At 61.5% G+C, this 115,343-nt stretch carries 103 protein-coding genes and 2 pseudogenes (1 of these 105 cut by a window edge); 51 read left to right on the top strand and 54 right to left on the bottom strand.

Features of this window, described 5'->3' with window-relative positions; translation table 11 throughout:
* The 3 genes from P3T43_RS06040 to P3T43_RS06030 all read left to right on the top strand — a co-directional run.
* A protein-coding gene (locus P3T43_RS06040) for a hypothetical protein (protein ID WP_429280126.1) crosses the window boundary here: on the top strand, positions 1-510 show its 3' portion. 426 nt of this gene lie to the left of the window's left edge; 510 of the gene's 936 nt are visible here — the last part of the coding sequence; its start codon lies off the left edge, out of view; its stop codon occupies positions 508-510.
* Between the two features lie 376 nt (positions 511-886).
* On the top strand, positions 887-2,362 hold the full coding sequence (locus P3T43_RS06035; RefSeq protein ID WP_429280125.1) for a hypothetical protein: 1,476 nt from the start codon (positions 887-889) through the stop codon (positions 2,360-2,362).
* Between the two features lie 220 nt (positions 2,363-2,582).
* Complete coding sequence (locus tag P3T43_RS06030) at positions 2,583-3,761, top strand: porin (protein ID WP_429280124.1); 1,179 nt, start codon at positions 2,583-2,585, stop codon at positions 3,759-3,761.
* 68 nt (positions 3,762-3,829) lie between these two features.
* Here the strand turns inward: P3T43_RS06030 and P3T43_RS06025 are convergent, their stop codons facing one another.
* Complete coding sequence (locus P3T43_RS06025; protein WP_429280123.1) at positions 3,830-4,747, bottom strand: LysR substrate-binding domain-containing protein; 918 nt, start codon at positions 4,745-4,747, stop codon at positions 3,830-3,832.
* 108 nt (positions 4,748-4,855) lie between these two features.
* Here P3T43_RS06025 and P3T43_RS06020 point away from each other — a divergent pair.
* Both P3T43_RS06020 and P3T43_RS06015 read left to right on the top strand, forming a co-directional pair.
* Positions 4,856-5,614: pseudogene (locus P3T43_RS06020) on the top strand (NAD(P)/FAD-dependent oxidoreductase); the annotation flags it as partial.
* Between the two features lie 54 nt (positions 5,615-5,668).
* A pseudogene (locus P3T43_RS06015) lies at positions 5,669-5,929 on the top strand (polyamine ABC transporter substrate-binding protein); the annotation flags it as partial.
* Positions 5,930-5,969: 40 nt separating this feature from the next.
* Here the strand turns inward: P3T43_RS06015 and P3T43_RS06010 are convergent.
* Together P3T43_RS06010 and P3T43_RS06005 are read right to left on the bottom strand one after the other, a co-directional pair.
* Positions 5,970-6,965: an aldo/keto reductase gene (locus tag P3T43_RS06010; protein ID WP_429280122.1), complete on the bottom strand. Its 996-nt coding sequence runs from the start codon at positions 6,963-6,965 to the stop codon at positions 5,970-5,972.
* A 33-nt stretch (positions 6,966-6,998) separates the two neighbouring features.
* The gene (locus P3T43_RS06005; protein WP_429280121.1) at positions 6,999-7,904 is read right to left on the bottom strand and encodes a LysR family transcriptional regulator; all 906 of its coding nucleotides are present in this window, start codon (positions 7,902-7,904) and stop codon (positions 6,999-7,001) included.
* Positions 7,905-8,151: 247 nt separating this feature from the next.
* Between P3T43_RS06005 and P3T43_RS06000 the strand changes: the two genes are divergently transcribed.
* From P3T43_RS06000 to P3T43_RS05985, 4 genes are all read left to right on the top strand, one after another.
* Positions 8,152-9,678 carry an efflux transporter outer membrane subunit gene (locus tag P3T43_RS06000; protein WP_429280120.1) on the top strand — a complete coding sequence of 509 codons (1,527 nt, stop codon included), beginning with the start codon at positions 8,152-8,154 and terminating at the stop codon, positions 9,676-9,678.
* 58 nt (positions 9,679-9,736) lie between these two features.
* Positions 9,737-10,957, top strand: a complete 1,221-nt coding sequence (locus P3T43_RS05995) for an efflux RND transporter periplasmic adaptor subunit (protein WP_429280119.1) — start codon at positions 9,737-9,739, stop codon at positions 10,955-10,957.
* Positions 10,958-10,967: 10 nt separating this feature from the next.
* Complete coding sequence (locus tag P3T43_RS05990; protein WP_429280118.1) at positions 10,968-14,210, top strand: efflux RND transporter permease subunit; 3,243 nt, start codon at positions 10,968-10,970, stop codon at positions 14,208-14,210.
* Between the two features lie 173 nt (positions 14,211-14,383).
* Complete coding sequence (locus P3T43_RS05985) at positions 14,384-14,869, top strand: hypothetical protein (protein WP_429280117.1); 486 nt, start codon at positions 14,384-14,386, stop codon at positions 14,867-14,869.
* Between the two features lie 65 nt (positions 14,870-14,934).
* On the opposite strand, the gene P3T43_RS05980 is transcribed toward P3T43_RS05985, so the two are convergent.
* Positions 14,935-15,864, bottom strand: coding sequence for a LysR substrate-binding domain-containing protein (locus P3T43_RS05980; protein ID WP_429280116.1), 930 nt, complete (start codon positions 15,862-15,864; stop codon positions 14,935-14,937).
* Between the two features lie 323 nt (positions 15,865-16,187).
* On the opposite strand from P3T43_RS05980, the gene P3T43_RS05975 reads away from it, so the two are divergent.
* Entirely contained in the window at positions 16,188-17,522 is a 1,335-nt protein-coding gene (locus P3T43_RS05975) for a leucine-rich repeat-containing protein kinase family protein (RefSeq protein ID WP_429280115.1), read from the top strand.
* A 229-nt stretch (positions 17,523-17,751) separates the two neighbouring features.
* Here P3T43_RS05975 and P3T43_RS05970 read toward each other — a convergent pair whose 3' ends face one another.
* Together P3T43_RS05970 and P3T43_RS05965 are read right to left on the bottom strand one after the other, a co-directional pair.
* Positions 17,752-18,003, bottom strand: coding sequence for a hypothetical protein (locus P3T43_RS05970; protein WP_429280114.1), 252 nt, complete (start codon positions 18,001-18,003; stop codon positions 17,752-17,754).
* 192 nt (positions 18,004-18,195) lie between these two features.
* Positions 18,196-19,140: a LysR family transcriptional regulator gene (locus P3T43_RS05965; protein WP_429280113.1), complete on the bottom strand. Its 945-nt coding sequence runs from the start codon at positions 19,138-19,140 to the stop codon at positions 18,196-18,198.
* A gap of 206 nt (positions 19,141-19,346) precedes the next feature.
* Here P3T43_RS05965 and P3T43_RS05960 point away from each other — a divergent pair, with 206 nt between their 5' ends.
* The 6 genes from P3T43_RS05960 to P3T43_RS05935 all read left to right on the top strand — a co-directional run bounded on the left by P3T43_RS05960 (position 19,347) and on the right by P3T43_RS05935 (position 25,716).
* Positions 19,347-20,990, top strand: coding sequence for an acyl-CoA synthetase (locus P3T43_RS05960; RefSeq protein WP_429280112.1), 1,644 nt, complete (start codon positions 19,347-19,349; stop codon positions 20,988-20,990).
* Positions 20,991-21,159: 169 nt separating this feature from the next.
* Entirely contained in the window at positions 21,160-22,203 is a 1,044-nt protein-coding gene (locus tag P3T43_RS05955) for a glycosyltransferase family 9 protein (RefSeq protein WP_429280111.1), read from the top strand.
* A 509-nt stretch (positions 22,204-22,712) separates the two neighbouring features.
* Positions 22,713-23,009 (top strand): EF-hand domain-containing protein, encoded by a 297-nt coding sequence (locus P3T43_RS05950; protein ID WP_429280110.1) that lies wholly within the window; start codon positions 22,713-22,715, stop codon positions 23,007-23,009.
* Between the two features lie 109 nt (positions 23,010-23,118).
* On the top strand, positions 23,119-23,832 hold the full coding sequence (locus P3T43_RS05945) for a response regulator (protein WP_429280109.1): 714 nt from the start codon (positions 23,119-23,121) through the stop codon (positions 23,830-23,832).
* Entirely contained in the window at positions 23,829-25,172 is a 1,344-nt protein-coding gene (locus P3T43_RS05940) for an ATP-binding protein (RefSeq protein WP_429280108.1), read from the top strand. Before P3T43_RS05945 ends, P3T43_RS05940 begins: the two co-directional genes overlap by 4 nt.
* A gap of 160 nt (positions 25,173-25,332) precedes the next feature.
* Positions 25,333-25,716: a hypothetical protein gene (locus P3T43_RS05935; RefSeq protein WP_429280107.1), complete on the top strand. Its 384-nt coding sequence runs from the start codon at positions 25,333-25,335 to the stop codon at positions 25,714-25,716.
* A gap of 34 nt (positions 25,717-25,750) precedes the next feature.
* Here P3T43_RS05935 and P3T43_RS05930 read toward each other — a convergent pair whose 3' ends face one another.
* From P3T43_RS05930 to P3T43_RS05915, 4 genes are all read right to left on the bottom strand, one after another.
* Positions 25,751-27,226 carry an NCS1 family nucleobase:cation symporter-1 gene (locus P3T43_RS05930; protein ID WP_429280106.1) on the bottom strand — a complete coding sequence of 492 codons (1,476 nt, stop codon included), beginning with the start codon at positions 27,224-27,226 and terminating at the stop codon, positions 25,751-25,753.
* A 267-nt stretch (positions 27,227-27,493) separates the two neighbouring features.
* Positions 27,494-28,237, bottom strand: coding sequence for an acetoacetyl-CoA reductase (gene phbB / locus P3T43_RS05925; RefSeq protein ID WP_429280105.1), 744 nt, complete (start codon positions 28,235-28,237; stop codon positions 27,494-27,496).
* Positions 28,238-28,299: 62 nt separating this feature from the next.
* Positions 28,300-28,830: a TIGR01841 family phasin gene (phaP, locus tag P3T43_RS05920; protein ID WP_429280104.1), complete on the bottom strand. Its 531-nt coding sequence runs from the start codon at positions 28,828-28,830 to the stop codon at positions 28,300-28,302.
* A gap of 224 nt (positions 28,831-29,054) precedes the next feature.
* The gene (locus tag P3T43_RS05915; protein ID WP_429280103.1) at positions 29,055-29,252 is read right to left on the bottom strand and encodes a hypothetical protein; all 198 of its coding nucleotides are present in this window, start codon (positions 29,250-29,252) and stop codon (positions 29,055-29,057) included.
* A gap of 1,154 nt (positions 29,253-30,406) precedes the next feature.
* Between P3T43_RS05915 and P3T43_RS05910 the strand changes: the two genes are divergently transcribed.
* Positions 30,407-31,069, top strand: a complete 663-nt coding sequence (locus tag P3T43_RS05910; RefSeq protein WP_429280102.1) for a hypothetical protein — start codon at positions 30,407-30,409, stop codon at positions 31,067-31,069.
* A complete protein-coding gene (locus P3T43_RS05905) occupies positions 31,009-31,527 on the top strand; it encodes a hypothetical protein (protein WP_429280101.1) in 519 nt (172 codons plus the stop codon). Before P3T43_RS05910 ends, P3T43_RS05905 begins: the two co-directional genes overlap by 61 nt.
* 71 nt (positions 31,528-31,598) lie before the next feature.
* On the opposite strand, the gene P3T43_RS05900 is transcribed toward P3T43_RS05905, so the two are convergent.
* The 3 genes from P3T43_RS05900 to P3T43_RS05890 all read right to left on the bottom strand — a co-directional run bounded on the left by P3T43_RS05900 (position 31,599) and on the right by P3T43_RS05890 (position 34,551).
* Complete coding sequence (locus tag P3T43_RS05900) at positions 31,599-32,468, bottom strand: MurR/RpiR family transcriptional regulator (RefSeq protein ID WP_429280100.1); 870 nt, start codon at positions 32,466-32,468, stop codon at positions 31,599-31,601.
* Between the two features lie 175 nt (positions 32,469-32,643).
* Complete coding sequence (locus P3T43_RS05895; RefSeq protein WP_429280099.1) at positions 32,644-33,720, bottom strand: ABC transporter ATP-binding protein; 1,077 nt, start codon at positions 33,718-33,720, stop codon at positions 32,644-32,646.
* 57 nt (positions 33,721-33,777) lie between these two features.
* Positions 33,778-34,551 carry an SDR family oxidoreductase gene (locus P3T43_RS05890; protein WP_429280098.1) on the bottom strand — a complete coding sequence of 258 codons (774 nt, stop codon included), beginning with the start codon at positions 34,549-34,551 and terminating at the stop codon, positions 33,778-33,780.
* 279 nt (positions 34,552-34,830) lie between these two features.
* Here P3T43_RS05890 and P3T43_RS05885 point away from each other — a divergent pair, with 279 nt between their 5' ends.
* From P3T43_RS05885 to P3T43_RS05875, 3 genes are all read left to right on the top strand, one after another.
* Positions 34,831-36,063 carry an ABC transporter substrate-binding protein gene (locus tag P3T43_RS05885; RefSeq protein WP_429280097.1) on the top strand — a complete coding sequence of 411 codons (1,233 nt, stop codon included), beginning with the start codon at positions 34,831-34,833 and terminating at the stop codon, positions 36,061-36,063.
* Positions 36,064-36,230: 167 nt separating this feature from the next.
* Positions 36,231-37,118: a carbohydrate ABC transporter permease gene (locus P3T43_RS05880; RefSeq protein WP_429280096.1), complete on the top strand. Its 888-nt coding sequence runs from the start codon at positions 36,231-36,233 to the stop codon at positions 37,116-37,118.
* On the top strand, positions 37,115-37,960 hold the full coding sequence (locus P3T43_RS05875) for a carbohydrate ABC transporter permease (RefSeq protein WP_429280095.1): 846 nt from the start codon (positions 37,115-37,117) through the stop codon (positions 37,958-37,960). Before P3T43_RS05880 ends, P3T43_RS05875 begins: the two co-directional genes overlap by 4 nt.
* A 2-nt stretch (positions 37,961-37,962) precedes the next feature.
* Here the strand turns inward: P3T43_RS05875 and P3T43_RS05870 are convergent, their stop codons facing one another.
* Genes P3T43_RS05870 through P3T43_RS05860 form a run of 3 tightly spaced genes read right to left on the bottom strand, consistent with a single transcriptional unit; the run spans position 37,963 to position 40,278 of the window.
* Positions 37,963-39,282 carry a sensor histidine kinase gene (locus tag P3T43_RS05870; protein ID WP_429280094.1) on the bottom strand — a complete coding sequence of 440 codons (1,320 nt, stop codon included), beginning with the start codon at positions 39,280-39,282 and terminating at the stop codon, positions 37,963-37,965.
* Complete coding sequence (locus P3T43_RS05865) at positions 39,279-40,019, bottom strand: response regulator (RefSeq protein ID WP_429280093.1); 741 nt, start codon at positions 40,017-40,019, stop codon at positions 39,279-39,281. Before P3T43_RS05865 ends, P3T43_RS05870 begins: the two co-directional genes overlap by 4 nt.
* Positions 40,020-40,026: 7 nt before the next feature.
* Positions 40,027-40,278, bottom strand: coding sequence for a hypothetical protein (locus P3T43_RS05860; RefSeq protein ID WP_429280092.1), 252 nt, complete (start codon positions 40,276-40,278; stop codon positions 40,027-40,029).
* A gap of 372 nt (positions 40,279-40,650) precedes the next feature.
* On the opposite strand from P3T43_RS05860, the gene P3T43_RS05855 reads away from it, so the two are divergent.
* Both P3T43_RS05855 and P3T43_RS05850 read left to right on the top strand, forming a co-directional pair.
* Positions 40,651-40,872, top strand: coding sequence for a DUF4148 domain-containing protein (locus P3T43_RS05855; RefSeq protein WP_429280091.1), 222 nt, complete (start codon positions 40,651-40,653; stop codon positions 40,870-40,872).
* A 131-nt stretch (positions 40,873-41,003) separates the two neighbouring features.
* Positions 41,004-41,816, top strand: a complete 813-nt coding sequence (locus P3T43_RS05850) for a hypothetical protein (protein WP_429280090.1) — start codon at positions 41,004-41,006, stop codon at positions 41,814-41,816.
* A gap of 96 nt (positions 41,817-41,912) precedes the next feature.
* Here the strand turns inward: P3T43_RS05850 and P3T43_RS05845 are convergent, their stop codons facing one another.
* The 4 genes from P3T43_RS05845 to P3T43_RS05830 all read right to left on the bottom strand — a co-directional run bounded on the left by P3T43_RS05845 (position 41,913) and on the right by P3T43_RS05830 (position 47,418).
* Positions 41,913-42,905, bottom strand: coding sequence for a chemotaxis protein CheV (locus P3T43_RS05845; RefSeq protein ID WP_429280089.1), 993 nt, complete (start codon positions 42,903-42,905; stop codon positions 41,913-41,915).
* 195 nt (positions 42,906-43,100) lie between these two features.
* Positions 43,101-44,804: a methyl-accepting chemotaxis protein gene (locus P3T43_RS05840; protein WP_429280088.1), complete on the bottom strand. Its 1,704-nt coding sequence runs from the start codon at positions 44,802-44,804 to the stop codon at positions 43,101-43,103.
* 164 nt (positions 44,805-44,968) lie between these two features.
* Positions 44,969-45,676, bottom strand: a complete 708-nt coding sequence (locus P3T43_RS05835; RefSeq protein ID WP_429280087.1) for a cation diffusion facilitator family transporter — start codon at positions 45,674-45,676, stop codon at positions 44,969-44,971.
* A 56-nt stretch (positions 45,677-45,732) separates the two neighbouring features.
* On the bottom strand, positions 45,733-47,418 hold the full coding sequence (locus P3T43_RS05830; protein ID WP_429280086.1) for an ankyrin repeat domain-containing protein: 1,686 nt from the start codon (positions 47,416-47,418) through the stop codon (positions 45,733-45,735).
* 464 nt (positions 47,419-47,882) lie between these two features.
* Between P3T43_RS05830 and P3T43_RS05825 the strand changes: the two genes are divergently transcribed.
* The gene (locus P3T43_RS05825) at positions 47,883-48,974 is read left to right on the top strand and encodes a porin (protein WP_429280085.1); all 1,092 of its coding nucleotides are present in this window, start codon (positions 47,883-47,885) and stop codon (positions 48,972-48,974) included.
* A gap of 46 nt (positions 48,975-49,020) precedes the next feature.
* On the opposite strand, the gene P3T43_RS05820 is transcribed toward P3T43_RS05825, so the two are convergent.
* The 8 genes from P3T43_RS05820 to P3T43_RS05785 form a co-directional block, all read right to left on the bottom strand.
* The gene (locus P3T43_RS05820; protein WP_429280084.1) at positions 49,021-50,160 is read right to left on the bottom strand and encodes a porin; all 1,140 of its coding nucleotides are present in this window, start codon (positions 50,158-50,160) and stop codon (positions 49,021-49,023) included.
* A 786-nt stretch (positions 50,161-50,946) separates the two neighbouring features.
* A complete protein-coding gene (locus tag P3T43_RS05815) occupies positions 50,947-51,645 on the bottom strand; it encodes a DUF2894 domain-containing protein (protein WP_429280083.1) in 699 nt (232 codons plus the stop codon).
* Positions 51,638-52,285, bottom strand: coding sequence for an OmpA family protein (locus P3T43_RS05810; RefSeq protein WP_429280082.1), 648 nt, complete (start codon positions 52,283-52,285; stop codon positions 51,638-51,640). Before P3T43_RS05810 ends, P3T43_RS05815 begins: the two co-directional genes overlap by 8 nt.
* Positions 52,282-54,375: a DUF802 domain-containing protein gene (locus P3T43_RS05805; protein WP_429280081.1), complete on the bottom strand. Its 2,094-nt coding sequence runs from the start codon at positions 54,373-54,375 to the stop codon at positions 52,282-52,284. Before P3T43_RS05805 ends, P3T43_RS05810 begins: the two co-directional genes overlap by 4 nt.
* A gap of 10 nt (positions 54,376-54,385) precedes the next feature.
* Positions 54,386-55,144: a DUF3348 domain-containing protein gene (locus P3T43_RS05800; protein ID WP_429280080.1), complete on the bottom strand. Its 759-nt coding sequence runs from the start codon at positions 55,142-55,144 to the stop codon at positions 54,386-54,388.
* Between the two features lie 124 nt (positions 55,145-55,268).
* Positions 55,269-56,522: a DUF3734 domain-containing protein gene (locus tag P3T43_RS05795; RefSeq protein WP_429280079.1), complete on the bottom strand. Its 1,254-nt coding sequence runs from the start codon at positions 56,520-56,522 to the stop codon at positions 55,269-55,271.
* A gap of 10 nt (positions 56,523-56,532) precedes the next feature.
* Positions 56,533-57,315 (bottom strand): 3-hydroxybutyrate dehydrogenase, encoded by a 783-nt coding sequence (locus tag P3T43_RS05790; protein WP_429280078.1) that lies wholly within the window; start codon positions 57,313-57,315, stop codon positions 56,533-56,535.
* Between the two features lie 16 nt (positions 57,316-57,331).
* Positions 57,332-58,126 (bottom strand): acetoacetate decarboxylase, encoded by a 795-nt coding sequence (locus tag P3T43_RS05785; protein WP_429280077.1) that lies wholly within the window; start codon positions 58,124-58,126, stop codon positions 57,332-57,334.
* Between the two features lie 262 nt (positions 58,127-58,388).
* Here P3T43_RS05785 and P3T43_RS05780 point away from each other — a divergent pair, with 262 nt between their 5' ends.
* The gene (locus P3T43_RS05780; protein ID WP_429280076.1) at positions 58,389-60,062 is read left to right on the top strand and encodes an FAD-dependent oxidoreductase; all 1,674 of its coding nucleotides are present in this window, start codon (positions 58,389-58,391) and stop codon (positions 60,060-60,062) included.
* Between the two features lie 24 nt (positions 60,063-60,086).
* On the opposite strand, the gene P3T43_RS05775 is transcribed toward P3T43_RS05780, so the two are convergent.
* Positions 60,087-61,775 carry a long-chain-fatty-acid--CoA ligase gene (locus P3T43_RS05775; RefSeq protein WP_429280075.1) on the bottom strand — a complete coding sequence of 563 codons (1,689 nt, stop codon included), beginning with the start codon at positions 61,773-61,775 and terminating at the stop codon, positions 60,087-60,089.
* Between the two features lie 247 nt (positions 61,776-62,022).
* Here P3T43_RS05775 and P3T43_RS05770 point away from each other — a divergent pair, with 247 nt between their 5' ends.
* Positions 62,023-62,643, top strand: a complete 621-nt coding sequence (locus P3T43_RS05770) for a LysE family translocator (protein ID WP_429280074.1) — start codon at positions 62,023-62,025, stop codon at positions 62,641-62,643.
* 8 nt (positions 62,644-62,651) lie between these two features.
* Here P3T43_RS05770 and P3T43_RS05765 read toward each other — a convergent pair whose 3' ends face one another.
* Complete coding sequence (locus P3T43_RS05765; protein ID WP_429280073.1) at positions 62,652-63,833, bottom strand: lactonase family protein; 1,182 nt, start codon at positions 63,831-63,833, stop codon at positions 62,652-62,654.
* Positions 63,834-64,016: 183 nt separating this feature from the next.
* Positions 64,017-65,147, bottom strand: coding sequence for a helix-turn-helix domain-containing protein (locus tag P3T43_RS05760; protein ID WP_429280072.1), 1,131 nt, complete (start codon positions 65,145-65,147; stop codon positions 64,017-64,019).
* A 730-nt stretch (positions 65,148-65,877) separates the two neighbouring features.
* Here P3T43_RS05760 and P3T43_RS05755 point away from each other — a divergent pair.
* Positions 65,878-66,918 carry a hypothetical protein gene (locus P3T43_RS05755; protein ID WP_429280071.1) on the top strand — a complete coding sequence of 347 codons (1,041 nt, stop codon included), beginning with the start codon at positions 65,878-65,880 and terminating at the stop codon, positions 66,916-66,918.
* A 285-nt stretch (positions 66,919-67,203) separates the two neighbouring features.
* On the opposite strand, the gene P3T43_RS05750 is transcribed toward P3T43_RS05755, so the two are convergent.
* From P3T43_RS05750 to P3T43_RS05700, 11 genes are all read right to left on the bottom strand, one after another.
* Positions 67,204-69,102, bottom strand: a complete 1,899-nt coding sequence (locus P3T43_RS05750) for a TolB family protein (RefSeq protein WP_429280070.1) — start codon at positions 69,100-69,102, stop codon at positions 67,204-67,206.
* A 151-nt stretch (positions 69,103-69,253) separates the two neighbouring features.
* A complete protein-coding gene (locus P3T43_RS05745; protein WP_429280069.1) occupies positions 69,254-70,150 on the bottom strand; it encodes a phosphate ABC transporter substrate-binding protein in 897 nt (298 codons plus the stop codon).
* 28 nt (positions 70,151-70,178) lie between these two features.
* Positions 70,179-71,723, bottom strand: coding sequence for an acetolactate synthase large subunit (locus P3T43_RS05740; RefSeq protein WP_429280068.1), 1,545 nt, complete (start codon positions 71,721-71,723; stop codon positions 70,179-70,181).
* 3 nt (positions 71,724-71,726) lie between these two features.
* Positions 71,727-72,584, bottom strand: a complete 858-nt coding sequence (locus tag P3T43_RS05735; RefSeq protein WP_429280067.1) for an HpcH/HpaI aldolase family protein — start codon at positions 72,582-72,584, stop codon at positions 71,727-71,729.
* 2 nt (positions 72,585-72,586) lie between these two features.
* A complete protein-coding gene (locus tag P3T43_RS05730; protein WP_429280066.1) occupies positions 72,587-73,609 on the bottom strand; it encodes a protocatechuate 3,4-dioxygenase in 1,023 nt (340 codons plus the stop codon).
* A gap of 73 nt (positions 73,610-73,682) precedes the next feature.
* A complete protein-coding gene (locus P3T43_RS05725; RefSeq protein WP_429280065.1) occupies positions 73,683-74,963 on the bottom strand; it encodes an MFS transporter in 1,281 nt (426 codons plus the stop codon).
* Positions 74,964-75,047: 84 nt separating this feature from the next.
* Complete coding sequence (locus P3T43_RS05720; RefSeq protein ID WP_429280064.1) at positions 75,048-75,899, bottom strand: amidohydrolase family protein; 852 nt, start codon at positions 75,897-75,899, stop codon at positions 75,048-75,050.
* A gap of 55 nt (positions 75,900-75,954) precedes the next feature.
* Positions 75,955-76,980, bottom strand: coding sequence for an amidohydrolase family protein (locus tag P3T43_RS05715; RefSeq protein ID WP_429280063.1), 1,026 nt, complete (start codon positions 76,978-76,980; stop codon positions 75,955-75,957).
* A 30-nt stretch (positions 76,981-77,010) separates the two neighbouring features.
* Positions 77,011-77,988, bottom strand: a complete 978-nt coding sequence (locus tag P3T43_RS05710; protein ID WP_429280062.1) for a PhnD/SsuA/transferrin family substrate-binding protein — start codon at positions 77,986-77,988, stop codon at positions 77,011-77,013.
* Positions 77,989-78,252: 264 nt separating this feature from the next.
* On the bottom strand, positions 78,253-78,942 hold the full coding sequence (locus P3T43_RS05705; RefSeq protein ID WP_429280061.1) for a response regulator transcription factor: 690 nt from the start codon (positions 78,940-78,942) through the stop codon (positions 78,253-78,255).
* Positions 78,939-80,351 (bottom strand): sensor histidine kinase, encoded by a 1,413-nt coding sequence (locus P3T43_RS05700; RefSeq protein WP_429280060.1) that lies wholly within the window; start codon positions 80,349-80,351, stop codon positions 78,939-78,941. Before P3T43_RS05700 ends, P3T43_RS05705 begins: the two co-directional genes overlap by 4 nt.
* A gap of 95 nt (positions 80,352-80,446) precedes the next feature.
* Between P3T43_RS05700 and P3T43_RS05695 the strand changes: the two genes are divergently transcribed.
* Positions 80,447-80,638, top strand: coding sequence for a hypothetical protein (locus tag P3T43_RS05695; protein WP_429280059.1), 192 nt, complete (start codon positions 80,447-80,449; stop codon positions 80,636-80,638).
* Positions 80,639-80,702: 64 nt separating this feature from the next.
* On the top strand, positions 80,703-80,873 hold the full coding sequence (locus P3T43_RS05690) for a hypothetical protein (RefSeq protein WP_429280058.1): 171 nt from the start codon (positions 80,703-80,705) through the stop codon (positions 80,871-80,873).
* Here P3T43_RS05690 and P3T43_RS05685 read toward each other — a convergent pair.
* The 3 genes from P3T43_RS05685 to P3T43_RS05675 form a co-directional block, all read right to left on the bottom strand.
* Complete coding sequence (locus P3T43_RS05685) at positions 80,851-81,513, bottom strand: MarC family protein (protein WP_429280057.1); 663 nt, start codon at positions 81,511-81,513, stop codon at positions 80,851-80,853. The genes P3T43_RS05690 and P3T43_RS05685 overlap by 23 nt on opposite strands.
* Positions 81,514-81,534: 21 nt before the next feature.
* Positions 81,535-82,542, bottom strand: a complete 1,008-nt coding sequence (locus P3T43_RS05680; protein WP_429280056.1) for an alpha/beta hydrolase — start codon at positions 82,540-82,542, stop codon at positions 81,535-81,537.
* Between the two features lie 123 nt (positions 82,543-82,665).
* Positions 82,666-82,962 carry a hypothetical protein gene (locus tag P3T43_RS05675; protein WP_429280055.1) on the bottom strand — a complete coding sequence of 99 codons (297 nt, stop codon included), beginning with the start codon at positions 82,960-82,962 and terminating at the stop codon, positions 82,666-82,668.
* 286 nt (positions 82,963-83,248) lie between these two features.
* On the opposite strand from P3T43_RS05675, the gene P3T43_RS05670 reads away from it, so the two are divergent.
* The 9 genes from P3T43_RS05670 (at position 83,249) to P3T43_RS05630 (ending at position 92,663) form a co-directional block, all read left to right on the top strand.
* Positions 83,249-83,434 carry a DUF3563 family protein gene (locus tag P3T43_RS05670; protein WP_429280054.1) on the top strand — a complete coding sequence of 62 codons (186 nt, stop codon included), beginning with the start codon at positions 83,249-83,251 and terminating at the stop codon, positions 83,432-83,434.
* A gap of 154 nt (positions 83,435-83,588) precedes the next feature.
* Positions 83,589-84,677, top strand: a complete 1,089-nt coding sequence (locus P3T43_RS05665) for a hypothetical protein (protein ID WP_429280053.1) — start codon at positions 83,589-83,591, stop codon at positions 84,675-84,677.
* Between the two features lie 238 nt (positions 84,678-84,915).
* Entirely contained in the window at positions 84,916-85,659 is a 744-nt protein-coding gene (locus P3T43_RS05660; RefSeq protein WP_429280052.1) for a TetR/AcrR family transcriptional regulator, read from the top strand.
* Between the two features lie 367 nt (positions 85,660-86,026).
* Complete coding sequence (locus tag P3T43_RS05655; protein ID WP_429280051.1) at positions 86,027-86,944, top strand: STAS domain-containing protein; 918 nt, start codon at positions 86,027-86,029, stop codon at positions 86,942-86,944.
* A 34-nt stretch (positions 86,945-86,978) separates the two neighbouring features.
* Complete coding sequence (locus P3T43_RS05650) at positions 86,979-87,338, top strand: STAS domain-containing protein (RefSeq protein ID WP_429280050.1); 360 nt, start codon at positions 86,979-86,981, stop codon at positions 87,336-87,338.
* A gap of 59 nt (positions 87,339-87,397) precedes the next feature.
* Positions 87,398-87,832 (top strand): anti-sigma regulatory factor, encoded by a 435-nt coding sequence (locus P3T43_RS05645; protein ID WP_429280171.1) that lies wholly within the window; start codon positions 87,398-87,400, stop codon positions 87,830-87,832.
* A complete protein-coding gene (locus P3T43_RS05640; protein WP_429280049.1) occupies positions 87,817-88,905 on the top strand; it encodes an ATP-binding protein in 1,089 nt (362 codons plus the stop codon). The genes P3T43_RS05645 and P3T43_RS05640 overlap by 16 nt, the downstream gene beginning before the upstream one ends.
* Positions 88,902-90,707, top strand: a complete 1,806-nt coding sequence (locus P3T43_RS05635) for an ATP-binding protein (protein ID WP_429280048.1) — start codon at positions 88,902-88,904, stop codon at positions 90,705-90,707. The genes P3T43_RS05640 and P3T43_RS05635 overlap by 4 nt, the downstream gene beginning before the upstream one ends.
* A 24-nt stretch (positions 90,708-90,731) precedes the next feature.
* Positions 90,732-92,663 (top strand): hybrid sensor histidine kinase/response regulator, encoded by a 1,932-nt coding sequence (locus tag P3T43_RS05630; protein WP_429280047.1) that lies wholly within the window; start codon positions 90,732-90,734, stop codon positions 92,661-92,663.
* 64 nt (positions 92,664-92,727) lie between these two features.
* Here the strand turns inward: P3T43_RS05630 and P3T43_RS05625 are convergent, their stop codons facing one another.
* On the bottom strand, positions 92,728-93,378 hold the full coding sequence (locus P3T43_RS05625) for an ureidoglycolate lyase (RefSeq protein WP_429280046.1): 651 nt from the start codon (positions 93,376-93,378) through the stop codon (positions 92,728-92,730).
* A gap of 187 nt (positions 93,379-93,565) precedes the next feature.
* Between P3T43_RS05625 and P3T43_RS05620 the strand changes: the two genes are divergently transcribed.
* Both P3T43_RS05620 and P3T43_RS05615 read left to right on the top strand, forming a co-directional pair.
* Positions 93,566-94,693 carry a patatin-like phospholipase family protein gene (locus P3T43_RS05620; RefSeq protein ID WP_429280045.1) on the top strand — a complete coding sequence of 376 codons (1,128 nt, stop codon included), beginning with the start codon at positions 93,566-93,568 and terminating at the stop codon, positions 94,691-94,693.
* A 241-nt stretch (positions 94,694-94,934) separates the two neighbouring features.
* Positions 94,935-96,110: a porin gene (locus tag P3T43_RS05615; protein WP_429280044.1), complete on the top strand. Its 1,176-nt coding sequence runs from the start codon at positions 94,935-94,937 to the stop codon at positions 96,108-96,110.
* Positions 96,111-96,263: 153 nt separating this feature from the next.
* Here the strand turns inward: P3T43_RS05615 and P3T43_RS05610 are convergent, their stop codons facing one another.
* Positions 96,264-96,740 (bottom strand): PRC-barrel domain-containing protein, encoded by a 477-nt coding sequence (locus P3T43_RS05610; protein WP_429280043.1) that lies wholly within the window; start codon positions 96,738-96,740, stop codon positions 96,264-96,266.
* 288 nt (positions 96,741-97,028) lie between these two features.
* Here P3T43_RS05610 and P3T43_RS05605 point away from each other — a divergent pair, with 288 nt between their 5' ends.
* Both P3T43_RS05605 and P3T43_RS05600 read left to right on the top strand, forming a co-directional pair.
* Positions 97,029-97,325, top strand: a complete 297-nt coding sequence (locus tag P3T43_RS05605; RefSeq protein ID WP_429280042.1) for a DUF4148 domain-containing protein — start codon at positions 97,029-97,031, stop codon at positions 97,323-97,325.
* Positions 97,326-97,733: 408 nt separating this feature from the next.
* On the top strand, positions 97,734-98,456 hold the full coding sequence (locus P3T43_RS05600) for an oxidoreductase (RefSeq protein WP_429280041.1): 723 nt from the start codon (positions 97,734-97,736) through the stop codon (positions 98,454-98,456).
* On the opposite strand, the gene P3T43_RS05595 is transcribed toward P3T43_RS05600, so the two are convergent.
* Both P3T43_RS05595 and P3T43_RS05590 read right to left on the bottom strand, forming a co-directional pair.
* Positions 98,457-99,473 (bottom strand): transglutaminase family protein, encoded by a 1,017-nt coding sequence (locus P3T43_RS05595; protein WP_429280040.1) that lies wholly within the window; start codon positions 99,471-99,473, stop codon positions 98,457-98,459.
* 409 nt (positions 99,474-99,882) lie between these two features.
* The gene (locus tag P3T43_RS05590; protein WP_429280039.1) at positions 99,883-100,197 is read right to left on the bottom strand and encodes a hypothetical protein; all 315 of its coding nucleotides are present in this window, start codon (positions 100,195-100,197) and stop codon (positions 99,883-99,885) included.
* 346 nt (positions 100,198-100,543) lie between these two features.
* Here P3T43_RS05590 and P3T43_RS05585 point away from each other — a divergent pair, with 346 nt between their 5' ends.
* Positions 100,544-102,436 carry a methyl-accepting chemotaxis protein gene (locus P3T43_RS05585; RefSeq protein WP_429280038.1) on the top strand — a complete coding sequence of 631 codons (1,893 nt, stop codon included), beginning with the start codon at positions 100,544-100,546 and terminating at the stop codon, positions 102,434-102,436.
* Between the two features lie 91 nt (positions 102,437-102,527).
* Here the strand turns inward: P3T43_RS05585 and P3T43_RS05580 are convergent, their stop codons facing one another.
* Both P3T43_RS05580 and P3T43_RS05575 read right to left on the bottom strand, forming a co-directional pair.
* A complete protein-coding gene (locus P3T43_RS05580; protein ID WP_429280037.1) occupies positions 102,528-102,965 on the bottom strand; it encodes a RidA family protein in 438 nt (145 codons plus the stop codon).
* 89 nt (positions 102,966-103,054) lie between these two features.
* Positions 103,055-104,395, bottom strand: a complete 1,341-nt coding sequence (locus P3T43_RS05575; protein ID WP_429280036.1) for a flavin-containing monooxygenase — start codon at positions 104,393-104,395, stop codon at positions 103,055-103,057.
* Between the two features lie 222 nt (positions 104,396-104,617).
* Between P3T43_RS05575 and P3T43_RS05570 the strand changes: the two genes are divergently transcribed.
* From P3T43_RS05570 to P3T43_RS05545, 6 genes are all read left to right on the top strand, one after another.
* Positions 104,618-105,544, top strand: coding sequence for a LysR family transcriptional regulator (locus P3T43_RS05570; RefSeq protein WP_429280035.1), 927 nt, complete (start codon positions 104,618-104,620; stop codon positions 105,542-105,544).
* Between the two features lie 123 nt (positions 105,545-105,667).
* On the top strand, positions 105,668-106,816 hold the full coding sequence (locus P3T43_RS05565) for an aromatic ring-hydroxylating oxygenase subunit alpha (protein ID WP_429280034.1): 1,149 nt from the start codon (positions 105,668-105,670) through the stop codon (positions 106,814-106,816).
* A 33-nt stretch (positions 106,817-106,849) separates the two neighbouring features.
* Positions 106,850-108,049 (top strand): ABC transporter ATP-binding protein, encoded by a 1,200-nt coding sequence (locus tag P3T43_RS05560; protein ID WP_429280033.1) that lies wholly within the window; start codon positions 106,850-106,852, stop codon positions 108,047-108,049.
* A gap of 1 nt (position 108,050) precedes the next feature.
* Complete coding sequence (locus tag P3T43_RS05555; RefSeq protein ID WP_429280032.1) at positions 108,051-109,112, top strand: ABC transporter substrate-binding protein; 1,062 nt, start codon at positions 108,051-108,053, stop codon at positions 109,110-109,112.
* A 28-nt stretch (positions 109,113-109,140) separates the two neighbouring features.
* The gene (locus P3T43_RS05550) at positions 109,141-110,385 is read left to right on the top strand and encodes an ABC transporter permease (RefSeq protein WP_429280031.1); all 1,245 of its coding nucleotides are present in this window, start codon (positions 109,141-109,143) and stop codon (positions 110,383-110,385) included.
* 13 nt (positions 110,386-110,398) lie between these two features.
* On the top strand, positions 110,399-111,220 hold the full coding sequence (locus P3T43_RS05545) for an ABC transporter permease (protein ID WP_429280030.1): 822 nt from the start codon (positions 110,399-110,401) through the stop codon (positions 111,218-111,220).
* 64 nt (positions 111,221-111,284) lie between these two features.
* On the opposite strand, the gene P3T43_RS05540 is transcribed toward P3T43_RS05545, so the two are convergent.
* Positions 111,285-112,055 carry an anti-sigma factor family protein gene (locus tag P3T43_RS05540; RefSeq protein WP_429280029.1) on the bottom strand — a complete coding sequence of 257 codons (771 nt, stop codon included), beginning with the start codon at positions 112,053-112,055 and terminating at the stop codon, positions 111,285-111,287.
* A 64-nt stretch (positions 112,056-112,119) separates the two neighbouring features.
* Here P3T43_RS05540 and P3T43_RS05535 point away from each other — a divergent pair, with 64 nt between their 5' ends.
* Both P3T43_RS05535 and P3T43_RS05530 read left to right on the top strand, forming a co-directional pair.
* Complete coding sequence (locus P3T43_RS05535; RefSeq protein ID WP_429280028.1) at positions 112,120-112,359, top strand: hypothetical protein; 240 nt, start codon at positions 112,120-112,122, stop codon at positions 112,357-112,359.
* A gap of 213 nt (positions 112,360-112,572) precedes the next feature.
* The gene (locus P3T43_RS05530; protein ID WP_429280027.1) at positions 112,573-113,328 is read left to right on the top strand and encodes a hypothetical protein; all 756 of its coding nucleotides are present in this window, start codon (positions 112,573-112,575) and stop codon (positions 113,326-113,328) included.
* Here P3T43_RS05530 and P3T43_RS05525 read toward each other — a convergent pair.
* Entirely contained in the window at positions 113,257-114,231 is a 975-nt protein-coding gene (locus P3T43_RS05525) for a LysR family transcriptional regulator (protein WP_429280026.1), read from the bottom strand. The two genes, P3T43_RS05530 and P3T43_RS05525, sit on opposite strands and share 72 nt — an antisense overlap.
* Positions 114,232-114,311: 80 nt before the next feature.
* Complete coding sequence (locus P3T43_RS05520; protein ID WP_429280025.1) at positions 114,312-115,217, bottom strand: LysR family transcriptional regulator; 906 nt, start codon at positions 115,215-115,217, stop codon at positions 114,312-114,314.
* Between the last annotated feature and the right edge of the window lie 126 nt (positions 115,218-115,343).

Genomic DNA, 115,343 nt, shown 5'->3' with positions numbered 1-115,343 from the left:
ACCGCTGCGCAGAGCGCGGCAACATCGGCCGCAGATAGCGGCTCCGGCATGCTCGTGACGATGCAACGCAGCAACGCGATGACCGCGTTGAATACGTGGCCGCTGGGTTATTTTGTCGATTCGCTGTTCCGCGTGCCAGGCGGTTCCCAGCCCGCCGCCACCCCGGCTGCAACCGGCAACAACGAGCCGTCGCGTCAGGAAGCGGCGCGCATCTTCCTCAATAGCGCGGCCACGGGCGATCAATTGTCCGCTGACGATACCGCCTATCTGGGCCAACTCGTCGCACAACGCACCGGCCTCACGCCCGAGGCTGCGCAGACTCGCGTAGCGGCCACCTATACGACCTATATGCAGAAAATCACGGCGCTCGACGCCGCTGCAAAAGACGCCGCCGACAAGGCACGCAAAGTCACGATTGGCGCGTCATTGTGGTTATTCATTTCGCTTCTGATGGGCGCGTTTTCGGCCACTCTTATGGCGACTCATGGCGGCCGGGCACGCCAGCTTTAATTGGGACTTCAATTCATTATTCAAGGGAGGTGATTATGCGTTCAATTCTTCTTTTTATGCTCGGGGTTCCCATTCCCGTCATTATCCTGATTGCACTGTTCTGGCATTAACCGTCGTCGCGCGAGGCCCAGCCTCGCGCTCGGCGTGCGCGAGCGCTGGATCGCAGCCGATTGTTTCCATACAGAACACGGCTCCATTATTTAATTGAACACCAGGAAACAATTACGAATTCCTTAAAAACTCCTTGTGCCAAGATTTTCCCGTATTTCTGAATTCGCGTTTAAAGATCCGTGTTTTCCTGTCGATATAACGTCTGACAAACCGGTCATTGCCAGGATGACCGCGTTTACCCACCGAAAACAACGAGCAACGGGTCATGACCACGATATCGTCATTAAACGCAGGCTTTCCCATCACGTCGACACCGTCATCGAATACGGCCACTACCCTCGATCCGGCAGGCGGCGTCGGCTCGACGGGTGACAACTACGGGTCTGCATCGACCATCGTCACGATTCCTTCCGGGCTCGGCGAGTCACCCCTCGTGTACACGCAGGACGGAACGCTGGAAGGTGGACAATCGGCCGTCACGTGGGCGCAGAGCAGCACGGATGCCGTCTCGTCGGTGATGGCGGCCAATTATCTGTCCGGGTCGACCGGTGGACTGTTCAACAATCTGGGAAGCGCGCTGCTCAATCGCTTCGAAACCAGCGGAAGCAATTTCTCGCAATCGGTCTCGTTTGGCTCGGCCACCGCTGCGGGTTCGATCGGACAACTGACCTCCGATGCGGGTGACGCTATCAAACTGACTGTCAAGACTGCGAGCGGCACCACCGTCAACATCGATCTCGATAGTGAGGATGGCAAACTAGCGGTGGGTATCGACAGTTCTGCGCCGCTGAGTTACACCGAGCGCACCGCCATCGCCAGCCTGGCTAACGGATTCCAGCAAGCCATCAACGGACTGGGCAAACTTCAGCCGTCGATCGATCTAAGCGGTCTGCTGCAATACAACACGTCGGTGTTGTCGTCGGTAGATCTGCAGTTCAGTGTGGGGGGCACGTCAGGCGAGTTCTCGGAGAACAGTTCCTCCAAAAGCTTGAGTCTCACGGACCTGGCCGGATCGATGAACCTCAAGGTCGATACGGGCAATTCGGTAACCCAGGGCTCGAGCGCGCAACAAAGTCAGGCCATCGCCAGCTATCTGAAGCAGTTCAGCAACGCCAACTCGGAAGGTCGCGGCAACCCGGCGATGATGAAGGACTTCGAAGACGCATTCACGCAGTTGATGAGCAACAATGGGACGTCCTCGCAGGCAAGCAGTCCGGTCGCGCAAGCGGAGCAGGCGATGATGACGGGGTTGAGCGATTTCAGCGCCTCGATTAGTGAAAAGCAGACGGGTACGCTGGGTGCCCCGGGTTCATTCGACTATCAGGTCTCCCAAAGCACCACCACCGACGGTGACGCGCAAAACGGCTCGGCTACGCAAACGCAGCAATCGCATCTGCAGGCAAACTATACCGAGGCATCGTCTTCGTCGTCCGGGGACTACACGGATGTGAAGATCGACGACAACGCAAGCAGTACCGTCAAACTCGCAACGGAAAAGGGCATCCTGACGCGGGCGTCATTGAGCCAGTCGCACGATGAAACCAAGCAAACCTCGCAATACCACGACGGCCAGCTGGTATCGGAAGTGATTACGCCAACGGGTACGTCGAGCTCGACAGACCTGCTCAAGCTGCTGACACCTTTGATTCAGGATGGTCAGGCCGCGCAGAACAGCAGCAAATGGCAACAGACGCTTTCGAACATCCATGCCATGATTTTACTCAACGCGGGTGAAAGCTGAAACAGGTTAGCGACGGAGACATGAGCCGCGGGCTAGCCTCGTCTGCATTGAATCAGCAGACGATTCACCCGCCTCAATCCCGTCACAGCAAATAAGCAACACTCGATCACAAATCGCTGTGCCTCAAAGAAATGACAGGCTATGCTCCCGCTCACGGTCTTATTGCTCGAGTCTTCGGAAAATTTCCCCCATCCGACTCACCAATTACTGTGGATCGCCAATGAAAAAAGTCGTCATTTCCAGTGCCACTGGTGCGGTTTTTTTTGCTGCCTCGATGTCGTCGGCCTTTGCGCAAAGCTCGGTCACGTTATATGGCATCGTCGACGAAGCCATCCGATATCAAACGAATGCCGGTCCGGGCGGCCATGATCAGGTCTCCATGACATCCGGCCCGGAAACCCACAGCCGCTGGGGCTTGAAAGGCAGTGAGGATCTGGGCGGCGACTGGTCTGCAGTCTTCCATCTGGAAAACGGCTTCGAAGCCTTCGATGGCCAACTTCACGTCCCCAACACACTCTTCAGTCGACAAGCTTACGTGGGGCTGTCGAACAAACAGTGGGGCTCGCTGACATTCGGCCTGCAATATGCGCCCGCCTACGACACCTTGGGTGATCTGTTCGACCCGTTGACCGTCGGCAACTACTGGCAAAACAGCTGGGCGTATAACGGCATCGGCAGTTACCTCGAAGTCAACAATTCGGTCAAATACCAGGGCACCTTCGATAACCTCGCGATCGATGCCCTGTACGGCTTCAGCAACCAGGCGGGAGCGTTAGGCACGGGTTCCACCTATGCCGTGGAACTGACGTACACCTACGGCCCTGCCGCGCTCAACGCGGGCTTCCAGCAGGTCGCCGTGCCGACATCGGCACTCGGTTCATCAACCGGCACCGCGGTCGGCAGCGCAATCAATGGCGCCAAGATCAACTTCATGCACGTCGACGCCTCGTATAAGGTCACCCAGGATATTCGCCTGCTGGTCGGCTGGCTGCGCAATCAGGACCAGACGGGCCTGACCGATGTCAACATGCAGCAAGGTGGCGCACCGACCCTGAAGGGCGGCAGCCCCAACCGTATCGACGACACCTATTACGTCGGGGCGAACTGGCAAGCCACGGCGCCGCTGCTGTTCACGTTCGCCTACTACTACGGCCAGACGCGCAACGCGGAACTGCTCGACGGCTCGCTCGGCAGGGGCATCAACCAGTCCGCTACCGTTCTCGCCGAATACTCGTTCACGAAGCGCACAGAAGTCTATGCGATCACGGACTGGGCGCGCGGCACCGGCGCCTTCGAGGCCGACTATCCGGGCGGGGTCAACTCCGCCGGCGTCCCGACCAATACCATTGGCCGGACCAACCAGCTCGGCGTGGCAGTCGGCCTTCGTAAGATGTTCTAACGACACGGCGGCCCCTGCGATGCACCTCACCCGTGGGGTGCATCAACCTCCTCTCGTCCCACACGGCGTCATGGCTTCCCCGCCGTCCCTGCCTCCTGCTGTGCAAACCACTGCAAGATACGTTGCCGCCCAGGATGCAGCGCACCCGCCGTCTGCAGCCACAGCACGTAAGTTCCGCTCGTCTTCAATGGCATGCCGAACGGAACCACCAGATCGCCACGATTGATCGACTCCTGCGCCAGGGTCAAGTCGGTCATCGCGATTCCCAACCCGCGCGCCGCCGCATTCATCGCAAGCTCGTCGAGATTGAACGTGATGTGTTTGTAATGCTTCGCGGACGGCCCGTCCTGAGCCTTCAACCAGGTGGTCCACTCGTGCTGCCCCGTGGAGCCGTGAATCAGCGTGTGCTGCGCCAAATCTTCCAAAGACCTTGGAAGCGGCTTACCGTTGACGGAACGTAGCGCACACACCGGCACCAGTACCTCGTCGAACAGCGTGAGGAATGAGGGTGACGCCGGCGTCGGATCTTCGCGCGGCTCGGGCAGGTAGAGGATATAGGCGTCGCAGTTATCCGTGGGATCGACCACTTCCGTCGCGACGGTCTCGATGGAAAGCGATAGATCGGGATACTGAGCATAAAAGTCGGTCAAGCGTGGCAATAGCCAGCGGACCGCCAGCGAAACGAAGATACGGATGCGAAACGGCCTGTCCCGCGGCGATATCTGCTCATCCAGTACCTGCAGGTCTTTGAGAATCTTGCGCGCCACCTCCAGTACGGCTTTCCCTTGCTCGGTCAGTTGCACGCTGCGACTGCTGCGAACGAACAGCGGCACGCCATAGTGACTTTCCAGTTGCTGGATCTTTCTGCTCACTGCGCTTTGGGTGAGATGCAGCTTGTCCGCCGCGTCGGTGAAATTGTCGGACTCCGCAACGAGCGACAGCGCCTGAAGGGCTCGAACAGACGGTGGATGAAAGATCTTATCCATGCGTTTCTAGCATCCTTCAATGAATTTATAGCGCTGGATTGTGCATCCCGCAGCCAATATTATTGACACTCAAGCGACGGCCTCATCGTCCAAGCATGCCAATTATTCATGCTTTCGACAACCCGGCCGTCGCGCATGCTGAGGGGACATACCGTGGTCGAGAATATGTGTGGGTGGATTACGCAAGCTGGCGTCTCGCCTCCGGGAGCGATGCTGGAGGGTCCGCAAAAAGCGGATTGGTTAGTGATTGGCGGCGGCTTCACAGGACTGTCGGCGGCACATACGCTCGCCGAACTGCATCCGCAGTCGCGCATCATTCTGGTTGATCGTCAGCGCGCGGCTCAAGGCGCTTCGGCGCGCAACTCAGGTTTCGTGGTCGCCTACGAACGGCCTGCGCCCGATGAACTCTTGGGGCGAAAACAGAATGCGCGCTACCTCGTCGCGAGCGCCATCGGCAAAGCCGCCAGCAACGAGGTGGCGCGGCGGGTCGCGGCCCTCGGCATCGAATGTGACCGGAGCAGTGACGGTTATCTTTTCGCTGTCCGCGATCCGGCCAAACTCGAAGAGGCCGACAGCCAGGTGCAAACCCTGTGTGAAGCAGGCGCGAGCGCCGAACTGCTGGAAGGTCACGAGTTGGCGCAACGACTGGGCTCGTCCTTCTATCAGGCCGGTATATGGTGTCGGGGCGGGAACGGCCTGCTGCAACCAGCGAAATATGCGAAGGGATTGCTGGACGCGTTGCCGGAAAATGTTTCGGTCTACGAAAATACCGAGATCTCGGGTCTTGAACACTTGCGTGGCGGCGGCATCCGCGCGCGGTCCAGCAATGGACACGTCGAGGCGCGGCAACTGCTCGCGTGTGTCGGCGCATTTTTACCCAGACCAGGGCTGGCAGACAGCACGGTCTTTCCGCTGGAACTCAGTGCACCCCATCCTGAAGCGGCGCTCAAGTGGATCAACTATATCGAGGACCCCAAGGTTAACGCTGCCATCACCAATGAGGTGTTCTACCCGACGGCGAACCACGCGGCGCGCGAATTCGTGATTCCGGCCGTCGCGCAGGACCCCACGGTGTACCCGCCAGACGACGTCCTCAAGAAGATGACGCTGATGAAGCCGACACCGATTGAGATCGTGCGTCTGGAGAACCGCCTGTGGGCACAACTAAAAACGCTTCATTAGTAGCGCGAAACCTCGCGCCCTTGCACCGCTTCTTCGCTCGTTACCAGCGTTGATGGACCTGAGGTGCAATATGTCGCGCGTAGACTTCGCGGACGCGTTGCATGGCTTCAGCGGACAGCGGGGTAAGGTTCGCACCCGCCACATTCGACGCCGCCTGCGCCGCGTTTTTGCTGCCCGGGATGATGACGGAAACAGCCTCCTCCATGAGAATCCAGCGCAGCGCGAGTTGCGCCATGGAGGCATCTACCGGTACAAGACCACGCAGTTCATCGACCGCCTTCAAAGCGATGTCATAAGGCACCCCGGAAAAGGTTTCGCCCACGTCGAACGCCTCGCCATGGCGATTGAACGCACGATGGTCGTCCGATGCGAAAACCGAATCCGCGGACATCTTGCCCGTCAGCATGCCGCTCGCCAGAGGCACGCGCGCGATGACTGCCACGTTTTTCCTTTTTGCTTCCCTGAAGAACAGTTCGGCCGGGCGTTGACGGAACATGTTGTAGATAATCTGCACCGAAACCACATTGGGATACTCGATCGCCTTCAGTGCTTCCTCGACCTTTTCGACCGACACGCCGTAGAAGCGAATCTTGCCGGCAGCCACGAAGTCGTCCATGGCGGCGAATACTTCGGGATGGTAATAAACCTCGCTCGGCGGGCAATGCAATTGCACGAGGTCGAGCGTATCGACGCCCAGGTTCGAAAGGCTACGGTCGATGAAACCTGCAAGCGCCTGCTTGTTCGTATAGCCGCTCGTGACATGCGGGTCGAGTCGGCGCCCGAGCTTGGTGGCCACGATGGGACGCTCGCCGCCTCGTTCCCGCAGCACGTCGCGGATGATCCGTTCAGAACGGCCGTCGCCGTATACATCAGCCGTGTCGATGAACGTCACGCCGTTATCGAGCGCGGCGTTGAGCGCGCCCTTGGCGTCGTCTTCGGCAACGCCGCCCCATGAGCCGCCAATGGCCCATGCCCCGAAACCGATTTCCGACACGTTCCAGCCAGTGCGGCCGAAGTTTCTCTTTGCAAGCGTCATTTAAGTTCTCCTACTGTGTTTGGTGAGGGTGGTTCAAAGCTCGGTTGCTGCGGCCATCTCGGCGAGCTTGTTCTGGACCGCGTCTACAAAAATCGTCGCAATCCGTCTGATGTGCCGATGATTCGGGAAGACGGCACAAAAATTCGTTGCGTCCGATCGATACTGGTCGAGCACCGGAACCAGACGCCCGGCCTCGATATCGCGCTTCGCGATTAGGTCGAAGAGGAACGCGATGCCCAGACCGGCGACTGCCGCCTGCATGACCGGGCGCGCGGTACTGGACTGCAGGCGCCCCTGCACCTGAACCCCAATGCGTCCATCCGGACCGTTCAGATACCACGTGCCTGGTCCGAAATCGCGGGAAATCAGCAGACAGTCGTGCTGGCTGAGTTCGTCGCCACTCGTCGGCATGCCGCGAGCCTCGATATAGGCCGGTGATGCCACGAGGCGCCTGCGTGCCGCGCGCAGGACGCGACGCGTCGCGTTTTCGTCCAGCATCGATTCGCGCCGCAAGGCGAGATCGACGCCGCTCGCCGTCACGTCGAGATAGGCATTGTCGACGACGAATTCGAGCGTCACACCCGGATAGCTCGCGAGAAACTCCGTGACCCAAGTATCCGGAATGATGTCGAAGAAATCGTTGTTCAAGGCGACGCGCAGCGGGCCAACCGGCTCCGGATGCGTGTCGGCGGCTTGCTGCCCTGCATGCACGAGCGCCTGCACATTTCTCGCACACTGATCATAAAACGTCTGGCCGACCGCGGTCAGCGTCAGTTTCCTCGTCGTACGAAGAATCAAGCGGCTCTTTAGCTCGCTTTCGAGTTGCTGAATGTAGCGGCTAATCGTGTTCGCAGGCATTCCCAGACGTCGCGCGGCTTCGGCGAAACTTCCGGCCTGAACGACCTCGACGAAAAAATAGATTTCGTTCAGGTCAAGCATACATTCCTCACAAATCTGGATGAGTCCCGCTCATCCCGGCTGTCTAGTGGTCAGACACAAGGCGTTCTAAGCTACCTTCGCTTCGAAACAGCCAGATTAGACCACTATTCACGAGCGTTCGTGATCCCGGAGACCAACGGGGATACGCGGCTGCTATTTCGCGCCCGCTGTGCTCGCCGAAAGCTCACGTTCACGCCTTGGAAGTATCGCCCTCATCGACACCCCGCTCTCGTCCGCAGGATCCGGAATGAATCACATAGTCACTCCCGGGGGCGATGCCGTTCGTCCCTTACTGAATCGAAACGCGCCGCGATGGTGCTGCGCCGCTGCCCTCGCATTCGGCATCGCCGGGTGCGCGGTGGGACCGAACTACCAGAAGGTTGCAGTCGACGTTCCCGCGAGCTTCAAGGAAGGCGTGGACTGGCAACGCGCGAACCCCAATCCGCAGGCGGCACTGTCGAGCACGTGGTGGCTCGACTACGACGACAACACCTTGACGCATCTGGTCGAGCAGGCGCAGCGGGCGAACCCGGTGATTGCGCAGGCCGAAGCCGCGTGGCGGCTCGCGCAGGCCGATGTCGACGCGAGTGTGGCGAGCCTGCTTCCCTTCGTCGGTGCCGGCATATCGGGCGGACGGTCTGGCGCCGGTACCGCAGGCGCGAACAGTGCATCGGGCGCATCGCTGCAGCCTGGCGTACACAACTTTGCTTCGGCGGCGCTGTCCGCGAGTTGGGAGCTCGATCTGTGGGGCGGGATTCGCCGGCAGGTCGAGTCGAGCAACGCGAACGCGCAGGCCAGTGACGCGCAGCGCGCGGGCGTTCGCCTGTCGATCGCCACGAACGTTGCGACCGACTACTTCGAACTGCGCCAGCGCGATGTCGATATTGGCCTGCTCGAACAGCAGCAGCAGATCGACACGCGCATTCTGGACATGACGCGCGCGAGTTACGCGCAGGGCGAGGCGTCGAACGACAGCGTCCTCGCTGCACAGGACAACCTCGAAGAGGTGATCGCCGATCTCCAGGCCGCGAAGATTTCGCGCGAGCAATATGAGCATGCGCTCGCGGTGCTGACCGGCGTGCCGCCCGCAGGCTTTTCGATCGCACCCGTATCGACCTATGCGTTCATCGCGCCCGCCGTGCCGCTTGCATTGCCCTCGCAACTGCTCGAACAGCGTTACGACGTCGTCAGTGCGGAGCGCAATGCCGCGGCAGCGAATGCGAAGATCGGCGCTGCCGAAGCGGCCTTCTTCCCCACGCTGACGTTGTCCGCGCAGGGGGGATTCCAGCACAACGCGCTCGCGAACCTGTTCTCGGTGCCGAACCGTTTCTGGACACTCGGCCCGGACCTCGCCGCGACGATCTTCGACGGCGGCGCACGCACGGCCGCCGTGCACGAAGCGCGCGCGACTTACGACCAAAGCGTTGCCGCGTATCGGCAGACGGTATTGAGCGCGTTCCAGAACGTCGAAGATAGCCTGTCGTCGTGGAAGCATCTGGCGCAGCAGGCACAGTCGTTCAGCGAGATCTACCGGCGCAACCGGCAACTATTCGACAGTCAGCACGCGCAGTTCGAGTTCGGCTCCGCAAGCGAGCAGAACGTACTGACCCAGCAACTGACGCTCCTGCTCGCCCAGCAGAATCTTTCGGACACCCAGGCTGCGTTGACGCTCAGCAGTGTCACGTTGATCAGAAACCTCGGCGGCGGCTGGCACTGGAACGACGCTAACGAAGCCCCCGCCAGCGTCACGGCATCGACCAGCAATGCTCGCTAGGCGCATCGCCGGAATGCTCCCTTCTCCTCTTCCTTCATTCTTGCAGGCTCTCTTCCCCATGAAGTCACTGCTCCTTCGCACCTCTCTCACGTCCATCGGCGTCATCGCGCTGTTCGGCTGCGCAAAGAGCGATCCGCCAGCGGCTCCGCCGCCGCCGCAGGTCGGCGTGCTGGACGCGCAGCCGCAGAACGTTCCGCTTACCCGTAGCCTCGTCGGACGCCTGTCCGCCTATTACAGTGCGAACGTCACCGCCCGCGTCTCAGGCGTACTGCTGAGACGTCTCTATACGGAGGGCAGCGAGGTGAAGGCGGGTCAGGTGCTGTTCGAGATCGATCCGACCTGGTACCAGACGGTGCTGAACAACGACCTCGCGACACTCGCACAAGATCAGGCCACCTACACGAACGATCACGTGACGGCCGAGCGCTATCACAAGCTGCTTCCGGTCGGCTCGGTGTCGCAGCAGACCGTCGACGATGCCGACGCGGTCGAGCGTAGCGCGGCAGCGAAAGTTCAGGCGGATAAGGCCGCGGTCGACGGCGTGCGCGTGAATCTCAGCTATACGAAGGTAAGCTCGCCGATCACCGGCATTGCGGGCCAGCAGCAGGTGACGGCAGGCGCGGTGGTCGGCAACGGCACGACCGACGCGGGCTCCATCGGAACCCTGCTCACAACGGTTGAACAGATCGATCCGCTGTACGTGAACTTCACGATCAGCGCTGCGGACCTGATTGCGCTGCGCAAGGCTCAGCGGACCGGAAAGGTCGCGTTGGCGAGCCAGGACAAGACCACGGTTCAGGTCCTGCTGCCCGATGGCTCACCCTACGATCAACCCGGCACGCTCGACTTCTCCGATGTTGCGGTGAACGCCACCACCGGTGCGGTCAATCTGCGCGCGCGCGTGCCGAACCCGCAGCATCAGTTGTTGCCGGGTATGTATGTGTCGCTCGATGTCGATCTCGGTCAGCGCAACGGCGTGTTCGCGATCCCGCAGCAGGCCATCGCGCGCGACACCGCCGGTTCGTATGCGTTGGTCGTCGGTCAGGACGGCAAGGTGATCCGCAAGGACGTCGACGCCAACGACAGTTATGCGCAGGACTGGATCGTCACAAAGGGACTCTCGCCTGGCGACCGCGTCATCGTGTGGGGCATGCCGGCGGTTCATGAAGGTCTGCTTGTCAAAGTGACTCCCGCTGCCGTTCCCAACGAGGCCACGAGACTGTCGCAGGCCGGCACCGCCCGCCCATCATCCAGCCCGCTAGCCGGCAACAGGTCGTAGGAGTCAGCGCATGCCCCGTTTCTTTATCGACAGGCCCGTTTTTGCGTGGGTGATTCCGATCCTGATCTGCCTGTTTGGTGTGATCTCGCTCACGCGTCTCGGGATCGACTCGTATCCTGACATCGCACCGCCGCAGGTCACGATCACCGCGACTTATCCCGGCGCGAATGCAGCCACGATGGAATCGACCGTCACGCAGGTGATCGAGCAACAGCTCACCGGCATCGACAATCTGCTGTACTTCAACTCGGTGTCGAACTCGAACGGCACGGCGACGATCACGCTGAGCTTCGCAACAGGAACGAATCCCGACATCGCGGAAGTGCAGGTGCAGAACAAGGTCGCCCTGGCGCAACCGCTGCTGCCATCCGAGGTCACCCAGGAAGGCGTGGTGGTCGCAAAGGCGAGTCCCGATATCCTGATGTTCGTCGGGCTGGAATCAACCAATCCGTCTGTCGACACCGCGCGCCTCTCCGACATCATCGCCTCGCAGGTCCAGCCGGTGATCGGTCGCGTCAATGGCGTCGGCAACACGTTCATACTTGGTTCGGAGTACGCAGTACGTATCTGGCTCGACCCGGACAAGTTGCAGGGCTACGGCATGTCGACCTCGCAGGTTCTGAACGCCATCAAGGCGCAGAACGCCGAGTTCGCGACCGGCTCGCTCGGCGCGGACCCGCCCGTCAAGGGCCAGGTTTTCACGGCAACGGTTTCCGGCGACACACTATTCACGTCGATCCAGCAGTTTCACGACATCATCCTGCGTACGAGCAACGACGGCAGCGTGGTGCGTCTGGGCGACGTCGCGCGGATCGACTTCGGTGCGCAAAGCTACGGCACGGGTGCGAGATATAACGGCCAACCCGCCAGCGGCCTTGGCGTATTCCTGCTGCCGGGCGCGAACGCGCTCGATGTCGGCAAGGCCGTCAAGGAGAAGATGGACGTCCTCCAGCGCGACTTCCCGCAGGGCGTGACGTGGCATGTGATGTACGACACGACGCCGTTCATCACCGCGTCCATCACGGACATCGTGCATACGCTGATCGCGGCGATTGCCGTCGTGTTCGTCGTGATGCTGATCTTCCTGCAGAACCTCCGCGCCACCATCATTCCGACGCTGGTGATTCCGGTCGCACTGCTCGGCACGATGATCGGCTTGTCGGCGCTGCACTTCACGCTGAATCAGCTCGACCTGTTCGGCATGGTGCTGGCAATCGGGATCGTCGTCGACGATGCGATCGTCGTCATCGAGAACGTCGAACGCATCATGCGCGAGGAAGGGTTGAGCCCGAAACAGGCAACCCGCAAGGCCATGCGCCAGATTTCCGGCGCGATCATCGCGATCACGGTCGTGCTCGCTGCGGTGTTCGTGCCATCTGCGCTGCAACCGGGCGCGACCGGCATCATCTATTCGCAGTTCGCGCTGACGATCGCGGTATCGATGGTGTTTTCAGCGTTTCTCGCGCTGTCGTTCACTCCGGCGCTGTGTGCCTCGCTTTTGAAGCCCTCGCATCACGCCAGCGAAAACGTCGTGTTCCGCTGGTTCAATCGCGGCTTCGACCGGATCGGCGACAGCTACGTCGGTCAGGTTCGGCATGCCGTGCGGCGCGTGCCTCGCTGGATGGCCGTGTTCGTCGCGCTCGCGGCGCTCGCCGGGGTGCTGTATTCGCATCTGCCGACGTCGTTCGTGCCGGACGAGGATCAGGGCTTCATGCTCGCGATCGTCAACATGCCCTCGGGTACCGCCCTCGCACGTACCGATGCGGTCATGACGAAGGTCACCGACACGCTCACGCATAGTCCGCTCGGCAAGAACATTGCCGGCACGTTTGCGGTCGAAGGTTATAGCTTCGTCGGGCAGAGCGAGAACGTCGGGATGATCTTCATCAAGCTCACCGACTGGAGCAAACGCTCGCAGAGTGCGATGCAACTGATCCCGCAGGCGAACAAGCTGCTGCACGGCATTCACGACGCGCAGATCTTCGTGACCAACCTGCCGACGATCCGCGGCCTGAGCCAGTTCTCCGGCGTCGACATGTACCTGCAGGCACGCGCGGGACAACCGCGCGACCAGCTCGCGCGGGCGCAGGCAACGCTGCTCACGCAAGCAACTCACGATCCGAGGCTGTTCGGCATCCGTCCGAACTCGCTGCCGCAGGCGTCCCAGCTCAAGCTGGCCGTCGATCGCTTGCAGGCGCAAACCATGGGCCTGTCTCTGACCGACGTGTACAACACGATTCAAATGGACCTCGCTCCGGTCTACGTGAACGAATTTACGTACGGCGGCCGCGTCAAACGTGTGTTCATGCAGGCTGACGCGCCGTACCGCATGGGACTCGACGCGCTACAGCACATGTACACCCCGAGCGGCCTGACGAGCAAGGCTGCCGATAGCAGCGTCATGGACGTCTCAACTGCGGGCGCGCCGAATCCGGTGGTCCCGTCCGCGAGTAACGGCGCGATTAGTCCGTACAACATGGTGCCGCTCTCCAGCGTCGTAAAAGCGAAGTGGAATCTCGGCCCCCAGGCGCTGCCGCGCTACAACGGCTACTCGGCGGTGGAAATCGTCGGCGCACCAGCGGCTGGAAACTCGACGGGTCAGGCGATGCAGATCCTGCAAAACATCGTCGACAAGTTGCCCGCGGGCTACGCATCCGACTGGACCGGACAGTCCTATCAGGAAGTCCTCGCCGGCAACTCGGCCAGTGTATTGATGGTGCTGTCGATCGTGGTCGTGTTCCTCTGCCTCGCGGCGTTGTATGAAAGCTGGTCGGTGCCGGTCGCGGTGTTGCTGGCGGTGCCGCTCGGCCTGCTCGGGATGGCCGCTTTCTGTTACGTGTTCCATATGCCGAACGACATCTATTTCAAGATTGGCATGGTCACGGTGATCGGGCTGGCGGCGAAGAACGCGATCCTGATCGTCGAGTTCGCGATTGACGGGGGGGCCCAGGGCATGACGCTGTTCGATGCGGTCATAAGCGCAGCTCAGTTGCGGTTCCGGCCCATCCTGATGACGTCGCTTGCATTCATCGTCGGCGCCGTGCCACTCGTGACATCGAGCGGTGCGGGTGCCTCGTCACGCCACGAAATCGGCACCGGCGTGATCGGCGGAATGGTGTTCGCGACCATCTTCGGACTCCTGCTGATACCGGTGTTCTACGTCACCGTTCGACGCCTGCTGGGCGACAAGCTCGACGAGGTTGCGCGCAAGCGCGTCGATCCGGACGACGCTGAACCGCAGATCAGTGCCTGATTGGGATTTGAAGCTGGATTGTGCTTGCGACCAGCCTTGCGGCTGGCTGCTACCTTTTCATCAACCTTGCCGATGTACTGCAGACATTGGGCACGGCATGCGGCGTATGGCTCGGCACCCTGATGCTGACCAGCACGTCGTGTGGACACATTGCCGGAATCGGAATGCCAGGCATGAATTCGTTTCACCGCGGCGACTGGTTGCAACTTGCCCAGGCAGGCGGCGGAATGCTCGCCATCGCGGCCGCCGCGCTCGTCCCTTTCGTCCACGGACTATTCCTCGAACGACGGCGACGTCGCGCACAGATGCGGATCGTTCTGGCAGTCTGCGCTCGCATGTCCCGACGGCTCGATGACTTGAAGACGGCGTTTGAGTCCCGCGACATTTTGCCGGGTTATATGGATTATGGCGCCGACCGCGAGTGGGACCAGACCCGTCAGACTCTGGCTGCGTTTCCCGTCTGGGATCTGACTGACCACGCGATTGCAGTCCACATCGGGCATCTTCGATCCGCTGCGGAGCACGGCCACGGTATCGCCAAACGATACGCCGCCGGGCGAGACGCACACGCTCCGACATACGAGGCGCTGGTCGAACGCGTGCTCGCCTGCAAGGTCGTCGTGAGCCGCGCCGAGATCGAACTTCGCGCGCGTCTCTGAAGCATGCGGCGGTTGGACAGACGTGGAATTTCGCTTGTGAAGCGAAGCGGACAGGATCCCCTCAGCTAAAACAACAGATCGTCCCAGTAAGGAGGCGACCCGATCGCCTCGACCAGGAAAGCCGATACTTCGCGCACCTTATGAGATCGCAAGCGGTTCTCCGGCGAGAGCATTTGAATATATAAGTCTTCCGCAGACGCCGAGATATCCCAGTCCGGCAGCAGGCTCAACAGCTTCCCTTCTTTGAAGCTCGTCGGCGCGAACAGCCAGCTCGGGAATAGCACAATTCCACGCCCTGCCACAGCGGCCGCCACCAGGACCTCCGCATTATTGCTTCGCAATGAACCGCTGACATCCAGAAACTCAAAGTTTTCCTTCGAGGAACGCCTGAAATACCATCGTTGCGATCCTTGTTGCCCCTTGTACAGCAGGCAATTGTGCTGCATAAGATCGGCCGGAGTCTGCGGTGTGCCATGCAATGCCACATATTCGGGGCTCGCGGCGAGAAGGTATCGGTGAGCACTCACGACTTTTCCGATCAACCCCGAATCGACTAGTCGTCCTACACGAATCGTCACATCGGTACCTTCCTGGACAGGGTCGGTGAAGGCATCGGTAAGCGTGAGTTCTACTGTCAGGTCTGGATATTTGGCCTGCAGTTCGTTGACCAGTCTGGCGACATGAAGCATGCCCAGCGCTTCCGGCGCATTGATCTTTACGAGTCCACGGATACCGGCGTCCCGGTTGCTCAACTGGTCTGCCGCGCCATCCAGAAGTTCGACTGCCTCACGCACTTGCGAATAGTAGCGCGGCCCCTGCTCAGTGAGCCTGACCGCACGCGTGCTCCGATAAAACGGCTGCTGTCCCAGCTCTTTCTCCAGCGCGGCAATGAATCGCGATACGGATGAGGCGGGCACCTCGAAGTGCCGGGCAGTGGCGAGAAAACTGCCGGTTGTCGAGACCATTAAAAAATAGCGTAAAGCCTGGAGGTTCATGGCTGCTCTCTGGCGACGGGGCGCTCCATGCGCTGGAAATGCGTCAAACGCACAACCGACGTATCCATGGCACCGAGCGGATCCGCACGGGTTCCCGGGCGCGGGACTCTCTGGCAGCTGCCAGCACACGACACGTCAAACCCGCTTGAAAATGCTGTTTAGACAAAAATGATTCATCCTGTCAGCCAATTGTTGCAGATATCGCATCTGCATGCCACGAAACGGGACAGCTTCCGGTCGCCGGCCATCGTGTTTTGACATGCCGGTAGAATCGAGCCTGACAAAATCAATCGGGCAGCACGCGCCGCGCTCGCCTCATCACTGTGACCACCACCCTCGATCAACTGCTTGCCGGGCAACTAGCCGGTACGCAGCGCCTGAAGCTCGCCTGCGGGCTCAACGAATTTCCGCGCGAGATTTTCGCTCTGGCAGACACGCTGGAAATTCTCGATCTTTCCGGCAACGCGCTTTCCTCGTTGCCGGACGACTTGCCGCGCCTGCACAAGCTGCGCATCCTGTTCTGTTCCGACAACCAATTCACCGAGCTGCCCAAAGTCCTCGGGCATTGCAAGACATTGAACATGGTGGGCTTCAAGGCGAACCGGATCCGCACGGTGCCCGGTGAATCGCTTCCCGCCGCGCTTCGCTGGCTCATCCTGACCGACAACGAAATCGAAGCCCTCCCGCCCGAAATCGGCCACTGCACGCAACTCCAGAAACTGATGCTAGCGGGCAACCGTCTGCAGACGTTGCCCGCGCGATTGGCTGCGTGTACGCGTCTCGAACTGATCCGGCTCGCGGCGAATCGACTCACTGAACTCCCCGCGTGGTTGCTGGCATTGCCTCGGCTTTCATGGCTCGCGTACGCGGGTAATCCATTTACCGCGGAGCTGGAAGCCGCGGCGTTGAACGAAACACCCATCGAGGAGATGCACTGGGACGAGCTGGAACTGCATCATCGACTTGGCGAGGGTGCCTCGGGTGTCATCCACCGCGCAGCGCATCGTATTCCTAACGAAATCGATCGCCATGTCGCCGTGAAGCTGTTCAAGGGCGATGTCACGAGCGACGGCTTGCCGCACTCTGAAATGGCCGCCTGCATCAATGCAGGCGGCCATCCGAATTTGATCCCGGTGCTCGGCAAGGTGAAGGATCATCCTGCAGACAGCCACGGTCTGGTGATGGAGTTGATCGATCCGCAATTCACCAATCTGGCGGGTCCACCGAGTCTGGATTCGTGCACGCGAGACATTTACAGCGAAGACACGCGCTTCGATCTCGCCGCAGCGCTGCGTATCGCGCTCGGCATCGCCTCGGCCGCCGGGCATTTGCATGAGCAAGGCATCATGCACGGCGACCTGTACGCCCACAATATTCTGCATTGCGGACAGGGCCACGCCTTGCTGGGGGATTTCGGTGCGGCATCCTTCTACGCGCCGGATGACCCGACACAGGCACGGTTGCTTCAGCGCATTGAGGTGCGGGCGTTCGGTTGCCTGCTCGAAGAGTTGATCGCGCGATGCGATGCGCCGGAATGGCCGTCTATCACGTTGGCCCGGTTAGGGGAACTCAAAAGTGCCTGTCTGAGCGAGGCGGCGGCGGGGCGACCGTCGTTCACGGAGATTGTGGAGACGTTGGCCTCATTGACGGCTCATTGACGGCTTATTAACAAGTACTAGCCGCATCCTGACGGCGCGTGAGCCGACCCGGCGCTGATTGCCGACATACGAATCCGGTCTGGCGCAGCGCAACGTTTTTTAATTGCCGCAGTGCGTCAACCGGAGGCGTTTGGACCGTCCAGGCGCAGATTGGCAACAAAGGTTGGAATCGTTCGCCATACAGAATAACTACATCCGGCCCCGATAAGGAGCCGGATTAAACATGACATTAATCGCGCGCAACCACCTGATCATTGACGCGTGCCTCGCCTGAAACGAGACAGCTCGAGAGGAAATTCTGGCCTTGTCCGCTGGAGGCCGCTTCCGAGAAGCCCTTGCCCATCGCTCCGACGCGGACCATTTCCGCCCCTTTTTCGCAGGATATGGAGCCCTCTTCCCCAGCCTGGGCATGGGTTAATGCGCGGCCCGCGGTTAAATACGCAAGGAGCATTAGTACAGCAATATTAAATACGCGTCTCATGGATTGCCTCCTCTGACGAGAAGACTAGCGCGAACCATGCTCAGACGGTGTTAGGGCTTTCCCGATTAGGGCGACAATGCAGCGCTTAAGTCAATAAAGGACGCCGCTCTTTACCGATTGCGGGTTTTCCCTTTATGTAAATGCCGTACACTCATGCTGCATAGCAGTAAATGCGTCGCAGCAAACGCTCTGTTAGTACAGCAGATTGCTCGTCACAACAGCGTCCACGTTTTCGTGATTTAGCGTGGCAGGCAGTTCATCGCGCAGGAATTCAATCCAGGTGCGAATCTTCGCGTCCAGATACTGGCGCGACGCATACAACGCAAACGCGTTTGTATGCTGTGATGTGTACTCCGGAAGAATGTGAACCAGTTCGCCGCTGCGCAGGCCGCTCGCCGCAGAATAAAAAGGCAGTAACCCGACACCCATGCCCTCACCGACTGCAACCGCCAATGCCTCCGCGACATTGACGCAAAACTTCGCTGTGCCAGGCGCAAACGTCTCCGGGCCGCACGGCCCCTGAAACACCCACTCGTGCGCCGGAAAGATCGGCGTCACCGTTCGCAGACAGGTGTGGGCGGCCAGGTCCGCGGGCGTTCCCGGCACGCCGTAGCGCTCAAGGTACGCCGGCGAAGCACAGGCAATACTGAACGTGCTGCCGAGGCGCTGCGAAATCAGCCCCGAATCAGGCAATTTCGTGGCGAGTACAAGCGCGACGTCATAGCCCTCGTCGATCAGATCCGGCTCGCGCTGCGCGAGCGTCAGTTCCACCTTCACATCCGGATAGCGTTGCTGATAGCGCCCCACAACGGGCACCACGCAATGCTGGCCGATACCTGTCATGGCGTGGACCTTGAGCTTGCCGGACGGACGTGCCTGAGCATCGCTCGCCTCAGCTTCGGCCGCGTCGACACACGCGAGAATGTCTTCGCAGCGACGCAGATAACGCTCACCCGCTTCGGTGAGTGCAATGCGACGCGTCGTGCGATTCAGCAGGCGCGTTTGCAGGCGCGCTTCGAGATCGGAGACCGCGCGGGACGCATAAGCCGTGGTGGTGTTGAGGTGCAGCGCTGCACCGGTGAAACTGCCCACTTCGACCACGCGAACGAGCACCCGCATTTTTTGTAGCGTATCCATACGATCCTTCAAAAACCCGCTGGGATTGTTGCATGAATAACCCGCGTGATTTTCTCGAATCCCGTAAAGATGCATTGCAGTCCTTGAGTTTTTGCGGCGCTCGCTCCAGCAACTTGACTCACCTCTATAGCTGCGCTCTACTCGAGTCCGGTCACGCGTCAGCAGGCGCGCAATGCAGCGGTTGTCATGGATACGAGGAGGAAGCAATGCTTCCAGCAGCACAGACGTATGACGCGTTGGTAGCAAGCTTTGCATGGCAAATTCCCGAGCAATACAACATCGGCGTGGACGTGTGCGACAAATGGGCTGACGGCTCGGGCCGCCTCGCATTGATCTACGAGCAGCGGGACGGCAGCGCCACACGCTATAGCTTCGACGATCTCAAGGCCCGCTCCAATCAATTCGCCAATGCGTTACGACGCAGTGGCGTCGTGCAGGGCGACCGCGTGGCGATTTTCCTGCCGCAATCGCCCGAAACTGCCATTGCGCATCTGGCCGCCTACAAGGCCGGTTGCATCGCGGTGCCCCTGTTCGCGCTATTTGGCGTCGATGCCATCCAGTACCGGCTTGCCGACAGTGCCTCGGCAGCACTCATTACCGACGCAGCAGGTCTGCAGAAACTCGCTGAAATCCGTCACACCTTGCCCGAACTGAAAGCGGTGTATTGCGTCGATTCAGTGAGCCCCGCTGCAACGAACGACGTGCACGCCTTCTGGAACGCGCTCAACGCAGAGTCCGAGGCGTTCACGCCCGTCGACACCTCATCGGAAGACTCCGCCGTCATCATTTACACCTCCGGCACGACCGGCAAGCCGAAAGGCGCGCTGCACGCGCAACGCGTCCTGCTTGGGCATCTGCCCGGCGTAGAGCTGTCGCAGGCCCGCTTTCCCGCCCAGGCCACGCTGATCTGGACGCCGGCGGACTGGGCGTGGATTGGCGGCCTCTTCGATGTCCTGCTACCGGCGTGGCATCACGGCGTAACCGTACTTGCGCGCCGCTTCGATAAATTCGACGGTGAAGCGGCGTTCGACCTGATGGCACGTCACGAGGTCACGCACACCTTCTTGCCGCCTACCGCCCTCAAGATGATGCGCACCGTGGCACACCCGGAGCGCTGGAAGCTATCGTTGCGCGCGGTGGCAAGCGGCGGCGAATCACTCGGCGAGGAGTTGATCGCGTGGGGACGCGCCGCGCTCGGTGTCACCATCAACGAGTTCTACGGGCAAACCGAATGCAACGTGGTGGTGTCGTCGTGTGCGTCGCTGTTTCCCCCGCGTGTCGGCGCCATCGGCAAAGCGGTGCCGGGACACGACGTGGCGATCGTCGACGAACAAGGACACCCCGTGCCGACCGACGCGATCGGCAACATTGCGATTGCCAGTCCCGACCCGGTGATGTTCCTCGGCTACTGGCGCAACGAGGCCGCGACGCGTGACAAATTTCGCGGCCGTTATCTGCTCACCGGCGATCTGGGCCAGCGCGACGACGAAGGCTTCATTCGCTTCGTCGGCCGCGACGACGACGTGATTACCAGCGCCGGATATCGGATCGGTCCGGCCTCGATCGAAGACTGCCTGCTTCAGCATCCTGCCGTCTGCATGGCCGCGGTGATTGGTGCGCCCGATGCCCAGCGCACCGAGATCGTGCTGGCGTTCGTCGTGCTGAATGCCGGGTTCATGCCTGGCGACGATCTGGTGCGGGAGATTCAGCAGCACGTCAAGACGCGTCTCGCCGCGCACGAGTATCCGCGCGAAATACGCTTTGTCGATAGCCTGCCAATGACGGCGACCGGCAAGGTGATGCGTAAGGAACTGCGCGCGAGTCTCAGTACTGACTCTCGCCAGACGTGAACGCTTCAACAAAGGCGCTGCCGGCCTTGCACCAGGTCGTCACGCACTGACTGCGACTATCGCCGCGAACAGGCATAATTCGCGTGCCGCGCGCCTCGGTACGCAATGTGCCGAATGCGCGCAACGAAGCCGGTCAATCCGACTCGACACAACCAACGGACCCCTCGAAGTGCAAAGCCTACGTGCAGACGAAGCGCTCACCCATCCCGGATCCCTGCTCACCTCCGACGGTCACATCGTCGCGCCCTACGATCTCGAGCAGTGCGATGCCGAGATCGGCGAGCATGTCGCGCTCGCGAGCCAGTTCGGCATCCTCAACGCAGCGGCCCACTCCTTCGAACTCGACTACTCGAAGCTCGCCGTCGTTCACGTGATCAATGGTATGGGCGTGACGCTCGGCGATTCGGTCATTGGCCTGACCGCGCTGGCCGCGATTCGGCACGCCTATCCGCAGGTGCGTTTCGTGATTTACCGGCCTGAACTCGCACCGCACTACGTCAAGCAGTTCTACGCATTGGCCGCAGACAAGGTCGCGCAAATACGTGCATTACCTTGGCCACTCGCCGATATTCCATCTGACGAGTTGCGCATCGACATGGGCAACCACCTGTTCTGGCCAGGCTTCACGTCGTTGCCGATGATCGACTTTTTTCTTGCTTCGTTAGGCGTGCCGCCTGGGAGCATCGCATCCACGGACAAAGCCAACCGCTGGCTCCAGACGCTGGAATTGCCATGTTTGCCCGAACCCTGGCGGGACCAGCCGTATGTGCTGTTCTGCCCGACCGCCAGCACGCCTATCCGCAGCATTCCCCATGTGGTTCGCGCCGCGCTGGTGAACCGTCTGTTCGAACATTTCGGCCTACCTGTGCTGGGTTTTGGCTCGATTGAGCACCCGCATTACATCGACGTGACGGCCACCTCGACGAGCACCGCCCACTTTCTTGCGTGGATCCGGCATGCACGTTACGTGCTGACTTCCGACACCGCGGCCGTGCATATCGCCGCCGGTTTCGACGTGCCCACCACCGGATTTTTTACGACGATTGCACCTGAACTGCGGGTCCGGGACTATCCGCATTGCCAGGCTGTTACATTGGATCTACCCGGCTTGCACAACGTACAGGCTAGCGAACGCGAGCAGGACATGGCGCGATTAAACGCGGCGTATGAATCGGTCGTAAGCGGCGAGCTGCCTTTTGCGCTGCGCCGCTAACCGGGGTTAGGCACGCCGAATGCTGGATAGCGGGTGTACTGCAACCATCATTCGGAGGAGAACTATCATGCCTTATCTTCTTGGCTGGTTACTCGGTGTGCCGCTCATTGTCCTCGTCATCCTTTATCTGATCTTTCATTGACGTGGCGTCGCAAGACGCGCAGCGCCTCGCTGTATTCGCCGGCACCCGCGTGGCCGCCGCAATCGCGTGCCGTCCCATTCGCCGTTGCATTCTCTCCGGGCGCGACGGCGACTTCGCGCGTTAACTGTTTCATTCCATGTCGCCGAATCCAGCACCGCGCCAGCGCCACCCCAGCGCCGCGCCGCTCCGGTGCGCGCCGCATCAGGCGGTTCATCAGCAAACCTACACGCCAGACTCCACCGCGACATACGGTGACATGATTCTGAAATTGCCTTCCCCGGCGTAGTCAATAAGAATTCGTCCTGTCGCTGAACGGATCGCAGCAAGAGGCTGACGACGCGCAACGGCAAACTCCCCGGAGAACGAGATGAAGAAGATGTTGGCGATTCTGGTGCTGTGCCTGGCTTGCAGCGGCGCTTTCGCGCAAACCGCGCCCCAATCCATGGGCGGCAACCCGCAGCGTATGGCACAAATGGCGCAGCAGTTGCAAAGCCGCTTTGCGAACGCGAACACCACGCAAGACGGCAAGCTCACGCGGCAACAGGCAGCAGCCGGCATGCCGATGGTCGCCCGCTATTTCGACCAGATCGACACCCAGAAGGCCGGCTTCGTGACCTTGCCGCAAATCGAAGCATTCATGCAGGAGCGCGCGGCAGCGCACTGATCCGGGCAATCATCAGAGGGATCGTAAGCACTGTGCCCCTGGCAACCTGATCGCACTGTCCCCGAAAACCGCTATTCTGGTGGCTGATGCGCGCCCAAGGAGCCTACGCATGGATCGACCCGCGAAAATCATCGTGCTCGACGACGAAGCCGAATTGCGCAACATGCTGCAGCGCTTCCTGACAGGACACGGCTTCGAAGTCCGAGTCGTCGAGGACAGCAAGCGCCTCGACCGCTACCTGCAGCGCGAGCCGTACGACCTGCTAGTGCTCGACCTGATGATCGGCGAGGAAAACGGCCTTGAAATATGTGCCCGGCTGCGCGCCGAAGGGCAAACGCTGCCCATCCTGATGTTGACCGCCAAGGGCGACCCGCTCGACAAGGTCGTGGGACTCGAAACAGGCGCCGACGATTACCTCGCCAAACCGTTTCTGCCGCGCGAACTGGTGGCGCGCATCCGCGCCTTGCTGCGGCGCCAGAAGATCGCGTCAGGCGATCCCACGGTGACCTCGCAGACAGTCCGCTTCGGCGACTTCAGCCTCGACCTCGGCAAACAAACGCTCTCGCGCAAGGGCGAGCCGCTCGACATTCACTCCGCGCAGATGCTGCTGCTGGTTGCGCTGGGATCGTCGCCTAACCGGCCGGTGAGCCGCGACAACCTGATTGCGCGAGCCCGCGGCCGCGATCACGATGCGCTGGATCGCAGCATCGACGTGCAGGTGCTGCGCCTGCGCCAGATCGTCGAGGACGATCCGTCCAAGCCACGCTTCATCAAAACCGTGTGGGGCGTCGGTTACATGCTCATCGCCGATGTCGAATCATGAGTCTTGTCATGAAGCGCTTCGCGATGCCCCAGACCCTGCTCGCGCGCAACATCGCCGTATTGATCGTGCTCGTGATGCTGTCGCAGGTGTGTTCGCTGGCGGTCTTGCTGCACTACGTGCAAAAGCCGCGTGTCGAACGCACCGCTACGGTGTTCGCCAGCTACGTCACCACCCTCGACTCGCTCTTCGCAGCCACCCCCGACAACACACGCAACGTGCTGGTGGCGCGCCTCAACCAGGGCGCACAACCACCGGACCTGGATGAACTCGAGCCAAGCTCGAGCCTGCTGCATTTCTACACCACCTATCAGCGCGAAGTGTTTCTGGACGCCCTACGTCAGCATCTGCCTGCCGACATGCTGGTGCGCTGGCAAGCCGTGGGCGGACAGCGTCTGTGGATCCGGATTCATGCGCATGAAACGCCCTATTGGCTCGCGCTGCCGATTCCCGAGGATGCGCGCGGCGCCGGTCTCGACGCGGCCATTCTGCTCTCGCTCGGTCTCGCGGCGGCGGCCGCGCTCACGGGCTACCTGATCCAGCGGCACCTGAACCGGCCGTTGCAAAATCTGGCGCATGCGGCGCGGCGAGTGAGTTCGGGCGAGACTCCGCCGCCGCTGCCGACCGACGGACCCACGGAAATCGCCGAGGTCAGCAGCGCTTTCAATCAGATGACACAAGCGCTGCAGCAAGCCGAAGCGACGCGCGCTGTAATGCTGGCGGGCATCTCGCACGACATCCGCACGCCGCTCACCAAGCTGCGGCTGGCAATGGCCATGGCGATCACCGACCACGGCGACGACAACTTCGTCGTGGCCGCCGAGGCGTATCTCGATCAGATCGAAACCATCCTCCAGCAATTCATGGACTACGCAGGAAGCGGAGAGCGCGAGACGGCGCAACCCGGCGACCTCAACGCGCTGATCAACCGGCTCGCTGCCGATTTCGCGGGGCTGGGCCACGAATTCGAGCTCTCCCTGGGTGCGATACCGTTGGTCGCGTTCCGTCCGATCACCATGATGCGGCTCCTGATGAACCTGATGCAAAACGCCGTGGTGTACGGGCGCGTGGGCCTCGCCGTGCGCACCTGGGTGCAAAGCGGCGCCGTCCATGTCGCGGTTGGCGACCGTGGCGAAGGGCTGGCACCGCACGAGCTCGAAGCCCTGAAGGCGCCATTTCAGCGCGGGCGCAATGCGCGTTCGCAGGCGGGCGGAACGGGGCTCGGACTGGCTATCGTCGAACGTATCGCGCGTTTGCACGGCGGCTCGCTGCAGTTTCACGCGCGCGAAGGAGGCGGACTGGAGGTCTGGGTCGTGATGCCGCTGACGACGTCAGGCCATTAAACAGGTCCAGGTTGCAACGTGTCGCCTGTTTGCAGCATGCGTCTTGATTGTGATTTTCGGTCTCGTACAATGTGGTCCGGTATGCGGTGTTTCGTGACGCGAATCCAGCACTTCACGCGATACGGCACTCGCAGGATGAGCCCCGTCGAGGAGCAAATTTATGGCAAACACCGAGTATTTGTTGTCGCATCAGGACCTCGTCAAAGCGGTCATCATTCATCAGGACATTCATGAGGGATTCTGGCGCCTGAACATCAACTTCAATGTCGCGGCCACACACGGCAGGGAAATGCCGGACCCGTGCGTTGCCGTGACGATTCACGGCATCGGCATCATGAAGGCGGATCCCAACGACGAGATGGCGGTGGACGCGGCGCTCGTCAACCCGGAGAAGATCGTGCCGGTGATCGAGAAGGCGCCGGAGACGCCCACCGGCATGCAATTTTGCCGTGACGTGTATCGCAACGTCGCGGTTCATCTCGACGACGCGGCGAGACCAGCCAACGCCTCGTCAGCGGTCGACCTGCGCACGCAACACAAGTAAGTGGCGATACGTAGCGGCCCTTTCGGGCCGCACGTCAGGTGCGCCGCGCCGCGCGCATCATCCCCACGTACAGCACTGCACCCACTGCGGCGCCGATCAGCCAGCCGAAATTGTTGTCCGGCAAGACGTGCAGCAGTTGCGTGCAGAGTTCCCAGCCTACCGAGATGACGCCGGAAATGACGAGCGCGGAAATGCCGACCTTGTTCCAGCCGCCGTCGTAATAGAAGCGTCCTTTCGGCGACATGCTATACAGCTCGGCCGTTTCGACCTGCTGCTTCTTGATGAGGTAGAAATCCGCCATCATCACGCCGTACAGCGGCGCGAGCACCGAACCGAACACGCTGACGAAGATCGTAATCGCCTTCGGGCTATCGACGAAAATCCACGGACACACGAGCACCGCGAGAATCGAGGCCACCAGGCCGCCTTTCTTGAAGTCGATATGCTTGGGGAACAGGTTCGCAATGTCGTAAGCGGGCGAGACGAAATTGGCCACGATATTGATGCCCATCGTCGCCACGATGAACGTCAGGCTGCCGATCACCACCGCTACCTTGTTCTGGATATGCGCGACGATGGCAACAGGGTCCATGATCATCGAGCCGAACACCGTGGCGCTGCCCGAAGTCACGATCACGGTGATGATGGCGAACACGATGAAATTGACGGGCAGACCGAGGAAATTGCCCACTTTCATCTGACGCTCGCTCTTGGCAAAGCGCGAAAAATCGCCGAAATTGAGCAGCAGCGCAGCAAAATAGCTCACCACCAGCAAGGTGGCGTTGCCCATGCTGGCGAATTGCTCGCTGCCGGAGAGCACTTTGCCGCCGAGTGTCAGGCTCAGACTGCCGAGGCCCGCTTGCGAAAGAATCCACGCCATCAGCGCGAACATCACCACATACACGGCGGGTCCGCAGAAATCGATAAATTTCCGGATCGTCTCCATGCCGCGCTGGAAGATGATCAACTGGAACACCCACATAAACAGGAAGCTGACCCAGCCGAGTCCGTCGAGGCGCAGGAAACTGAAATCATGCAGCGCGGTAGCCGCCGGAAAGAACAGGATGACGAGGGTCGCCACCGCTTTCGACGCAAAATAAGTCTGCACGCCATACCAAACAATGCCCACCACGCCGCGGATCACCGCCGCCAGATTCGCACCCATCACCCCCATACTGACGCGCGCCATCACCGGGAATGGGATGCCATGCACGAAGCTGGGTTTGCCTACCAGGTTCATCAGCACATACACGATCAGGATACCGATGGTTAGCGCAATCAGCACCTGCCAGCCGGAAATGCCGAGCAGAAACAGGCTCGCCGCAAACGTATAGCCGCCCACGCTATGCACGTCCGACATCCACATGGCGAAGATGCAATAGCCGGTCCACGTGCGTTTGTTGAGCGGGACCGGCGCCAGGTCGTGGTTATACAGACGTTCGTCGGTCTGTGCGACATGCCCACCCGCATCGCGGGGGGCGCCACCATCGATAAGCGGTGAGGTCGACATGCCTTCCCCTTTTGCTGTGTCTGACGACGGACCCCGGCGCAATCCGCTGCCGGGCTGTAGAAGGACCGCGCGCCGATCTGCCTGCCGCGAGCCATTGCAACAAGATAGATAGTTCCACGAAAAAAAAGATTGCGCCGTAATAATCGACCCGCACATGCACCAAAGCACAAACTGTGGGATCCTCACCGGTCTCGATGCTTAGGCATGCTAGTGAAGATCGACACGGCCTCTTGCCGCGGTTAGCGCTGCTAACGCTGTTAGCGCGCTCTACTGCAGATGCTGACCGCCGTTGATGGCAATGTTTGCGCCGGTCACGAAGGCCGCCTCGCGCGAGCAAAGATAGAGCACCAGCGCAGCCACTTCGTCGGGCTGGCCGAGCCGCCCAACCGGAATCTGCGGAATGATCTTGCTGTCGAGTACCTCTTGTGGCACGGCCATGACCATTTTGGTGGCGATGAAACCAGGCGACACGGTATTGACCGTCACGCCCTTTTTGGCGACCTCGAGCGCAAGCGACTTCGTAAATCCATGCATGCCGGCCTTGGCAGCAGCATAGTTGGTCTGGCCAAAGCCGCCCTTGGAGCCGATGATGGACGCAATGTTGACGATGCGCCCCCAGCCGCGCTCCACCATGCCGTCGCACAGCGGCTTCGTCATGTTGAACAGCGAATCGAGGTTGGTGCGCAGCACCGCGTCCCAGTTGACCTTGTCGAGCTTTTTAAAGCTCGCGTCGCGCGTGATGCCGGCGTTGTTGACGAGAATGTCGACATTCCCCACTTCGTCCTGAAGCTTCTGGGCACCTTGCTGACAGGAGTCGTAGTCGGCGACGTCCACCTCGTAGGCGGGGAAATGGCGCCCGGCCCCTTCCATACGTTCGAGCCAGCTGGGCACACCGGTGTTGGCGGGTGAATAGGTGACGACCGTCGTATAACCCGCGTCATGCAGCTTCACGGCAATGGCTTCGCCGATCCCGCCCATTCCACCGGTGACCAGCGCAATCTGGTTTGTCATGGAGGCTGCCTCGCGTGAGAGGATTCTGATCCGGTCACCGCGCGTTCAGCCTCGCCAGCCGCTCACCCGGTCGTTGCACCCGATGCTTTCGATGTGTGCGAGAGCACCGCTTCGAAACTGCCTTCGGCCATGTTGACGGCCTGCCGAACCGACTTGTTGACGCTGTCGTACAGCGCGCTGTTCGAATCGATCAGCTTTCTGAGCGCCACGACGGCCGCCTCGGAACCTGCCGGCGCCTGCTTCGAGACGTCGTCGAAAAGCGTTTGCACCCGGCGATTGTGCGCTTCGTATTGCGCCCCTGCAATCGCTGCCAGATCCGCGTGTGCCTTGACGGCGATTTCATACAGACCGCGGTAATACGACTGCGCCCGTTCGGCGAACACGCCATTCGGAGCAGCCTGCTGCGAGACAAACGCTTGCGGGTCAGTGGCGGACAGCAGCGCGTGCGTGACCCCGAGGGCCGACTTCACCGCTTGCACATTCAACTCCGTGAGCTTCTGGAATCCCTCGAATGCCAGATTGGCCACGCCGTAAAACGCTTCGAGATTGGCCTTTTGAGCCGCGGCAAGCTGCTCCGGAAACCATTCATTCATCGTAAAGCTCCTGAAATAGACCCGCCGTTGCGCTCCCATGATGGGTGAGGCCTTGCGAGTCATGGAAGGGCTGGGGGATTGACGAGCGCATTGCAATGTCTCGGTCATCCCCATCATATTTTCTGATTTTAAATAAGCACAACAAACTAACTCACTGCTCTCTCAGGTTTTATAACAGCACGTGCGTTCACTTTAATAAATATCGAATCCTTGCTTTCGTCGGTTCAGTGATTCCTTTCAGCAGCCCTCAGGAACCAATGACCTTCACGGGTCAACCGCGGCAACGACTGACCCGACGACACATGTTCAAGGCTGACGAGACGGTGCGACAGCAGCACGTCGAGATCGGCCCGGTCTACTTCCAGTCGCTCCGTGGCGCCCTTGACCAGCATTAATGTTGCAATTTCATGAGGGCTCAACATCCTCGTCTCCCAAGTTTTAGTTGCCCGTAGCAGGGATGCTGACCGTGGGGCCTCGCATCCCGAACCTGACTCGTTGAACGGATACCGCATAGGTGACGCTTCGCCGGCTCGACGCGCGCATCGCGTCGAAGGAAGTCATCTTAATTCGGGACATCGTAAATGATCAATATGTGGGAAAAAATCTTTTTTGAGACAAATCTCGCTTGAAGATTCCGATGCGCCGCTAAATGCGCAAATTCGGGCTTTCGACGCGGACGGGCGTCAAATGCGGCTGCATAGGACGGCTGAAACACTCGCGGACAAGCTGGCCCCAGGGTAAACGATTGGGTTCGCAGTTTTGGATGCGCGCCAGTCCTATCCGAACCGATGCTCGGCGCCTTCGATGGAAACGCAGTGCAGACGACCGTTTAGAACCTGTCGTGCGATACCTTGCACTCCATATTAGATTCGCGCGGCAAATTGTCTGATAGATAGACGGTCGATGTCACGTAACGGCGAAGTTACGTCGCACATGATGGGAACACGGGAACATCGTCAGCACACCGAACTGCAGGTGCTGCGTTGAAGATGCTCCCTGCTCCGCACGCGATCGCCCGCCGGACAAGCCTTCTCCCCTTTTCATCTGCCACGCGCCGACGCCGCCCGCACGCAGCATGCGTCGCGCATGTGTTGGCTCGGATTTTGCGCCGCTCGCCTGCCCGAGCAAGCCACATTCACGGATGGCGCTACCGCGCTCAACGCTAAAAAACGGCGTCGCACACACGCGCGACATCGGGCCCGGAGCAAACATTTCTGCAAGACGGATCCGATCAGCGGTTTTCCGGGGGCACTGATTACACCTTTGACCAATCAGGACGCGATTCCCATCGCGAAAGGACTAATCATGGCTCCCTTCAAACACACTCTTGTTGCATCGGCGAGCGTAATCCTATTGTGGTCGCTCGCTACGTCATGTCAGGCAGGCGATGTCTCGACCATGACTCCCACTTCATTTCCAGAAAGCGGATGGACGGGCACCGGCCTGCCCGGGTCAGGCTTCCCGTGGAGCGGCACAGGTTCCGTCGGGCAAGGCGGTTCGCCCGGAAGCGGTTCTGGCGGCGCTACGTCAGGGGCCAGTTCCGGCTCCAGTTTGGGTGGTGGCTCAGCATCGGGCTATGGCTGGGGCAGCGGTTCAGCGTGGGCTTCCGTCGGAGGCTCGCCATGGGGCGGCGGAACGGGCTCCGGGGCTGGTTCTGGGTCCGGCGCCGGCGGAGGAGACGGTGGTGGTTCCGGTGATGGCGGTCATGGAGGTTGGGGGACGGGGTCAGGTGGTTCGGGCGGAAGCCCCGGTGGAAATGGTGGCAGCGGCGGATCCGGTGGAAGCGGTGGAAGCGGTGGAAGCGGAGGCTCAGGCGGATATGGTGGTGGCGGTAGCGGCGGCAATGGCGGATCCGGCGGTAACGGAGGTTCTGGTGGTAATGGTGGCGGTGGATACGCTGGCGGTGGCTCGGGTGGCTCAGGTGGCTCGGGCGGAGACGGAGGTTCCGGTGGCAACGGCGGCTCGGGTGGTAATGGCGGCGGCGGACACGCTGGCGGTGGCTCGGGCGGCTCCGGTGGCTCAGGCGGCTCCGGTGGTAGCGGCGGCAACGGAGGCTCCGGCGGCGGCGGATACGCCGGTGGCGGCTCGGGTGGAAACGGCTCCGGCAACGGCAATCAGATCACCAGCGGCCTCCTCGACCCGATCGTGGATCTGGTGGTCAATGTCGGCGCGATCAGCGTGCCGATTGTGCCGATCACCGTCGGCAACAACAGCGGCAGCGGAAACGGCAACGGCGTAGGGACCGGAACGAGCGGCGGCAAAGGCAGTTCGGGGGCAACGGGCGTCGGCGGCGCCAGCAATCTCCTGGCACCCCTTACCAGCTTGCTAGGCGGTCTGCATATCGCGCCAGTCTCCGGCGGCACGCAAAGCGGTAGCGGCGGCAGCAGCAGCCCGGTCGCGCCTCTCACCACTTTGTTAGGTGGCCTGACCGGTGTGCTGGGCGGGGGAACCTCGACGAACATCCTGGGCGGCAGCGGCTCGCATGGGTCGTCGACGGGCACCAGTTCCTCGAGCAGCCCGGTGGCACCGCTGACCACGCTCGTCACCACCCTCACCAGCACCCTCAGCGGGGCTGCTGGCGGAACCGGTGGCGCATCGTCCCTGCTCTCTCCGGTCACCAGCCTGCTCGGCGGTTTGACAGGGGGAACCAGCGGCGGCGGCAGCTTGCTGTCGACACCCACGCTACCGAAGCACTAGCGAGTAACGCGTGAAAGACCCGGGCGTCACGCTCCTGACGCCCGGGACACGATCTCAAACGCAACAACCGGCTACGACGATTCCCCCGCCGCCGGCTCCGGTTCATGCGAAAGCCGCGCCTTCGCATGCCGCATCTTCTCCAGCGTCTTCGGGCCAAGCTTGAGCGCCACGCCAATCGCAAGCGCATCCATGATGCACAGGTGCACCAGCCGCGACACGCCCGGCGTATTCGGATCGATCGCGCTCGGCACGCGCAACAACAGCGGGACATCCACCAGCCACGCGAGCCGCGAGCCGACATTGGTCAACGCAATCGTCGTCGCGCCACGCTCCTTGGCGATCTGAATGCTCTCGTTCACCTCGACGCTGCGTCCCGAGTGCGAAATCGCAAATGCCACATCGCCGGGATCGAGCAGCCCGGCATAGAGCCGCTGCAAATGACCATCGGTAAACGCGCTCGCGGCGATATCGAGGCGGAGAAAACGCAGTGCGGCATCCTGGGCAACCAGTCCCGAACCCGAGCCCACGCCAAAGAAATACACGCGGCGCGCGCCCGCCAACGCGGCAATCGCCGTCTCCACGACCACCGGATCGAGCGCCCTGCGCGCATGCGTGATGGCTTCCACGGCCGCCTCGCCGACCTTGTCAAGCAGCGTCTGGATGTCGTCATCCCGCGCCACGGCCGTGGATGCATACGGCAAGCCTCCCGCCACGCTCTGCGCCAGTTGCATCTTGAAGTCGCGCAGACCATTCGCTCCGACCGCACGGCAAAAGCGCGTCACCGAAGGCTCGGACACCTCCGCGCGCTGCGCGAGCTCGGTGATGCTCGCGCGCATCGCAAAGTCGACGTCGCTCAGCACCATGTCGGCGACCTTGCGCTCAGCGGGACGCAGCTGGGCCAGGGCACCTCGAATGTGGGGAATCAGGTTGGGAGCGGACACCCGTGCGTTCCTTAAGGGTTCAAATTCTCGAATCCGCGAATTGCGCGAGAAGAGCCGGGCCGTCCCAGGTTTTCCGCCCCGCAGGAAGTCCCTTCGGGGGATCGCTCCCCGTCGGGGGCCCGGCGCGAAGCGCCAGCTTCAAGGGGCGCCCGTACTTCCGCGGCCACACGCGGTTTCAGGCAAGCCTGCGTCCACTCTCCGTATCGAACAGATGAATATGCCCGGCCGGCAAGCGCAGCGCCACGCGCTGACCGGGTTCGACGATCGCGCGTTGCCGCATCGTCACGCACCAAGTGCTGCCGCCTATCTTCCCGTACAGGTGTGTCTCGGCGCCGGTCGGCTCGACCACTTCGACTTCCATGGATACGCCATCCGGCGAGGCCAGCGTTTCGATATGCTCGGGCCGAATGCCCAGCGTCACCTTCGCGCCGGATCTGGCGGAGACCGGTGTCTGCGGTAACGCCACCTCGGTACCGTCAGCCAGTTTCAGTGCGAGACCATTCGCGCCGCTCACCAGCACGCCCTCGGCGAAATTCATCGAAGGCGAGCCCAGAAAACTCGCGACAAACAGGTTCGCCGGACGGTCGTACAGATCCAGCGGCCGGCCAATCTGCTCGATCCGTCCCGCGTTCATCACGACGATCCGGTCAGCCATCGTCATGGCTTCGATCTGATCGTGGGTAACGTAAATCACCGTGTTCTTCAGGCGTTGATGCAGCGCCTTGATCTCGGTGCGCATCTGCACGCGCAGCTTGGCGTCGAGATTCGACAGCGGCTCGTCGAACAGGAACAGCGACGGTTCGCGGACCACCGCGCGGCCCATGGCCACGCGCTGGCGCTGCCCGCCGGACAGCGCGCGCGGCAGACGGTCGAGGTATCCACTCAGATTGAGCATCTTCGCCGCGGCTTCGATGCGCGGCTTGAAACTGCCGGACGACTCCTTGCGAATGCGCGGCCCGAACGCAATGTTTTCGTAGACCGACAGATGCGGATACAGCGCGTAGCTCTGGAACACCATGGAGATATTGCGCTGCTGCGGCGCGAGGCTATTGGCACGCGTGCCGCCAATCATCAGATCGCCGCCGCTGATCTCTTCGAGACCGGCCACCATGCGCATCAGCGTGCTCTTGCCGCACCCGGACGGCCCGACCAGCACGACGAATTCGCCGTCGTCGATATCCAGATCGATGCCATGCACCACCTGGGTGTCGCCGTAACGCTTGAAAATGCCGCTCAGTTGCACTGCTGCCATGCTGTCCTCATCGTCGTCCGGTGCCGCCGCGAGGCGCGGCGCACCACGTTCACTGGTTCAAAGCGTTTCGAGCGTCAATTCCTCGGCCATCAGCCGGTTGCCCGCCATCAGGCCGCCGTCGACCGGCAGCGCGACGCCGGTAATCACGCGCGCCATCGGCGAGGCGAGAAACTGCACCGCGTCGGCGATGTCGTCCGGCGTCGCGAAGTCGCCCAGCGGATAGTATTTCTTGAGGTTTTCGAACACCTGCGGATTCTTGTCGACCCGCGCCTGCCAGGCTCTCGTCTTCACGGTGCCCGGACACACGATATTGGCGCGGACGCCGTACTTGCCCAATTCCAGCGCCAGCGCCTTCGTATAGCTGATCAGGCCGGCCTTCGCCGCGCTGTAAGCCGGATGGCCGAGCGAGGCCAGGCCGTTCACCGAGCCGATCAGCACCAGCACGCCCTGGCGGCGCTCGATCATCGAGGCGCGCACCGCTTCCACCGTGTAGAAGGTGCCGTTCAGGTTCAGGTTGACGTCGCGCTGCCAGCTTGCGATATCGGTGGTTGCCAGCGTCGGCGCCTTGGCGCCGCCCGCGTTGGCGACCAGCACGTCGACCGGCCCACGCAGCTTGACCGCCTGCGCGACCGCTTGCTGAACCGCGGCGGCGTCCGCCAGATCGGCCACGACCGGCGTGACACGGTCTGCGCCCAAGGCGGCGGCGAGCGCGTCCAGCGCCGCCGCGTCGAGGTCGAGTGCGAGCACGTGGTCGCCGAGTTCGACGAACCGCCGGCACAGCGCACTACCGATTCCACCACTCGCGCCCGTCACCAGAACCACTCGATTCATGACATTCCTCACCGTTTACCTGCTGGATATCCGCTGAAATCGCTGTAAATTTCCAACACAACCCACTCGAATCGCCTATCTGAGTGCGTCCCCGAATCCTCCGTCCGCCCTCGCACCGCACAAAATACGCCTTCTTTACAGCATCTTATGCAAAAACGGCGCGGAGAAAAAATATCGTAGACCCTACGTGACAACATTTTTTTACTCCTGTAGGATTTTTTCAAACAATTTGACAACCCAGCAGCCGGCGACGGCAGCAGACCACCCCAGGAGAGAGAAATGTCGTTGCAAGCCCGTGCTTCCTTTGCGCTCGGCAAGATGGCCGTAGCGCTCGCGTTTGCAGGTATGGCCGTGGCGGCGCACGCCGACACGGTCCGCGTCACCGTCGCCCATTACAGCGACGGCACGGCGCCGTACTTCGAAAAAGTGGCCAAGGAATTCGAAAAGGCCAACCCTGGCACGACCATCAAGATCGAAGACGTCAGCTGGGACACGCTGCAACAGAAGCTGCAAACGGACATCACGGGTGGCGCCAATGCCGACCTGGCGATCGTCGGCACCCGCTGGCTGCTCGATTTCGTGAAGGACGACGTGGCTGAGCCGCTCGACGGCTACATGGACGCGAGCTTCAAGAGCCGCTTCATCGGCCCGTTCCTCGCGCCGGGTGAGATCAACGGCAAGGTCTACGGTCTGCCGATCGCCGCTTCGGCCCGCGCCCTGTACTACAACAAGGATCTGCTGGCGAAGGTCGGCTATCCGAACGGCCCGAAGACGTGGAATGACGTGATCGATGCGTCGAAGAAGCTGAAGGCGCAAGGCATTGCCGGCTTCGGTCTGCAAGGCAAGGAAATCGAAACGGACGTGTACTTTTACTACGCGCTGTGGAGCTACGGCGGCGACGTGGTGGGCAAGGACGGCAAGGCCGCATTCAACTCGCCGGCTGGCGTGAAGGCTGCCACGCTCTATAAGACGCTGATCGACGACGGTCTGACGGAACCGGGCGTGACCGGCTATAGCCGCGAAGACGTGCAGAACCTGTTCAAGCAGGGTCGCGTCGCCATGGTGATTTCGGCTCCGTTCCTCTCGAAGCAGATCAAGAAGGAAGCGCCGAACCTGAAGTACGGCATCGACCCGATCCCGATGGGTACGAAGAACGCCACGTATGCCGTGACGGACTCGATCGTGATGTTCAAGAACTCGAAGGTGAAGAAGGAAGCCTGGAAGTTCCTCGACTATCTGTTCACGAAGGAACCGCGCGTGCAGTTCACCAGCTCGGAAGGTTTCCTGCCGACCACGAAGGCCGAAGCAGGCGACCCGGCGTTCAACGATCCTGACACGAAGGCGTTTATCGCGCTTCTGCCGAGCGCGCACTTTGCGCCGACCATCACGGGTTGGGAAGACACCGCCAAGGCCGTATCCGACGCAATGCAGTCGATCTACCTCGGCAAGGCGCAACCGGCAGCAGCCCTCAATGCGGCTGCCGCAAAGGCCGACGAGTCGCTTGGCAAGTAATGCCGGAGCATGCCGGGCTGATGCCCGGCAAACGTAATACCGCGTCAATGTAGACTGGCGCGCGCTGCTGCTGACAGTTGGCGCGCGCCGCGTTGTACCCGGCCCATCCCGTTGCGCCAGCCTCGCGGCTGAATCGAGTTCCCGGCGCGACTTACGATCGAGCACGCATGAGCCGTCCTGCTTCCCTGCGCCTGTCGGCGCCCTGGCTGCTGATTGCGCCGAGTCTGGTACTCGCGCTGTTCATCATCAGCTATCCGATTTTCAACATCGTGTATCAGTCGCTGCACGATGTGTCGCGCTTTGGCGCGATCCGCGACTTCACCGGTCTGAAGAACTTCTACACCGTCTTCGCGGACCCCGAGTTTCTCGGCGCGCTGAGGCGCACGATCTACTGGACATTCTTCGTAGTGGGCGGCACGGTCCTGATCTCGGTGCCCGTTGCACTGGTCCTCAATCAGGACTTCTATGGACGCGGTGTCGCGCGCACCATCGTCATGTTGCCGTGGTCGGTTTCGCTGACCATGACCGCCGTGGTGTGGCGCTGGGCCTTCAACGACGACTACGGCATGGTCAACGTCACGCTGCATCGGCTCGGGCTGATCAACGGGCCGATTCATTGGCTCGCCACGCCGGAGCTCGCTTTTCCGGTGGAAATCGGCGTCGGCATTCTGGTGTCGATTCCATTCACCGTGACCATCCTGCTCGGCGGCCTCTCGTCCGTTCCGGGCGATATCTACGAAGCGGCGCGCATCGACGGTGCCAGCGCCTGGCAGCAGTTCCGCAAATTGACGTTGCCGCTGCTCAAGCCGTTCGTCAACATGGCGATCCTGTTGAATGTCATTTACGTGTTCAACTCGTTCCCGATTATCTGGGTCATGACGCAAGGCGGCCCCGATGAAAGCACGCACATTCTCGTCACCTATCTGTACGAAGTCGGTTTCCGGCTCGGCCGTCCGGGTCAGGCTGCCGCGGTGTCGCTCATCATGCTGGTGATGCTGTTCGCGTTTTCCATGCTGTATCTGCGCATGCAGCCGAAGGAAGGAGAAAACGCATGAGCCTCAAGATGAAACGCACGCTATGGTGCTGGCTCGCGCTGTCTCCGCTGATCGTGCTGGTGCTGTTTCCGTTTGCGATCATGCTGTTTACCGCGCTCAAACCGGCCACCGAGGTGTTTGTGTATCCCGCGCGCTGGTTGCCGGTGCATTGGCAATGGAGCAACTTCGTCGACATGTGGGAGGCCGCCAACTTCGGCGTGGCCTTGCGCAACAGCGTGGTCATCAGTCTGCTTTCCATGGCGCTGGCGCTGGCGGTCAGCCTGCCGGCCGCCTACGCACTGGCGCGCTTTCCGTTCAAGGGCCGCGGCGTGTACCGGCAGTTCCTGCTCGTCACGCAGATGCTCTCGCCTATCTTGCTGGTAGTGGGTCTGTTCCGGCTCGCCGCGATGATTCCTTACGGCGACGGCAACCTGGTGGATTCGAAGCTCGCGGTGATCGTCTCGTATGCGGCGTTCAATATCGCGTTCGCGGTGTGGATGCTGTCGTCGTACTTTCAGACGGTGCCACGCGATCTGGAAGAGTCGGCGTGGCTCGAAGGCTGCGGACGCGCCAAGGCCGTGTTCAAGGTGTTCTTGCCGTTGGCCGTGCCGGCGATTGTCGTCACCGCGATTTTCACGTTCATCAACGCGTGGAATGAATTTGCGGTGGTGTACACGCTGATCCGTTCACCGGAGAACAAGACGCTGACCGTGCAGGTGACCGATATGGTGGCCGGCAAATACGTCGTCGAATGGCATCTGGTGATGGCCGCGACGTTGTGTGCGACCTTGCCGGTTTCGGTGGTGTTCGCGTGGTTGCAGCGGTATCTCGTCAAAGGCCTGGCTTTGGGCGCGGTGAAGTAAGCTCAGCTCGCGTTTTTCAGCACGAGCCGCGCTTCCAGGCCGCCGCCGGGCCGGTTGTGCAACGACAGTACCGCATCCATCGCCAGCGCGAGTTGCCGGGCAATCGCCAATCCCAGCCCGGTGCCGCCCGTCTGCCGGTTACGCGACCCTTCCAGCCGGACGAACGGCTCGAACACCGCTTCCAGCGATTCCGCCGGAATGCCGGGGCCGCGATCGAGTACCGAGATCGTCACCTGCCCGCCCGGCGACGCCGCCACCGCGATTTCGGCGGCTCCGCCGAACTTCAATGCGTTATCCACGAGGTTGCCGACGATCCGGCGCAATGCCTGGGGACGCGTGACCAATGACGTGGCAACCTGGCCGTGCAACGACACTTCCTTGCCCGCGTCCAGATAGTCGCAAACCAGGCTGTCGAACAGCGCATCCGGATCGACCCGCAGCGGCACTTCAGTTGCACCGTGCATGGTGCGGGCATACGTCACCCCTTCCTTGACCATCGTTTCCATTTCGTGCAGATCCTGCTGCAGCTTGGCGCCCTGCGCGTCGTCGTCCATCACGTCGACCCGCAAACGCATGCGGGTGATCGGCGTCTGCAAGTCGTGCGAAATCGCCGCCAGGATCTGCAGGCGTTCGGTCATGTACATCTTTACGCGGTCTTGCATCGCGTTGAAAGCGCGTGCCGCGCGGGCCACTTCGTCGGGTCCTTCCTCGGGCAGACGTTCCGCTTTCAGGTCGGGACCTAGCGTGTCGGCCGCGCGCGCCAACTGGCTCAGCGGGCGCGTCGCCACCCGGACCGCCAGCCAGCAGCAGGTGCCGAGCACGATCAGTTGCAGCACCAGCACCACCGGCAACCAGGGCGACAACGGTGCGCCCGCCATGGGCCGGTAGTCGATCGTGAGCGGTGTGCCGTCGCTCAACTGCAGATGAACCTGCAGACGATCGGGGTCTCCTGGAACGGCATTCGCGGTCAGCGTATAGCGTTTGCCGATACCGTTCTGAATCGATTGAGCCACGCGTGCGGATAGCTCGGCATCCGGCGCCGCGCCGGGAACGCCTGGGCCGAGAATGAAGCCGTATGAGCGCCGCACGAGGCGCGGCAACCATTCGGCACGCTCGTCAGGCGGCAGATGGTCGAGCAGCGCGACGGAACTCGTCACCTCCCGCTCGATGTATCCCATCATCACATTGTTCATGGTCTGATCGCGCTCGGTCATGGTGAGCCAGACCGACAGGGTCTGCGCCAGCGCGAGGCCGACCAGCAGGATCAGCGCGAGCCTTGCAAACAGCGTGCGTGGCCAATGCAGCCATGCATTCAGCTTCATGGATTGTCCTCGCTCATGGTCACGGCCGCTGAAAACACATAGCCTTCGCTGCGCAACGTCTTGATGTAGCGAGGCTCGCGCGCCGTGTCCTGCAGGCGCTGCCGCAGGCGGCTGACCAGCAGGTCGATCGAGCGGTCGAACGGATCGGCCTGACGGCCTTGCGTCAGGTTGAGCAACTGGTCCCGCGTGAGCACGCGTTGGGGATGATCGAGGAACACGCGCAGCAGCCGGTACTCCGCGCCGCTCAGCGCCACCATGGTGCCCTCGGCGTCGAGCAGATGGCGCGCCGTGGTGTCGAGCCGCCAGTCGCCGAAGCCGATCATCAGCGCGGTTTCCGTCACCTGCATGCCGGGCGGCAGCATCCGCGCGCGCCGCAGCACGGAGCGAATGCGCGCCAGCAACTCGCGCACTGCAAACGGCTTGGTGAGGTAGTCGTCGGCACCCATCTCCAGTCCGACGATGCGGTCCGTCTCTTCGCTACGGGCAGTCAGCATGAGCACCGGCACCGAGCGAAACTTGCCCGCGCGCAATTCGCGGCACAGCACGAGGCCATCCTCGCCTGGCATCATCAGGTCCAGCACGATGAGGTCGGGCGGGCCCTGCTCCAGCACAGCGCGCATCTGGCGGCCGTTGGCGGCGAGCGAGACGCGCATGCCGTTCTTCTCGAGATAGTCCGCGATCAATTCGCGGATGCCGCGATCGTCGTCGACGATCAGCACATGGTCGATGGTTTCCATCAAGCGATTAGTCCTTGCGGAGATTGAGGCGTGCTCGCGTCACGTTGATCAGCGAACACTGCACGGGATGCGCCATCTCCGCTGCAAATCCGCCCGCGAGGAACACGAACACCGTCAGCAGCCGGCGCATCCGCCCGCCACGGCGCACGGGTTCGTGCGCGTCGTCGGACTGGCCTCCAGCGTATACGGATCGATGCTGTACAGGCAACCCGCGTGTGCGGACAACGGCAACCGCGGGTTGTGTCGACTCGGTGGTCATAAAGCGCTCCAGGCGTAGGGCATGTCTGCTTTATAGCCTGGCTTACAGGACGCTTTGTATCCCAATGTATCTGCACCTTCCCCCGACACAAAACATTGCACCCATGCGATCTGAAGCCCTTGGGGCCGGATACGAACGGGCGTTCCAATCGTCGTATTCCCCGCCCGGATTCGTATCGCAATGTATCCACGGGGCGAAGCGATACAGAACATTGCAATACGCGGCTTTCCCGACACAAGCGGGATACGTCCCGGCGTTTTAATGCATCAACGCCGGATGACAGATCCAGCCAACCTCGCAGCGCAGAAACAGAACCGCTGCGTGCTGATGTCCCGGCACCTTACTTCTTATCTATGGCTCACGGAGAACACGATGAAAGCTTCCATGATGGCTTTGGCCTTCGCTGCATTCGCTACGACTGGCATCGCTCACGCTGCGGATTCAGCGGCGCTCAACGGCGCAGTATCGAACGTCGCGCAGACCCAGCAAAACAGCGTGACGCCGAAAACCCGCGCAGAAGTCCGTCACGAACTCGCACTGGCAGAAAAGGACGGCGAACTGGCCCGCCTGCAGAGCCTGTATCACGGCAACTGAACGTTTGGGTTGGACTGCCGGACAACGCCACCCAGGCCGGTTTAGCGCGAGCCGCCGCGGCGAACAGGTCCGCGCCCACGATGCATGCCGCGCCGTTGCGATAGACTCCTGTCGTATCGGAGGGTGTCATTGTGTCCAACCTGAAAGTCAGACTGATCGGCTTCAACGCAGCTTGCATTCTGGCCTGCGCGTCGATCCTCGCGCACGCTGCTTCACCCGCTTCTTCGCCCGCTGCGGCGTCCAGCGTCAATGCCCCGAGCGAGCCAGCCAGCGCGGTCACCGCGGCGACATTGGCGGAGCGGCCTGTTGTAGGCGACGACCCGGTTGCCATTAGAGACGCGCTCGCGAAACACGGTGTTCATGGCAACGCGCCGTCGTTGCGCGATCGCCTGCGCGCGCTGATTCCATCCCGCAAGTCGCAGGACGATCGCGACCTGACCCAGGCCAGCCTCGACCGCCCACTGATCTTCGTGGTGCCCATCCCTTACGGCGTGCTGTACCGCTCGAATAGCCACGTGCTGACGATCGACGCGGACCTCTCGAGCGAGGATATCCCCAACGCCATCCTGCTGAAGAAAACCGTCAACGGACCCGATGGCCGCGGCCTGACCGTGGCGCCGGAAGCGAAGGCGAAGGGTTTTATCCAACAGATCGATGTGATCGCACTCAAGTCCGACGCAAGCGGTAGAACGCGCGTCCATGGACACCTCACGCTCCCGCCGTCGACGTTCGCCAAGGTGGATGGCGACTTCGCGATTGCGTTGATGTGCACGCTAAGTGCGCCTTACCTGAGCGACCGGCACGACCATAGCGATCCGACCGACGATGAACCGACCGACATCACCACCCGCGCCTCGACGCTCTACACCAACGTCGGGGCAGTCTGGTTGATCAGCCCGCAGACGGGCACTGTGCTATCGAAGAACCTGCATCTGTCGAAGTGATGCAGTCGTGCGGTGTCGGCGCGCACGACCTGCGCGCCGACAGCGCATGACCCGTCGTCACGGAACGCTGCAAGCGCTCCGCCTGCCGGTCTCATCTCAGGCCGACTGAGCCTGAATCTGAAACTGCGTGCTGGTGCCCGCGAGCGCCTGGCGCAATGCCTGCGCCAGTTCGCCGGCGGCAAACTTGGCGATATAGCCGTTGGCGCCCGCGTTCCTGACGTGCGCTTCGTTGGCCGCTCCGGTCAACGACGAATGAATCACAACCGGAATGTCACGCGTCCGTGCATCGCCCTTGATGTGTCGCGTCAACGTGAAGCCGTCCATTTCCGGCATCTCCAGGTCCGTCAGTACGAGCGCGATCTTGTCGCGCACCCGCACCTTCTCGACCTGAGCTTCGCGGGCGATCTGCTGCAACATGGTCCACGCCTCAGCGCCGGTCTTCGCCATGATGTACTCGGCACCGATCGCGTCGAGAGCCTGCTCGATCAGCTTGCGTGCGAATCCCGAGTCGTCGGCCGCGAGAATCTTTGCGCCGGCCGGCATGCAAAGATGATCGCCGACGGCTTTCGGGTCGACCGCCGGATGCTGTGTCGGAAAGACATCGCGCAAGACCTGCTCGACGTCGATGACCTGCGCGAGACGCGAGTCGCCCGTGTTGCCGTCGATACGCGCGATGCTCGTCACCGATCTCCCGCCGGCGGCGCCTTCGGCGGTCAGCACCTGATTCCATTCGAGCCGCACGATGTCGTCCACTTCCTCGACCGCAAAAGCCTGGGTAGAGCGTGCGAACTCGGTCACCAGCAGGATATTCAGACCGCGCGTCGGCTCGCAGCCCATCAGCCGCGGCAGGTCGATCACGGGAATGATCTGGCCGCGAATATCGACCGCGCCCATCACGAACTCCGAGGCGCCCATGATGGGCGTGATCGATGGCATTGTCGAAATCTCGCGGATCTTGAAGACGTTGATGCCGTATAGCTCGTGCGCGTCGCTGTCGGGAACGGAGCCCAGACGAAACAGCAGTAATTCGAATTTGTTCGAACTGGTCAAGCTCGTGCGTTCGTCAGCCACACGCAGATCTGTCGCCATACCTTTTTCTCCCGCTCGATTTTCGGGTACAGCGCATGGATGTCGCCGTGACACCGATCGAACGCCTCCCTCATAGCGGGTTATCGGCCCGCTACGCGTAAAGTTCAGCGCTGCGTGTCATTCGGTATGGCTTTTCGCGCCGACTCAGGGTTTCCGAGTAGCGCGCAAACGTTAGCTATTCAGTCATGCATAACGTTAGAAGCTGTCCCACTCACCGCCCGCAGGGATGTGCGCGAGTGAGACGGGCTGCGCGGCGGGCCGCTTTGCGCTTGCCGTAGCAGTGGCTCTCGCCCGCGCCGGAGTCGCCGCCGTGCGCGTTGGCATGACAGGCCGGCTGAGCTCCGCCTCGTGCGACGCGTTCAACCTGAACATCGAAACGGAGGCTTTCAGATCGGCCGCCTGCGACTCGAGGGAACTGGCGGCTGCCGCTGCCTGCTCGACCAGCGCCGCGTTCTGTTGCGTGACTTCGTCCATCTGCGTGACGGCCTGGTTGACCTGACCGATACCCTTGCTCTGTTCCTGCGAGGCGGCGGTGATTTCACCCATGATGTCGGTCACCCGCCTGATTTCATGGGTGATCTCGCGCATCTTCGTGCCCGCTTCCTCCACATGACCGGCACCCGCCCGGACCCGCTCCACCGAATCGTGGATCAGTTCCTTGATCTCCTTGGAGGCCGTCGACGAACGTTGTGCAAGCGAGCGCACTTCCGAGGCCACGACCGCAAAACCGCGCCCTTGCTCACCGGCGCGCGCCGCTTCGACAGCCGCATTCAGCGCAAGGATGTTGGTCTGGAAAGCGATGCCTTCGATGATGCCGACGATGCTGGCGATCCTGTCCGAACTGGCGTTGATCCCTTCCATGGTTTGCACCACGCGCGACACGACCGCGCCGCCCTGCTCCGCCACCTCGGCGGCCTGAGCCGCGAGCTGGTTGGCCTGGCTGGCGTTGTCGGCATTCTGGGTAACTGTCGAGGTCAATTGCTCCATGCTGGCCGCGGTTTCCTCGAGCGAAGCGGCCTGCTCTTCGGTGCGCTGCGACAGGTCCTGGTTGCCGGCCGCAATCTGATGCGTAGCCGTGGCAATCGTTTCGGCGGACATCTTGATCGTGCCGATCGTCTGGGTGAGTTGCTCCTGCATGCGCTTCATCGAAAACAGCAGACTCGAGCGGTCGCCCGGCGCCGTCTTTACCACGGCAGTCAGATCGTTATTGGCAATCTGGTTGGCAATGGCGGCGGCGTAGGACGGCTCGCCGCCCAGTGAACGCAGGATGCTCCGGTTGAGCGTCAACACCACCGCTGACAGCGCGGCGGCCAGCACCGCCAGCAGCCCAAGGCTCTGAAACAGCGTCGAGCGGAAGGCCGCGTCGATGTCGTCGACATAGAGGCCCGTCGTGAGAATCCAGTTCCATTGCGGATAAATCACGTTGTAAGCAATCTTCGGCGAGGCATCCGGGCTGCCCGGTTTCACCGCCGAGTACGCGGTAAAGCCCTTACCGTCGCGCTTGATGAGCGCAACGATATCCCGGAAGACATAGACGCCGTTTGGGTCGTGGTAGTCGCTGACGTCCTTGTTGGTCCACTCCGGCCGGGTTGCATGCATCAGGACCGTCGGGTGAGGATCGACGATCTGAAAATAGCCGTCCTGGCCGTAGCGCATGTTGCGCACGCTATCCATGGCCCGCTTCTGGGCTTCCGCCACCGGTATCGTGCCCGCCGCCGCCTCGTCGCCAAACGTTTTGACGACACCCAGCGCGATCTCCGTCGCATGCTTCAGATCCGCCTGGCGTTCGTCCAGCCGCGTCGCTCTGGTCTGATACGCGTTGTAGACCGAGATTCCGGCGAGACATACGAGGCTCAGGATCAGCGGCAACCAGAGCTTCTGGACAAAAGACAGTTTCATACCTACGGCTTCCTTGCATGAATGACGCGAGCGGGAAAACGCCACGGGATAGGGATAAACGATTCCTCAGATAAATAACGGCAAACGTTTGCCCACACTTGAATAAATATTGCGGGCGGGATCGTTTTCCGTTGTTGCACGACGCCACAGGTCATTGCGAGCCGCTATCTGACGAGATCGTCGAGGCGCTCGTCGTCGATGCCTGTGGGTTCCAGGTGGGCGGTGACATCGGCGGAGTCGAACAACCGCTGCACCGTCTTCTCCGCCCGATCGCTGATAGCGTGGCCCTCCGCGACGCTGAGCGCGCCGTCGACCTCCACATGAAACTCGACGAACACCCGGTCGCCGCCGTTGCGTGTGCGGATATCGTGAACCGCCTGCACGCCGTCGCACCCCTGCACCGCCGCTTCGATACGCGCACGATCCGCGGTATCCAGTTCGCGGTCGAGCAACTGGATCAACGCCTGCAGGGCCATGCCGCGTGCATTCCACAGTATGTAGACGGAGATGGCCAACGCGCCGATCGCGTCGGCGCGGGTCCAGCCAAGAAAGTGGTCGAGCAGCAGCGCGATCAGAACGGCGATATTGACGGCCACGTCCGTGACGTAGTGAGCCCGATCCGCGGCGGCTTCGGCCTTGCCGTGTCCGTATCGATGCCCCCGATCGACCGGCCGCGCGGCGTAGCGGACCCCGGCGAAGGTCACGGTAGACGCGACGACATCCACGAGGCCATCCGCCGCGGACGTCAGCAGGGAAATCGAGCCCGTTGCAACCCACGCCCAGACCTTGACCACGACCAGGCCGAGCGCAACTGCCAGGGCAAGAATCGAGGCCATGCGCCGCAGCGCGCCATCGGACATCGTTTCGGACATCGGTTTGATCTCTCTCCTGCTACGTTGAACGAAGGCGACACCCTATTCTGACCGGTTTATCCGGGCCCAGGTGTGAGTGAGGACGTTGCACCGTCCTCAGCACCTTCCAGCAAGACCTCCGTCACTGCCGCGGAAAACCGTTTGGGTTGACCTTCGACGAGGACCCGCTCCGGGTTTGACGGATCCCGCTCGATGCTGGGCAGTCCGTGCGCCTTGAGCGCGCGAGCACAACCGGCCCAGTCGGGATTGACAGACCCGGCCGGCTCGTTGACCGATGCCCACGACAAGGTGCCGAGCACATCGTCGCCGAAGCCTTGCGTCTCGCGCCAGCTTGCGCCGTGAGCCAGCAGGAAAGCGGTCAGGTCCGCGTCGCCATGAAAGACCGCGTGGTTCAGCGCAGTGGCGTCCCAGTCTCCTCCGCGCGCGCCGATGGGCCAGCCGAGTTCGACCATGACCTTGACCGCCGCGCTGGCGCCCCATGCCGCGGTATCGGGCAGGAGCCGAAGCCGATCCTCCGCCAGCGAGCCGGGAAGATCCGGGCGACGCGCCTGAATACGGCGCGCCTCGATCGCGTCCGCGCGGGCACAGGCCGCCACGAACTCAGCATCGGCGGTGAGCTTTTCTTCGACTCCGCGGGCGCGCAAAAGCGCCACGATTTCCGGTAGACCGACCTGCATCGCCAGTTGATAGGCGCTGATGCCAGCGGGCGTGCGCGCCAGAGGATCGGCGCCCGCCGCAAGCAGCGCCGCGATATGGCGCGGCGATCGGCGTACCGCGATTGCACGCAGCAACGGCGCTCCCCAGGCTTTCGTGGGCCCTGCGCCGGCCGGCTCGTTCGCGTCGCCGCCGTGCGCCAGCAGCAGTTCGAGAGCGAGCGGATCCGGCATGTCGAGTGCGCGCCGCAAGGCATTCGTGCTGGCCACGCGCGCTCCGTGGCGCAATAGCAGACGCGTACAGTCGGGGTTTTCCAGCGAGTGATAGAGCGATTCACCGTCATTGGGATCGGCGCCGGCCTGCAGCAGCATTTCCGTGAGAGCCGGATCGCGGATAACGCCGGCGGCGCCGTAAAGGGCAGACAGGGGCTCGGTTTCGTCGGGGTTGCTGAGGGACGCCGGCGGCAGGCGGTTGCCAATCCGCTGATTGGGATTGGCGCCGCGATGCAGAAGATGCTGCACGCACTCGCGTAGCCGCGCGGTGAATTCCGGCAGTTGTCCCAGGCATGACTGCGTCACCGCGACAAGCGGCGGCAGGTTCAGCGGGCCGCCCGCGCGATTGATCCAGTCTGGATCGGCGCTCGCGGTTCGCGACACGACCTCGAGATGCCCCGTCGCGCAGGCGACGTACGCGTCGGCGGCGAGCAAGCCGGCGTGTTCCTGCAAGAGTTGAACGGCGACGCGTGGCCGCGCCGCGTTATAGGTGCCGGTGACGTCGCCGCCATAAGCGAGGCCAAGCCAGCGGCGTATCAGAGCCGCCTGCTCGTGATGCGCGAACTCGCTGGTCTCGACATACAGGTTGAGGTCCGACCAGGACGCAAAGCCATATTCGCGCGCGATGCAGGACTGCGCATCATGGAGGCGCAGTTGCAACGCGATGACTTCATGCTCGGTTCGATGGGCGGCGGCAGGAAGACTTTGGACGAAGCGCGCGACGGCGGTTGCATCGCCATTGCGGTAGAGGCGCAACAACGCCTTCGCCTGCTTCTTCAAGTGCTCAAGACTGGCCTTGGGGGGCAGCTTTTTCATGACGGATCCTCGTGCATTGAATGGCCGAAGGTCCGCAATACCGCCAGCACAAAGGATGGTGAGCGATGTGACGCACTGCAACAGGTGGGTTCAACCCTTTCCGCGGACCCGGAAGCGGCCTGGCCGCTATCAGGATGCTAGGCGATGCTGCGCAACGCCGTCAACCCGGACGCGTTTTGGGCCGTGCCGTGCCGGCTTGATTTCCGTTCGGAGGTCTTAGCAATTCGTGCTGCCAGACAGCATGAAGATGCCTACGTTGTGCGCTTTTGACATGGACGTTATCCCTAGCTAGTTGTCAAAAAAACGACACTCGTTAAGACAACTCATTGCATGCGCAACCAGTTATGCACCTTTATCGTAGAATCTTCCCGCGGCGGAGGAGACCCGAAGAGCACCATGTCGCGCGTCTCGAACGCCATCCAAAAAAAGTCCAGTTCTTCAACAAGAATCAGATGGAGAGACAGATGAAGAGAAGCCACCTCATGACAGCCACGGGTGCAGCGGCACTCATGCTGTTCGCCCCCAGCGTATTCGCTCAAAGTTCGGTCACGTTGTATGGCCTCGTCGATACGACGGTGCGTTACCTGACCAATGCAGATTCGGCGAATAACGGTCAAGTCGCAATGGGGGAAGGTGTTGAAACGCCAAGCCGTTGGGGCCTGAAGGGCAGCGAAGATCTGGGCAATGGCGTGTCGGCAATCTTCAAGCTGGAAAACCAGTTCCAGCTCTGGTCCGGCAAGCTGGACAACAGCAACAACACACTGTTCCAGCGTAATGCTTACGTCGGGCTGTCGAGCAACCAGTACGGCGCACTCACTCTGGGCCGTCAACAGACTCCCTTCTTCGACCAGATGGGCAACACCTACGATCCGCTGACCGTGGGTGACTTCTGGCAGGACAGCTGGGTCTATAACCCGGTCGGTCCGTTCCTCTTCACGAACAGTTCCGTCAAGTACAACGGCCACTTCGGTGGCCTGAACGTCGAGGGCATGTATGGCTTCGGCGGCGTGCCGGGCAGCACGGGCGAAAACAGCATGTACGGCCTGACCGCATCGTATGCGCTGGGCCCGTTGTCAGCCGACGTGGGCTTCCAGCAGAACGACGTCGCGGGCAAAAAATTCAACATCGTGAACGTGGGCGCCGTCTACACGTTTACCCCGGACGTGCGCGTGCTCGCAGGCTGGTTGCACTCGCAGGATCAAACCGGTCTCGCCGACGTCGACATGCAGCAGGCCGGCGCACCGACGTTGCCGAGCGTGAGCCCGAACCGTATCGACGACAGCTTCTACGTCGGCTCGACCTGGCAGGTCACACCGCCGCTCGCGTTGACGCTGGCCGGCTACTACGACCACGCCCGCAATGCGGCCATGCTCGACGGCGGCCTTGGCGTGGGTATCAACTACTCGGCCACGTTCCTCGCCGAATACTCGCTGTCCAAGCGCACTGAGGTGTACGGTACGGTCGACTTCACCCGCGGTAACGGCGCATTCCTCGCCGACTACCCGGGCCGCAACAACCAGACCGGCGTCGCAATCGGCCTGCGCAATATTTTCTGACGTGACGCTCTAACCGACCGGCGGCAAGCATGCCGCCGGCCCACCATCAGAACGTGTGCTGAATGCCCGCGTACACACCGGTCTGGCTACGCCCCGTCACCGGGTTCTCATTGAACGTGCCATCGCTCAGGCCACCTGCCCCTTCGCTGTTGGCATCGAGACCGAAGTTCGCCGTCGAGCTATTGCGCACCGTCGCGATCTGGATATCGAACAACGTCCGCTTCGACACGTTGTAGGTGCCACCAATCGTATAGATGGTTGCGTTGCCGCCGCCGTTGTTCGTATTGACGTGGTAGACCGCTGCGATCAGCGCGGCAGCCGGCGTGGCCTGGTAAGTTACGCCACCCCATTCCATATCAGCCGTCGTCGGTGCATTGGGCGAGCCTGTCGGCGTGATGACGCCGCCCGAGGTGCGCTCCGCCGTGTACGCGGCCTGCACCTTGAATTGCCCCAGGAACACGTTTGCGCCGACGAAATACTCGCGCGACGCCGTGAACGGATTGTCGAGCTGGCCATTGAGCGGGTCACGAATTTCGTCGTAGATACCGCGGATCTGGAACAGCGAGTTCGTATAGGTCACTTGCGCGCCGTCGGTGCGCCCGGTGGCTGCGCCCGGGACGCCGGCATTGAAGTCCGTCGAATTGGACAATCCATATTGGCCGAATACGTCGAAGCCGTCGATCTTGGGCGACTGATACGAAATATTGTTGCTGGTGTGTTCCCAGTTGCGGCCACGAACCAGTGAAGCCGACGACCAGTTGGACTGGCCGAACGGATCGAAGTCCCAGTCACCGTTTGCGATCTGCAGTTCGCGACCCAACAACAACGTACCGAAGTTGTTATTGGCAAGGCCTACGGTTGCAATCCGGTCGAACAGCGAACCCGACTGACCCAGCGAGCCCGTCGCAGTACTAAACGCTCCTTCCAGCTGGAAAACGGCCTTGTTTCCGTTGCCCAGATCCTCTACCCCTTTCAAGCCCCACAGACTGGTACCCCAGTCTCCGCTTTCCTGCCGCCAGCGCGACGTGGAACCCGTGCCGTTACTACCCGGCAGGCCACTCATGTACTCGATACCGGCGTCCAGGCGGCCATATAGCGTCACGCTGCTCTGAGCGTGTGCAACGGCGCCCGCCGACATCAGCGCGACGGCCAGCAAAGCCTTCTTCGACTTCATCATCTCCACCATACCCTTTCAAATGAAACAGCAACTACGCGGGATACTGCCGACGCCGGCGGCGCCGAGCAGGCATCAATTGATCGACTGGCGTTCACGGAGGGATCACACAGAATTAGTCGCAGATTGGCAGGCATTGCGCCCACACCCGGTCTCATGTCCGCGCCCCGTCCGTTGCGGAGCCAAGCACCATTTATTGGCGATTCGATTACTACTTTGGTTTCGAGTCTACCAAAAACACTCTTTTTCACCCACGGTAATGAATTGGATGTCCCAATCGCGCAACACACGTGAATTAAATGGCGATATCGATTTGATCGACCCGAATAGCGCTTAAAAATTAAGCATAAATGGCGGAAAGCGACCGGAATTTTTCGCATTGCGGTGATTGTTCTTCAATTCGCAAAAAGACGATTATTGAATTCAAGAACAATTAGATAGGATCGCCCTCCGGCGTGCATTCTATTTCCAATTCAGGAATAGATATTTTCGTATTTTGGCGTTGTTGAGCGCGCAGCGCCCAATACGGTTATTCAGGGGTTATCGCGTTCGCCATTGGAAAAACTGTTTTGCCGGATATCACAGCAATTAGAAAAAACGGCACCATGATCCAAGACGGCCGTTTGGAATACGAGGTACCGCTTGCGCTGATCGAACAGGATAGGAAATTGTTCGCGATTGGGGACGGCCTCATAAGAGAGCCGTATTCGATCTGAAGCTACCCGAACGAGTGCAGCAGGAACGTGTTAGCGACGCTGCGTCGTGAAGCGCGGCATGCACGCCTCAGCAGTAACGGCGTTAGCGTGAAGCGCCGCGCGTACTCTTTTTCGCGCCCGCAGCGCGGGGCGTGTCTTTACCCGGCAATGGACCGCCGCTGTTCATCTGTTCCATCCACGACAAGGCGTCGACGTACGACAGGAACTGCTGGAGATACCCCGGCGACAACTCACGCATCAGCGAGAGCGATCGATGGACCAGACTACTGGAATTAAGCGGGCCCGCGTTGCCGGGCACCTGTTGTTGCGACTGCCGCAGTTGCCGTTCAGTGTCGAGCCGGGACCAGACCTCTCTGAAGTATTCCAGCATCTCCAGTTCCGGCCACGACGCCGGCTGGGAGGCGGCACGCCCCGCAGCGGAGCCTTCTGACTGTGCCGACGGCGCACGGCCCGCGATCTGATCGAGCAGTTCACCAAGCGTTCCGCGAACGGGCAAGGGCAAGGGCATGGCGAGCTGTGCGGTGCCGCCTTCAACGCCCGCATCGCTGGCGGCCAATGCAGTCTGTTCGAGATCCGCCGCATAAGCCGTGAGCAGGCTATGCAAGCGGTTGTCGAGAATGCGCCGTGCCTCGCCGCTATGACCGGCCACGCGCCGCACCAACGCCTCGGTGAAATGAAAACGGACCGGGTCCATCCTGTCGACACCCCGCGCGCGCCACGCGTCCAGCGTCGCGCGGGCTTCGCTGATGACATCGCTCGGATCACGCACGTCGCTATTCACCGGATTTCACCGTCGCGCCAGAGGGCCTCGGAATGGGCGCCAGTTCCACGCGCCGGTTTTTGGCCCGGCCCTGGTCATCGGCGTTCGAACTCACGGGCTGCTGCGAGCCGAATGCGGCCGCAAACACCGAAGACGCCGGAATGCCGGCATCGACCAAGGCTCGCGTGACCGTCAACGCGCGTTGCGCCGACAGTTCCCAGTTATCGGCAAAGCGGCGATTCGCTTCGCCGACCTGGCGGTCGTCAGTGAAGCCGCTCACCATCAGGATCTCGCCACGCGCCTGAAGATACGCGGACAGCGGCCCGACGAGACTCTTCAGCACTTCCCGGCCCTGCGGCTGCAATTGATCGGAGTTCAGCGCAAACAACACGCTGCCGCTGATACCGATGCGCCCGTTCACCAGCGTCACGCGACCCGCCGCGAGCGGCACCGCCAAGGCCTGCTCCAACGTCTTGCGGCGCTGGGTTTCCATCTGCCGCTGCTTGACTTCCTGATCGAGCCGCGTCGAAAGCTCGAGCTGCACGCCGATGACGCCGACCAGGATCAGCACGAAGGCGCCTAGCAGCACCGACATGAGGTCGGCGAAGACAGGCCATATGGGTGCTGTCGTCTCCACGCCGCCTTCAATTTCCTCGCTCATGCCGCTTCGACTCCGGCGGACGCTCGCTTGCCCGCAAGCCGCAGCAGGTCTTCGACGATCTGCTTCTGCGACAGCATGCTGAGGTCGATTACTTCGCGCGCCTGCGCCACGTAGTAGGCAAGCTGTTCGTCACTGCGCACGAGGGATTTGTCCAGCGCGGTTTCGATACGCTGCAGGTGGGCCACCAGCTTGTCGTTGGACTCGCCGAACACTTGCACGGCCGCGCCGAATGCATCGCCGAGGCTCGCCACTTCGACCGCGCTGCCGGTCACTTGCGCAGCAACGGTGCCCAGCTTGCCGGTCTCGAGCTCGACCTTGTCCGCAAACTGCGTGCCGACGCGCTCCAGCAGATCCGCGGTCGTGGTGACCAGCGCGTCGACCACCGTGCGTTGCTCGGTAGACGCATGATTCACGGCATCGAGCAAGGTCTCCACCGTGGCAAGCAGACGGCTGCGTTCTTCCAGCATGGCGGTGTCGCGGGCCATGCTCTCGGAGAGCTTCTGACGCAGTTCGGCGACCACTTCCGCGGCGGCCTTCGGTGCTTCCGAGGCAGCTTGCACGAGCTGCGAAATCTCCGCGATGGTATGACTGGCGTGCGCCTGGGTCTGAACGGAGATATCGCGCGCGGTGTGCGCCAGCGTGTCGCAAATCTCCTGCTGACGACTCGCGCTGCGCGTGCCCGCCTGCTCCCACTCGCGGCTCAGCGTCGCGGCCATGGAGCCGAGCGTCTCGGTCCACGCGGCGAGGCGCTGCTGGTCGCGCGAACCCAATTCCGTCTGCAATTGCGCATGCGACTCGCCCACCGTGCGCAGCAGCGCTGCCGCGTGCTGCTCGAAGGTCGAAGCGGCCGCCACCAGGGCTTGCTGATGGTGGGCCGCCAGCGTCTCGCCGGACTGCTCCTGACGCGCGAGCGCCTCGGCCCACGCTCCAGAAATGCTGCCGGCGGTCACATCCAGACGCGCGGAGACGCCGTCCAGCAGGCCCGCCGAGCGTTGTTCGAAGGTTTCGGTGAAGCGCTCCAGCGAGCCGCGCAGGTGCCCGGCGAGCGCTTCGTTCGAACGCTGCTGCCTCGCCAGTGCCTCATTCCAGATGTTCGCCACGCTCGTGGTGCTCGCCTCGAAGCCGGCCGACAGTCCGTCCAGTTGCCGCTGCACGGCCTGGGTCACCGTGTCGTGCAGTCCGGCCGTCTCGCGCGCGAGGCCGGCCATCGTCGCTTCCATGACCGGCTTCAGCGCCGCGCTGGCAGCACGGGCGCTATCGGCCACGCTCGACTTCAACGACTGCTCCACGTTGGCGGCCAGCCGCGTGTACGCGGCCTCGGTCTTGCCGTGGAAGGCGTCCTGGCTGGCAATCTGCCGTTCGTTCAAGGCAAGGCTCTGGCGCTCGATGGTTGCCATCATGGTCTGCAGCCGGTCGACCAGCGTAGGCATCACCTCCGCCTGCTGCTGCAGCAGCCGGAAGGTTTCCTCGCGCTGATGAGTCTGCGAGTAAATTCGCAATGGCGAAGCGATCTTGACGTCGAGCAGTTGCCCCGCGCCGATCCGCTCGCGCCGGCACAACGCGGAGAGCAGTCCCAGCATCGCGGAACTGGCGACGCCCGCAATCGACGTGCCGAATGCAAAACCGAGTCCCTTGACCGGCGCGGCCAGCGACGCGCGGATCGCCTCAAGGTCCGTCGAGCTCTCCAGCGCCATGCCGGTGCCGCGGAGGGTCGCCACCATGCCGAGCAGCGTGCCGAGCATGCCCAGCAACACGAGCAAGCCCACCAGATACGGCGTGAGCGCCGGCCCAGGCAGCGCCACGCGCTCACCCTCGACCCGCAGGCGTACGGCATTGCGCAAACTGGGATGCAACGGCTCGAGCCAGCCGCCGAGGCTTCGCGGCGTGTCGGACAGGCCCGTCACGGCGCGCGCCAGCGTGGCGGTGGCCTGACTGTAGCGTTGCAGCTCGACCGCGCCCGCCACATAGCAGGCGCCAATCAGCATCGTGACAGCCAGTGCAAGCGGATTGGAGCTGACGTAGCCGGCGCCGATCCAGCAAACCGCCGCCAGACCCGCGAGAAAAACCAACATGTTGAGATATCTGGACATAGTGTCTCAGTTAGCGGGTGAGAAGGGCTGCAAGCAAGCCTTCGACCGGTTGAAAACGAAGATCCAGCTCGGCGAGCAACACGCTCTGCATATCCTTGCGGAACACATCGAGCCACGCGCCGGATCTGCCCCCTGCTGCTGCCCCCGCGGCCTCGGCGGCCGCCAGCGTCGCGCGCTCGGCCTCGCGCAAGCGCTCGAAGTGCCCCGCCAGCAAGCCGGGCACGGTGGCGAGCAGATTGTGCTCACGGGGACTGAGCGCACGCTCCATCACCGCATCGACGACCGCGAGCCGCGCCGCGGCAGGCGTCCGCGTTGCCAGCGTGGTGCGCAGGCGGCCGCGCAGGTTGCCGATGGCCGTCTCCATCGTCTGTTGAACGGAGAGGTAGCGCTGACGAAAAACCGCGTAATCGACCGTCGTGTCCACGGTGACATCCTGAGCCGGCGCTTGCGCGGCCCCGCGCCGCCTCGATACGGCGAACGTGCTATCGCCGACGATGGCATTCGTCAGCGAGGCACGCACGCGGGTGCACTCGCGCTCCTCAAGCTCGCCGCTGACCCGCGCGTCGCCTCCGACGGCCGACGCCTGGCCGCTCCGGGCAGGCCCGCCCAGCGCCGTCGACAGCCCAATGGCGTCGGTCCAGCCGAGCCATTGGCTGAGCCGATCAGAGAGCGATTGGCTGGATTCGGGAACGTCGAGCTCCGTCAGGCGGGCAAGTACGCGAATTAGCGCCGGACCACTTAGGGCTGTGCGCTGTGGGGCTTGCAACATTCCACTCGATTCAAAAAAGTCAGCAGTTTACACGCTGTCGAGGGGAAGGCCGTCGAAGCCCGAGGAATGGGGTGGGTGAAAGGGGAATTTGCGCAGCGCCTGGGGAGAGGCGCCGCGCGTCACTTCAGGCGGCAACTTTGCGTTCCGCGCTCAGGGGCAATTCGGGCATCTCACGATCAGACTGCGGAACGGAGCCCGGGCGGCGATGCACGTCGTGCGTCACGAAACCCTGCTCGCGGCTCGGCACATCGAACCATTCCCGATGCACAAACGAATCGCGGATGTCTTCGAGACCGCTTTCCCAATGCTCGTGCATCGTGTCGACGCTGAACTCGTAGTCCTTGTAATGCCCTTCATACGGCTTGTTCTTGTAGATCAGGTGCACCACGTTGATCGCGCTGCCGTCGGCCGCTTCTTCAGCGAGACGGAACAGCGGATCGGACTTGCGCAGCTCAGGCGGCACGTGTGCAAGCAGTTCCTTGATGAAACGCGCATGCTTTTGACGATCCGCCAGCATGCTGGTGATCGCCCGCGTACGGCTCGAATACTGGATGTCCTTGGCACGCTCCGACACGTCGAGGAAATCGCCGGGTGCATGACCTCGCGCGCTCCAGAGATCGACCTGAAATACCAGCGCGTCCTTGTGATCGGCGTCGCGCAGCACTTCGGTCAGCGGCGTATTGGACACGAGACCACCGTCCCAGTAGTACTCGCCGTCGATCTCGACCGCCGGAAAACCCGGTGGCAACGCGCCCGAGGCCATGAAATGCTCCGGCCGCAGACGCATCTTCGTGTTGTCGAAGTAGACGAGGTTGCCGCTCTGCACGTTCACCGCACCCACCGACACGCGGATATCGCCATCGTTGATGCGATCGAAATCGGCGAACTGCAGCAGCGTTTCCTTCAACACGGCCGTGTCGTAGTAGCTGACCGTGTCGGGCGTTTGCTTGCCGAATCCTGCCATCGGCAAGGGCCTGCGCGGTGAGAAAAAGCCCGGCTGTCCTTCGGTCAGCGCGAGACCTGCTGCCCACAAACTGGCCCACTTGCGCGACGCGTCGTGCATGCCGAGTGCCGGCAGCATCCAGGCACCCATTGCGCCAATCGGGTCACGCGGACGGCAGATCGTGTTCCAGAAACCGCGTAACGCTGCCACGCGCTTCCCGGGCGCATTCCCGGCGATGATGGCGGTGTTCAGTGCGCCGATCGAGACGCCCGCGATCCAGTGCGGTTGCACGCCCGCCTCGGCGAGCCCTTCATAGACGCCGGCCTGATAAGAACCCAGCGCGCCGCCGCCCTGAAGCACAAGGGCGATTTCGTCGTAGCGCGGCAGCACGAACGCATCCGGCTGCCGGTTAGTTTTTATTGTGCTGCTGCGCATCTACGACCCCTTATTGCATGGCCCAGCCGTGGCTGACGATGATCGACTGCCCCGTGAGCGCATTCGATTCAAAGCCCGCAAGGAACGCCACCGTATTGGCGACGTCCTCGACCGTGGTGAATTCACCGTCCACGGTTTCCTTGAGCATCACGTTTTTGACGACGTCCTGTTCAGAGATACCGAGTGCCGCGGCCTGCTCGGGAATCTGCTTGTCGACGAGCGGCGTACGCACGTATCCCGGGCAGACGACGTTCGCATGCACGCCGCGCGGACCGCCTTCTTTCGCCACCACGCGCGCCAGCCCGAGCAAACCGTGCTTGGCGGTCACATAGGCGGACTTCAGCTTCGACGCCTCGTGCGAATGCACCGAGCCCATGTAAATGATCGAGCCACCCTTGCCGCCGGCGTACATGTGCTTGATCGCGGCCTTGGTGGTCAGGAACGCGCCGTCGAGATGGATCGCCAGCATCTTCTTCCAGTTGGAAAACTCGTACTCCTCAATGGGCGCGACGATCTGGATACCCGCGTTCGAGACGAGCACGTCGATGCTGCCCAGCTCCTTCACCGCGCGGTCGATCCCGCTATTGACCGCCTCTTCATGGGTGACATCCATCGCAACAGCCAGCGCCCTGCCGCCCGCCGCGACGATGCTGTCCGCCACCTTCTGTGCGTTCTCGACATTCAGATCGGCGATCACCACTGCCGCGCCGAGGCTCGCAAGTTTGCGTGCGCACTGCTCGCCAATACCGCTGGCTGCGCCCGTCACGAGCGCGACTTTGTTCTGCAAAGACATATTGTTTTCCCTTCCCTTATTGATTGACCGCGAGCTTCACGCTCCCGGTTGCGGCCGCTTCGCTGGAGGCGAGATAGTCGAAGGCGACTTCGCCGATATCCAGCGTGAGGTTGGCAATCACATGCCGCGCGCCGACCACGCGCTTCACCGGCAGATCGGCGACCGGCGCCAACGCATGCGGATGCAGTTCGAGCGCGGCAGGACCTGACCACGCGCCCAGCACGCTGACGTCGCGCAAGTAGAAGCGCACCAGTTCACACACGCGCGTCGAGCCGTCGACGTGCGGAATGACCTTCAACAGATAGTTCGGTGTCTCTGCCAGCTTCTTGCGTTCGGTCTCGATATCGAGCGGCACATGCTTGAAGCCCATCGTGCCGGTAGCGATGCGTTGTGTGCCGTAGTCGAGCGTGCCGAGCAGCGTGTCGTTGCCGTCGACGCTCAAGGTCGGTCTGGCGAGTTTCTTCGGAAAACCCCAGATTTCGCGGCCACCGGCGATGGGGCCTTCGTCATCGAGGTACATCGAATGGGTGTAGTTGCCAAGGCGCCCTTGCTGGTCGCGCACCGAAATGACCTGGCCACTTTCGGTGTAGTCGCCGAAGCCCGACGAGTCCGGCATGCGAATAAATTCGTAGTGCACGAGATCGTTTTCCGGATGCAGCGGCTCGGGCACGATAGCGCGCAGCGCATCGAAATCCGTCTCGTACGAAATAATGAAGTATTCCCGATTGATGAAACGGTACGGCGGCCGGGGATAAGCGGGATTGTGAACGGGCATCGCAAAAGCGTCTTTGCGGATCGAAGCTAGGTTCATGAAACTCCTTATTGACTAACGACGCATGCAGCGCGGGACTCATGGTAGAGGTAAGCTCCGCTCGGTGCGAGCCGACATTGGTCAACACACCGTTACCCAAACTGCAACGTTGCGGCTTGAACTTCCTCGCAAATCATCAAGTTGAATATCTGCTCCTGTGTTTGCGTTCGCCGCTGCCGTCAGTGCAAACGGCGATATCATAGTCAGACGCAATGCCGCAATGGCACGACACGCATCGCGTTCTGACTGGATGGAACTCTCCATGACCAAAGACTCGATAGGCAATCCCCCTGAACTCGCATCAGGCGGCAGCCGCTACCATCAGGTGTACCCCACGCTGGACGAGCGGCAACTGGCGATATTGGAGGGATACGGCAAGCGACTCAAACTGAAGCAGGACGACATCCTCTATTCGGAAGGCGACCGGCACACCGGCATGTTCGCCATTCTCTCCGGCACGATCGAGTCATTCCGGGCCTCCGTCGAAGGCCCCCGCTCGCTGGGCACGCATGGTCCCGGCACGTTCACGGGCGAAGTCGCCACACTCGCCGGTCGCGCCGCAGTCGCAACGACACGCGCCGTTTCCGATTGCGAGGTGATTGCCATTGATGAGGAATCGCTGCGCGCGCTCGTGATTGCCGAAGCCGAGTTGAGCGAAACCATCATGCGTGCGTACATCCTGCGCCGGGTCGCTTTCATCCAGGGCCAGCAAATAGGCCTGATTGTGATTGGGAGCACATCCTCCGGCGCGACGCACCGCCTGCGCCACTTTCTGAGCCGTAACAGTCAGCCTTCAGCCTACTTCGATATCGTCGCGCATACCGAGGCCAAAGAACTCCTCAAGCAGTACGACGCAACGGAAGCCGATATCCCGGTGGTCATTACGCTGCAAGGCGTCGCGCTCAAACAACCTAGCCACCGGGCCGTCGCCGACGCCATCGGCCTGAGTCCGGACAGGCTCGATGGCGAGCACTTCGATCTCGTCGTCGTGGGCGCGGGGCCTGCAGGGCTCGCCGCCGCCGTGTACGCCGCATCGGAGGGATTGAAGACAGCGGTTCTGGACGCGAAGGCGCCCGGGGGCCAGGCCGGCACCAGTTCGAAGATCGAGAACTATTTTGGCTTTCCGACCGGTATCTCGGGGCAAGCGCTCGCCGGTCGCGGTCTGTCGCAATGCCGCAAGTTCGGCGCTGAAGTCGGCGTGCCGATCGAGGCGCTGACGATCGACTGTACGGATTCCGAATCGTTTCGCATTGGCCTCGACCAGGACGAGTGCGTCTACGCTCGCGCTGTCGTGATTGCCACGGGAGCGCGCTATCGCAAGCCGGACCTTGTTCGTCTTGAGAATTTCGAGGGGCGTGGCGTCTATTACAGCGCCACCTTTATGGAAGGTGCGTTCTGCAATAACGAGGAATTGATCGTGGTGGGCGGTGGAAATTCGGCCGGACAGGCAGCGGTATTCCTGTCGCGGTTCGCGCGTCATGTTCACGTCGCAATTCGGGGCGATGGCCTCAGTGCAAGCATGTCGGATTATCTGATCAGACGAATCAACGCCGCTGCCAACATCACGTTGCATACGAGAACGCAGATCGTCGAGTTATGCGGGGAGTCGAGACTCGAAGGCGTTCGATGGGACCGGCAAGGGCAAATTGAAGACATGCCGGTACGGCACGTTTTCCTGTTTCTGGGGGCGCAGCCCAATACCCGATGGCTGGGCAATTGCGTCACGCTGGACAAGGACGGCTTCGTGCTGACCGGCGCCGATACCGGCGACAAGTGGACCGCCGAAAGGCCGCCGCACGATCTGGAAACAAGCCGGCCCGGCGTCTTTTCAGCCGGCGATGCGCGTAGCGGCTCGGTCAAGCGTGTCGCAGCGGCGGTTGGAGAAGGCGCAGCCGCGATTCAGGCGGTTCATCAATATCTTGCCCTGCACGGGTGACGGTCACTGCGCCTCGCCACCGCGTTAACTCGCGAGTGACGAGGACGCGTTTTCGCGCTCCTGCAGGAGCCGCCATTGCACCTTTCCGCTGGCTGTTCGAGGCAGCCCCGAGGCGAATTCGACGATGCGCGGCACCTTGTACGACGCCATATGCTCGTGCGCCCATGCGATGATCTGCTCGGCCGAGACATCCGCACCGGCACGTGGCACCACCCACGCCTTCACCGTCTCACCGCAGCGCGCATCGCGGGCCGCTACGACGCAGGCCTCCTGGATCGCAGGGTGCTCGAACAGCAACGTCTCGACTTCGGCGGGCCACACCTTGAATCCGGAGACATTGATCATCCGCTTCAGACGGTCGACGAAAAAGAAATATCCGTCTTCGTCGATATAGCCGAGGTCGCCCGTGCGCAAATACCGTATTCCCGACACTTCGACGAAGGCGTCGCGCGTAGCATCGGGACGTCCCCAATAACCCTTGAACAATTGCGGACCACTAATCAGAATTTCGCCTGTTGCGTTCGCAGCCAGAACCTCCAGCGTGACCGGATCGACCACGATAGATTCGGTATCCTGAATCGGTATGCCCAGACACTGCCGCTTGCAGCGTTGTGGCGGGTTAATGTGTGTTGCCGCAATCGTCTCGGACAGCCCATAGCCTTCCATGTAGGGCGTGCCTAAGCGGGCCTCGATGCGCTGCGCCAATGCCTTCGGCATGGCCGCGCCGCCGCCCGCCAGGCGTTCGATGGAACTCAGGTCGAAGCGGTCGAGATCGGGCTGGCTCATGAAGTCGATCATCATCGTCGAGATGGCAATCCAGAACCCGACCCGATAGCGCTCGATCAGCCGAGCCGCACACCGGCTATCCCATCGCGTCATCACGACCAGCGTCGAGCCGAGCGAGATCGCTACATTCATGCTTTGCTGCATACCGGTGACGTGGAACATCGGCATTGCACACAAAAACACCGAGTCAGACGACAACCCGCACCATTGCACCGAAGCCGCCACGACGTGTGCCGCGCTGCGATGGGTGTGCATGCAACCTTTCGGCGCCGCGGTCGTGCCGGATGTATAGGGAATCACCGCGAGGTCGTCGGACGAGGCGATGTACGCCGATGCTTGCTGTTCGGCCGCAAGCGCGGTTTGCCAGCGCACGGCCCTTGGCGCGCTAGTCGCGGAGAACTCAGGGTAGACGTCCAGCTCGCGGGACGCCTCCGTGAGCACCGCCGGTAACGGCAAGTCAGTGTTTTCACCCAGATATTCCGCATACTGTGCCACGATCGCATGCCGGATGGCGTCCCCGAGAAGAGGCCGGGCATGCTCGTACAATTCCTCGCCCAACAGAACGACCTTTGCACCGCAGTCCTCAATAATGTGCTGAAGTTCGGCGGTGATATTCATAGGATTCACCGGAACGACCACCGCATTAACCCGGAGGATGGCGTAGTAACCGATAACGAATTGCGGACTGTTCTGCATATACAGCGCGACGCGATCGCCCCGTTCAACGTTGCATTGGCGTTGCAGAAAGCCGGCCAGCGCCTCCACTTGTCGATACGCTTGTGCGTAACTCAGTGCCCCGCCGTAGTAATGCAGCACCGTTTTCTCCGGATATCGGCTAGCGGACGCTTCGAAGTTCTCATAAAGCGAAGGCTGCGGCGATGCCAGATGATGGGCGACGCCCTCAGGCCAGTACGATGAGTAGTTCACGTTTCCCTCCTGCTTGGGGGAACCCCGACTGCCTGCAGCGGTTGGTGCCGCGGAGTCGGAGCCGCGTCGTGGCATCCGTTACGTACGACTGGGAGAGGCGACGGCGTGATGGATTCTGCTGTTTGCGTGCAGTCCCCTCTTTAGCTTAGTACGTCGGTGGCGATACGGCATAGTATCGACGGCGGATTCGCAACGATCCGCTATGGCATCATCAGACAAATTACAGTTCGAAAGGCTCGATCCATCCATGCTTACCACTTCCAGTGCCGCATTATTGACGTTGGGTATTGTCATTGTGCTGATCGTGCCGGGTCCAACCAACACCTTGTTCGCCACCGCGGGTTTGCAGCGGGGGTTGCAGCGCTCGGTTCATCTGATTGGCGCCGAATTCGGCGGGTATCTGGTGTCGATTTCGGTGTTGGGATTTTTCCTCGCGCATGCCGCGGCCTCGCTCACCTGGATACCCGCGCTGCTGCGTATTGCAAGCAGTGTGTATCTTGCGGTCCTCGCTGTTCGTATGTGGCAAACCGCGAGCGCATTCCCTTCGACAACACAAAAAGCGATCGGCCTGCGGACGTTGTTCTTCGCAACCCTACTCAATCCGAAAGCCATCCTGTTCGCCGGCACAATCTTTCCAGCGGCTGCGTTCCAGAGTCTGCCCACCTATCTTGAAGCAATGACCATCTTTACCGTCGCACTGGTGCCAACCGGTTTGACGTGGCTCGCTTTTGGCGCCGCACTCGGCAGCGGACGGTTGATGCGGCTCAACCCCGCCCACCTGCAGCGTGGTGCATCGCTCGTGCTGGCTGCATTCTCGTTGTCACTCGCGTGGACGGTGTTGCACCAGGTTGTCCAGCTTCGAGCCTAGCGCGGGGGTTATTTCACAAAGGCGACACTGACCGCCGTAGGAACGTCAGCCGATTGCCCGCTGTCCGAAACCATGCCCGACACGGGGTCGACACGAAATGCATTGACGGTGCCGCTCTGCTGGTTAGCGACCAGCAGCCAGTTCCCCGACGGATCGATGGCGAATCCCCACGGTTTCTGGCCGCCCGCGGACGTGCGCTGAACCAACGAAAGCGCGCCCGAATCGGCGTTCACGCTATAGACGACGAGTGCATTTCCCCCACGGTCTTCGACATAGACAAAACGCCCGTCATGGCTGACCGCCAGTTCGGCTCCGCTTTTCGCGCCGGCGAATTCAGGGCTGCTGATCGGTAGCGATTGCACCCACGTCAAATGCCCTTGCGACGCGTCCCAGCGCAGCACCATGATTTCCGCACTTAATTCGGTGAGCAGATAAACAGCTTGACCGTTCCGGCCAAAAGCGATGTGGCGAGGGCCACTGCCCGGCGGGACGACAAAGGACTGCGAACGGGTTTCGTCGGCCGGCGACAACATATGCGTCGCGCGGTCAAAGCCATAAACGAACACGCGATCGGCACCCAGGTCGGGGACGAGTGCGTATTGACCCGACGGATCGACTACCACGCTATGCGCATGCGCACTCGCCTGCCGCCGGTTTGGTCCCGACCCTGTCTCCTTGATGGTGGACACGAGCGAACCGAGGCTTCCGTCCTGATTGACCGTGATACTCGATACCGACCCGCTGGCGTAATTGGCAGAAAACAGGGTCATCGAGGGCAGGTCGAACGCAAGATACGTACTGCCGTTGCCGCCCGTGTTCACCGTGTTGACTTGGGTTAGCGCGCCAGTCGCGCGATCCACGGCGTAGGCGGTCACGCTTCCTTCCCGTGCGTTGTCGTCATCGACGCCGTAGAGAATGGGCAGTTGCGGATTCACCGCGACCCAGGTGGATTTAGGTCCCTGCGCAACCGCGCCGATCGCAGTCAGTTTGCCGGTGGAGGTATCGAGGCGCAGCGCCTGGATCTGGCTTTTCTGCGTGCCCACATACACCCATTCCGCTTCGGGGCTTTCCGACGACGTAGCGGCACTGCCATGCATGCTGTACACACCCGCCAACACCGTCAGCAAGGCCGTTGCCGCCGCAACTCGGTACCGCGTCAACGGGTTTCTCTGCTGGAGGGGCTGCGTCATGGTTCGTCGGATGGGAGGTCGGAGAGCAACCAGGGTGAACGGCTCGGCTGAGACTATTCGATTTTCAGCCACACGTCCCTGCACAAAATTCAGGTTCGCCGGCATTTTTCAATCTGCCGAGCTTGCGACGCCCACTTGCGATGCCCGCGTCCGTCACGCCTCTTCCGAACAGTCGCCCACCTGCTACGACAGCGCCTTCCGATTAGGCTGCTGCCGAACGGCGACGCGAAACTGGCTTGGCGCCTGGCCGACTTCCCGTCTGAAGAAGCGCGTAAAGTACGCGGCGTCCGCAAAGCCAAGCCCAAAAGCGATCTGCTCCACCGACATGTCGCCGAAAATCAGGTTGCGCTTCGCCTCCGTGATAATGCGGGCGTGAATCATTTTCGTGGGGCTTTGCTCTCTGGCGGAGGCACAGGCTGCGCGCAGTTGCACCAGAGATACCGCCATCATCGACGCATAGTCCTGCAGCGCCAGATTTTCCCGGAAGTGTTCGTCGATCAGCTTGCGGAAACGGTCTACCTGACGAATATCGTTGCGTGTCGCGCTTTCGTTGCCGGTCTGGTCTAATTGCGTCTCGCGAACCATCTTGAGCAACAGACTCGTCAGGAGCGCTTCGATCCCTACGACATGGCCAATTGCGTCGGACTCGACCTCCTGCTTGAGGTTTTTGATCACGTTGCAAAAGTCGATGCCTGCCTGCGCCGAATAGGAAAACGAAATGACCCGCGGCGACGCCCAGAGCGCGATGAATTCGTGGAGTTTAGCGTTGACCTGCGTCAGATAGGCGACCTCGATGGTCACGACCCATCTGTCGACATCGAGCTCGTAATCGAGACCATGAACGCACTCGGTCGGCAACAGCAATGCACACGGACCCTCGAACGGCACACTGCTACCTTCGAGATTCATGACACCGCGCCCACTGCGAACAAAAATCACCTGACCGTACTCGGGATGCGCGTGAGGTTCAGTGCGCCAGCGACCGCGGTCCGTGACATGTCCGACATGCACGAACCAGTTTTCCTGTTCAGGCTGCTCGACGTATAGACGAACCTTTGGGACGGTGGTCTGTTTCGCTTTACGCACCGATTTGGGCTGATGCTTTGCCGCGGCACTCTGTGTCATAACGTCTCCTTGGCGGCCGAGTCGATTGAGTGGTGGCCGCTCCTGCAATTCCGGCCTGACGCATCGATCTCTGGTGCGGTTTCCGCGCGGGTCATAGCCGCTACCGTGAAGGGACTTACAGAACTTCTGATAGGGTCGCTCAACCGCTGCTTCAGCGTTTTCCCTTGGTAGAGTAAGACCGCCCGGCACCGCGTGCCATCATAACGCTCCCCGAGGGTCGCTGAAACAGGCGATATTTTTCCATAGATTTCCGCCGGGCATAACCTGCGATTTACCCCGACGGTTAGCGCCGATGTCGTGACTTCGGCGCTCGCGGCAGCCGCTCAGAACTTGTGCACGATGCCAATCGTCACGCCGCGCGTGTCTGATCCCGGCGCGACGGTCAGTCCGGAATACGCCGTGCCGTTGAGAGAAAAGTCCGCCCGATTCCGGTAACACTTTCAGTATCGAAGTATCCGTTGCATTGGCGGCCTGCTGTATCCCGTCGCACTGCGGGCGCTCTCGGATCGCTCAGTCAGCGCTTGACTGAACACAAGAATGTGGATTTCTTTTCCGCCACGACAAAAAATGCAAGCGAATCTAGTTTTTGTGTAAAGGCATGTGACCACGCATCCAATACTATCTTCATCACCGCCACTGAATTTTCTGCGCTAAATGACTCGGCCGGATGCAAACGGTGCGACGGAATCGAGAGTCGGGAAACGACCACGCTCATCTATCGAAACAGATCAATCTGGACGGAGACGTGACCCACCTATTCAATTCGGCGCGCGGCGCCAAGCTTCGTGTTGCCCGACGTTTTTGCCGCAACGGATATCGCCCGTCTTTTGACAACTGAGCCTTTAGCATTCCGCTTTCTGTTCATCCTGAAGAAGCTTGAACAGCAGCGCGATCGATAAAAAACCATATGGAAGGAGACATGCAAAAAATATCAGTCGCTTTGAGCCAACCGCTTCTCACCGCCGCCGTCTTCTGTTGTTTTAGCCAAGCTGGTTACGCGGAAGAGGTGCTCACCGCACCTAATGGGTCCGCTCCACCACAAGCGCAGCAGACACAGCAGGATCTGCAAAACCCGCAGAATCCGCAGAGCCCGCCAACACCCAAGCCCGGGGAGACCCTGAAGAACGGCGCCGCGCCGCTCAGTGCTCCCGATCTGAAATCGGCGGAGCAATTCGGCGCGCCGCCCGTGTCGTGGAACGACACATTCGTGGGCTATCGCTATAGCAGCGAGTTTCATTACCCCGGTGTGGCCGACAAAGTGACGCAGAACATCGGCTATCTTTCGACCATCGGCGGGTTCAAGTTCGGTAGCTACGCGTTCAACGTGGATTACCTCGTGTCGAACTCGGCGAATCCGGAAGCGGGCGGCCCGTCCAACGGCGGGGCTCAGGAGGTCTATAGCATCGGCCGGGTCGAACTGAGCGCAGGCAAGATTCTGGGCCGCTATATCGGCAACCGCTTTATCCGCGACTTTGGATTTACTGCCGGCTACGAGTTTGGCACCAAGAACGATGCGTACGGCGAGCGAGCCCGGATGCTGGTCTTCGGCCCGACCATCGAGTTCGCCGTGCCGCGCGGCTTCTGGAACGTCACGGCTGGCGTGCGTACCGAGAGCAACCACAATGGCATCACAGGCGTAGATGTCCATTTCAATCCCGCATGGCACGTCGAAAGCTCATGGCTCGTCCCGTTTCAGGTGGGACCGTTGCCGCTGGTCTTCAAAGGGTTCGCCAGCGTGACGGGACCCAAAGGCCGGGACGGTTTTGGCGTAGAGACCACGACGGAATTTCTCGCTCGCGGCGTTCTGCTGGCGGATCTGGGCTCGTTTGCCGGGCACCCGCGTGTCGTGTATGCCGGCGTGGGTTACGAATATTGGCATCACATGTATGGATCGCCGACAAGCGAGACAGTCGGCACGATTACGTCTGCACCCATGTTCGTGGCTGAAGTTCATTTCTAATCAGAAGTCCCCCTGAATGTCTGATTGGCGACCCTGTAATCGGGTCGCCAATCGTCGTTCTGGAGACCCATTTCCGGATCGTGTTCATCGAAACAAACCCATTGAAACGATCGGCGGTTGAGAATCCCGGGCCCATTCACATGCTCCTTACGCTCGGACTGCTGATTTCATTCGTGGACCGCACAATCGCGCTGTGGTGCGTCGACCATCACGACGCACCATGAGAAATAAAAAGGCGCTGCGCCTTCGCACAGCGCCTTTGCCAAACCGACCACCGCTATCCGCTTACGGGTTCGGAATGTACAACGGCATCGCTTCTTCCCACAACGTATCCGTGATCGGATGCTGTTCGCTACCGTCGGCGTTCATCACCCAGTTCTGGCCATCAGGCTGGAAACTGTTGTCGTACAGCGCGAGTTCATCGCGAAAGCCATACACGCCTGAGCTATACGCGATACGGCCGTCGTAAGTCCAGACCGCGTGACCCTGATTCGCCCCCGGCGTGGTCAGACGCGTCAAGCCCGTGCCGTCCGGATGAATCGTGTACACGTCGTAGTGAAACTTGTTCGGATCGGCCGGGTTGACTTCCTTGCGCGTGAACACGATCTTGCTGCCATCCGGAGACCACCCCGGCAGGTTGTCCGGCTCGGTCGTCAACACCGTGTCGGCATGCGTATCCAGATCGATCACACGCAGCCCTTGCACCTTAGGGCTCCACACGCGGTAGACGATTTTCTTGCCGTCCGGCGAATAGCTCGGGAAACCGGCATTCGTCGAACCATCGGTCAGGACTTCCGGTTTGCCGTCCATGCTGCCGTCAGTCCTGATACGCATGATGCGGCCGGGACCCATGCCACGGGTAAAGAACCAGTCACCCACGCCGAAAGCGACCCACTGACGATCCGGCGACCACGTCGGCTGAAATGCACCGGCCAGACCCTGCTTGATCATGACAGGATCGAGGCCACTGTTGGCCGGATCGTAAATCCGCTGATAGCCGGTGAAATCCGGATTCATGATCGCAATGGACGAATTGACGGCCTTTTCCGTGTACACCAGCTTCTGCCGATCCAGAGACAACTGCGGGAACACGTCAATGTAGCGGTAGTTCCACTCGGGGTCGAAGCTATATAGCGGAGTGCCGCTCGTATGCGCCGGACGCATCGTGATTTTCTCGTAGACGATCTTGCTGCCGTCCGGCGAATAATGCGGCGAGCGAATACCTGAGTTGGCTGTCGAGCGGAAGGTGCCGGCGGTGGTATAGAAGCCTTCGGTGTCGCCGCCCTTGACGTGATAAGCGACGTTGCTATCGCCCAGATATTGCGGGAACACCTTGAAGCCCGGCGTCGACGTCAGGTCCGCGCGCTCGAGCGTGGACACATCCACCGACACCAGTTGCGAGCTGACCTTGTTGATCGCCTCCGGACGGTGCGCGCCCCAGGTCGACTCGACTGGCGTTTCATAGAACACCACGTGCTTGCCATCCGGCGACCACGAAGGCGAGCCTTCGTCGAACCCCGGCTTGCTCGCCACCTGCTTCCAGCCCGAACCATCCGGCTTGATGAGGTAGATGCTGCTCTCCTGCGTGCGTTCCCAGCCCACCGGCAGGTTGTGGCCGCGCCAATCGGAGCCCGTATCGGAAGACAGGGCAAGCCACTTGCCGTCCGGGGACCATGAGGGCCGGAAGTAGCTGTGCGGTTTGCTCGGATCGAATTTCAGCGCACCGGTCACGTTTTTCAACGCGCCCGTCGCGATGTTCAGCGTCCAGATGTTGACGGTACCGTAGTCCTTCTCGCCTCGGCGTGAAGAAACGAAGGCGATGATATTCGGGTTCGTCGGCGAAAAAACCGCCGCGTCGGAAACGCCAGGGTGATCGGTCAGTCGCTGCAGGCCCGAGCCATCCACCTTCACGCGATAGAGATCCGACTGGCCAAGCCCGTCACGTTCCGACGTGAATACGATCCACTGCCCGTCTTTCGAGAACGAGGCGTGGTAATCGAAACCATCAGTGGGCAACAGCCGGTGCTCATCGCTACCGTCCGCATTGGAGACGTACAGCTCCGAGGTGACCGGGCCCACGCGATCGAGCAGCAAGGTGCCCTTGGTCGCCGCGCCCGCGCCGGCCGGAATGAGAATCCACGCTCCCCCAATGGCCGCCCACGCCAGCAGGTTTTTCAAAGACATAGTTGAATACACAGCAAAGTGCCTCCGTCGATTATTCGTAGGTGAGCGGCATGAAGCCGCTCAACCGCTCCTGCGTCGCGTTTTTCGCCAACGCGTTGTGTTGCGTCGTTTGTCGCTGCTCTCAGGGTCTAGCCGCTGTCCCCGCCGTCATTCAACCGAGACTACCGGTCACGTCGTCAAACAGTTCGTCGACCGAGAGGCGATGCGGAATGATCTTTTGATCGAGCGCCCAGTCGATCGCCAACTGGATGCCCTTGCGGTTCTGTTCGAGTCCGATGGGCGGAAAAATGGCGGGTACGCCGCCTTCCGTCGCCGCGCGGCTTTCGACGATCATCCGGTACAACTCGCGCACCACGTCCGGGTGCCGCTTCGAAATGTCCGCATGCACCACGAACATGTGATTGATCGGCACCACGCCTTCACGCGCAAACCAGTCTTTGGCCGCGGACTGCGCATCGGCAACGAGCGTGCGCACACGCGGGTCTTTCGGCATGTCCTCGCCGAGCAGGGCCGCGCTCACCTCACCGTCGAGCATCATTTGTGGAATGGATGAACCTGCGGGCAGACGTTCGCAATTATCTGGATCGCGGTACTCGGCGAGGTGCCCGTCGCCCAGCGTCATCCACGTCACCTTGTCGAGATCGACACCATATTCGTGGCGCAGAATCCCGCGGATCCACAGCGCGGTCGTCTGGGTATACGTGCGTACGCCGACCTTTTTGCCCTCGATATCCTTCGGCGCCAGTTCGCCGAAGTCGATGTTGAATCCCGCGCAATGATGCTGGAAGCGGCCGGAAATCGGTGTCGGCAGCAGCACATAGGGCTTGCCGTAAGCCTTGGCCTGCAGGAACGTGACGATGGCCAGCTCGCCCGCGTCAAACCGGTTTTCCCGGACCATCGCCTTGAAGCCGTTGTGTGCCGGGGTCGGTCCGCAATAGTCGAGCTTGACGAGGTCCGACTTCACGCGCCCGTCCTTCATTGCCTTCGTGACGGGATAGTCGGCCAGATTGGTGCGCAGCGTCGGCACCTCGGTTAGCGTCGTTGTCATTGATCTCTCTCCTTACGCCTGAATAGATTTACAGCCGGACTTCGATGAGGCACGGCCCATCCGCATGGACCGAGTCCGCCATGGCCTTGTGGAATGCTTCCGCTGTATCGACGGCAACCGCCGGCACGCCCATGCTCTTCGCCATGGCCAGCCAGTCGATCCGCGGCCGATCGATATCGATCATCGCCAAAGCACGCGCGCCTGGCGCACCGGCACCCATGTTGGCGTACTCGGCCTTGAGGATGGCGTAGCTGTTGTTCGCAAAGATGATGGTCGTGATGTTCAGGCCCTCGCGTGCCTGGGTCCACAGCGACTGGATGGTGTACATGGCACTCCCGTCGCCCACCATGCAGAAGACACGCCGCTGCGGACACGCAAGCGCCGCGCCGGTGGCGACCGGTGTGCCATAGCCGATCGAGCCGCCCATGTTGTTGATCAGGTCATGCGGTGCGGCGCCAACTGTCAGCCCCATCGTTTCGCGGCCGGTCGTCAGCGATTCGTCGACGAGGATGCAGTTTTCCGGCAACGCGGCGGCCAACGCCTGGGCAATCGTGGCTGGCGTCAGCGCGCCGCTCGGCGGCGCCGCCTCCGAACGCTGCTGCAGTGTGGGCCTCTGATTCGCCGCGCCCAGCGCCTCGACCAGCATCTCAAGACCGGCCGTGCCGTCCTCGCCGATTTCCACCAGCGAATGAACGCTGGTGCCAGGCGACTTGAGCAGACTCGGTTTGTCAGGATAACTGAAGAAGGCGATAGGCTCGGTCGTCTCGACCGTGATGACGTGCTTAAAGGCCTTCAGGTAGTCGACCGCCAATCCAACTGCATACGGAATACGCTCGAGCGTGACGCGCCCTGCCCCGCGTTCGATCCGCGAACTGAAGAACTGCGTCGCGATGCATGCGCCGGTTGCCGCCTTGATCTTGCCCACCAGTTCGAGGGCACGGCCGCGTGTCGAGCGGCCCGCAAGGATGATGAGCGCCGGCTCACCCGAACGCAGCACTTGCGCGACATGCTCGATACGCGCAGCGTCCGGCAACTTCGCCTGGACGATCGTGCGCGGCAGTTCGACTTGCTCGCCTGCGTCCTGCCACGAGGTATCGCCGGGCAGGACGAGTGTTGCGATTTGCCCCGGATGTTCGCTTGCCTTGACGACCGCGGCAGCGACGTCCCACGCCACCGCACGCGGCGACTCGACACGACGCACCCAGTGACTCAAAGGCCGCGCGAGACCTTCGATGTCGGACATCAGCGGCGGATCGTACTTCAGATGGGCAGCCGAATGCTCGCCCACGATGTTGACCATCCCCGACGATGCCCGCCTGGCATTGTGAATATTGGCCAGTCCATTCGCGAGCCCCGGCCCGAGATGCAGCAGCGTGGAAGCCGGCGTCTCTTTCATCCGGTAATAGCCGTCAGCGGCGCCCGTGCACACGCCTTCAAAGAGACACAAGACGCTGCGCATCCGCGGATTTTCCAGTGCCTTCAGAAAGTGCATCTCCGAAGTGCCCGGATTCGCGAAGCAGATGTCGACACCCTGCCTGGTGAGTGTCTGAACCAGACTTTCGGCTCCGTTCATGGCTTAGTACCCCGCCATCTCGCGCGCCATGCCCACCACGCCGTAGCTTTTCAGCGGCGCCGAGATCAGGAAACGATATCCCTCTTCGAGCAGCCGCTTGTGATTCTTGGCATTGACGTGCGGATTGCCGACCACCACCTTGTGTTTGTGACACGTCTCGACGATCTGGCGCATGGCATCGACCACCACCGGGTGCTCATACTGACGCGGATAGCCGAGTTGCTGGCTGAGGTCGCCCTCGCCAATCAGGATGAAGCCGATACCGGGCACGTTCGCCAGAATGTCATCGAGGTTCTCAATCGCCTCGGTGCTTTCACACATCAACCCGACCAGAATTTCGCCCTCCGGAGCAAGCGGCCACACGTCGGCCTTTTTGTAGTACTCGGCCATACTCAAGCCCCAGTAACGTGCCGCGTTGGCGGGGCCGTCGCCACGGATGCCCTTGGGCTCATAGAGCGGTGCACCCTTCGGCCGTGCGTAACGGCAGGACGCCACCGCGTTATAGGCTTGCTCCACCGTCGACACATGCGGCCACACCACGCCGTAAGCGCCGCGATCTAGCACCTGCTTGGCGAACGACTGGTTCATTTCCGCGCCATTGGCGGGAATACGCGCAATCGGCGTCACACGCGGCGCGACCGAACCGGACTCCACGATCTGCTTGCGACTCAGCATGTATTGCAACGCATCGCCGAGCGCCGCGACGTCATAGGGGTTGTGCTCCATTTCGAAGACGAGGCCGTCGTACGGCGCATCGCTCATCTCGATGGCATTCTGCTTGTCCAGTTTGGAAAACGCGGCGAAAGCGGGTTTGCCCGCTTCAAACGCGCGAATAATGCTGTTGAGACGGGTGTCGCTCATGGTCATTCTCTCTCGTCGATTGATTGCGTGAAGCCGGCCTCGTCGGCCGCCTTCCAGTACATGAATCCCATGCCCTCGCCGGTGCCGGCCGGCGTGCGCCAGCAGGGGACGTAGTCCACCAGCGTCATTTCGGCGCCGGTCTCCTGCACCGCTTTCATCACGCTCACGTAGAGTTTGATTTCCGAGGTGCCCGACTGATACGAGCGGTCATCCACCGCAGCCAGGCCTTCGTAGTCGTAGTCGGCCAGCATCTTCATGATGCTGTGGTCGAAGTCCTCGTCGTTGACGAAGTGCGACAGGCCGCCCGAGGCGAAAATGCCGACTCGCACATCGTCGGGCCATGCGTTGATGGCGTCGCGCAGCACGCGGCCAAATTCGATGCAGCGCGACATCGACGGCTGGGTGGGCGGATAGAAACAGTTCATGATGACCGGCACATGCGGCGGCGGGTTGTCGCCCATGATCTGGTGATACACGAAGCTGTACGCATGCGGCACCACCGGATACTCGGGCAGCGGCTTCATCCAGACGTTGTCGGGCCAGGCAAAGAGATCGGTCAGATCAAAGCCTTCGGTCTGGAAGTGATCGATCAGATACTTCGCCAGCTTCGGATGGCACTTGTGCGTGACGTGATGATCCGGCGCATAAACGGGGCGCTGCGGCGGCCCGTTGTGCACTTCTTCACCGCTGTAGATGGCGATCGAAGGCGAGAAATCCGTGAAAATTTCCTTCTGGTCCTTGCCCAGCACGATCGCGACGTCGATCCTCGCTTCACGATAAGCCGCGGCCATCGTGTCGAGCGCGCTGCGGCAACGCGCGGCCCGCTCGGTGCGTTCCTCGAGTGTCAGGAATTTCTCGAATGCCGCTTCGCGATGCGCTTCCAGTTCGGGGTAGGTCCACGTCTTGTTGCGGAACCACAGTTCCGGATTGTTCCGGTCCCGCTCGCCGTTCTTCAGCCAATCCTCTGGTGCCTGACCCAGCATGCCGCTGTGCGGTACCGCCATCCCGAATACAATCTTCGCCATTTAGGATTTCTCATTAAATTGATGTGTTCAACGGAGTCGACTATTCCTGCTGCTTACGACCCTGCTTTGCTTGCTAGGCGCGCCGCAGCGAGCCATGCGTTTCGGTCACCTTGGGCGCCCATTCGGGGCGGAAAAGCGTCGCCGTGGCCAATGCGCCGATCAGCAGAAACACCAGAATCACCAGCATCGGCAAGTCATAACTTCCGCCGACGTGAAGCAGCCAGCCCGACAGGCTCGCCGCCACCCCACCGGCAAGACTGGTGGCAACCTGCTGCACGCCTGTCACGAGACCAATGGCCTGTTTGGGGATCAGAGTCAGGCGGGACAGCACCAGGTTATTCGCGGTCGTCAAACCGAGCAGCGAGAGCGAGAGCACATTCCAGAACAACGCCACGTTGAGCGAGTGCGCATAGGCGCCGAGCAGTACGGTACAGCCCCCCACGAAGCCTGCGATGGTGAACACCTTGCGTACCCGAATCGGATTGCCGCCCCGGGCGATGATCCGGTCCGCGGCCCATCCCGCGAGCGCCGCGACGATTGCAATGCCGGCGAAGCTGAAGAAGGTGAACAACCCGGAGCGCGAAATCGACAGGTTGCGTTGCTCCACCAGATACGCGGGCATCCAGGTCATGCAAAAGAACGCGAAGTAGCCGTAACAAAAGTTCGTGATCATGCCGCCCCACACAACCGGGCTCGCCAGAATGCTGCCCAGGCTGACCGTGCGCGCGGTGCGATTCGCCACCGCGAGTTCTGCTTTGGATGGCAGGTCGTTGCGGACCATCAGCAACCACGGCGCCAGCCAGAGCATCCCAATCAGGCCCGTCGCGACAAACATGACGTGCCACGAATAGTTGACGAGAAACCACGCGCCAACCGGTGCGCCCAGGGCGGGACCGAACTTGTTACCCATGGCCAGAATGCCGACGGCGAGGCCATTCTGACTTTCGCCGAAGTTATTGCGAATCCAGCGATAGCTCGCCGGAATCACGATGGCCTCGGCCATGCCGATGATCAGACGCAGCACCACCAGGCTGGCGAGGGCCGCCACCGCGCCCATCAGCGCAGTGGCGAGACACCACAGCGCGAAGCTGATCGCGTAGGGCCATTTCACCCCGTAGCGGTCCGCCACCCAGCCCATCGGCACCTGAAACACACCATACGACCAGAAGAACGCCGCATTGATCCAGCCGCGATCCACGTCAGTGAGCGAAAAATGGTGAACAAAGCCTGCGTCCGCCAGCGTCGAAGAAATGCTGGTGCGATCGACGAACGAAATCAGAACCCCGATCGCGAGGAGCGCGAGAATCGCCAAGCGGCTCGCGCTCCCGGGTCGGGCAGGTTTGTTTGTCTCCATCTTTCGGTTTCTCTTTAGGATGATTGGTTCTGCGTGCCGGCTCGCCGTTTTTGACCAGTTGGCCGGCACAGCTGCGAGGCAACCTCAGGCAAGCGCCGGATACAGTTGCTGCGCAGTCCTGCCGAAGATCCACGCGCGATCTTCGTCATTCAAGCATGCTAAACCTGCCTGAGCCGTGGCGAGAATGTCTGGCAGCGTCCCCGTCGAGGTCGGATAGTTGGACCCCCAGGCCATCCGTTGCGCGCCGAACGCCTCGACCACGCGCGGAAAGAAGGTGTCGGCGCGCGCCTTTTCCTTTTTCACGTCGCCGAAGATGCGCGGCGTGAGCTTCAGGTAGATGTTGTCGAGCGGCGCCAGGTCGAACAGACTTTGCGCGGCCACGTACGGTGCGCCATCGGCGACCTCAGGGCGTCCCAGATGATCGAGGATGATCCGGACCTTGGGAAAACGTCGAGCCAGCGTCGTCACCTGCGGCAGCCCGATCGGGCCCGTCTGGATACACATGGTCAGGCCGAGTTCAGCGCAGAGTTCCCACGCCGGGAACGAACGCGGGTCGTCGAGTTCGCTCGGGTCAAACTCCTTGGTGCTGCCGCCGGTGAACAGACGCAGACCCGCAAGGCCGAGCCTGACCCATTCGAGAATGCGTTCCGGCGCGTCCGGTTGCAGCACGTCGACCGAGCCGACTGCCACCAGGCGCCCCGGATACTTGCCGCAACCTTCGACGACATAGCGGTTGTCGAAGCCATAAGTGGTGGAAGAGTGAACCACCGCTGCCTTCGCAACGCCAGCCTCGTCCATGGCGGCGATCAGCGTCTCGACGGTCGTGGGACGCTCTTGCGACCACTCCGAGCGCTTGCCGAACAACGGCGCCGGCGGATAGCGGGTTTCGTCGTCGGAAATGATGTGCGGGTGAATATCAACGATTGGGGAAGTCATAGTGCCTCAGTGCATGGCCCGGTGCGGATGTGATTGCCTGTGGAAGACGCCGATGTCATCGGGCGCGCGCTTTCAGCCGCGCATCGAGACGCGGATAGACACGCCGCGCGTTGCCCTCGAAGATCTTGTAGCGATCGTCGTCCGATAGCGCCGTGCAGGCGTCGAGGTAGCGCTTGGTATCGTCGAAGTACTGACCGGTGGCCGGATCCTTGCCGCGCACGGCGCCAATCATTTCCGAGCCGAACAGCACGTTGTCAGCCGGAATCACCTTGGTCAGCAACTCGACGCCCGGCTTGTGATACACGCACGAGTCGAAGAAAATATTGTCAAGGAGTCCTTCGAGCGGGCGTTCGCGCATTTCGAGCGACATGCCACGATAACGGCCCCAGTGATACGGCACCGCGCCGCCACCATGCGGAATCACGAGACGCAGGGTCGGGAAATCCTTGAACAGATCCGACTGCAGGATTTGCATGAACACCGACGTATCCGCATTCAGATAGTGCGCGCCCGTGCCGTGGAAGCAGGGATTGCACGAAGCCGCCACGTGGATCATGGCCGGCACATCCAGATCGACCAGCGCTTCGTAGAGCGGGTACCACTCGCGGTCGGTCATCGGCTTACCTGTCCAGTAGCCGCCGGTCGGATCGGGATTCAGATTGCAGCCCACAAAACCGAGTTGCTCGATGCAGCGGCGCAACTCCGGAATCGAGTTGGCGGGCGCCGCACCCGGCGATTGCGGCAACTGGCACACCGGCGCGAAGTTGTCCGGATAGAGTTCCGTCACGCGATATACGAGGTCGTTCGAAATCTCGGCCCATTCCAGGCTCGTTCGTTCATTGCCCAGGTGGTGGCTCATCAGGCCGGCGATCGGCGAAAACAGCGTCAGGTCGCTGCCGCGCTCGCGCTGCAGCTTGAGTTGACCATTGCCGATCGCTTCACGAATCTCGTCGTCGCTCACGAAGGCGCCATCGCGCGAAGGCGCGTTGGCCGGATCGTTTGCGAACTCGACCTGTTTGGCGCGCCAGGCGCGGAAGGAGGCGGGTACGGTCGTGAAGTGACCGTGACAATCGATAATCATGGCTTGTTTTCCGGTTCAGATCAGTTCAGCTCAGCGGGCCAGCGGGTCCACGAACAGTTCGTCAATCGACATGCGGCGCGGCGTCAGGCCTTGCTTGAACGCGGTGGCTTCCAGGGTTTCGATCGTCTTGAGGTTTTCCTGCAGACCGTATGGCAGCGGATCGTGTCCGACGATCTTGCGCAATTCCAGATACTTCTTGTCGCTGCCGGTCGTGGCTTCACCGGCATCGAGACGCGCCAGCCATTCCTTTTTCGCCTGCGCAAAGGCGTCGTAAATCGACTTTGCGATCCACGGATGGTCGGCGAGCACCGAGTCCTTCACGACAATGGTGCCGTGCATCGGATAGACCCCGGTGCGTGCGTAGTACTCGGTTTCGAGCTCGGTGGCATTGGGCAGCAGATCGGGATAGTTGGCCTCGACCTCCTTCCATCCGCCTGTGGGCGCGCCGGTGCGGCCAATCCCCGCAGCAGCGGCGAAACCCGCCGACAATTCGCCCGAGGCCATCATTTCCGCCAGCGAACTGCCGGCCGGAGCATGAATCACGTTGGACGGCAACTTGAGCTGCGTCACATGCTCCTCGTCGTCGACCACCCAGGTCACCTTGGAGGAGTCCAGACCGAATTCGTCGATCAGCACCTGCCGCGTCCATACGCCGGTCGTGACCGAATAGGCGCGCACGCCTACCTTCTTGCCTTCGAGGTCTTTGGGGTGCTGGATGCCGGCGTCCGGACGCACCAGCAGGCCGCCATGGTGAAAGCGCCGCACGACGAAGATCGGCAGCCCGACGAACGGCGCTCCATACGCGCGGGCGATGATGTAAGTGGTCGGCGCCAGCTCGCACACGTCGAATTCGACGTCGCGCACCATACGGCGAAACGCGCCGATTTGCGGCTGGACAGTGATGAATTCGGCATCCACGCCCTCAATGGGGATGGAGCCATTGCGGATAGCCGACGTATGCGGGTGCTCAGCGATCGCAATCTTGAGCGAGACTTTTCTGGTCAACATCCTCTCCTATGTCGGCCAGAGTGAGCGCTTTGGCGTTCACTCCGGGCCCATGCAAAAAATCTGCGGATGAGTCGTCGCAGACCGCTGGATGCAGGCTCCAGCACTGGATGACTACTTTCGATGGGCTAAGAATATTGAAAGATGGGGCGCGCGTCCCTACACAAAAAGCAGATTCAATGGCACTTTTTTTGGAGAGCGAGCAGGCACGCAGCGCGCGTCGTGGACCTGCGCCTGCGGTCTACCTCCCGGCACGGGGCAGGCCGCTCACTCACCCGCGGGCGCGTCCCCCGCTGCGCCGCCGAGGATGACGGTCCAACCCAGGCCGCGCACGTTGCGAATCACGCCCTGGCCGAATTTTTTGCGCACGGAATGGATCAGCACGTCGACGGCATTGCTCTCGACCTCCTTGCCCCAGCCGTACAGTTTGTCTTCGATCTGGCTGCGTGAAAAGATCGTGCCGGGGTGTTCGAGCAACGCATGCATCAACGCGAATTCACGCGCAGACAACACGCCAACCTTGTCGCCGAATGTGAGGGTGCGTTGATCGAGGTTCAGGTTGATCTTGTCGTCGCCGAGACGCGACACGGCATAGCCCGCCTTACGGCGCAATACGGCGCGAATTCGCGCCAGCAGTTCGCCCACTTCGAAGGGTTTCAGCAGGTAGTCGTCCGCGCCGATATCCAGACCTTCAATGCGCGAGTCGAGGTCGTCGCGCGCAGTCAGGATCAGGACCGGCACGGCGTTGCCGCCGGCTCGCGCCGAACGTAGCAGGTCGACGCCCGACATCCCCGGCAAGCCAAGATCGAGCAGGACTACGGTGTATTCGGCCGCGTCCATCGCCGCGCGGCCGGCGAGACCGTCACGCACCCAATCGACGCTGTAGCTGGCATCCTTCAGTGCGCGCATCAGGCTTTGCCCGATCTGTAGATCGTCTTCGACCAGAAGCACTCTCATAGGTCCCTCCCATGCGGATACGGGTCCGTGCCCGCGGATTTCGTCATAGTACCCGTGTGCGGATCGTTGTCCACATTCCGACCTGCCCCTGCTGAGGCTTCCGCCAGCGGAAAACCCACCGCTGCGACGACGCCCGAGCGGCCATCGTTGCGATTGCGCAGGACTGCGTCGCCGCCGTATTTTTGCGTGATGGACTTGACGATAGACAGCCCGAGACCGGTGCCCTCGACATCCAGATTCGCGCGAAAGAAGCGATCGAACACGCGCGGCAGCAGTTCCTCTGCAATGCCCGGACCCGTATCCGTCACTTCGACCCACATCAGATTGCCCTGCGTGCGCATGTGCAGATCGATCGTGCCGTCATCCGGCGAATAACGGACCGCGTTGCTCACCAGATTCTTCACGGCAATCGTGACGTCTGCGCCGGACGCCGCCACCTTGTCAGTCAATATTTTGTCCGCGCCAATATCGATGCCGCGTGCAGCCGCGATCGGCAAGACATCCGATACCGCTTCGACAACGATCCGCGACACATCGACAGGTTCGATCTCGCCGCCGGACAACGGCGCATCCGCTCGCGCCAGTCGCAATAGTTGCGTGATCAACGCACTGCTTCTGCCGATGCCGCTTCGCAGTTCGTTAAATCGCTCCTGATTACCGGGGTAAATGTGCGGCTGGAGATTGTCTGCCTGCAGTTGCAACGCGGTGAGCGGGGTCCGCAATTCATGCGCGGCATCCGCAATGAATTTGCGCTCCGCTTCGATTGACTGCGCCAGACGCTCGATCATCCGGTTGATCGAATCGACGAAGGGCAGCAACTCAGTCGGCACGCCCGCCGACGGCAGCGGCTTCAGGTGCGAGGCATCGATAGCCTGTACCTCATCGCCAAGCTGCTTGATCTTGCGAAACGAGATGCCCACGATCAGCAACACCGCACCGAGCACCAGCGGCAACATCACGAGCGTCGGCCATAAGGTGGAGAGCGCCGTTTCACGTTCCAGTTCATCGCGCACGGTCGAGCGTTGCGCAATCTGAATCAGCCTGCCGGCATCGCGCAACGAGTAGATTCGCCACCGCTCGCCGGCCACCATTTCCGAACTGAAACCAGCAGCGGCGTCCTCTGGCAGCGCCAGGGACGGGTCGGTGGAACGCAGCGGGACGTCGCTATCTGGCCTCCGGATCGTGATCACGATATCGCGGCTCGGCTGCGAGCCGCGCGAGGGAGTGGCGGGGATCGTCTCCGCCAGTCCATTACGCATGCGCACCGCGACCTGCTCCAACCGTAGATCGAGCAACGCGCTCATCCCCGCGCGGCACAGCTGATAGGAACTGATGCCCTGCGCGATCGCCACGGCGCTGACCAGCACGCCCAGCGCAATCGCGAGGTTCTTTCTCAGAGAAGGTTTCATTCGACTTATCACGCTCATTTTCGTCTCATTTTCATCGGCGAAGATAGGTCATCCGAATCAATGATTCGTTTGACCTGACCTAAGGGATGCTCATCATGTTCCTGCTCTTCAACCGCCACGCCGTTGCCAACGCCACTTACGTCGAACCGGCGGTTATGCCGGGCGCGCCCATGCAGCTTGCCGAAGCAAATGCCGCGCTCCAATCCGGCGCAACGGCCGTTGAACGACCCGCTACGTACGACGAGTTATTGCCCTATCTGATGCTGGCAATGGCCACCGCCATCTGAGATGGCCGTTTCGACCATCACTGACCATTGCGATTCCGCTCCACTAACATTGGGAGACCTCATCATGTTCGAAGTACTTGAATGGCTGTTCGACATCTCACTGGCAGTCGCCAGTGCGGCTGCGACCGGCTCGATTTTCCTGATTCTGCTCGAACTCGGCAAAGTGGCCCATAAGCACTTTGTCCAATACCGCGCCGCAGCCAGCGTGGCGATCAATGCAGATGCAACGAGTTGAGCAGATCGGACAGACCCAGCCACAAGATCTGGACACCGATACAAAAGATTGCGAAGGCAAACAGCCGCATCGCGACCTGCGTGCCCGACGGCCCAAGCAGCCGTTCAATATGTCCGGCAAAGCGCACGCAAAGATAAATGCTGATGCAAAGCAGTCCCAAGGCAAGCCCGACGCCGATGAAATGAACGGGCTGCAAGCCTTCCCGTGGCGAGCCGGTGCCCAGCGCAATGGCGACGGAAATTGATCCGGGGCCCACGGTCACGGGCAAGGTAAACGGATAAAAGGCCTTGATGCGCAAGGTCGGATCGCCGCCAGTAGCCGCATCCGGTTGTGCCTCGCCAGTGTCGTCCTCTGAGGACTGCAGCAGATTCCAGCCCGCCATTGCAATGATGAGGCCGCCGGCGACGCGCAGGACAGCGATGGATATCCCGAGAAACGACAACAGATACGCCCCCACCGACAACGACGCCAACAGGATCACGAAGCTATTGATCGCGATACGCCGTGCCAGCTCGGCACGCTCGGCCGCCGTCGCATGCGGCACCATGCTCAGAATGATAAAAGCCGCCGCGGGCGGATTGATGATAGGAAAAAGCGCGGCGACGATCAGCAGAACGGTCTTGGTCAGTTCATGGAGCATGCTGGGCTTCCCGTAGACAGGTCATGTGCTCTCGGTGTGATTCGATTTTACCCAACAGCCACGCATGAATCCTGCTGCCTGCATCAGCGCCGCTCGCGCCTCGGGAATGAAGGGCGCAAAACAATGCCACGCATGCGGCATGGCATGCCATTCTGCGAAATCCACGCGCGTGCCTTCACGCTGCAGTTTGGCGGCAAGCTCATGGGCGTCCTCGTTCAGGCCTTCTGTGTCGCTGGTCTGAATATGAATGGGCGGCAAGCCGTGCAATCTTGCGCGCGTGGGCGACGCCAGTCTCTCGAACGGGCGGACGTTGCGCAGATACATGTGTGCGGCCGCCTCCATGGCCGTGCGATTCATCGACAACACGTTGTGCTTCGCGCGCCAGATGCTGGTCAGATCGGCCCACGGCGACAACAGTACGGCGCCCGCCGGCAGTGGCTCGCCGCCGTCGCGCAAGGCCACCAGTGCCGCCAGCGCAAGGCCGCCTCCAGCGGAGTCGCCCGCGAATACGATCGAACTGGGCGCAATGCGCCGCGCCAGCAGGATGCGATAGGCGTGCAAGGTTTCCTGCAACGCGGCAGGAAACGGATGCTCAGGCGCGAGGCTGTAGTCCAGTGCGAACACGGCCGATCCCGAAGCGCGCGCCAGCTCGAAAGTGACTGCGCGATGTGTGGCGGGTGAACCAAAATAGTACGCACCGCCATGCAGGAACAGGACGACGGTCTCCGCATGCGCTGAAGCGGCCGCCTCCGGTCTGATCCATTCGCCCTTCAATTCGCCGTCCAGATACCGGTGTACCCGCGAATGAAGCAGCTTCGCCGCCACCCGGGCCGGCCACGTGTATTGATGCGTGCGCAACCGGATGGTATGGACATCGGGCGCAGGCCGGCGGCTCGAGCCGAACTGCAATGCCATCACCAGCGGAATCGTGCGGCGCAGCCACGCTGCCTGCCAGCTTTCGGAGCGTTGGGGCTTGTCGCTTTGGGTAGCGGGGAGAGAAGTAGTCGGTTGGTAATCCGGAACATTCATGATGATTCGATCGGAAAGAAGAACCGGCGCGTGAAAAGCGAGCGCGCGCCGAGATTCGGGTCGCCTACGCTCGCTCAGACGAGGCACGCGTTCAGCCTGCGGCAATCTCGGCCACTGGTGGCATCAACGATGCCAGTAGCCGTACCCGTAGTGGTAGCCCGCATAGTAGCCGCCATATCCGCCTGGGTGTCCGTAATACCCACCCACAACCACAGGCGCCGTGTAGACCGGCGGCGGCGCGTAGTACACCGGCGGCGGCACATAAACCGGTGCGACGGGCACCACCGGATAAGCCGGATAAGCCGCGTAAGCCGGGCCAGCGACACCCACGCCAATACCGACAAACACATGTGCCTGCGCACAGCTCACCAGTCCAACACCGAGCGCCGCGGCGACTGCCAGTTGCCGAATGAGTTTCATTTTTGCTCTCCTTGTCTCTGATGACAGTCCGTTGACTGCATCGAATGACTGCATTGTGGCGAGACAAAGTGAGCCACGAATTAGGAACGCACCCACGGCGTTCCCACTCCTCCACCCTTCATTGCAAGCGTGGCAGCTGCTCATTTTCGGCTCATTTTTCGCGCCTACGATCTGCCCCATCGACGAACGGTGCTGTGATTGCCAAGGCCATCCGGACCGCCCGCCGCAACCCTGGCGACGCAATGGAACGGTATCCGAAACGTCGCACTCACGACTGGAGCACATCATGTTTGCCAACTTTGCGAAGCGTCTAGGCGCGCTGTTCGTCAACACCGAAGAACAGCAGCGCGACATCTATCTGGCTTCATCCGCTGATTACGTCGAGCTCGAACACCGCATTCACGTGATTGAGACGGCTCACTCGCCGTTCATCCTGTACTCGTCCAACGCGCCGCGCGAATGGAGGCTGTGACTGGCTTGCCCGCCGCGCCTCCACATGAATGGGGACGTCCAACGTCCTCTTAACCCGCCCTCTCTTAGATAGTTTTACAACGGACAGACGCTTCGACATGCCTTCGGAAACTCGTACCGCACGCTCAACTCGACCTTTGCCTCGCCGGGGTCGATTGCACCTGGCCTCAGCGATCGCCGCCGGGATCGCCACCCTCACGCTTGCCGGTTGCGGCGGCGGGGGCGGCGGCGGCGGTTCGAACCCGCCGCCGCCTTCCGGCCCAACGTCCAGTATCAATCTGTTTGCGGGGGTTCCTGACGCGACAGGCTCGGTTGACGGCGCGGTCGCTTCCGCACAGTTCAACACGCCCACCGGCGTGGCGGTCGACCCTGCCGGCAACGTATACGTGGCCGACAACGACAACTTCACGATCCGCAAAATCAGCGCCGGTACGGTGTCGACTTTCGCGGGATCGCCGGGCATGGAGGGTTCAGCGGACGGTACCGGCGCCGCCGCGTCATTTGAAGGGCCTGCGCATATCACGATCTCGCCTGCCGGCAATCTGTATGTGACCGATGCAGGACCCGCCGTGACCGTGCGCGAAATCACGCCGGCCGGGCAGGTCACGACGCTCGTCGATCCGCGGACCGGCCAGGCCATGCAGACGGACGATAGCGGCGAAATCGCCGCCGACCATGCCGGCAACGTCTACGTCTTCACCGTTTCAAGCACCACCGGCGCTCACGTACTGACGCAGATCACCCCAACAGGCGCGGTCAACGTGATTTCGCTGACCACAGCCGCGAACACACCGCTCGGACTGATTCTTCCGTCCGGCCTTGCAGTGGACTCGGCTAACAACATCTACGTTACCGACGAGAACCCCGAAGGCAACGCGGGCGTCCTGTACAAGGTGACGCTGAACGGCACCACCGGAACCGCCGTCACGCTGGCGGGTTCGCTCTCGATTTCGGGTGCATCGGACGGCCCCGGCAATGCAGCGACCTTCAATGGTTTGTCCTCGCTCGTGGTGGATCCGTCAAACAACATCTACGCCAACGACGCCAACAACTTCGAAATTCGCGAGATTTCCCCAGCAGGTGTGGTCAGCACCGTGGCCGGTTCGAGCGCGCAGTACGGACTCAGTCTTGGACCGTTGCCGGGCATCCTGCCCACCATCGGTCAAATCGCGTGGTCTGGACAGTCGCTGTACACCCCCGATCTCGATGACAACGTGATCCTGCAGATCGGCCCCGTGCCGTAATGTCTAGCTCCTAAGGCGCTTCGCGCGCCACCGTCTACGGACTGCCAACGCGTCATCCACGGTCTCCACCCGGAGACTGTCGCGCGACGTATTCGGCGATACGGTCGTGAACAAAGACGCGTGGGAACCGCGCGCCTGATGGACATCCCGTATCTTTACAAAGGAAAGACTTTGACTTTTTGTGCCCTCCCGGTCAACATATCTTTTCATTGTAAAAATTCCGATCCTCTCTGCCCGTATGAACGACGCACCGTCTCGCCGCAAAACCCCCACGCCGTCGAAACACCCAACCGAAGCAGACAAAACCGCACGCGAGAAGCCGTACCACCATGGTTCGCTGCCCCATGCGCTCCTCGATGCGGCGGAGCTTGTCCTGCGCCGAGACGGCATACGCGGTCTGACTTTGCGTGCCATTGCACGTGAAGCCGGCGTGTCGCACACCGCGCCCCAACATCACTTCGGCGACACCGCAGGTGTCCTGAGTGAACTGGCCGCAAACGGCCACCGGCGGCTCGCCTCCGCCATGGCGGACAGTGCGGCGGGCGCGGAGCCCGGGCAGCCGCGACGCAAGGCGACGGCTCGCGGCTACGTGAGCTTCGCGAGAGACAATCCTGCTCTGTTGCATCTGATGTCGCGCAGCGAGATGCTCGACGCTACGCGCCCGTCACTGGTGGAAGCGCGGCAAGCGTCGGCACGCGTATTGAGCGGGGCCGTCGGCGTAGAAGCGCCCGGCAGCGCAGAGGATGATTCCGGCGCCTTCAGGCGGCTCGACGCCGCGCAAGCCGTTGCCATGACGGCTGCGTGGGCCTATGTTCACGGACTCGCTTTGCTGCTGATCGATGGGCGTCTGAACGCGCTGGCCAGATCGACCGAGGGCATCGAGAACGCGGAAGCGCTGGTGGACGCGGCGATCGAACACGTCCAGATCATTTTCGCCGCACCCACAAAGTCTGCGGATACCCGACGTTCCCAGCCACGCTGATCGGCCGCATGGAGATACTTTGCCCAGCCGGCGACGTGCGCAACAGCGTCATTGCACGCATGTGGGCCTCGCGTATCCGGCGCCAGCTACGCGGAAATTTGTACGGAGTCCCGAAGTGTTGCGCCTCCGCGGCGCAGGCAATTGTTACCTCCCCGATGCGTCTCTGATCAACAACGCCCCAGCAAATTCGACCTCCACCATTAAGCGGATCGTCTTAGCTGATAGGGTCTTCCTTTAGTACTCCACAAGCAGTTGCTGCCCCATGCTACAGTCGAATGCGCACAGTGACGGCCCGACGAACCGCGCCTAAAACAATACGGCCGACACGCATCGCGCCTCCTTGCTGACCATTGATTGGGGAAACTGTATGCAAACGCTTGCCGGAACGCGTCTCGCCCAACTCTTCAACGAACGAAAAAGCGAGTTACTCGGCGAATGGGCGGCGCAGCAGTACGCCATTACCTCACGGCGCGGCGGCGTACCCGAAGCGCAGTTGCGCAATCAGTTCGCGCAATACGTCGATCTCGTCTGCGCGGCGCTCGGCTCGTCCGAGCAGGTCGACTTCAATACAGCGACGTGGGACGAAGTGCGTACCTTCCTCGCAGAAGTGTCCGAGCAACGGGCACGGCAAGGTTTTACGCCCGTGGAAACCGCCATGTTCGTGTTCTCGCTCAAGGCACCGCTCTTTGCGCGCCTACGCGCTCAACTGGCCTCCGACCCAGCCGCCCTTGCTGATCTCACGTGGACGATCAGCGTGCTCTTCGACGGAATGGGTCTTTACACCACCGAAGTGTTCCAGAGCACCCGTGAGCAGGTCATCGTCCGCCAGCAACAGGAACTGCTCGAATTGTCCACGCCCGTGGTTCAGCTTTGGGACAGCATTCTGGCGTTGCCGCTGATCGGCACGCTGGATTCCGCGCGCACCCAGGTGGTAATGGAAAGCCTGCTGCAAAAGATCGTCGAGACCGGCGCCGCCATCGCGATCATCGACATCACCGGCGTGCCCACGGTCGACACCCTCGTGGCGCAGCATCTGCTCAAGACCGTGGCGGCAGCGCGGCTCATGGGCGCGGATTGCATCATCAGCGGGATCCGGCCGCAGATCGCGCAGACCATCGTGCATCTGGGCGTGAATCTGCAGAACGTCATCACCAAGGCCACACTCGCCGACGCCTTCATCGTCGCCTTGAAGCGCACCGGAAAGTCGGTGATGGGCGCAGCCGCGGCGACCGAAGCCCCCGGCACGCCGGGCCCATTGCGCGGCGACCCGTTCGCTGGCGACTGACGCCTGCTCACGCGGATTCAACCGGACCCCGACAATGGAACGCATTCCAATTCTGCGGATGGGCAAGCTGCTGCTCGTCACGATCCAGGTCGACATGCATGACCGCCTCGCCATGGCACTGCAGGACGATTTGACGAGCCGCATCGTCAAAGACCGTGCCAACGGTGTGCTGATCGACATCTCATCGCTCGACGTGGTGGATTCCTTCATTGGCCGCATGATCGGCGACACCGCCGCCATGGCGCGCGTTCTCGACGCGGAAACGGTGGTGGTCGGCATGCAGCCCTCCGTTGCCATTACGCTGGTCGAACTCGGCCTGGCGCTGCCGGGCGTGCGCACCGCGCTGAACGTCGAAAAGGGTATGGCGCTGCTGACCGGTTCGGCACCGCTTTGAGCACGTTCCCAGGCCAGACAACCAACGGCGCCGCCTTGTCCTCTCCGACCAACGAAGCGATGGCATCAGGTCCAACGGGGCCGGACGGCCAGCCGCCCGACGAGATCATGCCCATCCGCTCGGATGAGCAGATCGTGCGTTTGCGGCGCTTCGTGCGCGAAAAGGCCGTGGCGCAAGGTCTTTCGTTAATCGATCAGACGAAATTCGTCACCGCCGCCAGCGAACTCGCGCGCAACACCCTCATCTATGGCGGAGGGGGTGACGTACACTTATACACAGTGCGGCGTAACGGCCGTGTCGGTCTGCGGCTCGAATTCATCGACAGCGGACCTGGCATCGCGGATATCGCCAAGGCACTGGCGGACGGCTATACCAGCGGCAACGGTCTGGGCCTGGGGCTTGGCGGCGCCAAGCGCCTGTGCGACGAATTCGAAATCCGTTCCGTGCTGGGCGAAGGCACTCATATTTCGGTGACCAAATGGAAGCCATTCTGAACGGGCTGAGCGTGACGCAGCGTCGCTTCGAAATCGGCGATTCCAGTTCAGTCTCGTTTGCGCGACGCGGTATCGGCGATATGGCGTTCAGCGTCGGTTTCAATGAAACGGTGCTCGGCAAGCTGGCGATCATCGTGACCGAATGCGCAACCAATCAACTCAAGCACGCACAACACGGCGAATTACTGGTGCGCCCGATCGTTCGCGCCGTTACGCCAGCATCCGCGCTTCCGGCTAGCTGCGGAATCGAACTACTCGCGATAGACAGCGGCCCAGGCATCCGCGATCTGCATGCCTGCTTCGACGACGGCTATACGACGGCGGGCAGTCCCGGCAACGGCATGGGCGCGATTCAACGGCTCAGCGACGAGCTCGACATCTGGAGCATGCCAGGCCTTGGCACGGTGCTTCGCATCGTGGTCTGGGCGGATGCACGCCCAGCCGCTCCGGTCCGATCAGAGCCGGTCGCGTACGGCGCCATCAATCTGCCGCTGCAGGGTGAGACGCTGTGTGGCGACGCCTGGATTTGCGGCTACGCGGAAGGCGAATTCGTGGTGCTCGTCGTCGATGGCCTCGGGCACGGCCCGCTTGCCCACACCGCCGCGCTGGCCGCGACGGATACTTTCACGCGGCTTGGCACATCGAATGTCGTGAACATCGTCGAGGCGTCGCATGACGCGTTACGGCCCACGCGCGGTGCGGCACTCGGCGTCGCCAGTGTCCCCGCCTTTGACGCTGCGGATGGCGCGCTCGCCAACGCGCGTTTTTGCGGCGTCGGCAATATTGCTGCGAGCGTCTGGACGCCGGCCGGTCAGCGCCATCTGGTGTCGCACGCGGGCATCGTCGGTCATCAACTGCGCAAGGCGCAGGAGTTTCAGGTCGGCTGGCCGCGCGACGGCTTGCTGATTCTCCACTCCGACGGCCTCGCCACCCGCTGGGATCTGAGCAAATATCCCGGCCTGACGCACCGGCACCCCACCCTGATTGCGACGGTGCTCTATCGCGACTTCGCGCGTGGCCGCGACGACGTCACCGTCTTCGTCGCGCGCGCGGAGCGCACGGGAGACCTATGACGGCCGAACTCCTGCAAGTTCTGCCGCTGGACGGTGAACGCTCAGTAGTCGCCGCGCGCAGGCGTGCCCGCGAACTGAGCGCAGCCTTCGCTTTCTCGCAGCATGACCAGATCCGCGTTGCAACATCGGCACTGGAAGTCGCACGTGTCGTGTTTCTCGCGACCTCCCGCGGCCGCGCGGAATTTCTACTGGATAAAACGGCCCAGCCGCCTAGCCTGCTGATCCGCTTCGTGGCTCCCGCTACTTCGAGTGCCCGCCTGATCGAGCCGCCGCCCCGCGCGGCAGACGTGAATGCCGGCGAGATGCCCGGTCCGCTTGGCGTCCTCGCAGCACAGCGCCTGATGGATGCCTGTTCAATTGAAGACGTGGCGGGCGACGCCGTTATCACGCTGGCGCAGCGCCTTCCGGCGCATGCACCGTTGGCGCCTCACAAAGCGGGCGAAGTGCTGGCCCGCGGTGCCGCGACACCGGACGCCGGCGGCTCTTTCGATGAAATGCAACGGCAAAGCCACGAACTCACGGTAGCGCTCGATCAACTGCAGGAACGCCAGGAAGAACTCGTGCGGCTCACGCGCGAACTCGAAGACACCAATCGTGGCGTGGTCGCGCTCTACGCGGAACTGGACGAACGCGCCGAACATCTGCGGCGTGCCGACGATGCCAAGTCGCGCTTCCTGTCGAACATGAGCCACGAATTCCGCTCGCCGCTGTATTCGATCCGCGCCCTCTCGAACCTGTTGATGGACCGCACAGACGGCGAACTGAACGACGAGCAGGCCAAACAGGTGCGCTTCATTCGTAAGGCGGCTGACGAACTGGCGGAGACCGTCGACGACCTGCTCGACCTCGCCAAGATCGAAGCGGGCAAGGTCGAAATACGGCCGAGCGAGTTCCAGGTCGCCGACGTTTTCTCGGCCCTGCGCGGCATGCTTCGCCCGCTGTTGCCGGCTCCGGATGTTGAACTGATATTCGAGCCGTGCGGCGAGATTCCGCCGGTCTACACCGACGAAGGCAAGGTGTCGCAGATTCTCCGCAACCTGATTTCGAACGCATTGAAGTTCACCGAGCAGGGCGAGGTCCGGGTCAGCGCACAGTACGATGCCGAGCAGCAGACGTTGACCATTGCGGTTTCGGATACGGGAATTGGCATTGCGCCGGAACACCAGCAAAGCGTCTTCGAAGAATTCGAACAGGTACAAAACCGCTTGCAGACCGCTGTGAAAGGAACCGGGCTGGGCCTGCCGCTTTGCAGCAAGCTCTGCAAGCTACTGGGCGGGGCGGTGAGTCTCGACAGTGAACTGGGCAAAGGCTCGACTTTCACGGCGACCATTCAGGCCTATCTGCCGCACACGCCCGAGATGGCCGCACCGGCACCCCGTCCGCGCGACGCCGAGCGCGATATGGTGCTGCTGGTGTCGACCAGTCTCGACGACCGCGTGCGCTATGAAGCTTCGCTGCACAACACACGCTACCGCTCGGCCGCCGCGGCAACCGTGCGCGAGGCAAAAACCTTACTCGCGGTGTCGGCCGCATCCGCCGTGGTGCTGGACATGCAATCGGATCGCGAAGAATGCTGGACCTGGCTGGCCGAGCTTCGCCATGGCGGCGGCGCCTGGCATGATCGCGAAGGCGGCGCCTCGGAGAGCGCTGACTCACACCCGCGACGCGTACCCGTGATTGTCTTGAGCGATAGCGACCAGGGCGATCGGGCGCAATCTCTCGGCGCCGATGCCTTTTTTATCAAGCCGCTGTCGGGCATCGACTTGCTCACTTCGCTGGACGCGGTGCTAAGCGCCCCCTGAACGACCCACGGACACGAATTTCCCATGAGCGACGCAACCGCCAATCTCATCCTGAACGTCGACGACAACGACGGCACGCGCTATGCGAAGAGCCGGATCCTGTCGCGTGCCGGCTTTGTGGTGATCGAAGCCGCCAACGGTACCGAAGCGCTTGAGCAGGCACGCGCTTCATTGCCCGATCTGGTGCTGCTCGACGTCAAGCTGCCCGACATCAACGGCTTCGAAGTGTGCCGGCAAATCAAGGCCACACCGGAAACGGCAGGCATTCTGGTGCTGCAGACCTCCGCGGCCGCGGTGCAGAGCGTCGACAAAGTCCGTGGGCTCGACGGCGGCGCGGACAGTTACCTGATCGAGCCGATCGAACCTGCTGAACTGATTGCGCACGTACGCGCGCTGCTGCGCGTGCGTCGTGCGGAAGGCGCGCTGCGTGAAAGCGAAGAGCGCTTTCGGCAGATGGCGGAAAACATCGACGATGTGTTCTGGATGCTCGACCCGGCCACGGATCAACTGCTATATGTGAGCCCGGCTTATCGTCGCCTGTGGGGCGCCGAGGTGCTTGCCCCGGTACCGGGTTCAGGGCATTGGGCCGGCCAGATCTACGCCGAAGACCAGGCTGAGGTCGAGACCGCGTATCGGGCGCTCGCCAGCGGTACGCCGTACGAGATCCAGTACCGGATCGTTCGTCCCGATGGCAACACTCGCTGGGTCGCCGAGCGCGCGTTTACGGTCCGCGATGTGCATGACCGGATCTATCGGCTGGCGGGCATCGTCAACGACATCTCCGAGCGCAAAGCCGCCGAGATGATGTTGCGCGACGCGGATCGCCGCAAGGACGAGTTTCTCGCCATGCTTGCGCATGAGTTGCGCAATCCGCTTGCACCGATTCGCAATGCGATTGAATTGCTCGATCCGAGCCGCTCGCCTGATGCTCAGGATTTCGAAACGATGCGCGCGGTCATCGGACGCCAGGTGCGGCATCTGAGTCGCCTCGTCGACGATCTGCTGGACGTAGCGCGTATCACGCAAGGGAAGATCACGCTGCGGCAAGAGAACGTGAGCCTCGCGGGAGCCATCGAAGCCGCCATCGAAACGGTTGCGCCTGCGCTCAACAAAAAAGCCCATACGCTCAAGACCAAGATGCCGGACAACTCGCTCTACGTGATCGGCGACGGTGTACGGATTGCTCAGGTGCTTGGCAATATTCTGTCGAATGCCGTGAAATACACGCCGCAAGGTGGCGAAATTCTGATCGACGTTCGCAAGTCCGATGAGATCGTGCAGATCGCGGTGCGCGACAACGGAGTCGGGATGAGTGCCGACACCATCCCGGTGATCTTCGATCTGTTCGTCCAGTCGCAGAACTCGCTCGAACGCTCGGAAGGCGGGCTCGGCATTGGCTTGCCGCTCGCCCGGACGCTGGTTGAACTGCATGGCGGGCATCTTCAGGCCTTTTCGCGCGGTCCGGGACACGGCAGCGAATTCATTGTGAGCTTGCCGCTCTCGCGCTCGGGACAGGTTACCGAGCCGGCGCCGGCTACCCCCGCTGCGGCTGCGGCTGTGTCCCCTCGCGGCGCCGCAGTGCCATTGCGGCTTCTACTGGTGGACGATAGCGTGGACGCGGCGACGCTACTCTCCATGGTTCTGGAAGCGGATGGATACGATGTGCGCGTCGCGCACGAAGGGACCCAGGCCCTTGAAATCGCGGCGCAATTCAAGCCTGAAATCGTGTTGCTCGATCTCGGCCTGCCCGGCATGGACGGGTTCCAGCTGGCAAGGGAGATGCGCAAACTTCCGGATACCGCAGACGCGCTGTTGATCGCCGTCACGGGCTACGGTCAGGCCTCAGACCGTCTGCGTTCTCAGGAAGCGGGTTTCGACCATCATCTCGTCAAGCCGGTCTCGGTGGACGAGATACAGCGTGTGATCGTGAGCCGCTTCCCGGATGCGAGGCCCTGAAGTAGCGGGCGGTGCTCGTTCATGTGCACCGCCGTTTGCCGCACCTCGACCCGAACCTTAGGCGTCACTCACTCGCGATAGGTGCTTCGAGCAGACACCCGAACTCGCTCGCAAACTCCACCGACACGCGCGCGTGAACGGCGCCCTGCTTGTCGAAGAACCGCTGCGTCCCGCGAAGCGTAAATACGCCTTCATGCCAGATGCCCGGATGAATGTAGAGCCCTTGCCGTCCATCGAAGCGGAAGCACACGAATTTCTCGGGCGTAATGTCGTCCCCAGGTAACGCCAACGGCACGTAGAACGGTTGATGGTCGAGCGGGAAGAAGAGTTGTCCCCCATCCGGGTGGTAGTTCGCGTGCCACAGCAACATGCGCTCCGGTGCAAGAGCGCTGTCTTCGCGGGCCGCTTCCGGTTCTTGCGCGTAGGCGAGAATGTAATGACCGCCCACCGCCGCGTTGCTGCCGTAGAGAATATCGCCGCGCCATTCGCTCACGAAGGTGCCTTCGGTGGTGCCACCCTGATCGCCCGTGTCCGGGTCGATGGGGCGTGAGCCCGTCCTCGGCCACTGCACGATTTCGATCGGACACTCTTCTGGATCCGCTACGAGATGGCCATAACCCTCAAGCGTGGCTGAGGTCGCGTCGATAACCGGCATTACTACGCGCCGGAGCCCGGCGGGAAGGCCGGGATTGAGGTAGTCGATGTGTTCTGTCATCGCGATAGTTTACACGTTAAAGATTGTCCACGTGAGCCACGCGGCCGGATCGTCGCGGCATCCGGATTCACGGATACGACGTCTGCCGGCACATGAAAAGTGCATCGAAGCCGATTTTTCAAGCCGGCGAGCGGGCGTCGACGAGTGGGTGATAGGATGCTATGCCGACTTGAAAAAGGGGAGCAGCATGGCCAACACGGAAAGTATACCGACGGTAGGTCTGGCGCTGCAGGGTGGCGGCGCACACACGGCGTTCACGTGGGGCGTGCTCGATCGTCTCCTCGACGAAGTTGCAAATGGGAAGCTCTTCATTCGCGCGATCAGCGGCACGAGCGGCGGCGCGCTGAACGGCGCCGCCTGCGCTTACGGTCTGAATGAGAGCGTGCCCGAGGCAAAGCGTGCGCTGGAGCGGTTGTGGCGGCTGGTGGGCGCCAGTTCATACTGGCACCCGTTTTACAACTGGCCTACCGAATGGCTGAATTCGCCCTACCGCTGGAATGTGGATCTCAATCCGTTCGTGATCGCACAGGGCATGCTCCAGCAGATCAGTTCTCCCTACGCAATGCCATGGTCGAGCAATCCCATCGGTCCGATCATGGAGAAGGTCATTCCTGACTTCGGCCTCATCAACCGGCCGAACAAGCGTGGCCCCGAACTCTATATCGCCGCAACGAATGTCGACCTGACCGCGCTGCGCATCTTCGGTCCCGCTGAAATCACCGCCAAGGCGCTGATGGCGTCGACGTGTCTCCCCACACTCTTCAAGGCGATCGAGATTGACGGCGAGTACTACTGGGACGGCGGATATATGGCGAACCCCGCCCTCAATCCGCTCGTCGACCGCGTCGACGACATTCTTAGCGTGCTCATCGATCCGCTGGTCGTCAAACACGGACCGCCCACTCTCCCGAGGCAGATCGTGAACCGGATCAACGAACTGAGCTTCGGTGCCTCGTGGGTCACGGAAGTCCGGCAGATCGAATTGATCAACCAGCTCTGCGCCGAAAACACCCTCGTCCATAACGGCAAGACCTACACCCCCAAGCGCTTCCATGTGATTCGCGCGGAACACCTGATGGAGGAGATCGGCGCGGCGTCGAAGGACACGCCCTGCATCGAGCTATTTCTTGCCTTACGAAAGGCAGGATGGGCCGCAGCTGATGCGTGGGTGCAGGAGTCTCTGCCCAGCGTCGGCAAGACGTCCACTTTCAATCTCGATGCGCTGGTGAAGAACCGCCTGGAAGGAACCCCCTCTGCAATCGGCAGCGTTCGGGAGGCCGAGGATAAAAGCCGTTCCACGTCACCCGGTCGATAATGCGATCCGTTTTTTGCCCAGTTGGAAACGCAGCAGATTTCGCAAACTACGGATACCTGATAAAAAGAAAAACACCTGTTCCACGATAGCAGTTAGCGATGTGACGATGCACGTGCTTCAATAGGTGATGAGGCGGTCCCTATGTATCGCGATGCATGGGCGGTCTCAACGCGGGAAATCGCTTTTAGCAGGCATCGGAAACAACAAGAAGTGACCTGAAACTGCGAACGGAGACAATTCGATGAGGCGCAGACTAGTGGTGGTCGTCGCAGCTATCGCGGGAAGCACGCTCGGAACCCGCATCGCTCATGCGCAAAGCAGCGTGGAGCTCTACGGCTCCATCGACGGCGGCATTGGCTACGTTCATAACGTGATAGCCGCTGACGGCAGTACCGCGAGCAACCAGGTCAGATTCATCAATGGCCTTCTGCACGGCAACCGCTGGGGATTCCGCGGTAGCGAGGACCTCGGCGGCGGACTCAAGGCCATCTTTCTTCTGGAGGATGGTTTCGATCTCGGGACGGGACAGTTCAACCAGGGCGGACGGGAATTCGGTCGCCAGGCGTTCACGGGGTTGACCAGTACGACATTCGGTTCTGTCACGCTCGGGCGGCAGTACGATCCCAATGTCGATCTGATCTTGCCGCTGACAGCCGATGCGGTGTACGGCAAGAGCTTCGGCACGCCAGGCGACATCGACAATTACGATGACACGGTGCGCATCAATAATTCGATCAAATATGCCAGCCCGAGTTATGGTGGATTCACGTATGAACTGATGTATGGCTTTGGCGGCATCGCCGGAAGCACGGGCGCGGGGCAGATGTACGGCGCCGGAGCGGCGTATACGCACCAGGCCTACACCGTGGCGGCGGCCTACTATCATGCCAGTGGCGGCAATACGGTGGTAAAAGGCGTGAGAACGTGGACCAGCAGTTCGGACTCCTTCTTCAATACCTCGATCAACTCCGGGTACGAATCCGCCAGTAACATCAGTATCGCCAGGGTGGGCGCGAACTACGCCAAGGACGCGTTGACGGTAGGCGTGACATACAGCAACGTCCAGTACGCAGCCGACGCCAGTTCCGTATTTACACGGACGGAAACCTTCAACGTGGTGACGGCGTACACACAATACAAAGTCACCCGTTCAAGCGTCGCGGCGCTGAACTATAACTTCACGAAGTCGAGTGGGGATGCCTCTGCAACCTACAACCAGGTGAACCTCGGTTACGACTATTCGCTATCGAAAACCACGGAATTGTATGCGCTTGCGGGCTGGCAGAAAGCCAATGGGTCGACGCTGAATACCAGCGGGAAAGTCGTGGCGGCTACTGCGTCGATCGGCTCGTTCGAGGTGAACTCCGGTGCCGACACACAGGGTCTCGTTGCGATAGGGATAAGACATCGGTTCTAAACGAGAGATCGGTCTGCCCTGCGGCAAACCGATCGCAATGGAACCGGCGGAATTCGTCATTCCGCTGCCGTGTTCCGCCAGTTCGATTGAAGCACCTGCTGCGCGTATCCGACGCTACGCGGAGGGTGTTCAGCTGTATCTCGCAGTGCCTTTCTAGTGGTCGAGCGGTCGGCGCAAGTCAGGGTCGTCGTCCACCCATTCCTGCGTCCCAACCCAGTATGGCTGGCGATTGTAATAGCTATGCGTCGTCGCGCCCCACTTCGAATCCGCCATCGTCGGCCAGTGATCCTTATCAAAGCCCGGATCGTCTTTCAGACGTTGCGCGGTAATGTCGACGTAGAAGCACTTCTGGTCCGTGTCGAGCGTGAGCGCGTTCCAGGGAATGGCGTGCAGGTTTGCGCCCATGCCCAGGAATCCGCCTTCAGACAGTACAGCGTATGCGATCCGCCCAGTGCGCACGTCGAGCATGATGTCGGAGATTTTGCCTACATGCTCGCCATCTGACGACATCACCTTGTTGCCGTCGAGCGTAGCCGCGGCCATGATTTCCGGCCCCGGACCTTCGCCGATCCCGCCGCCAACCACATTTGCTCCGCCGCGGGTATCACCTTGAGGATTGATTGAGCCCATTGTCGCCTCCTTGAAAATGGTGCATACGAAGCCGCGCAAGGGGCATACCTGGGTTGAGCAGCGCAGTCGGTGTTGCCACGCTTTTTCAAACCGCAAAATCCAATGACCACATGCTCGAGCGCGCCGGTGGCACTGGCCCTCGACCAAGCATAGCGCGCGCCTGTTTCGCATCAATAATCCATTGCGCGATTCGTATTAGTTAAATGTGGGAGCGGGCCTACACTCATTGGGTTACACATCTGCAAATTGAAGTCAGCGCAGGAACAATCTGCAAAGAGGAGAGCCGTCATGAAATGGTTAATTTATGCAGTGTTGACCGGCGCTGTCATTGCGGCTCCGGTTGCAGCGCTCGCCCAGTCAAACGATTCCTTGACGCACGATCAGGTGCAGCACGAGATCGTTCAACTCGAGAGGGCAGGCTTCAATCCAGCGAACGCAAATACGGTTGATTTCCCGACGAACTATGCAAGTGGGGCGGCATCCTCTGGACAGGATAGCGGCTACGGCCCGGCTTCCAGCGGATCGTCGCAGGGTGGACGCCCCGCCGGCACAGTCGGATTGAAGCCCGTTTTCTTTGGGCAATAAGCCGTTGCACTGGATACGAGTCTGAAAGGGCGCGGGGCGCAATGCCCCGCCGCCCAGTTGATTTATGCGCGCGGTGAAGTCCGCCGCTTATCTTCGCCGCCCGCCGCGCGAGTCTACGACGAAGCCCCCCCTGTCCCGCAGGACGTAAATAAGAAACCAGCACGAACGTGCGCACTTATTTTCTCTGCGACACCTTCGCGGCAGCAACCACGCTGCCTGATCGAATTCGCTGATCTCACCGATTACCCGCCGGCGCGCCTTTATCAGCACAGTTATATACGTGGTATGCGCGTTGAACGCCTTGCTGGCCGATATCTTCCGCCCTAACCTGAATCCGACATTCAGCGCTCCTCATCACCGCTTCCTGCACCGGCCATCCCACACTATCCGCACATCGACGAATGTCCGATGTCAAAAGACAATCGTCATATTGGAGAAGTCATGCATGACACCTTGCTTCCAGTCGTCATTACACGGAGATGGCACCTTGCCGAAAGCTACCACGCCGTTGAACTTCAAAGCCGGTCGAGATTGAAGCTTCCGGCGCTTGACGACGGAGCCTGCGTCACGCTTGCTTTCAATAACGTCATTGGCATGCAGAGAACCTATCCCCTGTGCCGTTTCATGTCTCGGCCGAGTGCCTATGTCATCGCCGTAAGACAGGACGATGGCAACCCGGAAACACAATCGGGCAACATCTCGTTGAGTCGCGGAGACGAGGCGTTTATTGCAACGACACGGAGTCCTACCTTAATTTTGGACGGGCATACGCGGTCGATACTGTTTGCGGGCGGCGTTGGCACCGCAGCGATCGCCGGAATCGCGAATCGACTCGCCCTGGCAGGTCAAAAATTCGAATTGCACAACTTCGCTCGATCACCCGAACGGGCCGTCTTCCGCGACGAACTGGATGCGCTGAAAAGCGAAGGCAGCGTCCATCATCATGTTGGTTTGAACGCCGAACGATTGGAGCAGACCGCTTCTCACGCGTTGCATCCGGCGCAGGCCAACACGCAGATCTATTGCAGTGGTCCGCCGGCCTTGATGAGCCTCATCGAACGCCACGCTCGCGACTGGGTGTATCCGCACAATATCCACAAAATTGTTCTGGGTGACAGAAGCGCACCGTAGTCACGGTTTTTCCACCACGCCACTGCTGGATGTGCACGCGGGACGTTCGGCGCTCGATGACGGCTCGTCTGGCTGCTCGATACGCCGCACGCTGACGCTAACATCCATGCCGACAAAATCTTGCGCGGCACCGAACCACGAGCCGGACACTGGCGCGGCCTGCTCGGGCTTGCGAGTGTACGCCACCCGGATCAGGTCAGTACCGCCGACGAGTGAGTTGGTCGGGTCGTACGGCAACCAGCCGGCGCCTGGCAAGAAGACGTGCAGCCATGCGTGGGTCGCGCCGGCGCCCACCACGAGCGGCGCGTCGTGGCTTTCGACCTGTCGCGTGCCCTGCTGCAGTCCCGTGTTGCGGACCACGGGCGGGGCGGGCGTGTCCAGCGCCTGATCGTAGAGATACCCCGACACAAAGCGTGCGGCCAACCCCAGTTCCCGCACCACTTCCATCATCAGCAGCGCGAAATCCCGGCACGTGCCGCTGCGCAGGTTCAGCGTCTCCGCTGGAGACTGAGTGCCGAGAGCGTCACGCGACTGATACTGGAAATCGCTGCGGATGGCCACGTTGATATTGGCCAGGATGTCGCGTGTATGAGTGGTGCCGCGCCGCGGGAGAAACTGCGCGACCCACTCGCGTAGCAAGGGCTGATCCGCCGGGTATTGGGACGGCAGGAAGGGGGCGAGATCGAGCTGATCCTCGTCGCTATACTGGAACGGATAGTTCTCCGCTTCGGGCGCGACCGGCAACTCCAGATTCCTGACGCCGAAATGCTCTATCACGAAGCGCCCGCGGAGTTCCAGTGCATCGGCCGGAACGCGTGGTTCGACGATTGCAACCGAGTTGGAAAACACATCCTGCACCCAGTACTGTGTGCTGTGCGGCGACACCTCCAGCGTGGCCGAGAGTACCCGAATGTCGTGCGCGGCCCGCGGCCTGAACATCACGCGGTGCGGAGAGAATTCGACAGGCTTGTTGTAGCGATAGGTTGTGACGTGCTCGACTTCGAGAAACGCGGACATGTGCGACCTCCGGGCCAACGCTGCACAAACGGGCTGTCACGCATGGATACGGCTGCCTCGTACGACAACAGCCACGCCAGATTACATGCTGACACGCCAATGATGCCACTGACAGCATCGACTTGACACTCGGGCGCCCCCTTCTGCGCCCCGCGAGCCGTTGGCGTATGAGGTTGGCAAGAAACAAAAGACCGCTGTCCGTGGAGACAGCGGCCTTGCTTTCTACCGGTTTCGAATGCGAAATGCGAATTGCCGGTTGTACTAACTAACGTTTGAGAGGCGCGTACGCGGCGCGAAACAGCGGCGAATATCGCCATCACTCCACCGCTTCATGCGATTCGCTTTGCTAGAGCGAATCGCTCCTTCCGCTCCGCGCTTATTCACCACGCGTTGTTATTCTTACCCGCCATTAATTGCCGGCTGCCGGCGATTTCGTACTCGGAGTCGCCAGCGTGTTGTTGCTGGTAGGCGCCGCTCCAGACGTCGAGCTGTTCGTGCCGCTCGGCAAGCCTGAGTTCGGCGCCGCGCTCACCATGCCGCTCTCCGAGTTCGGGGTGCCTGGCGTGCCGTAGCCGCTCGTTCCACTGTTCACCTGATTGGCCGGGCTAGCCGTGCTGCCGGACGTACCGCCGTTGCCCGAACCTCCGGCCGCCTGTGCATAAGCGCCGCCCGACAGTGCGAGTGCGGCGACGGCCGCGATCAATGTGCTGGTTGCCTTGTTCATGATCCGTTCCTCCTTGATTGGACGGGAATACAGACGCAGACGGTCGTCGCCTGCTTGACCATGAATCCAGCAAGCACCGTGCCGCGCGCCCTTTCCAGTCAGAAGTGCACAAACAACCGGTGCGAATTACCGCTCAGTTGTCGAACAAACCATTCATCGTGCACGCGACACAAAACAGACAGCCAACGACACGCATTTGCAGGAACGAGGCTTTTTTCAATTTTCGCCCTGCAAATAGGCTCAAGCAGCCGGAAATTCGGCCGACAACCATCGTAGCGGTCTGCGGGAGGCCTAACGGCCAGCGAGACCTATCGGTTGTGGTTCACATATTGAACAGAGGTCATTTGTGAAGCTTACGAGTTCAATCGCTTTCAGATTCAGTGCCGTGTCGGGTGCTGCCCTGGCGGTTACGGTTCTATTACTCACCACTGTCGGCGCACGCAACGTTCGTCAGCAGGCGGTCGACGAGTTCGAGCGATCCAGTCACGAGCGCATCGTCCAGGCCGACGAGTCGCTCGATACCAATTTCCGGGAAGTGGAGCAAAACCTCACCTACCTGACGCAGACGGCGCAGTTGAAGGCCGCCGACCAGAGCATCACCGACTATCTGAATCACGGCGGTCAGATGACGCCGGATGCAAACGGCGAAGTCGAAAAGACCATTTTTGCGCTGCTCAAGCAGTTCGGGGACGCTCACCCCAACATGCGTTACCTCGATATCGGCACGCGCTGGGGCGGCTACGTGCAGTGGCCGATCGAAAGCATGAACGGCGATCACTACGATCCCCGCGTGCGACCGTGGTATCAACTGGCGATGACGGCGCCCGATCGCGTGGTGCGCCCCTCTCCGTACCTCAGCGCGGCGGGCTCTGGCGGCGCGATCATTTCCTTCGCCCGGACCGTGAAAGACAGCAAGGGAGAAATTCTCGGCGCCCTCGAGGGCGACATATCGCTTGCCGACTTCGCCCGGCTGACAAGCGGAATCCGGTTCGGAGAAACGGGCTATTTGCTCGTTGCCGACAACAACGGAAAAATCCTCATCGATCCGCGCGCGAAGGAACATGAGTTCAAGGATCTCAAGAGTCTCGGCGGCGGCTATGAGCAACTGGCCAACGCGGCGGACGGGCTGAACACCGTGCATATGGACGACGTGTCGTACCGGTCGTTCGTGTACACGTCGCCCAAGAACGGCTGGAAATACTATGCCTTGGTGCCGCAGGCAGAGATGATGGCGGCCGCGAACCGGCTGACCCTCATCCTGATTGCAACGGGGCTGCTCCTGCTGGTCGCGGCGCTCGGAATCACGATCGTCCTCGGCCGTCGGATGACCAACCCCATCCGCAGCCTCGCTGGCTCAATGCACGAAATCGCTGCGGGCGATGGCGATCTGACCCGGCGCCTCCCGCTCGATACCGCCGACGAAGTAGGACTGCTCGCGCGACAGTTCAATGCATTCGTCGAGAAACTCCACGGCGTCATGCAGAAGGTGGTGGTAAGCAGTCGTCATCTTGAGCTCGCCGCCGGCGAGGTATCGGCTGGCAACGTCGACCTTTCGTCACGAACCGAGCAGCAGGCGGCTTCACTCGAGCAGACCGCCGCGAGTATGGAAGAGCTTGCCGGGACCGTGCGCGGTACCGCCGAGCAGGCGAGAAATGCCAACGCTGTCGCCGCCAACGCGGTTGAAACGGCGCATCGCGGCAACGAGGCCGTAACGAAGGCTGCAAACACGATGAACACCGCCGTTGAGGAGTCCGGCAGAATCGTGGGCATCGTCGGCATGATCGAGGGTATCGCGTTCCAGACGAACATCCTCGCCCTCAATGCGGCGGTGGAGTCCGCGCGCGCAGGCGAAAGTGGACGCGGTTTTGCCGTCGTCGCTTCAGAGGTGCGCAACCTCGCGCAGCGATCGACGTCCGCAGCCAAAGAGATCAAGGCGTTGCTCGGGTCGTCGGTGGTAAACGTGCAGGCCGGCGCCGAACAGGTCAATCTCGCGGGAAAAACGATTGCCGAGTTGACCGACGCCATTTCGAACGTCGCGACTATCACGAGCGAAATCGCCGATTCCGCCCGCGCGCAAAGCCGTGCCATCGACGAGGTCAATCAGGCAGTCGCCCTGATGGATCAGTCGACCCAGCAGAATGCTGCGCTTGTTGAACAGATCGCTGCGGCTTCGGATTCGTTGAAGTCGCAAGGGCGCGAGCTGAACAGGACCGTCGGCTTCTTTAAACTGGAGCCTTAGGCGTCGACATGAAGTTGAGTCGGACGACTTGCGCGACGGAACCGAAACCTGTCGCGCAAGGCTGGGAGCACACGATTCGCGCCCGGCTCGTTTAGACCTGATTCGGCTTCCAGTTATCCGGAATCACTGCGATCACATCGATTTCCACCAACCACTGCGGCTGCCCCAAGGCGCTGACCACCAGACCCGTGGAAATGGGGAAGACACCCTTCAACCACTTGCCGACCTCCTGATACACTGGCTCGCGATAACGCGGATCGATCAGGTACGTGGTGGTCTTGACGATATGCGAGAGGTCGCTACCGGCTTCCTCGAGTAACTGCCGGATGTTCTTCATTGCCTGCTCCGCCTGCGCGCGCGGATCGCCGAGCCCGACCAGATTACCGGCGAAATCCGTACCCACCTGCCCGCGCACGTACACGGTGTTGCCCGCCCGCACGGCCTGGCACAGGTCGTTATCGAGCGACTGATTGGGGTACGTATCCCGGGTATTGAACATGCGGATGCGGGTATGCGTAGGTTGGGTCATCTTGCGTCTTCTTCGGAGTGAAAAAATTCTGTACAGCCAGGTGACGAGAAGCGGGGCACAAAGCCGCGACGAAAAACGGCTCTACATTGTCAACCGAGCACTTGAGCGAGATATTTCGAATCAGGGCACCCGTCATCACGTTTCGGCGGCTGACCGCTCTCCGCCTCACGCTGCGAAACATCGCGATACGAGAGATATTTGCGCTGCGTGGCGATATGGTCCGCGATGTGCAAGGCGTCGTGCCACACCCCCCAGATGAAACTCGAGCCACGGCGCGACAACCACGGCAGTCCCAGAAAATACACACCGGGTTCGCTCGAAACGCCCCGTTGATGCTGAGGCTTACCATTCGCGGCAAAAGCGTTGACCTTGAGCCAGCTGTAATCGACCGTATAGCCTGTTGCCCAGACTATCGCTGTCACGCCCGCCGCGGCGAGGTCCAGTTCGAGCAGCGGATGGGTCACACACTGTGGATCGGGAAGCGTCTTGCGAGCCTCCGGCTCTTCCGGCAGATCCAGTCCATTACGGGCGATATACGCATCGGCCGCATCGAGCACGGCCAGATAGTTCTCGTCGCCGCGAGCGAGGTTGTCCCGTAGATCCGGTTCGAAAACCACCACTCCGCGCTCGAACGATTTCGTCAGACCGACCAGCGTGATTCCCTGATAGGCCAGCGCCCTGAAGTCAACCGTATAGCCGCCACGCGCACCGCTCACAGCAATGGTGACGTGCTCCCTGCCCGGCGTCGCGACCTCCTTGTCCCATTCGCCTAGCACGCCTAACCACCAGCAGTAATCGCGGTTGCGGTACGCGCGCGGCGGGCGGTCGTGCGGCCCAACCGACAGATACACTCGTTTTCCCGCGCGCTGCAACTCGTCGGCGATCTGCACCCCTGACGATCCGGCACCCACCACCAGCACCGCCCCCTCGGGGAGTTGCTCGGGGTTGCGGTAATCGGCTGAGTGGATCTGTGTGAGTCTCTCGTCCTGCGGTGCAACCGGCGGAATCAAGGGGCGCTGGAACGCTCCGGTCGCGACCACCACGCGGTTTGCTTCGACGATGCCCTCGGAGGTCTCAACGGTGAAGCCCGGACGACCCACACTCCGTACCACGCTCCTCACTTCCACACCGGTGCGGATGGGCGCGTTGAATTGCCGCGCATAAGCTTCGAAGTACTCGGCGACCCGATCTTTCGAGGGGAAGGCATCGGGATCGAGATCGTCGAACTCCAGACCTGGAAACCGGTCGTGCCAGGCCGGGCCGTTGGCGACCAGAGAATCCCAACGTCCCGTGCGCCAGCGTTCGGCGATCCGGCTGCGCTCCAGCACGAGGTGCGGCACCCCTTGCCTGCTGAGGTGTTCGCTCATCGCCACGCCGGCCTGGCCGGCGCCTACCACAAGCGTGTCGATCGACGTTGTTTCAGCTGTCATGGCTGTTCCCTTCCAGAAAGGAAGTTTGGTTCGGATCGGTCGGGCTTTGCTGTCCGTGTAAACGCCGACATCGTGGAGAGCAAACCATTTGATGGAGGCAATCTACCCTCGCACCGCGCATCCGAAAAACATATTTCAAAAATGCAATACATCGCTTTTACCTATGCAAATGGATTTTTGTCGGCGCACAATCGCGACAGAAGACACTGCCGGGGACGCACGATGGAAGTGGGCCAGTTGCACTATTCGCTGCGGCAATTGCGGTATTTCGTGGTCACTGCGGAAGTGCTGTCGTTCACTGCCGCTGCGAGGAAACTGCATATCTCGCAGCCGTCCATCTCGACGGCGCTCGCCGATCTGGAGGCGTCGTTCGGCGTGCAGTTATTCATCCGTCATCATGCAAGCGGCCTGTCACTGACACAAGCCGGTCGCGACATGCTCGGACAGGCGCGCAATCTTCTGAAAAATGCGGAAGAACTACAGTCGGCCGCTCGCGAAATGGACGGCGGCATGTCCGGCGCCATCGCCCTCGGCTGTCTGGTCTCACTTGCGCCGCCGGTCATGCCGGCGCTCATCAGCCGCTTCATTGCGGGCCATTCGGGCGTGAACTTTCGCACCGAGGAAGCGCATCAGGATGACCTGCTGCGCGGCCTGCGCGACGGCACGCTCGACCTCGTGCTCACCTATAACCTCGACCTCACCGACGAGATCGCGTTTACACCACTCGTCTCGCTGCCGCCCTACGTGATCCTGCCGAAGTTACACCGGCTTGCGCGCGCTCGCACCGTCTCATTGACCGATCTGCTCGACGAACCGTATGTGATGCTCGACCTGCCGCACAGCCGCGAATACTTCGCGAGGCTGTTCGACGCGGTCGGCACGCGGCCCGTGCCTGTGTTTCGTTCGTCGCAGCCGGAAGTGGTGCGCGGGATGGTCGCGAACGGGCTCGGCTACAGCATTCTGAACTTCCCGCTGAAGTCGCTCAAAACCGTGGATGGAGCGGACTTCGTGATCAAGCAGTTCAAGGACGATGTGACCGCAACGACGCTCGGCATCGCGCAATCGCGCGAACTGAAGCCACGTCAGTTAGTGAAACGCTTTGCGCAGTTCTGCGAGGCGCAAATCCGTGACCTGCACGAAAACGTCTGAACAGGCCGCCTGCTTGCCTGCATAGGAAAAAACTGGCTTTTACATCCGAAAACAATATTTTGGCTGGCAATTTGACTTGATAGATTGGTGTCCATCGCAATGCAATGCTGAACCGGAGGCCATATGGCTGCCCTTGCAACGCCGGATGCTGGAACCGAAATCTGCCGCGAGCTAAGGGCGAACTGCGAGCGGCCGTTCGACGAGGCGCGCTCCATGCCGCCACGCGTCTATACGTCCGACGCCTTCCTCGCGCTCGAGCAACGTGCGATCTTTCATAAGGAATGGCTATGCGTCGGGCGCGCCAGTACGCTTAGCAGTCCCGGCGATTATCTGACCGCGCAGATCGACGGCCAGCCTGTGGTCGTCCTGCGCGACGAGGAAGGTGGCCTGCGCGGGCTGTCAAACGTGTGTTTGCATCGAATGTCGGTGCTGCTCGAAGGACGCGGCAACGTCAGACGGATTGTGTGTCCCTATCACGCATGGAACTACACACTTGATGGCGCGCTTGCCGGTGCGCCGATGATGGACAGGCAGGCCGGCTTCTGCAAGGAAAGCTACCGTCTTCCGTCGATCCGCTGCGAGACCTGGCAAGGCTGGATTTACGTCACGCTCGATCCCGACGTGCCGCCCGTCGCGACGCAGCTCGAAGAACTCACGCAGTTGATCGAGCCGTATGGCATGTCCGACTACGTCGAGACCTTCCACGAAGAGCACGTGTGGAACACCAACTGGAAGATCCTCGCGGAAAACTTCATGGAGAGCTACCACCTGCCCGTGCTGCATCGCGCGACGGTAGGCCCGCATTCGCGGCTCGAAGAAATGGAGTGCCCGCCCGGACGAGCGGCTTTCAACTATCATTGGATTACTAAGGAAGCGTCACTGCCGATCGGCAACGCGCACCCCGACAACACGCGTCTGCAAGGGCACTGGCGGCGCACCACCGCGCTCCTTGCGATCTACCCAACGCATCTGGTGACGCTCACGCCGGGTTACTTCTGGTATCTCGTGCTGCAACCGCGCGGCGTGGGCCAGGTCCATATCCAGTTCGGCGGCGGACTCTCGCCCGAGTTCATCAACGATCCAAAGGCGGCCGACTATATGGCAACGCTGAAAACCCTGCTCGACGAGGTCAATGCGGAGGACCGGCGCGGTGTCGAAGCGGTCTTTCGCGGCGTGCATGCTCCGCTCGCAAAGCCAGGCAACCTGAGCCACCTGGAGCGACCCAACTACGATTTCGCGCGCTATCTCGCGCAGCGAACTGCCATGTCATGACGCGCGGACCGCGCACCGGATAACCACACGCCTATGTCCACTCAATCGTTCATTTCATTCGCAGGCGTCAGCAAATCCTACGACGGGATGCACAGCGTAGTCGAGGATCTCAATCTCGACGTCGCACGCGGCGAGTTTGTCTCGCTGCTCGGGCCGTCCGGTTCAGGCAAGACCACGACGCTGATGATGCTCGCCGGCTTCGAATCGCCGACGCGCGGCGAGATCCGCCTGAACGGCAACCGGCTCGACGACAAGCCGCCGCATCAGCGCGACATTGGCATGGTGTTCCAGAACTACGCGCTGTTCCCGCACATGACGATCGCACAGAACGTCGCGTTTCCGCTGTCGGTGCGCAAGATCGGCCGGAGTGAACAGAAGGCGCGCGTGACGCGTGCGCTCGAAATGGTCGAGTTGCCGCACCTTGCCGCACGCAGGCCCGCGCAGCTCTCGGGCGGGCAGCAACAGCGCGTCGCGCTGGCGCGCGCCCTGGTATTCGAACCGAGCGTGGTGCTGATGGATGAGCCACTCGGTGCGCTCGACAAACGTCTGCGCGAAAGCATGCAATACGAAATCATGCGCCTGCATCGCGAGCTGTCGTTGACGGTCGTCTACGTGACGCACGATCAGAACGAAGCGTTGACGATGTCGGATCGCGTCGCCGTGTTTTCCGACGGCCGTATCCAGCAGGCCGCAACGCCGACCGAGCTATATGAAAACGCCGCCAATGCGTTCGTCGCCAACTTCGTCGGCGAGAACAATGGGTTGACCGGGCGCGTCGTCGCGAGCGACGGCGAGTGGGCCACGCTGCAACTCGCCGACGGCACCACCGTCAGCGGCCGGGCGGGCGCTGAACTGCGCACCGGCGGCGAAGCGATGCTGGCATTGCGGCCGGAGCGCGCCCACATTGCGGCGTCTGACGCGGCAACGGCCCAGGCAGCGGACGGCACCGGCGATTCGAACGTCGTTCATGCGCTCGTGCAGGAGCTGGTCTATTGCGGCGACCACCACCGCGTGCACCTGAAACTGGCGCACGGCGAGAGTGTCGTCGTGAAGGTGCCGAATACGCAGCATCGCGATCTGCCTGCACTCGGCCATAGCGTGGCCGTGGCGTGGCGCCGCGACGACTGCAAGGTGCTGCCAGCCGTTGCGCCACGCGTCGCGATTACTTCAGGAGACCGCACTACCTTTTCGCCTTCATCGTCCGCATCGCCACTCATCGCAGGAGTTAACTAAAATGCACGCTACTCGCTCCCGTATCAGTCACGGCGCTGTTCTCGCTGCCGTCTCAGTCCTCTCCGTGCTCGCGTCGACGGCATACGCTGCCGACACGCTATCCGTTGTCACGTTTGGCGGCGCCTATGAGGCCGCCGCCAAACAGGCATGGTTCGAGCCGTTCACCGCGAAGACCGGCATCGGCTTTTCTGCCGAGTCGTATGACGGTGGTCTCGCGAAGCTCGCTGCTATGGAGCAGGCCAAGAACCCGACGTGGGACCTGATCGACCTGGAAACCAACGACGCCATTACTGCCTGCGACGAAGGCCTGCTGCAGAAGTTCGACCGCAAGCAGCTCGGCAATACCAGCGACTTCCTGCCCGGCTCGATCAGCGACTGTGCCGTCTCGGCGATGGTGTGGTCGACCGTGTTCGCCTACGACACCACGAAGCTGAAGACGCCGCCCACCACCATCAACGATTTCTTCGATCTGCAGAAATATCCCGGCAAGCGCGGCATGCGCAAATCGCCGAAGGTGGCGATGGAATGGGCGCTGATCGCCGATGGTGTCGCGCCGAAGGACGTCTATAAGACGCTCGGCACGCCCGCAGGCGTCGACCGTGCATTCAAGAAACTCGACTCGATCAAGTCGAGCATCGTCTGGTGGGACGCGGGCGCGCAGGCGCCTCAACTGCTGGCGGACGGCGCGGTCGTGATGACGCAGGCATATAACGGCCGTATCGACGACGCTTCGCACAAGGATGGCAAGCCGTTCAAGGTCGTCTGGGACGCACAGGTGTACGACTATGAGTGGTGGGGCATTCCGATGGGTGCGAAGCACGCGGCCGACGCGGCGAAGTTCATCGTCTCGGCATCGACTCCGCAGGCTTACGCTGACCTGTCGAAGTACATCGCCTACGCGCCGCCGCGCAAGGACGCGATTCCGTTGATCGACAAGAACCGCGTCGGCGATCTGCCTACTGCGCCGGCCAACTTCAAGCGTCCGTTGCAGATCGACGCGACCTTCTGGGCCGACAACGCGGATGCGATCAACAAGCGCTTCCAGGTTTGGCTCACGCAATAACGGGAGCGCCGCGACGATGAACATGCCAATGCAACCGACTGCAACGATCGGCGCCCGCGCCCGCAGCGGCGATCGTCAGGCGTGGAAACGCGCGCGCCGCAAGGCCAGCGTGCAGGCTTTTTTGCTGGCCTTGCCGCTGCTCGTGTTCCTGCTTGCCACGTTCATCGCGCCAATCGCAAGCCTGCTTGCGCGCAGCGTGCAGAATCCCGAGGTTCGCGGCAGCATGCCGCAACTGACGGTGACGCTGCGTGCCTGGGATGGCAACGGTGTACCCGGCGAGCCGGCATTTGCCGCGCTCGCGCAAGGATTGCGGCAATCGGCCGAAGCCGGCGAACTCGGCAGCATCGCGCGCCGCATGAATTTCTATCAGCCGGAATTCCGCAGCCTGCTGATGAAAACGGCCCGCGAAACGCGTTCGCAGACGCCCGCCGCCTGGAAGCCGGCGCTGATCGAGATGGACCCGCGCTGGGGTGAAACCGGAACGTGGCAGTTGCTGAAACGCGCCGCCACCTCGCCGACACCCGACTACCTGCTCAATGCGATCGACGCCCAGGTTTCACCGGACGGTTCGGTGATTCCGGTGCCCGCCGATAGCGCCATCTATCGCGCGGCCTTCGTGCGTACGGTCCAGATTAGTGGGACCGTCACGCTGTTATGCCTGCTTTTCGGTTACCCGGTCGCGTATCTGCTCGCGACCCTGCCGCCGAAACACGGAAACCGGCTCATGCTATTCGTGATCGTGCCGTTCTGGACGTCGCTGCTGGTGCGCACCACCGCGTGGTACGTCCTGCTGCAGCCCGGCGGCGTGATCAATACCGCCTTGATGCGCTTCGGTTTCATCCATCACCCGGTGCCGCTGATTTTCAACCGCACCGGCGTGCTGATCGGCATGACGCATATTCTGCTGCCCTACATGATTCTCGCGATCTACTCGGTGATGAAAGGCGTATCGCCCGTGTACGTGCGCGCCGCGCAGTCGCTCGGCGCGCATCCGGTGACGGCGTTCACCCGCGTCTATATTCCGCAGACGCTGCCAGGTGTCGGCGCAGGCTGTTTTCTGGTCTTCGTGCTCGCGCTCGGCTACTACATCACGCCTGCGCTGCTCGGCGGTGCGGGCGACGAGATGATCAGCCAGCTCATTGCATCGCAGACCAACGAGCAGCTCAACTGGGGCTTGGCAGGTGCGCTGTCGTCCTATCTGGTGATATTCACGGCCGTGTTCTACTTTGTCTTCAACCGGCTTGTCGGTATCGACCGGCTACGATTCGGCTAGCGAGGAGACCTGCATGCAACCTCAACGTCACTACACGCTGTCCGAGCGGATTGCACGCAAGGGATTGCGCGTGCATTGCGCGGTGATCTTCCTGTTTCTGGTTGCACCGATTCTCGCCATCGTGCCGCTTTCGTTCAACTCGGGTTCGTTTTTTTCGTATCCCGTGGACGGTATTTCGCTGCGCTGGTATCAGCAGGCGTTCGGCTCGCACGACTGGCAACTCGCGTTCGCGAACAGTATTGGCATTGGCGCGGTCGCGACACTGATCGCGACCTGTCTTGGGACGCTGGCCGCGCTCGGGTTGAGCCGCTCGGTGTTCCCGTTTCGCTCGATCGTGATGCCGCTGCTCATTTCACCGATGATCATCCCCATCGTCGTGGTCGCAGCGGGCTTCTATCTGATCTTTTCGCCGCTTGGACTCGTCAACTCGTATCCGGGTGTCGTACTTGCGCATGCGGCGCTTGGCACGCCTTTCGTCGTGATCACCGTAACGGCCTCGCTGCTGTCGTTCGACCAGAGCCTGTTGCGCGCCGCCGCAGGACTCGGCGCTCGGCCGTGGACGATGTTTCGCCGCGTCACGCTGCCGCTGATCGCGCCGGCTGTCGCGACAGGCAGCGTGTTCGCGTTCGCCACCTCGTTCGACGAAGTGATCGTCATCCTGTTCATTGGCGGTCCTGAACAGCGCACGGTGCCGCGTCAGATGTGGAGCGGCATCCGCGACCAGATCGATCCGTCGATTCTTGCAGTGGCGACGGTATTGATCGTGTTCGCCACCTTGCTCTTCATCACGATGAACTGGTTGCGCGGCCGCGCCGCCGCAGCGGCAGCGGTCTGAGTCGCGCCTGATGACGTGCACGGACGGCCCGACGAACCTTACCTGAGGCGAAATCCGCCGGGCTTCATGGAATCGAGCCGTTGCTTGTTTCACTGCTTCTGAATGCCCGCCCCAGCGTGCTGAAGACGTCTATCGCCATGGTGCGCAGATGCCGCTCGGAGACGTGGCCGGTGAGCGCACATCCCATCCCCTGACTGCCCCAGTAGAACGTCACGCGGTCGCCATAGGAAAACTGGCGAAATGCCGTCGCGTCCTTTTGAACCACTGCGATGTAAATCGTGAGGCGGGTGCCGCCCGCATCCTGATACATGAATTGCGCGGCCGGGCCCGATTCGCCGGGCAACAGCCGACCGCCGATCAACGCATAGCCATATTCCCGCAGAGACGGTACCGACAAGCGTCGATCGAGGCGACGCGACAGCCAGTTCACCAGTTGATCCCGCTGTTCGGCCCCAACTTCCACAGGGTGATGTTGCTCCGGCGCGAACACTGCAAAAGCCTGGTCGGCGCGCTCGGCGAACGTGGATGAGTCCGCCGCGAGATCCGTCGACATCCAGCCGGATGACGAACTCAGCATCATGCCCATTGCCATGCAGGAGGCCGCGAGACCCGCGCGACGCCATCGTGACGTACGCCGGCGCGAAACGATACAACGCGTAGTGCCTCGCGAGTCTCCGAACAGGACTGTCAACGCCGCCTTTTGCGCGCAGTAATCCGCTACGCACTCGGCCGCTCCGGGGTCGGTCGTGACCCGGATCAGCGTCGCTGCGCGCTCAGGGGCGGATAGCTCGTTGTCGGCAAATGCCGATAGCGGGCGCAAATCCAGGCCGCTCACGCCTCGCCTCCTCCGCTCGTTATCGTCGTTCATGGCGCGTTTGAGATGACCCGGCTGACAGTTCATGATCGGGGAACGCCGGGCGCGAATCAGCAGCCTCCGACGATTCCAGCCGGGCCATCAATATCCGCCGCTGCTGCCGGTACTACTGTTGTTGCTGTTGCTGCTGTTGCCACTGTGGGTCGTCGTATCGCCCTGTGTGTTTGTATTGGGCGAACACCCGGTCATGGCAAAGGATAAAACCATCAGGATGACTACAAATAGCGAACTCGATCTCATCACCGTCTCCGCTGCGCGCGGCTAGCGCGCTCATTGCCGGGGGGCTGTCTAGTCAAGTGCTGGATGTTCCGCATGGGAACGATCTCTGCAGACAGGGCGAGCCCGATACGTCCGGCGTCAACACGCTCACTAAACGTACGGAGGCCTCGCTCTATTCCATTGCTTTCTGCACGAGAGATGGAATAGATGAGCCCGCCGGATCGTTTAGACGACGTACACGAACCACCGGCAGACTTCGATGAGCACTCGACAACAGCACGTCATGGGTTTGGTCGGCGCGAGGCTGCTGACGGTATCCGCCGTTTTGCTCGCCGGTTGCGGAGGAGGCAGCGGTGGCAGCAACGCAAGCAGCACGCCGATGGTTTCGCTTGCCGGCACAGCGGCGACCGGTAAGGCGCTTGCCAACGCCACCATCAACATCGACTGCGCGCGGGGCGCGATGTCAGTCGCAGCAGACGCGAACGGCAACTACCAGGCGACGTTCGACGCGGTGCCCCCCTGCATGATCGTTGCGAGCCTGGGCGAAACGACGCTGCATTCCCTGGCGTTCGCGGGTGGCACGTTCAACGTCACGCCGGAGACGGATCTGTTGCTGTCGTATCTGGCAGCACAACTGGGAACGAATGAAAGCGGACTTGTCGCCGGCTTCGCGCTGAACACGCAATTTCAGCAGGTGCTGCAGAATCAGACCGAAGTTCTGACTGCCCAGGCTGCTGTCGTGCAGAGTCTGCAGCAAACGTTCGGAATCACGCTTGCCGCCGCCAATTTTCTGACCACCTCGTTCGCTGTCGGTCAACCCGGCGAGGACAGCGATCTCGAAGCGCTGCTCGGTCAGCGTGCAATCGACGCAGACGGCGACCCGGACGCCACCACCGTCACACTGGTGGCCACGGCCGGGGCCGCACATCCGATTGCGACCTCGTCAAATACCAGCACGAGCGGCACCGGCGGAACCGGGGTGGGTGGTACGGGAAGCCCCGGCGGCATGATGTAAGGATGCGGCGACTGACTTGCGATACCGGATCGCATCGATCACCACGCTCATCGCACGCGAGAACTCGCGCGTTGCATAGCAGGCGTGCAGCCCCGGAAAGGTGGGACACCAGTCTTCCAATACCTTGACGAGGCGCCCCGCTTGCACGTGAGGCTGGGCAAGATCAGCCGGAATGTAGGCGAGGCCGTATCCCGACAACGCGGCAGCCAGCATCGGGTAGGTCCCGTTGAAAGCGAGTTGTCCGTCGACGCGAACCTGCACTTCGCGGCTGCCTTTCTTCAGCTCCCATGCGTAAAAGCCACCCAGCGTCGGCAAGCGAAGATTGATGCAGTTATGTGCGGTCAGGTCCTGCGGCTTTTTTGGCAACGCTCTCGTCTTCAGATACTCAGGAGTTCCGACAATCGCCATGCGCATTTCGGGCGCGAGGCGAACCGCAATCATGTCCTTCGCGACCTGATCGCCATGGCGAACGCCAATGTCGTACCGGTCTAAGACGATATCCGAGAGACCGTAGTCGATGATGATTTCCACCTTGAGGTCCGGATAGCCGTGCAGGACCGGCGCTAACCTCGGCCACAAAACCGTTTCTGTCGCGTAATCGGTCGCGGTAATGCGAATCGTGCCGACCGGTTTGTCGCGAAACTCTGCAACAGCAGCCAGTTCCGAATCGATCTCTTCGAAGCGGGGCCCAATGGACTGAATGAGGCGCTCGCCCGCCTCGGTGGGCGCGACGCTGCGTGTCGTGCGGGTCAGGAGGCGCATGCCAAGCCGCGTTTCGAGTGCCCGGATGGTGTGGCTCAAAGCCGATTGCGAAACGCCAAGTTGCGCGGCAGCCCGCGTGAAGCTGCGCTCGCGCGCGACGGCGATCAGTGCAAGCAGGTCGTTATAGCTTTCGCGACGCATTGATGAACTCGGTTCATGGATGTTCGCAGATTCTAATGCCTGGTCGAACATGAGTGCATACGTCGGGTTTCGTCGACTCGCTACGCTTCCGCTGTTTCCTCGAAAAACGCGGCGGCGTGCTCGACAAACGCTTTGACCTTGGCCGGCAAGAGTGTTCGCGAGTTGTAGGCCAGCCGAATTTCAAACGTGCCGTCGACGATCTCGAAGTTCTCAAGAATCGGCACCAGCCTGCCGGACGCCAGTTCGGCCTGCACGAGCGTGGCTGACATCGCACCGATGCCGAATCCCTCCAGCACCATTTCCCGATTGAACATCGGGTTATTCGATGCGACGTGATACGTCAACGGAATGGTCAGGTTTCCTTCGTCCACGCGAAAGGTCAACTCGGGCTTGCGAACTGTCGGCGGTACGGCGACGAACGTGTGCCGGGTCAACTCGGATGGATGCTGCGGTACGGTGCGTTTCTTCAGATACTCCGGCGTTGCTACGATAGTGAGCGGGACGCGCTCGAGCAGCCGGGTGACAACGGTTTCGGCGCTCAACATGAAGGGCACGACGATGCCGAGGTCATAGCCATCCGCGACCAGATCGACGGGGCGCTCGGTGAGGGTCACATCCAGATCGACTTTCGAATACTTGCGCTTGAAGCTCGAAATCAGCGGTACGAGTCGAAGCACGGTCGCCGTGGTATGGGCGACGAGGCGGAGCACGCCGCTAGGCTGAACGGTCTGCATGGACGCTTCGGCTTCCAGCACCGCGAGATCGTCCAGAATGCGCGCACTGCCCGCGTAGAAACGTTCTGCTGCCTCCGTCATGGACATTTGCCGCGTCGTCCGATGGAACAGACGGCTGTCCAGCCGCGTTTCGAGTCCTGAAATCGCGCGTGATACGGCTGCCACGCTGATCCCGAGGTTGTCCGCCGCCCGCCTGAAACCGTTAGCCTCGACGACAGAACGGAACACGCGCAAGCTCTCAAGATAATCCATTGGGTCCCCCTAATGGCAGCGCATACAGGGCGCTTTGTGATGATCCATCCGACTGGGGCTGCTTACCTGTCCGCGCGTCTGAATTCGCATTTAAAAGGTTGCTTTCGCAAGAATCGCTCATTTCTG

Origin of the sequence: Paraburkholderia sp. GAS41 (genome assembly GCF_050436545.1) — a bacterium.
Taxonomy (GTDB): Bacteria; Pseudomonadota; Gammaproteobacteria; order Burkholderiales; family Burkholderiaceae; genus Paraburkholderia.
The sequence above is the reverse complement of the archived record's forward strand: the minus strand, read 5'-3'. Positions and strand labels throughout refer to the sequence as shown.

Coding starts and splice junctions, on each gene's coding strand:
- P3T43_RS05705 (WP_429280061.1), bottom strand. CDS start 78,942: ATGAGAGTGCTTCTGGTCGAAGACGATCTACAGATCGGGCAAAGCCTG.
- P3T43_RS05765 (WP_429280073.1), bottom strand. CDS start 63,833: ATGACGCAGCCCCTCCAGCAGAGAAACCCGTTGACGCGGTACCGAGTT.
- P3T43_RS05605 (WP_429280042.1), top strand. CDS start 97,029: ATGAAATGGTTAATTTATGCAGTGTTGACCGGCGCTGTCATTGCGGCT.
- P3T43_RS05830 (WP_429280086.1), bottom strand. CDS start 47,418: ATGAAAAAGCTGCCCCCCAAGGCCAGTCTTGAGCACTTGAAGAAGCAG.
- P3T43_RS05820 (WP_429280084.1), bottom strand. CDS start 50,160: ATGGTGGAGATGATGAAGTCGAAGAAGGCTTTGCTGGCCGTCGCGCTG.
- P3T43_RS05700 (WP_429280060.1), bottom strand. CDS start 80,351: ATGAAACCTTCTCTGAGAAAGAACCTCGCGATTGCGCTGGGCGTGCTG.
- P3T43_RS05915 (WP_429280103.1), bottom strand. CDS start 29,252: ATGTTGAGCCCTCATGAAATTGCAACATTAATGCTGGTCAAGGGCGCC.
- P3T43_RS05650 (WP_429280050.1), top strand. CDS start 86,979: ATGGAACGCATTCCAATTCTGCGGATGGGCAAGCTGCTGCTCGTCACG.
- P3T43_RS05880 (WP_429280096.1), top strand. CDS start 36,231: ATGAGCCGTCCTGCTTCCCTGCGCCTGTCGGCGCCCTGGCTGCTGATT.
- P3T43_RS05860 (WP_429280092.1), bottom strand. CDS start 40,278: ATGACCACCGAGTCGACACAACCCGCGGTTGCCGTTGTCCGCACACGC.
- P3T43_RS05770 (WP_429280074.1), top strand. CDS start 62,023: ATGCTTACCACTTCCAGTGCCGCATTATTGACGTTGGGTATTGTCATT.
- P3T43_RS05840 (WP_429280088.1), bottom strand. CDS start 44,804: ATGAAACTGTCTTTTGTCCAGAAGCTCTGGTTGCCGCTGATCCTGAGC.
- P3T43_RS05875 (WP_429280095.1), top strand. CDS start 37,115: ATGAGCCTCAAGATGAAACGCACGCTATGGTGCTGGCTCGCGCTGTCT.
- P3T43_RS05990 (WP_429280118.1), top strand. CDS start 10,968: ATGCCCCGTTTCTTTATCGACAGGCCCGTTTTTGCGTGGGTGATTCCG.
- P3T43_RS05580 (WP_429280037.1), bottom strand. CDS start 102,965: ATGACCCAACCTACGCATACCCGCATCCGCATGTTCAATACCCGGGAT.
- P3T43_RS05745 (WP_429280069.1), bottom strand. CDS start 70,150: ATGACAACGACGCTAACCGAGGTGCCGACGCTGCGCACCAATCTGGCC.
- P3T43_RS05870 (WP_429280094.1), bottom strand. CDS start 39,282: ATGAAGCTGAATGCATGGCTGCATTGGCCACGCACGCTGTTTGCAAGG.
- P3T43_RS05835 (WP_429280087.1), bottom strand. CDS start 45,676: ATGTCCGAAACGATGTCCGATGGCGCGCTGCGGCGCATGGCCTCGATT.
- P3T43_RS05530 (WP_429280027.1), top strand. CDS start 112,573: ATGAGCACTCGACAACAGCACGTCATGGGTTTGGTCGGCGCGAGGCTG.
- P3T43_RS05805 (WP_429280081.1), bottom strand. CDS start 54,375: ATGTCCAGATATCTCAACATGTTGGTTTTTCTCGCGGGTCTGGCGGCG.
- P3T43_RS05595 (WP_429280040.1), bottom strand. CDS start 99,473: ATGTCCGCGTTTCTCGAAGTCGAGCACGTCACAACCTATCGCTACAAC.
- P3T43_RS05675 (WP_429280055.1), bottom strand. CDS start 82,962: ATGAAACTCATTCGGCAACTGGCAGTCGCCGCGGCGCTCGGTGTTGGA.
- P3T43_RS05930 (WP_429280106.1), bottom strand. CDS start 27,226: ATGTCGACCTCACCGCTTATCGATGGTGGCGCCCCCCGCGATGCGGGT.
- P3T43_RS06010 (WP_429280122.1), bottom strand. CDS start 6,965: ATGACGCTTGCAAAGAGAAACTTCGGCCGCACTGGCTGGAACGTGTCG.
- P3T43_RS05520 (WP_429280025.1), bottom strand. CDS start 115,217: ATGGATTATCTTGAGAGCTTGCGCGTGTTCCGTTCTGTCGTCGAGGCT.
- P3T43_RS05640 (WP_429280049.1), top strand. CDS start 87,817: ATGGAAGCCATTCTGAACGGGCTGAGCGTGACGCAGCGTCGCTTCGAA.
- P3T43_RS05980 (WP_429280116.1), bottom strand. CDS start 15,864: ATGAACCTCCAGGCTTTACGCTATTTTTTAATGGTCTCGACAACCGGC.
- P3T43_RS05575 (WP_429280036.1), bottom strand. CDS start 104,395: ATGACAGCTGAAACAACGTCGATCGACACGCTTGTGGTAGGCGCCGGC.
- P3T43_RS05560 (WP_429280033.1), top strand. CDS start 106,850: ATGTCCACTCAATCGTTCATTTCATTCGCAGGCGTCAGCAAATCCTAC.
- P3T43_RS05825 (WP_429280085.1), top strand. CDS start 47,883: ATGAAGAGAAGCCACCTCATGACAGCCACGGGTGCAGCGGCACTCATG.
- P3T43_RS05950 (WP_429280110.1), top strand. CDS start 22,713: ATGAAGAAGATGTTGGCGATTCTGGTGCTGTGCCTGGCTTGCAGCGGC.
- P3T43_RS05695 (WP_429280059.1), top strand. CDS start 80,447: ATGTTCCTGCTCTTCAACCGCCACGCCGTTGCCAACGCCACTTACGTC.
- P3T43_RS05885 (WP_429280097.1), top strand. CDS start 34,831: ATGTCGTTGCAAGCCCGTGCTTCCTTTGCGCTCGGCAAGATGGCCGTA.
- P3T43_RS05750 (WP_429280070.1), bottom strand. CDS start 69,102: ATGTCTTTGAAAAACCTGCTGGCGTGGGCGGCCATTGGGGGAGCGTGG.
- P3T43_RS05625 (WP_429280046.1), bottom strand. CDS start 93,378: ATGACAGAACACATCGACTACCTCAATCCCGGCCTTCCCGCCGGGCTC.
- P3T43_RS05555 (WP_429280032.1), top strand. CDS start 108,051: ATGCACGCTACTCGCTCCCGTATCAGTCACGGCGCTGTTCTCGCTGCC.
- P3T43_RS05690 (WP_429280058.1), top strand. CDS start 80,703: ATGTTCGAAGTACTTGAATGGCTGTTCGACATCTCACTGGCAGTCGCC.
- P3T43_RS05985 (WP_429280117.1), top strand. CDS start 14,384: ATGAATTCGTTTCACCGCGGCGACTGGTTGCAACTTGCCCAGGCAGGC.
- P3T43_RS05795 (WP_429280079.1), bottom strand. CDS start 56,522: ATGCGCAGCAGCACAATAAAAACTAACCGGCAGCCGGATGCGTTCGTG.
- P3T43_RS05720 (WP_429280064.1), bottom strand. CDS start 75,899: ATGACTTCCCCAATCGTTGATATTCACCCGCACATCATTTCCGACGAC.
- P3T43_RS05910 (WP_429280102.1), top strand. CDS start 30,407: ATGGCTGGGGCAGCGGTTCAGCGTGGGCTTCCGTCGGAGGCTCGCCAT.
- P3T43_RS05685 (WP_429280057.1), bottom strand. CDS start 81,513: ATGCTCCATGAACTGACCAAGACCGTTCTGCTGATCGTCGCCGCGCTT.
- P3T43_RS05800 (WP_429280080.1), bottom strand. CDS start 55,144: ATGTTGCAAGCCCCACAGCGCACAGCCCTAAGTGGTCCGGCGCTAATT.
- P3T43_RS05865 (WP_429280093.1), bottom strand. CDS start 40,019: ATGGAAACCATCGACCATGTGCTGATCGTCGACGACGATCGCGGCATC.
- P3T43_RS06035 (WP_429280125.1), top strand. CDS start 887: ATGACCACGATATCGTCATTAAACGCAGGCTTTCCCATCACGTCGACA.
- P3T43_RS05935 (WP_429280107.1), top strand. CDS start 25,333: ATGGCAAACACCGAGTATTTGTTGTCGCATCAGGACCTCGTCAAAGCG.
- P3T43_RS05945 (WP_429280109.1), top strand. CDS start 23,119: ATGGATCGACCCGCGAAAATCATCGTGCTCGACGACGAAGCCGAATTG.
- P3T43_RS05660 (WP_429280052.1), top strand. CDS start 84,916: ATGAACGACGCACCGTCTCGCCGCAAAACCCCCACGCCGTCGAAACAC.
- P3T43_RS05620 (WP_429280045.1), top strand. CDS start 93,566: ATGGCCAACACGGAAAGTATACCGACGGTAGGTCTGGCGCTGCAGGGT.
- P3T43_RS05670 (WP_429280054.1), top strand. CDS start 83,249: ATGTTTGCCAACTTTGCGAAGCGTCTAGGCGCGCTGTTCGTCAACACC.
- P3T43_RS05570 (WP_429280035.1), top strand. CDS start 104,618: ATGGAAGTGGGCCAGTTGCACTATTCGCTGCGGCAATTGCGGTATTTC.
- P3T43_RS05725 (WP_429280065.1), bottom strand. CDS start 74,963: ATGGAGACAAACAAACCTGCCCGACCCGGGAGCGCGAGCCGCTTGGCG.
- P3T43_RS05810 (WP_429280082.1), bottom strand. CDS start 52,285: ATGAGCGAGGAAATTGAAGGCGGCGTGGAGACGACAGCACCCATATGG.
- P3T43_RS05730 (WP_429280066.1), bottom strand. CDS start 73,609: ATGGCGAAGATTGTATTCGGGATGGCGGTACCGCACAGCGGCATGCTG.
- P3T43_RS05655 (WP_429280051.1), top strand. CDS start 86,027: ATGCAAACGCTTGCCGGAACGCGTCTCGCCCAACTCTTCAACGAACGA.
- P3T43_RS05740 (WP_429280068.1), bottom strand. CDS start 71,723: ATGAACGGAGCCGAAAGTCTGGTTCAGACACTCACCAGGCAGGGTGTC.
- P3T43_RS05790 (WP_429280078.1), bottom strand. CDS start 57,315: ATGTCTTTGCAGAACAAAGTCGCGCTCGTGACGGGCGCAGCCAGCGGT.
- P3T43_RS05615 (WP_429280044.1), top strand. CDS start 94,935: ATGAGGCGCAGACTAGTGGTGGTCGTCGCAGCTATCGCGGGAAGCACG.
- P3T43_RS05940 (WP_429280108.1), top strand. CDS start 23,829: ATGAGTCTTGTCATGAAGCGCTTCGCGATGCCCCAGACCCTGCTCGCG.
- P3T43_RS05525 (WP_429280026.1), bottom strand. CDS start 114,231: ATGCGTCGCGAAAGCTATAACGACCTGCTTGCACTGATCGCCGTCGCG.
- P3T43_RS05610 (WP_429280043.1), bottom strand. CDS start 96,740: ATGGGCTCAATCAATCCTCAAGGTGATACCCGCGGCGGAGCAAATGTG.
- P3T43_RS05735 (WP_429280067.1), bottom strand. CDS start 72,584: ATGAGCGACACCCGTCTCAACAGCATTATTCGCGCGTTTGAAGCGGGC.
- P3T43_RS06025 (WP_429280123.1), bottom strand. CDS start 4,747: ATGGATAAGATCTTTCATCCACCGTCTGTTCGAGCCCTTCAGGCGCTG.
- P3T43_RS05550 (WP_429280031.1), top strand. CDS start 109,141: ATGCAACCGACTGCAACGATCGGCGCCCGCGCCCGCAGCGGCGATCGT.
- P3T43_RS06005 (WP_429280121.1), bottom strand. CDS start 7,904: ATGCTTGACCTGAACGAAATCTATTTTTTCGTCGAGGTCGTTCAGGCC.
- P3T43_RS05535 (WP_429280028.1), top strand. CDS start 112,120: ATGATCGGGGAACGCCGGGCGCGAATCAGCAGCCTCCGACGATTCCAG.
- P3T43_RS05960 (WP_429280112.1), top strand. CDS start 19,347: ATGCTTCCAGCAGCACAGACGTATGACGCGTTGGTAGCAAGCTTTGCA.
- P3T43_RS05965 (WP_429280113.1), bottom strand. CDS start 19,140: ATGGATACGCTACAAAAAATGCGGGTGCTCGTTCGCGTGGTCGAAGTG.
- P3T43_RS05590 (WP_429280039.1), bottom strand. CDS start 100,197: ATGAACAAGGCAACCAGCACATTGATCGCGGCCGTCGCCGCACTCGCA.
- P3T43_RS05645 (WP_429280171.1), top strand. CDS start 87,398: ATGGCATCAGGTCCAACGGGGCCGGACGGCCAGCCGCCCGACGAGATC.
- P3T43_RS05635 (WP_429280048.1), top strand. CDS start 88,902: ATGACGGCCGAACTCCTGCAAGTTCTGCCGCTGGACGGTGAACGCTCA.
- P3T43_RS05995 (WP_429280119.1), top strand. CDS start 9,737: ATGAAGTCACTGCTCCTTCGCACCTCTCTCACGTCCATCGGCGTCATC.
- P3T43_RS05845 (WP_429280089.1), bottom strand. CDS start 42,905: ATGGCGACAGATCTGCGTGTGGCTGACGAACGCACGAGCTTGACCAGT.
- P3T43_RS05890 (WP_429280098.1), bottom strand. CDS start 34,551: ATGAATCGAGTGGTTCTGGTGACGGGCGCGAGTGGTGGAATCGGTAGT.
- P3T43_RS05710 (WP_429280062.1), bottom strand. CDS start 77,988: ATGTTGACCAGAAAAGTCTCGCTCAAGATTGCGATCGCTGAGCACCCG.
- phbB (WP_429280105.1), bottom strand. CDS start 28,237: ATGACAAACCAGATTGCGCTGGTCACCGGTGGAATGGGCGGGATCGGC.
- P3T43_RS05755 (WP_429280071.1), top strand. CDS start 65,878: ATGCAAAAAATATCAGTCGCTTTGAGCCAACCGCTTCTCACCGCCGCC.
- P3T43_RS05970 (WP_429280114.1), bottom strand. CDS start 18,003: ATGAGACGCGTATTTAATATTGCTGTACTAATGCTCCTTGCGTATTTA.
- P3T43_RS05715 (WP_429280063.1), bottom strand. CDS start 76,980: ATGATTATCGATTGTCACGGTCACTTCACGACCGTACCCGCCTCCTTC.
- P3T43_RS06030 (WP_429280124.1), top strand. CDS start 2,583: ATGAAAAAAGTCGTCATTTCCAGTGCCACTGGTGCGGTTTTTTTTGCT.
- P3T43_RS05785 (WP_429280077.1), bottom strand. CDS start 58,126: ATGAACCTAGCTTCGATCCGCAAAGACGCTTTTGCGATGCCCGTTCAC.
- P3T43_RS05600 (WP_429280041.1), top strand. CDS start 97,734: ATGTCAAAAGACAATCGTCATATTGGAGAAGTCATGCATGACACCTTG.
- P3T43_RS05545 (WP_429280030.1), top strand. CDS start 110,399: ATGCAACCTCAACGTCACTACACGCTGTCCGAGCGGATTGCACGCAAG.
- P3T43_RS05680 (WP_429280056.1), bottom strand. CDS start 82,542: ATGAATGTTCCGGATTACCAACCGACTACTTCTCTCCCCGCTACCCAA.
- phaP (WP_429280104.1), bottom strand. CDS start 28,830: ATGAATGAATGGTTTCCGGAGCAGCTTGCCGCGGCTCAAAAGGCCAAT.
- P3T43_RS06000 (WP_429280120.1), top strand. CDS start 8,152: ATGAATCACATAGTCACTCCCGGGGGCGATGCCGTTCGTCCCTTACTG.
- P3T43_RS05855 (WP_429280091.1), top strand. CDS start 40,651: ATGAAAGCTTCCATGATGGCTTTGGCCTTCGCTGCATTCGCTACGACT.
- P3T43_RS05895 (WP_429280099.1), bottom strand. CDS start 33,720: ATGGCAGCAGTGCAACTGAGCGGCATTTTCAAGCGTTACGGCGACACC.
- P3T43_RS05780 (WP_429280076.1), top strand. CDS start 58,389: ATGACCAAAGACTCGATAGGCAATCCCCCTGAACTCGCATCAGGCGGC.
- P3T43_RS05630 (WP_429280047.1), top strand. CDS start 90,732: ATGAGCGACGCAACCGCCAATCTCATCCTGAACGTCGACGACAACGAC.
- P3T43_RS05565 (WP_429280034.1), top strand. CDS start 105,668: ATGGCTGCCCTTGCAACGCCGGATGCTGGAACCGAAATCTGCCGCGAG.